Genomic DNA, 115,343 nt, shown 5'->3' with positions numbered 1-115,343 from the left:
GATCCGCTGCGCGCGATTGCGAAGCTTGCCGCTGAAGAGCAGATCTGGGTGCACGTTGATGCGGCCTGGGGCGGTGCGCTGCTGCTGTCTGAGAAGTATCGCGATTATCTGGACGGCATTGAGCTGGTGGATTCCATTACCCTGGACTTCCACAAGCAGTTTTTCCAGACCATCAGCTGTGGCGCCTTCCTGCTGAAAGAAGCGCGCCACTATGAGCTGATGCGCTATCAGGCGGCTTACCTGAACTCCGAGTTCGATGAAGCTCAGGGCGTGCCAAATCTGGTGTCCAAATCGCTGCAAACCACCCGCCGTTTCGATGCGCTGAAACTGTGGATGGGTCTGGAAGCATTAGGACAGAAGCAGTACGCGGAGATCATCGATCACGGCGTGACGCTGGCGCAACAGGTAGCAAGTTACGTGGCTGAGCAGCCTGCGCTGGAGCTGGTGATGAAGCCACAGCTGGCAAGCGTGCTGTTCCGTTATCGTCCGCAGCAGTCTGCGTTCGCCACGGATGCGGCCATTGCGCTGCTGAACCAGAAGATTGGTGATGCGCTGCTGGATTCAGGCCGGGCCAACGTCGGTGTGACCGAGTCGAATGGCGTCACCTGTCTGAAAATGACCTTGCTGAACCCGACCGTAACGCTTGAGGACATCAAAATCCTGCTGGCGCTGGTTGAGAGCACGGCACAGACGTTAATCGCCGCGTAATTTCGCAGCATTAACAGAAAAGCCGGTAACAGTGATGTTACCGGCTTTTTTATTGCGTCATGGATGGCAATTTTACTGGCGGTAATCCATCGCCTGCAAGTCGGCTATCAATCCCCGTTCTCTGGGCTGCCAACCCAGCTGTTGCTGCGTCCATTTGCCTGAGGCACGCAGATCCATGCTGGCGAACATCGCAAACCAGCCAAAGTGCGCCGCTGCCTCTTCCGGCGGCAACGACACCACCGGAACACCCAGACCGGCGGCGACGACGTCGGTGATCTCTTTGGCAGACACGCCCTCTTCAGCCACCGCATGATAGCGCTGGCCTTTCTCGCCCTTTTCCAGCACCAGCAGATAGAGCTTAGCCACGTCCAGCACGTGCGCCGCCGGCCAGCTGTTAGTGCCCTCGCCGACATATGCCGCCACGCCCTTCTCCCGGCTGATGGCGATATACGGCGTGATCAGTCCCTGCTTCACCGTATCGTGCACCTGTGGCAGCCTGACCACCTGCACATTCACGCCCGCGTCCAGCAGCGTATTGCCGGTTAATTCGGACATAATGCGCGGGTTGGCGTGCTGAGGATTAAATACCGATTCAGACGCCGGCTGACCGTCGCCGGCATCGCCGATACCGGTGCCCGAGGTAATGATCAGCGGGCGGTCAGAGCCTTTCAGCGCATCCCCCAACGCCTCGATCACCCGACGATCCTTTTCGCAGTTGGCGACAAAGTTATCGAAGTTATGATCGAACGCGGTATGGATCACCGCATCCGCACGGACCGCCCCGGCGCGCAGGCTGTCCGGATCTTCCAGCGTGCCGCGATACGCTTCCACGCCCGCCGCGGTTAACGCTTCCGCCCCGGCGTCAGAGCGGGTGACGCCAAGGACCTGATGTCCGGCAGCCAGCAATTCGGTAACAATGCGCGAGCCGATAAATCCTGTCGCGCCAGTGAGAAATACAAGCATCAGATAGCCTCCTGGTTGTGTGAGCACCAGTGTTGCGCTTAAGCTCAACGCAGAAAAGTAGTGACTTTATCGTAGTATAGAAACTAACAGGCTCGATTCAGAACGCCGCAAAGCGCTGACGATAACAGGAGAGAGGCAGGTGAATATCAATCATTACGGTCAACAGGTGGGCGTGGCGTTACCCGACTGGCAGCCCGCGCGCCCTTTTCCGCGCGGTTCGCTAACCGGACGGTATTGCACGCTCGAACTGCTTGACCCGCAGCACAGCGACGCCCTGTTTCAGGCCTTTTCGCTGGCGGAAGACGATCGCGACTGGACCTGGCTGGGGGCGCAAAAACCGGCCTCACTGTCGGAGATGATCGCGTGGGTAACGCATAAATGCCTGGATCAGGGGCTGGTGAGCTATGCCGTGGTCGATAACAGCACCCGGCATGCCGTTGGCGCAGTGTGCTTCGCCAATATTGATGCGGTCAACGGCGCCTGCGAAATCGGCCACGTCACCTGGTCGCCGCTGATGAAGCGCACGGTATTCGGCACCGACGCCCTGTTTCTGCTGCTGACCCAGGCCTTTTCCCTCGGCTATCGCCGCGTGGCCTGGCGCTGTGATTCAACTAATCTCGCCTCACGCCGCGCGGCTGAGCGGATCGGCTTTACCTTCGAGGGCTGTTTCCGTCAGGCGATGACCCGCAAGCAACGCAACCGTGACACCGACTGGTTATCGATTATCGATGGCGAATGGCCGGCGATCGAGGCCGCACTGTCTGGCTGGCTCTCAGCCGCAAACTTTACTGCTGATGGCCAGCAGAGACTGCCGTTATCGGCTTTTTTCCAAAACGGATAAATGCCCGCGCTGAATTTTCAGGACGCGTGGATTGCGAACAAAGATCGCCCGCTTGACATACTTGCTGTTAATTTTTGAGACGAACCCTAACGCTACGCTGCTGTATTACTCCGGCCAGTAGCGTTAAAATGGCCGTCTTAAAGCAACGCTGGATAGCGAGGTATAATGTCTTATCGTTTCACCCTGGCCGCAGTAACGGCCGCCATAACGCTCACCGGTTGCGCCAAACAACAGAAGCCCGGCGCGCCAGAAGATTTCTTCAATGGCCCGACCCAAATCAATGTGTCTCACGTTGTGACCCGTGCGGACGATGGTTCCGCCATTTTCCTGACGGTTGATGGTAATGACGCTGGCCCACTGGTTGCCGGGAAAAACACCGAGCTGCATATTCCGGCCGGTAAGCACAAAGTCGGGGGTTATGCTCAGACGCTGCTTGGCCTGGGGCGCGTGACGATTCAGTCTGTCGATGTGACAACCAAACCGGGAGAGGTGACGCAGCTGGCCTATTCGGTCACCCGCGACAAGCCGGTGTTTGCGAAAGAAGGTGTCACCAAGCTTCCGCCTAAACCGGTTGCGGCACCGGCTGCAGCGCCGGCAGAACAGGCTGCGCCAGCGCAGACCGACCAGACTGCGGCAACGGCAACCTCAGCCACCATCCCAACGGTTGCCGCCACGCCACCGGCTGCGGTGCCCGTAACGACCGGGACTCAAGCGACGCAAAGCACCACCGCGGCGACGACCACACCTGCTGCTACCGTTCAGAGCACGTCAGCGCCTGCAACAACCACTGAAAGTACCACTACACCTGCAACGACCAGTCAGAGTTCGGCGGCAACACCGGCTGCGACCTCAACTGACACCACGCAGAATACGACAGCCACGGCGCCCGCAACCACGTCGACCACCACCACGCAGAATGCGGCAACAACCAGTCAGCCTGCGACCACGACAACCACCACCACCACGCAAAGCGCAACGGAATCGTCAGCCAAACCGGCAACGACCACCACCGAAACGTCGAAGAGTACTGATAGCGAGACAACGCATTCAGCGACCAGCAATACGGAAAACGCGCAAAGCTCTGGCCGCTCAACCACCACGCCAGTCGAGACCACTGAGTCCTCTACTAACGGATAATTCGGTCACGGTGTCGGTATTGTTGATCCGGCAAGGCTCGCTGAAGGCGATGGCCTTCAGCACGCAACCTTTCTCTGATTTGTTCGAACTAGTCGCGCCAGCCCAACGCGGGCGCGACATGTTTCAGAATCGACTCCATCACATGCGCACAATAGTCGACGCCCAGTTGGTTCGGGATGGTCAACAGCAGCGTATCCGCTTCCGCAATCGCCTCATCTTTCGCTAACTGCGCAATCAGCGCTTCCGGCTCGGCTGAATAGCTACGGCCAAAGATGGCGCGGGTTTTCTCATCCAGATAACCGATTTGATCGCCACCTTCGCGGCTGGCACCAAAGTAGGCGCGATCTGTCGCATTCATCAAAGCGAAGATGCTGCGGCTGACGGAAACGCGTGGCTCACGCGTGTGCCCTGCTTCCTGCCAGGCGGCGCGATAGGCGCGGATCTGTCTGGCCTGCTGAATATGGAACGGCTCGCCGGTTTCATCATCTTTCAGCGTCGAGCTTTGCAGGTTCATACCCAGCTTCGCCGCCCATACCGAGGTGGCGTTAGAACCGGATCCCCACCAGATGCGTTCACGCAGTCCTTCGGAGAAGGGCTCCGGCCGTAACAGGCCAGGCGGATTAGGAAACATTGGCTGTGGATTAGGTTTCGCAAAGCCTTCGCCGCTCAGCACTTCCAGCAAACGCTCGGTATGACGACGCCCCATATCCGCATCGCTTTCCCCTTCCTGCGGCGCATAGCCAAAATGGCGCCAGCCTTCAATTACCTGTTCCGGCGATCCACGACTGATACCTAACTGCAGACGGCCGCCGCTGATCAGATCCGCCACGCGGGCATCTTCGGCCATATACAGCGGATTTTCGTAGCGCATATCAATGACGCCGGTACCAATCTCAATACGTTTGGTTTTCGCGCCGACCGCAGCCAGCAGCGGGAACGGTGCGCTGAGCTGGCGGGCAAAATGGTGAACGCGGAAATAGGCACCGTCAGCGCCTAATTCTTCTGCTGCCACCGCCAGATCGATGGATTGCAACAGCGCATCAGAAGCGGATTGCGTCGCCGACTGTGGTGACGGCGTCCAGTGTCCAAATGACAGAAATCCAATTTTTTTCATGACCGGAGTGCCTTGTTTCAGAGTTAAAAGTGGTAATGCGTCCGACAGAATGAAGCTGAATACCCGTAGCTTGCAAGCTTTTGACTGTATCAATCTTTTATCGGGTTGGGCTCGCGGGCCTTGGAGGATGTGAAATGATGTCCGGTGACATTAAAAGCCCTTCCCCATAAGATCACCCAACACGGGCTTCTGGGCCGTTAATTATCACTTTAATGATGATAGGGGCTTTCCCAGGCGGTATAAAATTGCACTTTAAATTATTAGCCGTGAATTTAATTCAAACCCAAACATAAAGATTGGTTATATCAATTCCCACAGTTCACCAACAAGCAGTAACCTTAACTTTTAACGATGAAATTGGAAATAAAAAACCTTGAAATACTGGCTTTAGCTGATATTGTTTTGTTTGACTGCAAGTGCGCGTACCTCGCGAATTGATCGAGCTTAGGATTATTATTAAACAAGGAGCAGCCTGATGCCTTCCCAACATCCATTCCAGAATCTTGCGAATCAAACTTCTTCACCTGATTAGTTTTCAGACCATGTTAAATTATAAGCCTATAAGTTAAAAATGGATAACTAACTGAGGGATATTGTTATGTATTATAGCGAAGCCATTATGAGTAAAATGGCGAGTGATAAAATTCTTTCCCTAAAGCTGGAGAGTGCTCTTTCCGGCGTAAAACAACAGGTTATTGAGCAAGCAAACAGGATTGAGGATGGTGCCACACGTATGGCCTATTATACCTCATGCTTCACTGATAACTATCAGGATGTCTGCACCAAATTGAAGGAAGAGGACGTGCGCTTCTTTGAAGGATTGTATCAACTATTTAAAGATCGCAGAATCATTTCGGAACTTATTCTCATTTATGTTGAATTACTTTTAAAAAACAAAAATCAGCAACAGTTAGAACTAATTAAGAAATTTTTAATTAGATTGAATGTAAACATATCAGTCAGCTCCTTATCCACCCAGTCATTTGCTCTGGCTGTGACTATGTCAATTTGCCTTGGCTCTAATATGAGCGCCGGAATTGTCAGGAAAGTAGGTAATGTATCAGGTCTTGCTGGCATGGCTTTAGGGAGTTACGGATACATCCAGCAAGCGGCCGATAGCGCTGAGAGATTGCTGGCCATGAGTCCGGCATATCACTTGGCCTTGTATATGCGCAAGTTAGAGATGATGTATTTTTTGGTGGAGCCTATGTTCATTAAAGCGCACGTATTCATCTCAAACATACTCTCTGAAAATGACATCGCCAATGCAATAGCCAGTCTGGTGAGGTAGAAAATATGATTGCATTTTTGAGAAAATGGTTCAAGCAGCAATTATCATATTTCGCATGGACCTACATCCCATTAATACTAACGATTATTTTTGGTGCTTTCATTGCTCATTACTTCCCAGATATTGCTATGCGGGCTATAGGAATATTCCTTGTTCTGATGTTAATTACCGTATTTTTACTCTCCAAATAATTAAAAGGATATTAAATAATGTCAACTCCAGCTCACATTTGGTTTACTGATGAAAATGGCTCACCTGTCGTAGGTGGGTGTTTAATGTCAGCTCGGCTTGGTTCAATTGAACTAAAGTCCGTTACGCACAATGTTTCTATTCCAGTGGATCCTAACTGGGGGAAATTAACTGGTACAAGAGTGCATACACCTATTGTTATGCAAAAAGATTTCGATCAAACCACCCCTATTCTATTTCGTGCTCTCTGCGAGGGACGCACATTCCGAACGGCCACAATAAGAATGTATAGAATCCTGGATACAGGAGTCGAAACTGAATATTTCAACATCCACCTTGATAATGTAAAGATAACGTCGATCTCACCGTATTTACATCCCAATGGTGTAACAAGCACTCATTTGGAGAATATTGAGCTCCGATATGAAGCGATTACCTGGAAGTATACGGAAGGTAATATAATTTACCGTGACACTTGGAATCAACGCATTACCGCGTAAACAACCGTCCATAGACACCCGGCGTCATGCCGGTGACTCTGACAAAGGCTCGGCGCATAACGTCAACGCTGGCGAAACCGCATTCTCCGGCCAGGGTTTTGCTGGCCATCCCCTGCTCCAGCAGCTGCTTCGCTCTGGCCACGCGCTCCCTTTCCAGCCATTGCGCCGGGGAAAGGGCCAACGTCTGACGAAACAACCGGGAAAGGTGGCGCTCGCTGACGTTCATATGCTCTGCCATCACCGCGACATTTTTCACCTTATCGAGATGGCTGGCGCACCAACGCAGCAGCTCCTGAAAGGATGAACGGCCGGAAAGAGTGACATTGTCACCGCGCATAAAATGATTCTGACTCACCGGTCGGCGGAAGAACATCACCAGGTTACTGGCGATCTCCAGCGCGACGTCCCGCCCCAAATCTTCCTCCACCAGCCTTAGCGCCAGATCGAGACCTGAAGTGACGCCCGCTGCGGTGCGGATCGGGCCATCGGCAACATACAGCGCATCAGCATCGACGCTGATCTGCGGGAAACGGCTGGCCAGCTCGCTGGCGCAGGCCCAGTGCGTGGTCACCCGCTTGCCCTGCAACAGACCCGTTTGTGCCAGCAATAATGCCCCGCTGCACACCGAACCAAATCGCTGACTTCGCCGGCACAGCCCGCTAATCGCGTCCAGCTGTTGAGGCTCGGCAATGATGTCGGTGATACCGGGTGCGCCAGCCACTAAGAAGGTCTGCGGCGAGTAATCCGCGGATTCACTGAGCAGCCGATCGGCGGTCAGGCGGACGCCGGAAGAGGAACGCAGCACCGGCGTGGAAAATGACATCACTACCGGCGTATACACCTGGCGTTGCAGAATGCGGTTCGCTTCGGCAAACACGTCCAGCGGGCCGCAGACATCCAGCATCTGTACGCCAGGCACGGCGAGAATGGCAATGTCACTGTTCATTATTCCTCCGGTGTCCGGGTTTGCCGGAATGTCCCGTATCGTCTTAATCAGTCGCTTTAAGTCATTTATGATGCACAGCATACTGCTTAAACACAATCCCAAGGCGAGAAAATCATGAACCAGTCAATTAACGTTCCAGACAGTCAGATGGCGAAAGAAGTCACCGAATTGGTGCGCGATACCGAATCCGAACTGTTGTTTCACCATTCCAGCCGCGTTTACTACTGGGGCGCGCTGGCGGGACATCAGCGCGGGCTAAAGGTCGACAGCGAGCTGCTGTACGTCGGCTGCATGTTCCACGATATGGGGTTAACTCACGATCACTGTAGCTGCGACAAACGTTTTGAAGTGGACGGTGCTAACGCAGCGCGGGACTTCCTGCAGCGCCACGGCATTGAACAGGCCGATATTGATAAGGTCTGGACGGCGATTGCCCTGCACACCACGCCAGGTATCCCGGAATTTATGGCGCCGGAGATCGCACTGGTCACTGCCGGCGTGGAGATGGATGTGCTGGGGATGGGATATGAGAATTACAGCGAGCAGGAAATTGCGGCGGTCACCGCGTTGCATCCGCGCCCTGAGGCCTTTAAAGAAGCGATCATTCAGGCCTTTTATGACGGCATTAAGCACAAGCCGCAAACCACCTTCGGCAACGTGAAAGCGGACGTGATTAAAGATAAGGAAGCAGGCTTTACGCCGGGGAATTTCTGTCAGGTGATCCGCCAGTCGCGCTGGAGAGGTTAACGGCACGGCGCTCGCTACGTGAAGTCGCTTTCAGTCAAAAGGGGGATTTCACGTAAACGTTGTCTTGCAGCAGAGGGCAGGTCAGTCTCGGCGGGCGGTGATCAGTCCGGCTTCACCAGCCGGATAGCGTGTTCCAGCACCTTCTGTTCATCACGGTCGGCATCCGATCGGCCCTGCCGGGTCTTTAACAGCAGATTCGACAACACCTTACGATCGGTGTCGAAACCCCCTTCTGCCAGCACAATCACCGCATCGCCAATCACCCGGCACACTTCATCGTAATACTCTTCACTCAGCACATCGCGTTTCATCATTCATTTCCTGTCGCTGGTTCGGTTAGACCTTAATGGCTTAAACCTGGCAAACAATCAGATGCAAAACAAGTTGAGACATACTTTGTAAAAACTTAATGCAGTCTCGCCAGGTGATGAACATCGCATTTTTCAGCATCAGTGCCGTGATTTATCAACGAAAACTCAACCAGTGTTGTTTTTCTTTCGCCACGCAAAGCATTTGCTGTGAAGGTAAGGCGTTTTTTACTTTTCAAGGACATGAAAATGAAGATAAATACAGGGGCAGTTCTCGTTATATCATTATTCCTGACCGCTTGTGCCGGCTCAGAAACAGCAAAATATCCTACCCTCATCGATAACGTCACGTCTGAAAACATACAGCGGATACTCCAATCAGACGTTATTCCCTCAACCGGTGAAAGCCACGGTGAAGTCATCAGCCGGGTATCGTCAGCCTTTCTCGGCACGCCCTATCAGGCCGACACGCTGATTGGCGGAGCTGATACCCCGGAAGTGCTTGTCGCCAATTTCAACCATGTAGACTGCTTTACCCTGATCGACTACGTGGAAGCCCTGACCCGAAGCCGCGACCAAAAATCCTTCCTGAATAACCTTGTCAAAATCCGCTATGCCGGGGGGCACGTCGACTACCTCAGCCGCCGGCACTTCTTTACTGATTGGTTCGCCACCGTCCCACGCAATGCCCGCGACGTCACGCCCGAGATCAGTCCGGACTTTCTCGTCGCTAACAAGCAACTTAACCGCAAAGCCGACGGTGGCGAATACATTGCCGGCCTTGGCGTTCATCCACGTAAAATCAACTATGTTCCCGGCAAGGCCATTAATGAACACCTGCTCAACCGGCTGAAACCCGGCGATTATGTCGGTGTCTTCTCCCCACTCAGCGGACTGGATGTTTCACATGTCGGGATTGTGGTTCGCCACGACGGTAAGGTGTGGTTCAGAAATGCCTCTTCGCTGGCCGCAAACAGAAAAGTCGTGGATTCGTCTTTTATCGAATATATGCAGTCGAAACCGGGAATCGTTGTGCTGCGGTCTGACTGATTTGCGCAGCGAATGCCCTTAATCAGTCTGTGGATGTGCATTCCTGTTTATCTCTTCTATCTTTATCTGCAAGATGAAACGATAAGTCGGAGAGACAACAATGAGCAATGATCCACGTAAACCTACCACCACTGATGCTGGCATCCCGGTTGCCAGCGATGAATACTCATTATCAGTCGGGCCGGATGGCCCTGTCCTGCTCCACGATCACTATCTGATTGAACAGATGGCGAACTTTAACCGTGAACGCATTCCGGAACGCCAGCCGCATGCGAAAGGCAGCGGTGCCTTTGGCCACTTTGAAGTGACCCATGATGTCAGCCAGTACACCAAAGCCGCCGTTTTCCAGCCGGGAACCAAAACCGATCTGGTGATGCGATTCTCTACCGTTGCCGGTGAACGCGGCAGCCCGGATACCTGGCGCGATCCGCGTGGTTTCTCGATCAAGTTCTATACCACCGAAGGCAACTACGACATGGTGGGCAACAACACGCCAGTGTTCTTTATCCGTGACCCGATGAAGTTCCAGCACTTTATTCGCTCGCAAAAGCGTCGTGCGGATAACAACCTGCGCGATAACGATATGCAGTGGGATTTCTGGTCGCTGTCACCCGAGTCAGCGCATCAGGTGACCTATCTGATGGGCGATCGCGGCATTCCGAAAAACTGGCGCCATATGAACGGCTACTCCAGCCATACCTATATGTGGGTGAATGCGGCGGGCGAGAAGTTCTGGGTGAAATACCATTTCCACACCGATCAGGGTATTGAGAACCTGACCCAGGAAGAAGCCGACAAGCTGGCGGGTGAAGACGGTGATTACCATACCCGCGACCTGTTCATGTCGATCAAAAACGGCCAGTTCCCAAGCTGGACGCTGCATATGCAAATCATGCCGTTTGCCGAAGCGGAAACCTACCGCTTTAACCCGTTTGACCTGACCAAAGTCTGGCCGCACAGCGATTATCCGCTGATCCCGGTGGGCAAATTAACCCTTAACCGTAACCCAACGGATAACCATGCGCAGATTGAACAGGCTGCCTTTGAGCCGAACAACCTGGTGCCCGGCATTGGACTGAGCCCGGATAAAATGCTGATTGGCCGCGTGTTCTCTTATGCTGATGCGCACCGTGCGCGTCTGGGCGTCAACTACAAGCAGATCCCGGTTAATGCTCCGCACTCGCCGGTGAACAGCTACAGCAAAGATGGCGCCATGCGCATGAATCCGGTGTCCGATCCGGTCTATGCGCCTAACTCCAAAGGTGGTCCGGTGGCGGATGGCGATCGTTATCCGACCGACTCCACCTGGCCGTCCAGCGGTGAGATGGTGCGCGCGCCTTACACCCTGCGCCGCGATGATGACGATTTTGGCCAGGCCAATACGTTGATCAATAAGGTGATGGATCAGGCGGGACGCGATCGTCTGGTGAGTAACGTTACCGGCCATTTGCTGAATGGCGTTGAGGAACCGGTGTTGTCGCGCGCCTTTGAATACTGGCGCAATATCGACCAGACCATCGGCGACCGCATTGCTCAGCAGGTCACGGATGAACGGGCGAAACGCAGCTAATCGTCTTAAATAACAAAATGGCCTTCATTGCGAAGGCCATTTTTTTTGTCTTAACGCACGGCGAAACGGCGTTATTTGGCGGCAGCAGCAGCCTGTTTCACCCAGCCATCGAACGTCGCCTGATGGGAGGCAATCCAGCCATCCACATGACGGTCGATATCATCGGAACTGCCCTGTCCTTCATGCATCCGCAGGTTTTGCGCATTCACGTCCGCCAGCGGCAGCTTCATCACCGCAAACAGCTTCGCCGCGGCCGGATTCGCCTTGGCCCAGGCCTTGTTAGCAACGATATGTTCGTTGTTCACCGGGAAGCCGTAATTCTTGCCGTTGGGTAAAGTGGTATCCAGATCTTTCTGGCTACCCGGATTAGCAGAATGCGGAACCGTTAACCACACCACATCTTTCCCTGGCTTAAGTTCATCGCTGACCCAGTAAGGCGTCCAGGTGTAATAAAGCACCGGCTTGCCGGCCTTAAATCGGGTGAGCGTATCGGCGATAATCGCGGAATAATTTCCCTGGTTCTGCACCACCGTATTACTCAGGCCATACGCTTCGATTTGGGTGCTGATTACCGAGCCACATACCCAGCCAGGATTACAGCCGGCAAGGTCAGCTTTGCCATCGCCATCGGCATCAAATAATTTGGCGATGTTGGGATCTTTCAGCTGCGAAATATCGTGGATATGATATTTATCCGCGGTCTTTTTATCGATCAGATAGCCCTGCGCCGCACCGGAAATATAGGTGCCCTGACGATAAAATTTATTGTCGCCACCTGCTGAGGCGTACATGTCCTTTTGCAGCGGATCCCAGTTGACCGCCATATAGGTGGCGTCACCGCTGGCAATCGCCGTGTAGGCCACGTTGTAATCCACTTCTTTGATCGGTTGAACGTCGTAACCTAAGGCCTGTAAGGCCCGGTTAACCAGTTCGGTCTGGAAGGTTTCTTCCGGCAAGCTACTCTGTACGGCGTTAACCACTACACCTTTGCCTGGTAACGTTGCCGAGAACGCTGGGGATGCACTGGCAAGGGTTGTAATGGCTAACGTCAAAATTCCGCTGGTTCGCATGATGAGTCCTTTTTATTTTTTTAGGTATTAACACTAAAAATAGAAGAAAAAATCACGCCACTCTCTTACAAATAACAACAGCCACTCTGGCAGTTTTTGGGTAAATATTTGCTGCGCTGAGTGAGGGTTATTTCATGAATAACGTATCAGGGAGTGCCGCAATATATTTAACGGGGTATACCCTACCACAGTGAAATTCTGAGGCAACCGGAAATGTCCGGCTCTCAGACCCCGGTCTTTAGCCCGATCCACGTCATAAGAATTTCCTATGCGTGCCACCTCTGCCGGAAAAAACCGATCAGCGTTACGATAGTGCGCAGACCAGCCAACCGACGAGAAACTCATGGAAATTGTTACGGCGCAAGCCGCTCATGTTGCAGGAATACAGCAGATTTATGCGTGGCACGTCCTTAATGGACTGGCGACTTTTGAGACCGAACCGCCTACTGCGGATGAGATGCTGGCAAGGCTTGCGAAAGTACAGGAAAGCGGAGGATTCTGGCTGGTGGCATTAGAAGAGCACCGGGTTGTCGGCTACTGCTACCTGGCGCCCTACCGCCCGCGTTATGCTTATCGCTTTACGCTGGAGGATTCGATCTATCTCGATCCTGACTGCGCCGGACGCGGTATTGGCCGCGCGTTGCTCGGTGAAGGCCTGCGCCAGGCGCAGGAAGCCGGATTCCGGCAGGTGATGACCGTCGTCGGCAACAGTGAAAATGTGGCTTCACTGGCCCTGCACCGCTCGCTGGGTTTTGAGCTGACCGGCGTACTGAAATCCGTGGGCTTTAAGCATGGTCGCTGGGTAGATACCGTGATGATGCAATGCACGCTGGGTGAAGGCGACACCACGATACCTCAGGATCGCTAAGCGTTATGGTCGGGCGGCGGTGCCGTCCGGCAAACGTGCGTTAGTCCAGTCCGGCAAGCCACCGGTCACCGGGAAGCGTTTCGCCTTCTCTTCATCAATATCGACGCCCAGTCCCGGACGATCGCTCAGGTAGGCATAGCCGCGATCGATTTCAGGACAACCCGGGAACACCTCCATCAGCGCATCATTCACCGGCGTATATTCCTGAATTCCGAAGTTGGTGACGCTCATATCCAGATGCAAATTGGCTGCCACGCCCACCGGCGAGATATCGCCCGGTCCGTGCCAGGCCGTGCGCACGCCGTGGATCTCGGCATAGGTGGCCAGTTTTTTCGCCGGGGTAATGCCGCCAATGGTGCTAACGTGGCAACGGATATAATCAATCAGCTGTTGCTGAATCAACGGCTTCCACTCGTTGACGTGGGTAAACAGCTCACCCATCGAGATCGGCGTGCTGCTCTGTGCGCGGATCATTTTCAGCCAGTCGATATTTTCCGGCGCAACCGGATCTTCGAGGAAGAACAGCTGATAGGGCTCCAGGCTCTTGGCCAGCTGCACTGACGCGACCGGCGTGATGCGTTCATGCACATCGTGGATAAACTCGACGCCAAAGCCAAGCTTGTTGCGCAGATGGTCGAACAGACGCGGCACCGCGCGGGCGTAAGCATCCGGATCGAAATAAATGCCCGGCGTCTGCGAACGCGGGGAGACCTTCGGCTGAATATTGCGCGCCTTCGCCAGTTTACCGGCGATAAGCTTGAGATCGTCAGTGCCGGCACCGCCGTACATGCCCATCTGGCAACGGACATACTGATAACCCTCTTCCATTCTGGCGCGAATGTTATCTTCCACTTCGACTTCATCGGCACCATCGCAGTGGCGGTAGAGCGGAATACCGTCGCGGCAACGTCCGCCCAGCAACTGGTACACCGGCAGGCCGGCCACCTTCCCTTTGATATCCCACAGCGCCATATCCACGCCCGAAAGCGCATTGTTCATCACCGGGCCGCTGCGCCAGTAACCGCTGACCGCCGCCGACTGCCAGATGTCTTCATTGCGCAGCGGATCCTTACCAATCAGGAACGGCTTCATATAGTTTTCAATTGCGGCTTCCACGGCAAAAATGCGCTGGGTAAAGGTGGCGCAGCCGAGGCCGTACAATCCCGGCTGATTGGTTTCCACTTTCACCACCACCAGGTCGATACCACCCGGGGCGGTCAGCAGCGTTTTAATGTTGGTAATTTTCAACGTTTCCATAAGTCTCTCCGGATCACCGCAATGATGTATGATGTCCTACATGTTAGAGGTAAATAAAAACCTCATGACGAGGTTTTCTTAAGGTTATTTCTCTGTCAGCTTCACTTCTGTAATCGCGTCCACGTTGTGGGCCATGGCATTGTTTAACGTCTCGCTGGCGGTGGTCGCGTCGCGATTCTTCAGTGCCATAAACACTTTGATATGTGCTTCAACACTTTCCAGCGTGATCCCCAGTACCCGGTTTAACTCTTCAAGGTAATGGATATAAATGTTCTTCAGCGACTCCATCACATGGATGAAGACCTTGTTATGCGACGCCTTAACGATTGCCAGATGGAAATCATAGTCGGCCTGCGAATATTTCTTATAGTCGTCTTTGCTGACCAGCATGCGGTTTAAGGCCTGCTCCAGCTGGCGGATGTCCTCATCCGTCGCCTTCTCTACCGCCAGGTCCATACAGCGGAATTCCACGGTCTGACGAAACACCCGCATATCATCAAACTCTTCCTGCGACAGGTGCAGGATCGGCTGGTTGTCACTGAACGCGCCATAGCGGGCGATCTCACGGGTGACGTAGGTGCCCTTGCCCTGATGGGTGATCACCACGCCCAGATCGCGCAGCTTCTGTACGGCACTGCGAACGCTGACGCGGCTGACGTTAAAGGTCTGCGTCAGCTCTGACTCGGAAGGCAGCTTGCAGCCGGGCTCCCAGACGCCGTCCTGGATATTCTTTTTCATTTGCTCGTAGATAACGTTCACCACGTTATGCTTCTGCACGCTTTCCAGTGTCACGTCTTTCCCCTGTTGCTGGTTAATGTCGCCATTCTATTCTGCTGGCTTGCTGATACCAGCAAAACAGCATGATTGACGTCGACCATCAGCTTGTCCTACAAGTCCGAATCTCTTTTTAGCACTCCCAATATCTCTCTGGCAAGGAATAGTTTTTCACTGTGCCAGACTGTGAAGTGAATCACAAAACCGCCTCATCACCCTGTTTTTACAGGCTATATTCAAGGCATAAAGTGGCCACACCACAGATTATTGTGATCGGGGCTACAATTTCTTAACCTGTAGATTGCTCAACTACCTCGCCTCACGTAGATCTAAAAACACAACTTGTTAGTCATGTTACATGAAGTTTTTCAGGAGTGATTATGTCTTCACTGTTCTCTCTCAGCGGCAAAACCGCGCTGATTACCGGTTCAACTCGCGGTCTGGGACTGGCCTACGCACAGGGACTGGCCGCTGCCGGTGCAACGGTCATTCTGAACGGCACCCAGGAAAGCCATATGCAGACGGCGCTGGCCACGTTGAAGGAACAGGGCGCCAATGCGCATGGCTTCCTGTTCAACGTGGCGGATGAAGACGCGGTCGAAGCGGTGTTTAAGGAGCTCGACGATCGGGATATTCATGTCGATATCGTGATCAACAACGCCGGCATTCAGTTCCGTCAGCCGATGCTTGAGCTGGCGTTAAGTGACTGGCAGCGCGTGCTGGACGTAAACCTGACCAGCGCCTTTCTGATCGGCCGAACCGCCGCCCGACGTATGGTCGCCCGCAAAACCGGCGGCAAAATTATCAATATCGGATCGCTGACCAGCGAGGCCGCCCGCGCCACGGTGGCGCCTTATACCGCGGCGAAAGGCGGCATCAAGCTGCTGACCAAATCAATGGCCGCTGAATGGGCGCAGTACAACATCCAGAGTAATGCGATTGGTCCCGGCTACATCCTTACCGATATGAACCAGGCGCTGGTCGATAACGTTGAGTTCGATCAATGGGTGCGCAACAGCAACCCCTCCGGCCGCTGGGGAAAACCCGATGAACTGATTGGCACCGCCGTGTACCTGGCGTCTGACGCCTCTAATTACGTCAACGGCCAAATCATCTATGTCGATGGTGGCTGGCTGGCCACGCTGTAACCGTCTCACGAGCACAACATAATAATCCCGCCAGGCAATAAGACCTGGCCTCGTGCCCTACCGTTCGAAAACGCCGAGGTACTACCATGAACCAGACCCGTGCAGGGACATTGCCCGCCAGCCGCTGGGGGAAACTGATCCCCATCGCCTTTATCACTTACAGTCTTGCCTATCTGGACCGCGCCAATTATGGCTTTGGTGCGGCGGCCGGACTGGCAGAAGATCTGAATATCACCCCAGGCATCTCTTCTCTGCTGGGCGCCCTGTTCTTCCTCGGCTACTTCTTCTTTCAGGTGCCTGGCGGGATTTATGCGGAAAAGCATTCGGCAAAGCGTCTGATTTTCTGGAGCCTGATCCTCTGGGGGATACTGGCTGCGGCCACCGGTATGGTGCACAACATCGCCCTGCTGGCGGCCATCCGCTTCCTGCTGGGTGTGGCGGAAAGCGTGGTGATGCCGGCGATGCTGATCTTCCTCAGCCACTGGTTTACCCGCGCGGAACGCTCCAAAGCCAACCCCTTTTTGTTCCTCGGCAACCCGATTACCGTGTTGTGGATGTCGATCCTCTCCGGTTACCTGGTTAATGCCTTTGGCTGGCGCGGAATGTTTATTATCGAAGGGGTGCCCGCTATCCTCTGGGCCTTTATCTGGTGGGCGGTGTACGCCGACCGGCCGCGCGATGCTAAATGGCTGAAAGAGAGCGAAAAGCGATCCATCGAAGAAGCGCTGGCGGCTGAGCAGGAAAATATCAAACCGGTTAAAAACTATCGGGAAGCGTTTCGTTCACCGAAAGTGCTGGCGCTGGCCTTTATCCACTTCTTCTGGAATATCGGCATGTACGGTTTCATTATGTGGCTGCCGTCGATGCTCAAATCCGCATCCGGGCTCGGCATCGTCGCTACCGGCTGGCTTTCTGCCGCCCCTTATGTGCTTGCCATTCCGCTAATGCTCGCCGCATCCTGGTTCTCCGATAAATTCCAGCAACGTAAATTGATCGTGGTGCTGTTCCTGGGACTGGGCGCCGTCTGCTTTATCGCATCGTTCAGCATTGGTGCGTCGCACTTCTGGCTCTCCTGGGCACTGCTGGTGATCGCCGGCGGCGCAATGTACACGCCGTACGGTCCGTTTTTTGCCGCCATACCTGAAATGATCCCGCGTAACGTGGTCGCTGGCGCCATGTCCTTTGTGGTGTGCTTTGGTGCGCTGGGTTCCTTCGTCGGCGCGTGGATTGTCGGTTATCTGAATGGCGTCACCGGCAGCCCGGATGCGTCTTATGTCTTTATGGGCGGATCGCTGGTGTTTGCAGTGCTGTTGACCGCTCTGACCCGGTTCAGCAGTCAGACGCCGGTCGTGGCGAAAACCACGTCAGCTTACTGACCACAGGGAGGTAAAAATGACCATGAAACCGACCCGTTCACGCCTGAGCATTTTGATGATGCTGTTTGTGGTGACCGCGATAAATTATATGGACCGCGCTAATCTCTCGGTGGCCGGTTCCCATATTCAGGGACAATTTGAGCTGTCCCCGACGCAACTCGGACTGCTGTTCTCGATGTTTACCTGGTTTTATGCCATGAGCCAGATCCCGGTGGGCTATATTCTCGACCGGGTAGGCTCCCGGATCCTGTATGGCAGCGCTATCGTGCTGTGGAGCGTCTTCACCTTTGTGATGGGCTTTGCGTCTCACCATATCTTCGCCACCGCGACCGCATCCTTTGCGATGCTGCTGGTCTGCAGGGCGTTAATTGGCGTGGCGGAAGCGCCCTCATTCCCGTCCAATACCAAGATCATTGCCAGCTGGTTCCCGGACCATGAACGGGCGCGCGCCACGGCGTTTTACTCCAGCGCGCAGTACATTGGCCTGGCCTTATTGACGCCGTTACTGTCGTTTATCGTGGCCGAATATGGCTGGGAAGCCTCGTTCTATCTGTCGGGCGGCGTGGGAATCATTTTTGGCATCTACTGGCTGATTGCCTACCGCGATCCGCAGGACAGTAACAAGGTTAACGACGCCGAGCTGGCCTACATACGTGAAGGTGGCGGTTACGGCTCGGCCAATCAGCAAGGGGGAAATGGCAAAGTAAACTGGGCCAGCGTGAAGCATATTCTGCGTCAGCGCACCGTCTGGGGACTGTTTATTGCCCAGTTTGCGGCCTCCTCCACACTCTATTTCTTCCTGACGTGGTTTATTGTCTATCTGGAGAAAGGACTGGGCTTATCGATTGCCAAAGCCGGTATCGGCGCGATGTTTCCTTACCTGATGGCGATGGCTGGGGTGCTGTGCGGTGGAACCCTGAGCGATATGCTGCTGAAAAAAGGCCACAGCCGCACCTTTGCCCGCAAGCTGCCGGTGATGGCCGGTTTGCTGGTGACGACGTCGATCGCGCTGGTGAATTTCTTCCAGCACAGCCCGACCATCGCCATCGCCATCCTGTCAGTGGCCTTCTTCGCCAATGCGTTTTCCAATCTGGGTTGGGTGGTATGCAGTGATGTGATCCCCCGCCATCTGATTGGCACCATCGGTGGATTTCTCAACATTTTCGGTAACCTTTCCGGGATTATCAGCCCGATCGTGATTGGCGTGATCCTGCAACGCACGCAAAACTTCCAGTATGCCATGTGGTATATCGCCGCCGTGGCGCTGATCGGTTTTCTCGCCTACTTATTACTGGTGGGTAAAATTGAGGTGATTTCGCTGCCGGACGATCGGGGGCAAGAAAAAGAGCCGCAGAAACCGTTCAAAAACCCGTCCAAAGCCTGAGGATTTGTTATGAAGCAGAAAGAGATAGTTGCCAGCGTGGTCAGTGCCGCGCATGACGTCAGCAACCAGTCGCGCACCATTGAGTGTGCGGATGACCAGGTGCTGGTACAGGTTGAACGTGGCGGGATTTGTGGCTCGGACATTCACTATTTCCAGCATGGTCGTGCGGGGATGTCAGTGCTGAAAGAGCCAATGACGCTGGGCCACGAATTTGTCGGTCGCATTGCGGAAGCACCGGCAGACAGCGGGCTGAAGGTCGGTCAACGCGTGGCGGTAAACCCTTCCCAACCCTGTAACGCCTGTGAATTCTGCCTGTCAGGTAAGCAGAACCTGTGCCGCACCATGAAATTTATGGGCAGCGCACAGTTCTTCCCACACGTTCAGGGCGGCTTTGCCAGCTTTGTCGCGGTCAGCCCGGCGCAATGTGTACCCTATTCCGATAAGGCCGATGCAAAGGTGATCGCCTTTGCCGAACCGTTGGCCGTGGCAATTCATGCGGTACATCAGGCGGGTGACCTGGTCGGCAAAAAAGTGCTGGTGACCGGTTCCGGACCGATTGGCTGTCTGGTGATTGCGGCGGCCTTTGCGGCAGGCGCTTCAGAAATTATCGCCACCGATATGAGCGATCGTTGCCGTGCGCTGGCGTTGGAAATGGGCGCCTCGAAAGCGGCCGATCCCACCGATGGCGAGGTTACCGGTAAATGGCAGGAAAACAGCGGCTATTTTGACGTCTGCTTCGAAGCGTCTGGCGCGCCGGCGGCCATTGCTTCCACCGTGGGCTTTACCCGTCCGAAAGGTCGGATTGTTCAGCTCGGCATGGGTGCCGCGACGGTTGACTTCCCGCTGGGCTTGATGCTGGTGAAAGAGATTGAGCTGGTCGGTTCATTCCGCTTTATCAATGAGTTCGACATTGCCGTGCGCTGGCTGGAGAGCGGGCGAATTAATCCTCTGCCGCTGCTTTCTGCGGTGTTCCCGCAGCAGGACGTGGTGAAAGCGCTGGAGATGGCCAGCGATAAAAGCCAGGCCGCCAAAGTCCAGCTGACCTTTAGTTAATGCTGACTGCCCGGGATCGCCATCCCGGGCACTCTCTGCAGGCATGAAATACGCGTTCTCACAGAATTCTAACTTTGTTTGAAATTCTCGATATATCATTTTATTTTAAAAGTAAAACATTTGGCATGTCGCAGTGATTATTTTTAAGCATGAAATTAGCATAAACTGCACCAATAGCACCGGTCATTAAGGACTTCTCTTCGCTAAGGTTATTCAAGTCCAGGTCAACAGGGAACCGAGACGAGAAATCTTCTCGTTGTATTATAGTATTTCCATAAATCCCATGGCATAAGGATTTAGCACTATTAACACCTCGGGCGTCGGCAGTTTTAAAATAATGACTAATATCAGACTCTAAAATATCCATAATTTCACCTGAAATATTCAGGCCTTCTGCTCTTATTGCCTGGCGGGACATATATATTCCTGGGGCCCCATTACACCAAGCATTGAAGTCAGTATCATTATCATGAAACTCAACCCCTTTCCAACCCGATTTTATTTTGAAGCGTTTTTCATAATTAAGAGACTTAAGAATTAACGTGTTTATGTCCTTGCTATTCAAAATGTTATTTGCAAGTACAAGCGAATAAGCAATGCCTGAATTACCATGCGAGAAACCCGTCCATTTCTTCCCCCATGTAATGCATTCATCATCAATTTTTTTTGAACTACTTAATATTTGCCCTACTAAATATGATATAATGGAAAGTAATTTGTTATTAGGGGATTTAGAATATACTCTACAACATAATATTAGGATCCCAGAAGCACCACTAATAACATCAAACTTTTTATTCCTATTAAAAAATGAAATGACATTTTCTAATCTTTTCATAAAGCGTTCAACGTGTTCCGTGCCAAAGTTTTTTACAAACAGATAGTCAATGTATAAAAGCCCTCCATTGGACTCGAAGATACCATAAGTATCGCCTTCCCTTTGCGCATCCGCTTTCTCATAAAGATTGAATAAAGCATTTTCTTTTAAAAGCGTTGGGGATTCTATAAAATCACACAACTGAATTATCATTGGTCCAGCAAGGCCGTCATAAAGATCATCATTCCTTTTAAGGATCGTTGTTGCGCCAAAGTAGTCTTTTTTAACACCCAGCCATACATCATTTCCATTATGTTTGACTGCACTCCCCTTAAGGAAGTTGATGTATTCCTGATTATCGTTACTACTTGTATTCAGAGGCTTTACTGATGGTAGCAGTGACCATAAGGACATATTCAAAAGATGCCGCTGATACAACATTGCATGAGTGGAGGCTTCATTATTAAGATGTTTTTCATTAAGTTCTTTGAAGGTATATAGTTTTTTGAAAAACTCCGAATTTTCATCAAGTTCAATTTTCGTTTTGTCCCCGAGGAAAAACTCACCATTAAGTATGTCATAATAGAAAATTGGAATTATATTTTGATAAATAGACTGAAACTCATATTTAATTATCTCTATGGGCTTTGTTTTATCATACACTGCACATGCTATAAAGAGCGATCTAAGTTTAGGGAAAAGCGTGTATCTGGGATGACTTGAAAAATTAATCACATCACCGTAGTATTTGCTCGATCTCAAAAGGAGACGTCCAGGTAACTCTTTTTTATTGATTAGAATGCTTATAATTTTTATGTTTTTACTAAAAGCATTCATCATGCACTCAAATCCTTTGGCAACGGATTTTCTTAACTCACAATTTGATATGTCAGACCGATATCTTACAGGCCTGTTATGGAAGTTGGGGATCTTAACAGTTTGCTTGCCCTTGATGATTTCATTATCTTCATCAATGTACAAAACCTGTTTTTCAACCTCACCATTGAGATCTCTTTCACCGATGCCGCAAGTGAAGCGATCAACTGTACTTCCAGAAAGGCCTGGAAGAATGCAGGTAGTAAGGACTGAATTTGAGAAATCACTGGTCTTTATTACGCCAGAAAAAATACACTCTAAATCTACAAAGAAGGGAATATCATTTGAACATATAATGTTTTCGAAATGAAAGTCACCTGCATTAAGCATATGGAATAGCCCTACGGCTGCACCAATGTTTTCATAAAAACGTGAAATTTCTTCAGATGACAAACTGTCTTTAAAGGTTATCTTTTCATGCCAACTATGTGTAACCCTATCAATGCATTTAGGAATGCCAATTTTCAAATATCCTAAATCATGCTTTAATAAATCCAAAAGCTCACAAACAATGAGTTCATTTTTTGCAGTCCGTGGTTTATAAATAATCTCAAGTGAGTTAGTAAACACTATCTTTGAGACGCATTGGCCAAAAGAATGGTAATCACCCATTGAAATGTCGATTTTTGATACTCTGTAATCTGCCATATCAAAATTTCTGGCAACGATTTCTTTATCAGAAGCAAGGTTATGCAAAACATCGGTAAAAGAATACATCATATGCCCAGCATAAGATGTGACTTTATCAAGCAGTGAAGGATAGGTAGTAAATAACTTATCCCAGCTATCCATCTTATTTTTAGTTGATGCATTCATTTTAGAGATGAAAAGGCACAACTGCCGAATATCCTCAGGCAATTTAATTTTAATCTGATTATAAAAATCATTTTCTAACGCATCTAAATTATGGCAAACATCCCTAAATTGATAAAAAAAAGATTTTACCTCATCGGCTATTGCGTTTGTTAAAGTATCTTTAAAAACACATAAGAAATCATTAGCATTATTTAGAGAAAGATCATAATGATAAAATCGATCGCGAATTCTTTCTCTATTGGCTTTAACAAATAAAGTCTCAGGGTGAATAGTCTCTTCGCATTCAAATACCCCCCCTACTACCTCACTATAAATATCTTTGGCTTCAGGATATTTTTTGAGGATGGCTTCTAATGTTTTCGTATATGCATTCATATTTTCAGGCGCCATTTTATAAAAATGGGGTTGGATTAATCAACCCCATTTAATTTCAACAATTAATAAAGCGTTGAAGTAATGATGCTACAACAACCCAGTTCGGTACACATGAAGTTTTCCTGATGATGCTTGACTGACTCTAATGAGTCTTCTACATTACCGAATTCTTCAAGATTGCACTCTAAAATCTCATTGGTCTCTGCGTTAATTTGTTCCATAATAATCTCCAGTAGTGGTTGGTTTTTAAAAAACGTGGTTATTTAAAGGCTTCTATTAACCTCATCATGTAAAAAATGAAAGTAATACCTCCTTTATTTTGCATTCAGCTTTTCAGTAAGTTTTTTCTCGATAACCGCATATACATCATCGAAGTTTTTTTCTAAAAGTTCAGACAACCGTTGATCATTCTCATTAACCTTCGGCGCTAACCGGCTGATGATGGTGCACGTTTGAGCCGTTATGAAATAGATAGGGTTCATATTGCTATCCTCTAATTTTATCAATTTGGACTGATGATTAATCAGTAGCGAACTCATTTCTTGTAGAGAATTTAATGTACTCAAATGAAAAAATCCATGGCAAAATCCATTAATGAGAAATTTATGATATTTAAAATCCGAATGATTTTTTTATGAGAGTTTCATGAAAATTTCATGAGAACAATGCACCTAAAATCAATAAGTTATCTTCTCCCGCCCTAACCACATCCCTGAGGTGTTTCTTTCGGTCGCCGACTTGGAGATAACTCATTTTGATTTAACGGGTGATGATCTGGCTTATTTCATCCATTATTTTGGTAAAAGATAATTACTCAGATTACGATCGGGCAGGATAAAGGGGGGAGATTAGCCAGTCAGCTATATACGGCGATTCACTCGGAGGATTTGGATGTCGAGAAAAATGGAAGTTAAAGGCTAATTGCCCATAGATTATTGATATCTGCCCGGGATCGCCATCCAGGGCATTTTTATATATGTTGCCTTATTTTTTTAGCGGCAATCCACCACCAGTCTGCCGCGCACCTTTCCGTCCAGCAGCTCAACGGCTCTCTCCGCCACCTCGTCCAGCCTACAAACACCGGCAAGACCGGCCAGTTGTTCTGGTGACAGTAAAGACGCCAGCCTTTGCCAGACGGCTGCGCGACGCTCTGCCGGATAGCGTACGCTGTCGACGCCTTTCAACGTCACGGCACGCAGGATAAAAGGCGCGACGCTGGCAGGCAGATCCATCCCCTGAGCCATGCCGCAGGCGGCAACCGCGCCGCCGTAATTCAGGCTGGCACAAACGTTACTCAGCGTATGGCTGCCAACGGTGTCCACCGCCGCGTTCCAGCGGGATTTTTGCAGCGGCTTGCCGGGCGCGTTCAGCTCATCGCGGTTGATGACCGCAGAGGCCCCCAGCGATTTCAGCAGCCAGTCATTTTCCTCAACCCGCCCGGTCGAGGCTTCAACGGTGTAGCCCAGCGCCGCAAGCAGGCTGATGGCAAAACTGCCCACGCCGCCCAACGCGCCGGTTACCAGCACCGGACCTTGCTCAGGAGTGATGCCACAGGCTTCCAGCGCCTCCACACAAAGCATGGCAGTGAAACCTGCGGTGCCAATCGACATCGCCTGTTGCGTCGTTAAAGAAGATGGCAGCGGCACCAGATGCTGGCTGGCGACTTTTGCTTTCTGCGCCAGACCACCCCAGCTGCTTTCGCCGACGCCCCAGCCGGTCAGCAGCACCTTATCGCCCGGTTTGAAATTCGCGCTGTCGCTTTCACTAACCGTGCCGGCAAGATCAATACCCGGCACCATCGGGAAGGATTTAAGGATTGGGCCGCGCCCGGTGATGGCTAACGCGTCTTTGTAATTCAGCGAGGAGTATTCAACGTCAACCACCACGTCACCCGCCGGAAAGGCCGACAGCTCAAGGTTTTCGATGCGCGCCCGATAGCCTTCGTCATCTTTACGGACCATAAGTGCTTTAAACATACTGACTCCTTTCAGACCGTGGGTCTGTTTTAATCAGAAAGACTCAGCAGGCCAGGCCTGCCAGAAAGTGATGAATAAACAAGACTGTTCTGCATTATCCGCTGCCAGTCACTGAATGCTACCCCGATCTGCTACAGTTGGGGCACCGGTTTTTTTTCTTCACTAAAGGGAAAGCATATGGAAACCTCAAAACAGGCGCTGATTATCGGTGCTTCACGCGGGATTGGACTGGGCCTGGCCAACACCCTGGCGCAGCGCGGCTGGAAAGTGACGGCCACCACCCGAAATAACGCCCCCCTTTCCGATTCAGGCATTTACTGGCTGACCGCTGATATCAACGAGCCCACCCAACGGCAGACGCTGAAGAATGCCATTGAAGAGCAAACCTTTGACCTGATCTTCGTCAACGCCGGTGTATTTGGGCCGGATCATCAGGATATCGAACAGGCCAAAGATGATGAGCTGGCCACACTGTTCCTGACTAACGCCATCTCCCCGGTGCGCTGCGGCATGGAATTACAGCCGCTGCTCTCTTCAACCGGCGTACTGGCGTTGATGACCTCTCAGTTAGCCAGCCTGAACGAAAATACCAGCGCAACCTACCCGCTCTATTCCGCCAGCAAGATGGCGCTGAATATGCTGTCCCGCACGTTAGCGGCTAAACTGACCACCGGCCAGACGCTGTTAAATGTTCATCCGGGCTGGGTGCAAACGGATATGGGCGGAGAAAACGCCACTCTCACCATCAACGAGAGCACCAGCGGCATCGTCGATCAGTTGCAACTCTGGTCAGGCAAAGGCGGCCATCATTATATTGATTACGCCGGCAAGCAGCTTAGCTGGTAGCCAATGACGTTTTCTGAATAATCGTTTTTCTTGCCATTCGTAACGTGATGGTTTGTACTGCCGAAGTTTAATAACTTCGGCAGTACAAACCATCACGTTTAATTTGAACTCCTGGATTTTTCCTGGGTCTTAATCTGGGTTAAGATACCGTTGCGTTTTTTATGACAAGGGCTGAGAAGCGGGTATCGGTTTAAAAACGCAATACTCTTTCGAGTAATGGAGATAGTCACTAAGGGATTTAGAAAAAAATGAATAATGATTTCATAAAATGGTTTGTGGCCATAATAAGATTTTTAAGTCTGATTATCACCCCCCTGTTATTAACATTTTTTATCGCAACATTTATCGTCTATTACTTCTCTCTAATCAGCTTTGCCTATATTATTTTGGGTGCTTTCGTAATAATTATTCTGCTCGCTGCGTTGGCCGGTTAACACCTGTCATAGTGGCGCTTCGCTCACGTTAATTCTATAAGGATATATTTTAATGGAAACCTCTACACACACGCTTTCTGACGGCATTGTCCTGACGCTTCGCTCTCCTGCGAACAGCCACAACACTCCGGTGATTATTCTGTGCCATGGCTTCTGCGGTATCAGGGATATTTTACTGCCTGATTTTGCAGAAGCATTTACCCGCGCCGGATTCGCGACCATTACCTTCGACTATCGCGGTTTCGGCGATAGCGATGGTGAACGCGGACGTCTGGTACCCGCCATGCAGATTGACGATATTATTGCTGTTGTGAATTGGGCCAAAGCGCAGCCCTCGCTGGACGCACAGCGTATTGGCCTGTGGGGAACATCATTTGGTGGCTGTCATGTATTTGGCGCCGCAGCCAGAGAACCGGCCATAAAATGCATTGTCAGCCAGCTGGCCTTTGCGGATGGAGAAGAGATCGTTACAGGAAAAATGAATGACTCAGATAAAGAGGCGTTTCTGTTAACCCTGAATAAGATGGCTGAAAAGCAGAAGATTACCGGAAAAGAGATGTTTGTTAGCGTTAACCGCGTTTTGAGTGATGATGAGTCAAAAGCTTTCTTTGAAGAAAACAGGTCGCAGTATCCCAGGATGGATATCAAAATACCCTTTCTTACCGTACGAGAAACCCTGCTGTATAAACCTGCCCTGAATGCGGCACAGGTCACCTGCCCGACGCTGGTAGTTATCGCCGGCGAGGACCGGGTTAATCCACCTGAGCAGGGGCGCGCGTTGTTTGAAGCGGTCGGTGCTAAAGAAAAAAGGTTATATGAGCAAGCCGATGCCCGTCATTACGACATCTATACCGGCGAGCACTTTAAGCAGGTAATCGACGTTCAAACCTCATGGTTTAAAACCCACCTGTAATACCGCTGAAATCGCACGGCGGGATTATCATCGCCGCCGCGTTGAAAACGTATCGCAATTTGAAGCCCAATGTTAAACCGTAAACACCGTGCGTGCGGCGCTGTCATCCACTTCCCAGACCTCCGCTACGCGTGACAACGTCACTTGATGGGTGGCGAGCTGGAATCCAGCCGGTACGGCGGCTTTCAGCAATCCTTTCAACGTACGCAGTAATCCCCGATCGGACACGCTGCCCAATCCGCTGCCCATCAGGGCGATTGCCTTTGAGCGCAGAATTGCGCTGGATAAGGTGATCTCATTGCCGCTCATTGACCCGACCTGCACAAAGCGCACTGGCTTGCCGTCTTCCGCCATTTTTGCGGCGGATGTCAGCAACTGCCCGGCGGACTTGCCCCACAGATAATCGATCACCACATCGACACCCTGCGCAAACTGTTCGCCGAACTGTGCGTTTAACGCTTCCTCTTCCTGCGTCAGCGGGATCACCACATCTGCCCCTAACAGCATCAGTTGCTCCAACACGGCGGGATTGCGTCCGGTAGCGATAATCTTTTTGGCCCCGAGATAGCGGGCAATCTGCACCGCCAGCTTGCCCGATATGCCGGTTGCGCCATTGATCAGCACCGTTTCGCCGATCTGCAGCTGCGCCCGTTCCGTTAATGCCGCCCAGGAAGACATTCCGGGATTGGCAATCGCGGCCGCAGTTATGTCGTCCAGATCATCCGCCAGCGCGATGCACTGAGCGGCCGGCACTAAGGTCTGCTCTGCCATGCTGCCGTAAGGCGCTACCGGCTTGATAAAATAGACCCGCTGCCCATCGTCCTGAATACCCACGCCATCAATACCGGCGATAAACGGGTATTGCCCGCTGGCGCTGTAATGGTTGCCTGACGCGCGATTTTTTACCAGATGACTCAACGCCGCGGCTTTCACCACGATCCTTTGAGCATTGTCCGTGGCGACCGGTTCTGCAAAGTCCCCGTAAACCGGTAACTGCCCTGCTTTTGTTACTATGGCTGCTTTCATGAATTTCCCTCTGTCGGTGCATGAATAATTAGGTGTATAATGCACACATTAAATTGGAGGTCGTATGTCGTCAAGCAATAATGTGCAAAATACACATATCAGCCAGCAGTTGCATAAGCTGCATCGGGCGATACTGGAAATTGTCGCGGTGATCAACCGCCCACAGGGCGATGAGGTGCTGATTAAAGAAGCCGGGATCAATCTGGAACGCGCCCTGTTCCCGTTACTGGTGGGAATTGAACGCTTTGGGCCAATTGGCGTGGTGGAACTGGCGGAACGGGTTGGGCGCGATTACACCACCGTCAGTCGCCAGGTGGCCAAGTTAGAGAACAGTGAACTGGTAGAGCGTCGCCCCAGCGAGGCCGATCGTCGGGTCAGAGAAGCGGTTATCACGCCGAAAGGCAAAACCATGACCGATCATGTTGATGCGGCGAGGGAAAGAATGGCGAAGGAGATCTTCGCCAGCTGGCAGGAAGAAGATGTTGAACAGCTGGTCAGGCTGATGAGCAAGTACGCCACGGCGTTGAAGAGCAAGATTGCCTGACCGGCCCCCGTTTACCGGTTGTGTTGCGCCAGCACGCTGGCCTTCATTCTTTTCACCGCCGCATGCGGCGCGGTCAGTACCGGCACCGTCACCTGTGCACGGACGTCCGCCGCGGCGCGTGATGTGGAGAAGTGCGCCAGCATAATCACATCACAGTGAGCCAGCTCGTTGGCTCGGGCCGCCACCAGCCGGTTATGCCCTTCCGCATCCCCTTTTTTCATCAGATCGATGGCATCCGCCACCAGCAGCGTGGTCAGCGTCGCTGATGAACCATGTTCAGCGACATAGTCATTAAACTCTTCGGTCATGGTCTCAACTGACGGGCCGAAGGTGGCCAGCATGCCAATATTTTTCCCCTGCGCCACCGCTTCATGAAACATCGCTTCATTGGGCTTCAGCACCGGGATCGGCACGCTGTCTGCCAGCCTGTCGATAGCCGGACCAAATGCCGAACAGGTAATCAAAATTCCGTCGGCCTGCATGTCATAGCCGTACTGGCCCAGGCGGACAAAGCGTTCAATCATGGATTCACTCAGATCCGACGCTCTGGAACGATCCAAAGACAGGCCATCGTCGAGCAGGTTTATCAGCTCGGCTTCTGGCCACTCTTCTTTGAAAGCCGTATGGATCGGCTCCATGGCAACGGGTGTGGCATGCAGTAATACAATTCGTGTGGTCATGACTGACTCCGGGTTGGCATTCGTAAACGTGATACTAATGTAAGGGCTTACAAATGTTTCTGTAAAGTGAAGTGGATCACATAAAAGCACGCGGTTAGCGATAAGGTGTTATTGAAATGTTAGTGAGTATTGACCAGAATTGATAGCGCTTACAAAATAAATTCCACTCCGGCAAGGCAGGTTCCTCCTGTCTGCCGGGACGCTACTGACGGAGTGTGAGAACGCCTTATGACATCACCTGCCAACTCTTCATCTTTACCCAATGTCGCTGCCGCCAGTCCGGCAAAGGCTGACAGCAACCCGGCGGTAAAAAAACTGCCGCGCCACTTCCGCGATCTGCTGGCGCTGGATGACTTTGAGCGCCACGCCCGCCGCCGTTTACCAAATATGATCTACCAGTATGTCGCCGGTGGCGTGGAAACTGGCCGGGGCATCGCCGGCAACTTTGAGGCGTATCAGCGTTATGCCTTCCTGCCCCGCATGTTCCGCGACGTCTCCGGACGCGACCAGCGCACCACCCTGTTCGGCCATACGTATCAGCACCCTTTTGGCGTGGCGCCGTTGGGCGGCGCGTCGTTTGTCGCCTATCAGGCGGACGTGGCGTTAGCGAAAGCCGCCCGCGAGATGAATGTGCCGATGATCCTCAGCGCGTCTTCGCTGGTGAAGCTGGAAGATGTTCATGCGGCCAACCCCGATGCCTGGTTCCAGGCCTATCTGGCCGGCGATCAGCCGCGCATCGATCGTCTGGTCGATCGGGTTGCCGCTGCAGGCTATAAAACGCTGGTCGTCACCGGTGATACGCCGATGTTGGGTAACCGTGAACACAACACCCGCAGCGGCTTCAGCATGCCGATTAAAATCACGCCAAAAGTGGCGTTCGAAAGCGCCATGAGCCCACGCTGGCTGCTGGGAACCGTGGCGCAAACCTTTTTGCGCCACGGCGCGCCGCACTTTGAAAATACGGATGCCGAGCGCGGGCCACCGATGATGTCGAGTAAAGTGCGAAATACCCAGGCGCGGGACAAGCTGAATTGGAAAAACGTCGAAGCAATCCGTAAAAAATGGCGCGGTAATCTGGTGGTTAAGGGCCTGATGTCGCCAGAAGATGCCTTTATCGCTCGTGACCTCGGCGCGGATGCGGTGATCCTCTCCAACCATGGCGGTCGTCAGCTGGATTACACCTTCCCACCGCTCTATTCGCTGGAAGAAATTGCCGCGAAAAAAGGCGCGATGAAGGTGATTATCGACAGCGGTATTCGTCGCGGTACCGACGTGATGAAAGCGATGGCGCTCGGTGCAGACTTTGTGTTTCTTGGCAGACCGTTCCTGTATGGCGCAGTGATTGGCGGCCAGGCGTGCGTCGAACATGCGATGCATATCCTGCGCGATGAAATTGACCGTGACCTGGCGCTCATCGGCGTGCGCACCCCTGGCGAGCTGGACAGCAGCTACCTCCGTCGTATGCCCTGACCTGTAAGGAAATTGACCATGACTTCTGCACTTCCGATCCGCCTGTTCAACGTGCTGGCGATCCGCGCACCCTTTGTTGAGCTGCAGGCTGAATGGGAACGACAGCACCCTGATAAACCGCTGCTGATTGACTGGAACCCGACCACGGTGATTGAGGAGAAGGTAGCCCGCGGCGAACGGGCCGATGGCACCATTGTCACCGCACCGGCGATGGACAAGCTGATCGCCGACGGGCGGATTGTGGCCGCCAGTCGGGTAGAACTGGTGGATTCTCAGGTGGGCCTGGCGATGCTGCCCGATGCCAGGGTGCCAGACATCAGCAGCGTTGAGGCGCTAAAAACGGCGCTGCTTAGTGCACGCTCGGTGGGCTATTCGCTGGCTGGTGCCAGTGGGCTTTATTTCCAGACGCTGCTGAAAACCCTGGGGATAGAACAGCAGGTGAACGCGAAAGCGACCACTATACCGGAAGGCTTTACCGCCAGCCTGTTGCTGGAAGGCAAAGCGGATATCGCCGTGCAGCAAATCAGCGAGCTGTTGATGGTGAAAGGCATCAAGGTGATTGGACCGCTGCCGGCTGGTGCTGAAAAGGTGCTGTCGTTTTCCGGCGGCGTGTTTACTGAGGCCGCCAATCCAGACGGTGCTGCACTGTTGCTGAACAGCCTGCGGACCGGGGCGGCCCGCAAGGCGTTTGAAGGTTTTGGATTACAGTGGCGTAACTAGCCGAACGTTACTTGCTTACCACGCGGGGCGCCGAGCCGGTGCTGCCGCGTACAATCAATTCCGGTTTCAATATCGTCTGGCGCACGCCGGTCTCGCCGTTTAATTCCGCCAGCAAAAACTCAGCGGCGCGAACGCCAATCTCATCCAGCTCCACCCGCATGGTGGTCAGCGGATGCTCCAGATGTTCGGAGTATTCATAGTCATTAAAACCGGTGATCGAAATATCGTTGGGGATGCGCAAATAGCGCTCGCCTGCCGCCCGCATCGCGCCAAACGCCAGCAAATCGTTACCGCAAATCACCGCCGTTGGCGGATTGGGGCCATCCAGCAGCTGGAACATCGCCTGACGCGCATCGTTCATTGAAAACGCGCGGTTAAACAGATTGCGATCGTCCAGGCTCAGGCCCGCCGCCGCCAGCGCCTGACGCGTGCCGGTGATCCGGTCGGAAACGCGGTCGTTTGACGGCGGCGTACCGACAATCACGCCGAAATTTTTATGCCCCAGCGCCAGAAGATGGGCGGTCAGCTCGCCCGCCGCCAGCTCGTTGTCATAGCCCACGCTGGGATAGCGCTGGTCGACCGAGAAAGTCTGAATACAGGGAATGTTCTGCTGGGTGATCCGATCCCACAACTTAGGATGGTGCGAATTCCCCACCAGCATCAGCGCATCAATGCCGTACTCCACCAGCTTGTTCACTTCCTTCAGCTCGGTATCCGGATCGAAGTCAGAATTCGCCAGCAGCATCGTATAACCCGACTGGTGGATCTGCTGCTGGAAGGTCGCCAGCGGGCGGGAAAACGTCTCTGTGGCCAGCGTCGGCACCACGGCGCCGATGGTCATACTGCGGCGCGAAGCCAGCGTTCGTGCGGCCCGGTTGATCACATAGCCCAGCTCTTCACATGCCTGCTCGACCGCCTCGCGGCGCGACTGCCTGACGGTGGTACTGCCGTTCAGCACCCTGGAAACGGTCGCCGTGGAGACCCCCGAACGCAGCGCAACATCTTCCAGTGAAACCCTCGACGGAGGTAAAGGCTTATCGGACATGATCGGACTCCAGGCTGAAATTAGTGACGCCGTCCACAAAGTTTGCAGACAGGCAAAGATTCATTTTGAAAGCGCTTACTTTTAGCTTGACTGATTTTTGTAATCGCTTACTTTTAACATCATATTATCAAATATAGCGTCTGGTTTCACCAAATGATAACAACGAGCCGTGCCGGAGCACCCTCCTCTGACACCGGCCTCGCCCTTAAAAGCACCGAGATAATAAAGGAATTCACCATGCGTAGATACCCACGGGTCCGCTGGCTGATGATCGCGTTTTGTTTCCTCGCCATCGCCATCAACTATATAGACCGCATTAACCTGGCCATCGCGGCACCTCATATTAAAGCGGATTTGGGGCTGGATGACACCAGTATGGGTCTGATCCTCGGGGCTTTTTTCTGGACCTATGCCCTGATGCAAATCCCGGCGGGCCGTCTGATTGACCGCGTGGGTGCCCGTACCGGCCTGGCGATTGCCGTGGGCTGGTGGTCACTGTTCACCGTGTTTACCGCCTTTGGTAAAGGCTTCACCTCAATTTTCGCCTCACGCCTGATGCTCGGCCTCGGTGAATCCGGTGGCTATCCGGGCTGCGCAAAAGTGGTCTACTCCTGGTTTGCTAAAAAGGAACGCGCCACCGCCAGCGGGATCTTCGATGCCGGTCCGCGTGCGGGCAGCGCCATCGCCCTGCCGCTGGTGGCCTGGCTGATCAGCACCTGGAACTGGGAAACCTCGTTTATCGTTACCGGTGCGCTGGGGCTGATTTGGGTCGGCGTCTGGCTGGCGTTCTACCGCGAACCGGAAGAGATGAAAGGTCTGGACGAGCAGGAGCGCCAGAATCTGCTGGAAGATCGCAGCGTGCATGTGGTCGATAAGAGTGAAAAAGTGCACATCGGCGCCCTGTTCCGTTACAGAACGGTGTGGGGAATGATGATCGGCTTCTTCTGCATGAACTTCGCCACCTACTTCTTCGTCACCTGGTTCCCGACCTATCTGACCATGGCGCACGGCTTCTCCCTGAAGGAGCTGGGTACGCTGGGCGCGATCCCTGCGCTGATGGGGATCCCCGGCAGCCTGCTGGGTGGCCTGGCCTCCGACTGGATGTACCGCAAAGGCTACTCGCTGACCACCGCGCGTAAAACCTGTCTGATTGCCGGCATGTTGCTGTCATCGGTGATCGCCTTTGCCGCCTTTACCGACAGCATTGCGGTGATCCTCACCTTGTTCTCGCTGACCTATGCCGGACTGGCCTTTACCGCCGCCAATATCTGGACCTTACCGGCCGATGTGGCGCCAAGCTCCGGGTACGTGGGCACCCTCGGCGGCATCCAGAACTTTGCCGGCAATCTGGCGGGCATCGTCACCGCGTCCTTCACCGGTTTGATGCTGACGCTGAGCCACGGCTCCTTTGTCATCCCGTTGCTGGTTGCCGGTGGGATTTGCCTGTTCGGCGCCTTTAACTTCCTGTTCATCATGGGCAAGGTTGAGCCGCTCGAGCTGAAAAAAAAGCCCGAGGTGACTAACGCTATCCCTGCCGACCGTCAGGCCTGATCCCATAACTCTAACGACGGCGGCTTCGCTCTCCCCTACAAAGGCAAGGATTGATCATGAAACGCACTATTTATGCAGGCGCACTGGTCTCAATGATGGCGGTCAGTGCAGGCGCTCAGGCGGAAAGCCTGCTGTATGTCTCTAATGCCGACAGCGGCACGGTAACCGGCTATCAGTTGGATAAACAGCAGATGAAACTGCTGCCGACCGGAACCTTCCCGGTGGGCAGTAAAGCGATGTCTTCCGTGGTTTCCCCGGATAAGAAAAAGCTCTATGTCTCGGTGCGCAGCAAGCCTTACAGCGTGGTGGTGTTCGATATCCAGCCGGACGGCAAGCTAATCAAAGCGGGACAGTCGCCGCTGCCGGAAAGCATGGCCTATCTGTCGATGGATAAAACCGGGCACTATCTGCTGAGCGCTTCTTACGGTGGCGATCTGTTCAGCATCAACCGCATCCAAAGCAACGGCCAGGTCGAGGCTAAGCCGGTGCAGGTGGTGCATACCGGTAAACGCGCCCATGCCATTCAGGTCGACCCGACCAATCATTATCTGTACGTCACGCTGTTGGGCGCTGACCAACTGCTTCAGTACCATTTTGATGCGGCAACCGGCCACGTCACGCCAAACACGCCGCCGTTTATCAATATTCAGAGTGAAGCCGCCACCGGCCCGCGCCACTTTGTCCTCGCGCCGAAGCGGGACGGGCAAGGTAAGCAGAATATGTACATCCTGACCGAGATGGCGGGCAACATCACCCGCCTGACGCTGAATAAGGATGGCACCGCGACGCCGGTGGAAGACGTCAGCTCGGTGTCACCAAAAGAAGAGCTGCAGCGTGGCGAAGCGCGTCCGTTAACCGGTGATGACGACCTGCCGCCATCGCATAAACCGCGCATCTGGCAGGCCGACCTGCACCTGACGCCGGATGGCCGCTATCTCTACTCGACCGAGCGCACCAGCAGCACCCTGTCATCCTTCTCCGTCGATGCTGAAAACGGGCATTTGAGCTATCTCACCAGCATCAAGACCGAGCAGCAGCCTCGCGGGTTTGCCATCGATAAAACCGGGCGTTTCCTGATCGAGTCGGGTCAGAAATCCACCCAGCTTTCGCTGTACACCATCAATGGGACCACCGGTGAGCTGACGCTGGTCGGGCGCTATCCGACCGGGAAAGGCGCCAACTGGGTGACCATGGTCGAACAATAAACATTCATTGGGGCCCGGCGCGCTGTTTTTGGCCGGGCTGCGTCTGCACTAACTGGAGTCATTATGAAACGTTCATCCCTTTCCGCCCTGCTCGCTGCGGGCTCGCTGGCGCTTTGCGCTATCCCAACCAGCCAGGCCGCCGAACAGGTGATTGCCACCAATCTTGAGCCGCTCCATCACGTTATCCTTGAGAACCAATATGTCACCGTGATGCGGGTGATGCTGCGTCCGGGCGAGTCGACGATGTTTCATGAACAGCATCTCGATTATGTGAATACCCACGTTAACGGCAGCCTGGTGAATATCTCCTACCCGGACAAACCGGCCAAAGATACCGAGATGAAAAGCGGCAACGTCAAGTTTGGCGCGCATCAGGGCAAATCCGAAACCGATAAGGTCACCAATACCGGCACCACCCTAAATCATCAGGTTTCTTTTGAGATCAAACAGGCCGGTCCGCTGAATTTTGGCGGCGCGACCCGTCCCGCCTTGCCGTTATTCCAGCAGGTGCTGGATCAGAAAACGGTAAGAGGCTGGAAGGTCACGCTGCAACCCGGTGAAAGCACCACGTTGTATACCCAGCATGGCCCTGGCGTCAGGGTCTTCTTCACCGAAGGCCGCCTGCTAACCGCCGTGCCCGGCCAGCCCAATCGCAACAAAGAACAGTGGATCCATCGCGGTGATGCGATGTTGACCCAGCCTGGCAAAATCGAGTTAACCAACGGCGGCGAGACCCCGCTGATTTTCAACGATTACGAACTGCTTTAACCCAGAGGCGCACGCAGAGGCGCCCTTTGCACCCTGTATAAAAAAACCGTTTTCTTTTTTAAGGAGCATGTCAGGTGAGACGATTATGTCTGCCTTTCGCCATCAGTCTGAGCCTGTTGTCGGCCGCCAGCGTTGCTGCGCCGCCGTCGCCCGATCTGATAGCGAAAGGAAAAATTCTCGCGACCGCAGCCGACTGCGGGGCTTGCCACACGTCACCTCACCAGGGTGCACCGATGGCGGGCGGAGTCGCAATCTCCTCCCCAATGGGCAGTATTTATGCCAGCAACATCACCCCTTCACTGAGCGAGGGCATCGGCCAGTACAGCGAAGCGGATTTCGCCCGCGCCGTACGGCAAGGGATTAACAAGCAAGGGCAACATCTCTACCCGGCGATGCCCTATCCCTCCTATGCAAAAATCAGCGATGACGATATTCACGCGCTGTACGCGTATTTTATGCATGGCGTGGCACCGGTTGATGTCGCCCCAACCCACACTGCGCTGCCTTTCCCGTTCAGCATCCGCAGTTCGATGGCGGTGTGGAACCTGATGTTTGCCGGAGACAAACCCTGGACGCCGACGCCTGGCGCCTCGGCTGAGGTCAATCGCGGCGACTATCTGGTCAACGCGCTGGCGCACTGCGATACCTGCCACACGCCGCGCAATGTGCTGATGGGTCAGCAAAACGATCGGGCCTTATCGGGTGGCAGCCTTGGCAGTTGGTACGCGCCCAATATCACCCCCGATCCGCAATCCGGGATCGGAAACTGGTCAGCTACCGAGCTGGCTCAGTACCTGAAAACCGGGCATGTTGCCGGCAAAGCGCAGGCCGCCGGTCCAATGGCGGAAGCGGTGGAACACAGCCTGCAATACCTCTCTGACAGCGATATCCAGGCAATGGTGGCGTATCTGCGCCAGATCCCCGCCGTCAGCAACGGCGCGGTGATGCCGAGGGACAGCTACGGCGCGCCGTCAGAAACTGAGCAACAGGTTCGTGGCCAGAGCGGCACGGCCGATGCGGGCTGGACGGTGTTCAGCGGCAGCTGCGCCAACTGCCATCAGCCTGATGGTCAGGGCAACGCGCGTTATCCGTCGCTGTTCCACAACTCCGCTACCGGTGCTGAAAATCCCGATAACCTGGTCTCCGCCATCCTGTATGGCGTGCACAGAACGGTGAACGGCGAAAGCATTTCCATGCCAGCTTTTGGGCCGGATGCCGATTTCACCACCCACCTGAGCGACAGGCAGATTGCCGATGTCAGCAATTACGTGCTGAAAAATTATGGCAACCCGCAGGTCACAGTGACCGAGGCGCGGGTGAAAACCCTGCGTGAAGGCGGTGACACGCCGCTGCTGGTCAGGCTGACGCGCCCTGCGGTATTGGGTAGCGCGGTGGGGGTTGTGCTGCTGCTCGGCCTGATGGGTGTTTGGATCAGAAACAGGAGGCAACATGCCCGCAAACCGTAGTACACCCGCCGGGATAAGCCGTCGCCGCTTGCTGCAAGGAATGGCGGTGCTGTCTGCCAGTGCGGTATGCGCGTCGCTGTTTCCGGCCCAAATGGCCGCAGCACAACAGGCCGTCGACAGCGGCTTTGCGGGCCTGTCGGCCTTTTTAGTCAGCCGCCCAACCAGCCCGATCCTCAGCCAACGCTATTATCAGGCGTTACAACGTCACTATCCTGACTTCCCGCCACGCCTGGCTGCGCTTTCGGACGCCCTTAAAACGCATAATTTCGCCCATGTGGATGACTTTTTACAGGCGGTTCACCCGGATGATGCCCTGTACCAGACGGCGGCATTGATCATCGGCAGCTGGTATACCGGCGTGGTCGGCGAAGGCGCGGACAGCGAGCTGATTGCCTATTCCGAGGCGATGATGTACCTGCCCACCCAGGGGATTCTGGTGGTCCCGACCTATGGCGGCGGCCCGGATTCCTGGGGTAGCAAGCCCGTTGACCCGCAGACAGAGAAAGGAGCAACAGCATGAATAAAGTCGATGCCGATGTGATCATTATTGGTTCCGGCGTGATGGGCGGTCTGGTGGCAACCCAGCTGGCGAAGGCGGGAAAATCGGTGATCATCGTTGAGGCCGGTCCGCGCATTAAGCGCCAGGACATTGTCGAACGCTTCCGCAATTCGCCGTTCAAAATGTCGCTGACCAATATGAAGCTGCAAGGGGTCGGTTCGCCCTATCCCGACCTGCCGCATGTGCCGTCCACCTACGGCGAGTATCTGCAACAAACCGGCCCGGTAAAGTATCCGACCAAATACCTGCGGGTGGTCGGCGGCACTACCTGGCACTTCGGTTCCGCCCTGTGGCGAATGATCCCTAACGACTTCCGGCTGCAAAGTCTGTATGGCCGCGGCCGGGACTGGCCGTTTGGTTATGACGAGCTGGAAAGCTGGTACGGCAAAGCGGAAGCGGAACTCGGCGTGTCCGGGATGGATGGCCAGGATGAGAGTGGCCACGGAGGCCAGGCCTGGCCGCCGCGCTCCACGCCTTTTCCGATGGTCGGTCTGGAGCCGAGCTACCTGTTTAAGCGCCTGTCGGAGCTGTTAGGCAACGGCGGCTACAACCCGGTGATGGAGCCGAACGGACGGGCCACGCGTCCTTACGGTAAGCGTCCGGTCTGTGCCGGGAATAACAACTGCAACCCGGTCTGTCCGATTGGCGCCAAATATGATGGCTCAATGCACATCGACGAGGCCGAACGGCACGGCGCGCAGCTGCTGGATAACTCGGTGGTGTATCGCATTGAGGCCGATGATAGCGGGAAAATCACCGGTATCTGGTACAAGAAGCCGGACGGTTCTGAGCATCATCTGACCGCACGTTACTTTGTGCTGGCGGCGTACGGCATCGAATCACCCAAGCTGCTGCTGATGTCCACTTCCGAACGTTATCCGAACGGCATCGCCAACGGCTCCGATCAGGTCGGCCGTAACCTGATGGGCCATACCGGGATCAGCATGAACGTGATGATGAAAGAGGACGTCTGGCCGGGTCAGGGACCGACCGAGCTGCTGGTGTACCTGAATAACCGCGATGGCGCGTTCAGGAAGGATTTCCCCAGTTATAAAATCAAGGTGCGCAATACCGTGCCGACCGCGGACTATGCCGCCGGGCTGATCAAGAAAGGCGTGCTGGGCTCGAAGCTGGACGAACAGCTGAAAACCCTGTCAGCGCGGTCGCTTAACTTTGCCATCGATTTTGAAACGCTGCCGCTGGCCGAAAACCGCATTGTGCCCAGCAAAACCAAAAAGGATGCAATTGGCCTGCCGCTGCCGGAGATTTACTACAGCGTCACCGATTACTGGCATGCCGGCAAAGCCGAAGGGTTGAAAGATTTCGATAATTTTGCCCGTCTGCTGAATGCCGACGTGTCAAAAATCGATACCGGCTATCAGGATCGCCAGCACATTATGGGCACCACCATTATGGGCAACGATGCCAAAACCTCGGTGGTCGACAGCAACTGCCAGACCCACGACCACTCTAACCTGTTTATCGCCGGTACCAGCGTGATGCCATCGGCCTCCTGCATGAACCCGACGCTGACCGGCGCGGCGTTAAGCCTGCGGCTGGCCGATCATTTGCTTAAGGTGGTGAAGGTATAAGGCTTCGCGCATAAAAAAACCACTCCAGTCAGGAGTGGTTTTTATTCTTCAGCGGCTGAGTATCAGGCTTCCGACTTCGCGCCCATCTGCTGGCCGGTCTCGACGGTTCGTGATGGCCATTTGCGGAACATCGCCACCGACCCTATCAGCGCGGCGATGGCCGGAATGGCGGCAATGTAGCCAACCGATGACACGCTCAGATCCATGCTCACCTTGTTCCCCAGCAATGCCCCCGCACCGATACCAATATTGACGATACCGGAGTACAGCGCCATCGCCACATCGGTGGCATCCGGTGCCAGCGTCAGCACCTTCATTTGCAGGCTCATGCCGACGATCATAAAGGCCATGCCCCACAGCATCGAGACCGCAATGGTGCCATATTCGCTGACCGATACCGCCAGCAGGATCAGCAGGCAGACCGAAATCACCCCAATCGACACCGTCAGCATCTGCGCAGGACGCTGATCGCCCATCCGGCTGAATATGACGCTGCCGGCAATACCGGCGATGCCAATCAGGAACAGCAGCAGCGTGGCAAATCCTTCGGTGAAACCGGCCACCTGCACCACAAAGGATTCGATATAGGTAAAGGCGGTGAAATGGGCGGTGACAATCGCCACCGTCACCGCGTACAGGCTCATCAATGCCGGACGGCGCAGCAGCGTCGGCAGGTTTTTCACCGAGCCACCTTGCTCAGACTTCACTGACGGCATCACGCGGATAATCATCCACAACAGTACCAACGCGGCGGCACCGATGATCAGGAAGGTATAACGCCAGCCGGCAAACTGGCCGATCACGCGCCCCAACGGCAAACCCAGCACCGACGCTAACGCGGTGGCCATCGCCAGCAGGCTTAGCGCCTGGGCCCGTTTACCGGCCGGTGCCAGTCGCACCGCCAGCGACGCGGTGATCGACCAGAACAAGGCATGTGCCAGCGCCACGCCCGCGCGGCTAATCAGCAGCACGTCAAAATTCCAGGCAAAAAACGACAGCAAATGGCTGCCGGCGAACAGGATAAACAGCACGATCAGCAGCGTGCGGCGATTCACCTGACTGGTTGCCAGCATCAGCGGCAGCGACATCAACGCCACTATCCAGGCGTAGACGGTCATCATTATGCCGGCCTGCGACGACGCCAGGCCAAAACTGCTGCCAATGTCAGAGAGCAAACCAACAGGGATATATTCGGTGGTGTTGAACACGAAGGCGGCAACTGCCAGAGTCAAAACCCTGGACCAGGCAACCTTGCGCGAAACGGCTAACAAATCAGACATAGCGTGCAGCTCCTGGATGAAAGAAAGACGTCCGAAAGCGCAATAGTGTAGGTCGATTTGAATTTTATTCAATAAAAGTGTGACCAATATCTCATTTTTAAGATATGAATTCTGGATAAGGCGGGAATTGTTGACCGGAAAAAGTCATCAGGCGGAGCGGTAAATCAGGGCGGAACTAGCGTTCCGCCCTCAGTGTATTACTTCAGACGGTATGCGACAACCGCATCACCCTCTTTCGTGCCCAGTGAACCATGTCCACCTGCGGCAATCACCACGTACTGCTTATTATCCGCGCCCATATAGGTTGACGGTGTGGCCTGGCCACCGGCTGGCAGCTCGGTTTCCCACAGCAGTTTACCGGTGCTGATGTCATACGCACGGAAGAAGTTATCCGCCGTTGCACCGTGGAACACCAAATCACCTGCGGTGGTCAGTGGGCCACCGTGTGCAACCATGCCCATTGGGAAACCAATTGGGAAACGACCCGGCAGGAAGCTGGTTTTCAGGTTTTTGGTGGTACCCACGCGGCGCAGCCACTCGGTTTTACCGGTTTTCAGATCCACGCCGACCATACGGCCCCACGGTGGCGCGATACACGGAATACCCAGGCTGGAAGAGAGCTGCTGGATATGGATCGCGTAATCGCCGTCGAAGTTCTCGTTCCAGTAAGGCGTGCCGTCTTTGGTGAACAGACGCTGAGTGGCCGTTTCTGGCGTGCGTTTGATCAGGTTGTACTTGTACGCAAGACGCACTGGAGAGGCAATCAGGATCTGACGCTGCGGATCCACGGTGACAGAACCCCAGTTGAAGACGCCAATGTTGCCAGGGAAGATGATCGAGCCGCCTTCCGTTGCCGGTGTCCATGGGTTGCCATCATAACGCAGAGATTTGAAGTCGATGCGGCACGCCATCTGATCGAACGGCGTCAGGCCCCACATGGATTTCTCATTGATTGGATCGGGCAGGAAGTTCAGCGCAGACACTGGCTGAGTCGGTGAATACTTCTCACCGGCAATCCCTTTGGTCGACACATCCACCTGATTGATTGGGTATACCGCTTCGCCGGTCAGACGGTTCAGCACAAACAGGTTACCGGTCTTGGTTGGCAGGATAACCACCGGCTGTTTTTTGCCCTGATAATCGATGTCTACCAGCGACGGCTGGGAGGGATTATCACGGTCCCACAGGTCGTGTTTAGAGGACTGGAAGCGCCATTTGAACTGGCCCGTTTTCAGATCCAGTGCCACCAGCGTGTCACGGAATTTCTCGGTGTTGCTGTTGGCATCACGCTCAATACCCAGTTCATCCGGGGACGCATTACCGAACGGCACATACACCAGGCCATTCTTAATGTCAGCACTCAGCGTGGCCCAGGCAACCGGCGTATCCTGCGGATAGGTCTGGCCCGCAGCAATCGGCTGGGTGTTTTCCGGATTAGCCGGATCGAAGTTCCACACCAGACGACCGGTGATCACGTCATAGGCGCGAATAACGCCCGATGGGTTGCCGGCGTTGAAGCCGTTATCCATCACGGAACCACCCACAATCACCAGATTACCGGCAACCAGCGGTGCGGCGGTTTGCATCAGCGCATGCGGACGGATTTCGCCCATGTTGGCACGCAGATCGACCACACCGTTGTTACCAAAATCAGCACACAGCTTGCCGGTATCGGCATCCAGCGCCAGCAGTTTGGCATCGTTCGCGGCATTGAAGATACGCTTACGGCATACGGCTGGAGAGTTAGCCACGGCGGCAGGCTGCACGGCATTGGTCGCCGCCGCTTCTGGCGCTTCGTAGTAGCTCACGCCACGACAGGTCTGATGCTGCTGCAGATATGAGCGATCTTTGGTTGGCTCATATTTCCACTTCAGCGCACCCGTTTCCGGGTTCAGTGCATGCACTTCATTATGTGGCGTACAGAAGTAGATGCTGTTGTTCACCTTCAGCGGCGTGGCTTCGAACGTGTACTCTGACGCATCTTTCGCATCACGCAGGTCGCCGGTGTGGTAGGTCCAGGCCACTTCCAGATTGCTGACGTTGTCAGTGGTGATCTGCTTCAGGTTAGAGAAACGCGCACCGTTGTTGGTTCCGCCGTAAGCGGCCCAGTCGTTGCCTGCCACGTCGGTCTCAGCTGGCGCACGCTGGTTGGTGATGTTCCCTTCCTTTGGATACGGATCGTAAAACATCAGGCCAATCACAATGGCGATCATGATGATAACGGTGGTGCCCAGGAAAGGATGGAATTTGGCAGGGTTTGCAGGGTTCTGTGCTTTCGACAGCGGACGAACCACCCAGGGTAAGGCCAGCCAGACACCGATCAGGCCGATCAGATCGCCGCGAGGGATCCACTGCCATTTGTCGAAGCCGACTTCAAAAATCATCCACGCCAGAACAATCCACATCAGGATGGCGTAAATGGTTAAGGCAATCTTTTTATTCTTGAACAGCGCAACTGCGGTAATCAGCAGTCCGATTGCCATAATGGCATAAAATGGTGAGCCGCCGATCATCAGCAACTGACCACCCATGTAAAGCATAGCGAGACCCACAATCGCTATAACGATACTCGTCAATTTGTTAATCATTTTCATCTCTCAATGTATACAAATGGATAAATATTATCCTTACGAACCCTTACAATTCGACAACACAAATTTAACTAAAAAAACATTAGAAATAAAACCCATTTATTTAATGTATAGCAGGTTATTATTTCAGTGCGGTAATACTTTGCAGCTACGGTGAGATCGGGGTCTGAGGCAGGTGTTGGGCATAAAAAAGCCTCTTTTACAGAGGCTTATTGGGAATTATTCTGACAACACGGGCTTTAGCGCCCTGCATTCAGCGGTTGTAAAGCATTTGAAGCTGTTGTTGATAGGCTAATATATCGTGTTCATTTCTAATTCTTGCAATAGCCGCATTCGCTTTCTGGTTAATCTGTTCCGGCGCGGCGAAGATCGACAGGATAATAGCCTTTAGCTGTTCGATGGTTTGCATGCGGACATAATTTCGTTCCTGAATGGATTTCACGCTGTAATCCAGATCGTCATTCAGGCTGTTGATGACCTGCCAGCCCGCCTGTTCAGGATTAATCTCCGGCAGTGCCCGGACATTGGTGGTGATAACCGGACAGCCGCAGGACTGCATTTCCAGTACCGAGAAACCGTAGGTCTCAGCCCAGGTCGGCAACAGCCCGACATCCGCCTGCTGCAACAGCTTAAGTACCCGATCGTTCGGCATAAAGTCGACATGTTCAATCCAGCCGTGGCGGGCAATGACCGATTCTGTGTAGCTGGCAAACAGCGGGTCGTCCTGATAGTGGCCATGCGCGTAGTTATGTTTCTTTTCCAGGTCACCAATCAGCGTCACTTTAAGTAGCTCTGGGTTAACCAGGTTTTCTTCCACCAGTTCGCTAAAGGCGCGGACCACCTCACCGCCGCCTTTGCGGTAAAACTCATTACCAATAAAGACAAAATGAATCGGTTGAGTAGGATCGCGCGCTTCGCGGTGTGCCAGGGTGAGTTTTTGCGGCGGATGCATCACCACTGTTTTAGCCAGAATCGCTTTCGCCAGCTCAGGCGTGCGCAGAAACAGCTTGCTTTCCATCTTGTAAGCCGCACCGGAAAGCGCAATCAGCGCTAAACAGTTGTCGGCGGCCAGCAGCGGCGCCAGGCGATCCAGTTCAGGAAAATTGTCGCTTTTATCACCACTCTTTTGCGGCAGGACCCGCGGTAATTCTGTCTCAAAGGTGGCCACCCATTTACGATCGGTTTGTGCTACCTCGTTAAAAAGATGGAATATATCGACATTCCCCTTGTCCTGGATGCTCAAGGGTTTAAAGAGAAAGTTCTTTCTTTTCTTCAAAACCTTCATATTAAGAAGATTAATATAGTAATAAACATTTTTGGTCTTGAAGTTAATATATTCGACATTATTGTCGACGATAATTGTTCGCTTCTCAGGATAACTATCATTAGAAATGCCGACGATCATTCTGCACCTCGATTAGGTTTACGCTTCTAGCCCTGTGTGTTTGAGAAAACAGCATTGTCGGTTGCTCTCTTATATTTATCGCCATTACATCACCACAGCAATGACAAATTGTAAACATCCGTTTATTCCTATAGTTGACGCCCGGCGTTTATTCCTGATACCACGACATTACCAGGTTAATTTTGATGTGAATTCGCTAATATTAATCTCACAAATGATTTTCTCGGCGATTGTTTTTAATAATGGTAAATAACTAAATGGGCTCACGACGGGAAAGGACGCTATAAGAGAAAATGAGCCAATATAAATACTAATAAATACAATAACTTGAAATTTATCCTTATGCGTTTTTATCATATTACCTTACTGCTTTTTACATTGCCTTCGGATTTCCCTCAGGAATTACGCCCAGCGTAAGTTAAGTAAAGATATTAGCGGCCATGATGCAATAGCGTTATCCCGTGCGAATCCTCTGATTAACATTGGCCATTGGGACAAAGAGTTGACTTATTCCACGGTAAAGGGCTTGATAGAATCATTAAAACCAACGCAGCCCGATGGGAATTTCAATGAAACTATCCGTAATCATCCCTGCCTATAATGTCGCACCGTATATTGTGGAGTGCATTGATTCTCTCCTGATGCAGATCTCTGCACCCAATGAATTAATTATTATTAATGATGGCTCTACCGACAATACGTTAGCGCTGGTCGAAATGCATTATCGCCACCTGAGTAACGTTAAAGTGTTTACCATTCCCAATGGCGGACTGGGCCAGGCTCGTGACTATGGCATTCGCATGGCGATGGGCGAATTTGTCTTCTGTTGCGATCCCGATGATGTATTGGGCGCCGGCTTCTTTGATGAGCTGAACAAGGTGACCAATCAGCATACTGATGTGGAGATATTCTGTTTTAATTCGGTGATGTTTGATGATGATGCGGAAGCCAAAACCCAGCCTAAAATGGTCCATCAGCGCTTTGGCCTGATGCCCGCCAGGGCCGTTTTCACTTCGTTACTGGAAACCGACAGCTATACCTCGGCCACCTGGAACTATGCGCTGAAACGCGCGGTGATTATCGACAACGGCATGCGCTACAGCCGTCGCCTGCACGAAGACCATATTTTCACCGTCGAGGCCTTTCTGCGCAGCGGCAAAGCCTTCGTCAGTCGGAATGTCTATTATAAACAGCGCATAAGAAGTGGTTCTTTAACCAACAGCGCCAAAAACGACAGCTTTTACCGTCAGCGTTACGATGCCTTTTTATGCTCATACAACATTCTGCTGATGCTGTTGGATCAGGATCCTGACCGCGACTATCTGAAGCGTTTGTATGCCATCCAGCAGTTCAAGCTGATGATGTATCTCTGCGCCTGGGATAATACCGCCCCACCGCAATACCTTCTCGACGCGGTGCAGTACCTGGGACGCGACCTGAAGCCCGGCAGCCTGATCAATATGATCCTGTTAAATCACCCGGCGCTGTATGGCTCGTTAATCCGCATGAAGCTGAATCGCCGCATCGCGAAGGAAAAAAAGGTCATTCAGAAAGCAGCCTCCCGCTCAGTCGCTTAGCAAAAATAAGCTGACGGATTCTACACTTCACATTTTCTCCAACCAGCAGGGCCACGCTGCTGGTTTTTTTTTATTTAAAACGCCGCAATCATCGGTCGGGCGATGTAGCCAGAGTCTGCGACACTACCGGGCTGCCCCAGTTAAGGGGCAGCCCGGTTGCTATCAGAACGCTTCCCAGTTCTCACTGGTGTTTGAGGCGACGGCCATCGCCGGTTTCCTTACCGCGCGTAACGGGGCAGATTTCACTGACACCGCCTTACGTTCCGCTTCCTGCGTCAGATGGAACACCGCAACGGCACTGTTAAGGTGGGCTGCCTGCGCTTCCAGCGACTGCGCGGCAGAGGACGCTTCTTCCACCAGTGCCGCATTCTGTTGCGTCACCCGATCCAGCTCTGACACCGCCAGCCCCACCTGACTGATGCCTTTGCTTTGCTCATCGGAAGCAGAAGAAATTTCGTCCATGATGTCGCGCACCTGCTTCACCGACACCACTATCGCCTGCATCGAGTCTTCGGCCTGTCCCGCCAGCTTCGAACCGTTCTGCACCCGCGCGGACGATTCGGCAATCAGGGTGTTAATGTCTTTGGCAGCGACAGCACTGCGCTGTGCCAGATTACGGACTTCTCCGGCCACCACGGCAAAACCACGACCATTTTCCCCGGCACGCGCCGCTTCAACCGCCGCATTCAGCGCCAGGATATTGGTCTGGAAGGCAATACTTTCAATCACGCCGGTGATTTCCGCGATTTTCTTCGAGCTTTCTTCCAGCCCGAAGATGGTTTTGATTACGCCATCGACGATCTCTCCGCCCTTTTCTGCCGTTTCCGCCGCTGACAGCGCCAGTTTTGCCGCCTGATGCGAGTTATCGGCATTCTGCTTCACGGTAGCGGTGATCTGCTCCATGCTGGCTGCCGTTTGCTCCAGCGAGGCGGCCTGCTGTTCGGTGCGGGAAGAGAGGTCGTTGTTACCGGCGGCAATTTCACTGACGCCGGTCAGAATGCTGTCCGAACTGGCGCGCACGTTACCCACGGTTTTTACCAGCGCCAGCTGCATGCCGTGCAGGCCAGCCAGCAGACGCGCCATTTCATTACGCGCGCTGCGGTCGATCTCAATTGGCTGGGTCAGGTCGCCCTGCTCAATGGCGCGAATGTGGCCCAGCGCCAGGTTCAGTGGCTGAATTAACACCCGGCTCATTACCCGCCAGCACAGGCCAATAAAGAACACCACAATCAGCAGAATGGAACCGAGCAGCCAAAGCATGGTGGCAAACGCCTGATTACTGCGGGTCGACGCCTGTTTGGACAGCTTGCTGATCGCATCGCGCCAGTGGTTATAGTCCGCTTCCATCGCCAGCTGATCGTTGGCGATATTCAGCCCAAACAGACCCGGCATATCGCGGTTAGCGGCAATGCCAATCAACGTCGATAGCTGCGTGGAATAAACCTGATAGGTGGCGGCCAACCGATCGTTTAACGCCGGATCCAGACCAGGAATGGCCGGACCTGACTGGTAATCCTTAAACCAACGGTCTGCCAGCGCAATCTGTTCTTTGCCATGCTGCACCATGCCTTCGATTTTGCTGCTTGATGGCCCGTCTTTCTGCAGCCAGATCAGGACGCGATTGCTGTCGGCGCGCGCGGCGTTCAACGCATACCAGGCGTTGGTTAACGCCATTACCTTGTCGTTTGCCGAACTGGCTGTTTCAAAACTGTCTTTATTGTCGCTAAGGGAAGAGAGAAAGAGAGCACCTGCAATAAGCTGTAATGCCCCGAAGGCGACAATGCTACACAGCAGGAAAGAGGAGGTTTTAATGCGGTTGAAAACTGACATATCAGCACCCTGTTAAATGTGACACAAATCACATTTATCGGCATAGTTACCGGTAACATTAGGGCCGATTAAGGGTTTATTTCACCCCTTAACCGTTGATGATTGTTATGCGTGGATCAGCTGCGTTCAATCTTTTTGGCCGCTTCATCCAGCGCATCGATAATGTCATACAGCGTGGATTGGGAAAGCTCGGGATGGGACAAGCGGGTATTGAGGGCCATTTTCATATTGTGAATAGCACGCTCAATTTCCGGAATGCTGCGGTTGTTAACCAGCACCGCCATTGAGGTCAGCCTGCCGATGATGGCTTGCAGGCTATCCTTAGCCTGCTCAAGCTGACGCACCCCTTCCTTCTCCAGACCATACGCCTTGCGCGCAGCCTGCGGATCCTTAACCCGAATGCAGTCCATCTCTTCCAGCAGCGTCAGATTGGGATAGATGATGCCAGGGCTCGGCGAATACTCGCCTTTCGACAGCTCCTCAATCGACTTTATCAGCTCGTAGCCATGCGCCGCACCCTGCGCGATAAAGTGCAGGATCAGCAGCCGGATATCGCTGGCATCCAGCATTTTTTCGCGCCGTTTTCTGCGTACTTTGGCACAGGCTTCCTGCTGGGCCGAATCCTGAGGCGATTGCGGGGAGAGTTTCATGCGCTTATTTCTGATGCCAGTAAGCGACCGCGCGCACAAAGTCGGCTTCTTTTTGCCGTTGGCTGGTAAAGTAATCGCTCAGCAGTTTGACGGCTGCGCCCTCACCGGTCAGCCAGATAAAATAGTCTTCATCTGGCAAGGCAATCTGATCCAGCTTGCCGATCAAATCCGCGGCGGTTGCGGTATTCATGTTGCCGCTGCCTAACCAGCAGACGTCAACCCCGTCCATCTCTGGCAGGTAGGCTTTGCCGGTGGCTTCATCAGCCCAGGCAAAAAGCGTAATCTTGCTGGCCGTCATTGTTGCCAGACGGCGCTTAAAGGCGGGAAGCCCGGTTTCATCGCAGACATACAGCTGAAAATCATAATCCTCCGGCACCACCAGCGAACCGCGTGGACCGCCGACCGCCAGCTTGTCACCCGGTTGCGCTTTCGCCGCCCAGTCGCTGGCCACGCCGGACTGATGAAGATAGAAATCGAGCGTCAGTGTTGACTGGCCATCAAAGAACAGCGGCGTGTAGTCGCGTGCGACCGGCCGGACGCCATCTTTCCACACCACGCCATCTTCGGTGATTTCCGGCAGGTGAAACTCACCGGTCTTAGGATCGGGGAAAAAGACTTTGATATGATCATCAAAACCTTGCGAGGTGAAGCCTTCAAGGGCTTCGCCACCAAATTCGATGCGGTAGAAGTTGCCGGCAATAAATTCCTTGGAGACCACTTCTAACGGGCGAAAACGCAGTTCATTTCTTACGCGGCGCGGGATGCGACGACTTTTTTCAGCGAACTCAGACAAAATTATTCTCCCAAATGGGGTGGCGAACCCGTGATTACGCGCCAAATGGCTTGGGCTAAAATATATCTATGATATATCTTGATCACAAGCTTATTTGTTAACGCTTGGCACGGGCCGCCGGATCCTCAGGGTTTCGCTGCGGCGGTTACACGCCAGACCACATTGCCGGCATCATCCGCAATCAGTAATCCACCCTGCCGATCCATGGTTAGCCCGACAGGCAACCCGCGCACCTCTTTCTGGTCATCAGTCAGGAATCCGGTCACCACCGGTTTAGGCTGGCCCACCGGCTTGCCGTCTTTAAAGGCAACCCAGACAACCTGATAGCCATTCAACGGTTTACGGTTCCAGCTGCCGTGTTCACTGATAAAGGCGCCACCGCGATAGTCTGCCAGGTTATCGCCCTGGTAGAACCACAATCCCAGCGGGGCTACGTGCGAACTCAGGGCATAATCTGGCTTGAGCGCTTTGGCGACCAGGTCCGGACGCTGCGGGCTGACGCGTTGGTCGATATGCTGGCCGTAGTAACTGTAAGGCCAGCCGTAGAAACCGCCCTCCTGCACTGAGGTCATATAGTCCGGCACTAAATCGGCACCGATCTCGTCACGTTCGTTGACGATCGCCCACAACTTGCCGGTTTGCGGTTCCCATTGCAGACCGGTTGGATTGCGCAATCCGCTGGCGTAAATACGGCTGGCACCTGAAGCAACATCGACTTCCAGAATGTCCGCGCGGCGGTATTCAGCGCCAATGCCGTTCTCAGTAATGTTACTGTTGGATCCAATCCCCGCATACAGTTTACTGCCGTCCGGGCTGGCCAGCAGCGACTTGGTCCAGTGGTGATTGATAGGGCCGCCCGGCAGTTCGGTCAGCTCGGTGCCGGCTTCACCGATCTTCGTTTCCCCGCTTTTATACGGATATTTTCGAATCGCATCGGCGTTGGCGACATACAGGTTGTCGCCAATCAGCTGGATACCAAACGGCGAATAGAGGCCTTCGAGGAAAACGTGTTTTTCCCAGGTTTTCCCATCGCCGTTGCTGTTTCTGAGCAGCGTGATCCGGTTGCCGCCCGCGCCGCCTTTGCCGGACGCATTTTTAATGAGGCCGGTGATCAGCTGTTTTGGCTGGGTGGTCGGCGCTTTTGGCCCGCTGCCTTCAACCACCAGAATATCGCCGTTCGGCAGCGTATAAAGCTGCCGTGGATGTTGCAGGCCGTCGGCAATTTTCTCGATGTTCAGCCCTTCCGCCACCTTCGGCTTTTCGCCCTCTTTCCACGCGGCACCCGCAGGCACCTGCATCGGCGGGATCAGGAAATTTTGGGCTGCCGGAAGTTCAGGATTTGCCCCGGTCTGCCGGGATGGATCGATTTTCGCGCCATCATCACAGCCTGAAATGACCAGGGTAATTGAGACGGCCAGCAACGAGAGGATCAGTGATTTAGGGATCATAAAACCTCCTGAGTGCGGGTACGCAAAGCCAGCTGAACATTCGCAAACAGCAGCAGTAGCACCACCAGCGTGGAAAGGATTGCGCCAGTCGGCACGACGGCAAAGGCATCACGGCTGTGAACAAAGGCGTTGAATACCGCCAGCACAATCGCCAGCAGCCAGGCCCAGAAATGAATTTTGATTGCCGATCCCTGCGGATAGGAATGCCCCACCCACACCTGAACCAGATTGATCAGACGGGGGATAATGGCGATCACCAGACCAAAAGCAATCAGCCAGCTGGCGGCGCGGGTCCAGACGATCTCCGTGCTGTAGATATAGATAATATCGAACATCCAGGCGGCAACAAAAAAGCCAAGAGGCACGGGATTTAACAACGAATAAAGGGCAACAGCCAGGGCGGAATTACGGGATGGTGCATGAGATGACATTCACAGGCTCCTTTTACAAAATGCGCACGGCGAAGGGAAAAGCCGACGTGCCCGACTGTAAAAGGTTAGTTAACTTAATGACTTTGTGTTTGTAAATGTGACATTAAGTGATTCAAACGCCGAAAAAAAAGCCGGTGGACGGGCATCCACCGGCTTACATCACGTTAACAAATAGCGTTACGCTTCCTGCCACACCGTCTGAGCATTGGTGAACTCGCGGATGCCGAAGTGGGACAGCTCACGACCAAAGCCGCTGTGCTTTACGCCACCAATCGGCACGCGGGGATCCGAGAAGCTTGGCGAGTTGATAAACACGCCGCCGGTTTCAATCTGACCTGCCAGTTCGCGTGCTTTTTCCAGATCCTTGCTCCACAGGCTGCCGCCCAGACCGAACTCAGAGTCGTTGGCCATCGCAATAGCATCAGCGGCGTCTTTGGCCACAATCAGCGAGGCGACCGGGCCAAACAGCTCCTGCTTAAAGCTGGTCATGCCGGGCTTCACGTTGCTTAACACGGTCGGCGCATAGAAGTTGGCCTCGCCTGGGATCACATGGCCGCCTAACAGGCACTCGGCCCCTTCTTTCAGCGTTGCCTGCACCTGAGAATCCAGCTCATCACGCAGATCGAAGCGCGCCATTGGGCCGATATAAGTGTCTTCTTCGCGCGGATCGCCTACTTTCATCGCTTTTACCGCGGCGACAAACTTGTCACGGAACTCGTCGAAGACCGCAGATTCAACGATGATGCGTTTCGCGGCAATACAGATTTGTCCGCTGTTGGCAAAACGGCCTGAAATTGCCCCTTTTACGGCCGCATCAATGTCGGCATCGGCCAGCACGATAAAGGCATCAGCCCCGCCCAGCTCCAGCACGCTTTTCTTGATTGCCGCACCCGCCAGACCGGCAATGGCCGCACCCGCACGCACGCTGCCCGTTAAGGTCACTGCAGCAATACGGCGATCGTTAATGATTTTAGCCACCGCGTCATTATCGGCATTCACTACTTTGAACAAGCTTTCCGGCACGCCGGCTGCAGTCAGCACCGATTGCAGCAGCAGTGCTGAGCCCATCACGTTTGGCGCAGGTTTCAACAGGTAGCTGTTACCTGCCAGCATGATAGGGACCGCGCCACGCAGCACTTGCCAGACCGGGAAGTTCCACGGCATTACGGCCAGAATCGGGCCCAGCGGCAAATACTGCACAAAGGCTTTATTGTTCTCAACCAGCGTCGGCTCAGGCTTGAGGAATTCCGGGCCCTGCTCGGCATACCATTCGCACAGACGCGCGCTTTTTTCGACTTCAGCCAGACCTTGCGTCACCGGCTTACCCATTTCATCGGTCATCATCTCTGCCAGCTCGCGGGCATGTTGACGCAGGCCGCCAGCGATATTTCGCAACAGCGCGCTGCGGGCGGAGATATCGGTGACCCGCCAGCCCTGGAAAGCGGACCAGGTCTGCTGCAGCGCCGTATCGACATCGGCTGCGGAGGCAAAAGGCGTGTTACGTGACACGTCGCCAGTAAAGGGATTGCGTGAGACTGCACCTGTAGTTGCGTTCATAAAATTCTCCTGATCCGTGGGCATCATTGCCCGAAGCAAAGGGATTAACGTTGATGTCATCATCATAGGCTTGCGGAGCTTTCTTTAAAAATGAATAATAATGAAAATATCTTACTCATATTGAGAATGTTATGGATCTGACCCAGCTGGAAGTGTTCCGCGCCATCGCGGAGGAAGGGAGCGTTACCGCTGCCGCTGAGCGACTGCATCGCGTGCCGTCGAATATCTCCACCCGCTTACGCCAGCTGGAGGACGAACTCGGGGTGATGCTGTTCAGCCGCGAGAAGTTACGCCTGCATATTACTGACGCGGGCCGAACCTTGCTGGATTACGCCATCCGCATTCTGGCCCTGACTGAGGAAGCCCGTGAGCGGGTCTCCAGTCAACATCCCGCCGGGATTTTCACCCTTGGCGCCATCGAAAGCACCGCCGCCGTTCGCCTTCCTCCGCTGATCGCCCGCTATCATCAGGCGTGGCCAGGGGTGGAACTGGATCTCTCTACCGGTCCGTCTGGCGATATGACCGATGGCCTGCTGTCTGGCCGATTCAGCGCGGTGTTTATTGATGGGCCGCCGAAGCACCCACAGCTGGAAGGCGTGGCGGCCTTCGCTGAAGAGATGGTGCTGATCTCCTCCCTTAATCATCCGCCGGTGAGCCGCGCAGCCGATATCAACGGCTCGACGATCTATGCTTTTCGCGCCAACTGCTCTTACCGGCGGCTGTTTGAAAACTGGTTTGCGCTGGATAACGCCGCGCCAGGCAAAATTTTCGAGATGGAGTCGTATCATGGCATCGTGGCGTGCGTCAGTGCCGGTGCCGGCCTGGCGATGATCCCGAAGAGTATGCTGGAGAATATGCCAGGCAGAGACAGCGTGATGGCCTGGCCAGTGGCCGACAATCGCGGGCATCTGGATATCTGGCTGATCTGGCGAAAAGGCAATGGTTCGGCAAACCTCAAGGCGATGGCGAGCATGCTTGAACCGCTTGCCGTGGCGGGCTGAACGGACTGACGAAATACAGCGGCAACACCATCGGAAGTTTCCTGTTGTCGCCTGCCAGGGAAACGTTTAAGCCCAAAAAAAAGCCTGTCCGAAGACAGGCTTTTTTATGCATGCAGAACAGGAATTACATCTGCACCAGATTTTTGATCTTAACGTCTGGGTTAACGTCAGCATCGTAATCCACGCCCGGCAGGCCGAAACCGAACAGGTGCATAAATTCGGTTTTGTAGCCGACGAAATCAGAGATTTCGTTCAGGTTTTCGTTGGTCACCGTTGGCCACAGTTTTACCACTTCATCCTGCACTTCTGGGGTCAGCTCTTTGTAGTCCGCGCGCAGACGGCCGACGTCATCCAGAATTGGCGATGCGCCGTACAGGCTGTCCTTGAACAGGCCGTAAACCTGCTCGATGCAACCTTCGTGCGTACCCTTCTCTTTCATCACTTTAAACAGCAATGACAGATACAGCGGCATCACGGGGATGGCAGAACTCGCCTGAGTCACGACCGCTTTCAGTACGGAAACGCGCGCGTCGCCGCCTTTTTCCGCCAGAGTGTCACGAATGGTCAGAACGCGCTTGTCCAGATCCTTCTTCGCTTCACCTATGGAGCCGTTCCAGTAGATGTCATGGGTGATCTGCTCGCCCAGGTAAGTAAAGGCAGTGGTCTTCGCGCCGTCAGCCAGAACGCCTGCGGCTTTCAGATCGTCAATCCACATCTGCCAGTCTTCACCACCCATAACCGCAACAGTACCGTCGATCTCTTCCTGCGTTGCCGGTTCCAGCGTGATGTCGGAGATGGTTTCTTTGTCGGTGTTCAGGCCGCGCGTGGTCAGGGTCTTGCCCACTGGCTTCAGCGTTGAGTTGAACACTTCACCGGTTTTAGGGTGAGTACGACGGGGAGACGCCAGGCTGTAAACCACCAGGTCAACCTGACCCAGGTCCTGTTTGATCAGCTCAATAGTCTTCTGCTTCACGGCATCAGAGTAAGCGTCGCCGTTGATGCTTTTTGCATACAGGCCTTTCGCTTCAGCCAGCTCTTCAAAGGCGGCAGAGTTGTACCAGCCAGCGGTAGCCGGTTTGGTTTCTTCGCCAGCACGTTCAAAGAACACGCCCAGCGTATCGGCTTCGCAACCGAACGCCGCAGAGATACGGGCAGCAAGGCCGTAACCGGTTGAAGCACCAATCACCAGTACCTTTTTCGGACCATTGGCAATTTTGCCGTGGCTGGTCACGTACTCGATTTGTTTTTCAACGTTAGCTTTGCAACCCGCCGGATGGGCAGTAACACAGATAAAGCCACGGATGCGTGGTTTAATAATCATGTCGACCTCAATTGATACTGTCACAGTAAATATGGGCAGTAGAATACCCGCTTGTGCCGGTTCAGGCAAAGCTATCGGCGAAAGGATCGCGTTTAGCCCCGTCGTTTGCTCACTCTTCATGCAGCAAATAATCAACGACAGGTGACGACAAGCGTATAGCAAAGGACAAAGACACATTATGAAAAAAGATGAAAAAGTCAGGGAGGCCCGGAGGCCTCCCTTAAAATGACGGATTAACGTGACGCGTGTGGCTTACGGGTTAACGTGGCACCAGTTGCGTAATTCGTTGATGCCGCCGTCTGGCGAGGTATAGCCAATACACCCGAGGATGCTGTCGAACAGCTTCTCGTGGAACACCGGGGTTTTATCCTTCGCCAGCTTTTTCAACTGCTGGAAGGCCGTGGCGTTGTCAGGCTGTTGCAGGAACTTATCTGAGGCCCATACCATAATCGGAACGCTGCGCTGTGCCATCGGCGCGACATCACGCGGTGTGCCGTGGAAGTGCATATTTTTCGAGATGGATTCGCCGTGATCCGAGGCATAAAACACAATCGCGTTTTTGTCCCGCAGCTGGTTGAACACCTGTTCCAATACGTGGTCGGTGTAAAGCAGGCTGTTATCGTAGGAATTGACCATTTCTTCGGTAGAACACTGGTCATCAATGCCCTGGCACTCTGGCTTGTAGCGCGCGAATGAGCGTGGATAGCGTTCGGTGTAGAGATAGTGCGAGCCTTTGGTATGCAGGATCACCAGATGTTTGCCCTGCGGATGGCGATCGATAGAGTCTTTAAGCTCGTTAACCAGCGCCATATCATCAATCGGCTTGCCGACATTACGCTTCTCAGACTGGATGGTTTCGCGCAGCGCATAATCATCCGCCATCACTTTGTTGTAGAACCATGCCTCGCTCTGCATTGAGAACAGTTCTGACGAGAAGCCCTGCTTTTTCAATACCGAGAACACGTTCATCTCTTTCAGCGTACGCTGAGGTGCCTCAGACGCGCCGCCTTCCCTGACAAACATACAGCGCAGCGAAAGCTTGGTTGAGGTGTCGCAGGAATAGCCCTGCAATGCCGCCAGGTTCGGCTCTTTATCCAGATTCGGCGTGTTATCCCGGTCGTAACCGTAAAGACCCATATGATCGCGACGGGCACTTTCACCAATCACAAACACCACGTACAGATCCTTCACGTCCTTCGGTGGCGTATAGGTGAAGTGGGCCGCAGGGTCGAACAGATTGCGGCTGTCCTCGGCCTGGCTCCAGCTGCTGTAGGCCAGCAGCCCCATACCCGAAAGCCAGTTGGACGGGGAGTAGGTTCCGGCAACCACGCCGCCATAGCTGGCCATCATGCGGTTGTTTTGTTTATCCTGCTGATCCTGGTGGTCACCCATCACTTTCAGCGGCACCCAGCAACAGGCAGCCGCAGCCAGCATCACCCCAGCACGACGCAGAAACGCCTTGCCGTTTTTTATGCGCAACGAGGCTTCCGGCATCGGCGTCAGCCATAACATCAATACCGGCAGGACGCTCACCAGTACCACCCACACCATAAAGTGCCAGCCAACGGACTCTTTCGAAAGGTCCAGGCTGTCGGTAGCCATCACCGAGGCGATAATGCCGTAGCCGATATCAACATTGAAGAAGATCATGTAATAGCTGGCAGCAACCGAGAACACCACCAGCAGCGTGGTCAGTATTCTGAACAGCCAGCGCCCGGTCATTGATAACAGCAAGGTGGTAAACAGGACCAGCATAAACGCGGCCACCAGCTCGATGCCTGTCGACAGGATCGCGTCATGCTGCAACTGGTGGAAACGGCGGAAAAAGATCGGTAGGTTAAGCAGGATCCCAATGTATAAAGCAATAAAACAACAGACCCGGTGTTGGGTCAGAAAATGCAGTTTTTTCATCTGGTTCTTCATTAATGCCGGTGAATGTCATGCCAGGAACAGAGCGTAAGTGTTCTGAAAACTGCCACAGAAATGCGTTAGCAGAATGTCAGACAAAGTAAAGAAGGCGGAGTTTAACGCAGCGGCAAAAAAATGGCTGTTATAATGTAACAAGAAATGTGTCCATCACTTCAGTCATTTGCGGTCCTGACCCTTCTCCGACAAATTGTTGTCCGAGCCCTTTCCTCAAATTGCATAATTTGATCGCATTCAAAGTTCTGATAAATAAAGCCAAAGCGGCGACTATGCACTTTTACTGCATAACTATGAGAATAATTCTCACCTTCTCTGTTTAACTGCCCTCGCGGGTAAGTATTTATTCGCTTCTGCCCTGCCAAACCCGGCCCCAACCACAAATTTCACACTAAATTAACGATTTGGAAACGTCGTTTTAGTGGTAGATTCTGTCGCGAAGAAGTCGTATCAACTAACCACTCGCTGGTTTCGCAGTACATATAACTAATTAATGAAAGGTTTGTTATGGATAAGCTATCTTACGTTTCAGAAGGCAGCACAACGGCCTGGTCTACCTACCTGCAGCAAATCGACCGCGTCGCCCCTTACCTCGGCGACCTTACCCGCTGGATTGATACCCTCCGCCATCCTAAACGCGCGCTGATCGTTGATATCCCGCTGCAGATGGACGATGGCAGCATCCGCCACTTCGAAGGTTTCCGCGTGCAGCACAACCTTTCCCGCGGACCGGGTAAAGGCGGCGTGCGTTATCACCCTAACGTCGATTTGAATGAAGTGATGGCGCTGTCAGCCTGGATGACCATTAAGTGTGCTGCGGTAAACCTGCCTTATGGCGGTGCCAAAGGCGGCATTCGTGTCGATCCTTTTAAACTGTCCGAAGGTGAACTGGAACGTCTGACCCGTCGCTATACCAGCGAAATCGGGCTGATTATTGGACCGCAGAAAGACATTCCTGCGCCGGATGTCGGCACCAATGCAAAAGTGATGGCGTGGATGATGGATACCTATTCCATGAATCACGGCACCACCATTACCGGGGTTGTCACCGGCAAACCTATCCACCTCGGCGGTTCGTTAGGCCGTGAAAAGGCCACCGGCCGTGGCGTGTATATTACCGGCCGTGAAGTTGCCCGCCGTTCCGGCATTGAAATTGAAGGGGCGAAAATCGCCGTCCAGGGTTTTGGTAACGTTGGCAGTGAAGCCGCGCGTCTGTTCGTGGCGGCGGGTGCGCGGGTGGTGGTCATTCAGGATCACTCCGCGACCTTATTCAACGCCAATGGCATCGATTTAACCGCACTCAGCGAGTGGCAGGCCAGCAACAAAAATATTGCGGGCTTCCCTGGCGCGGAAGAAATTGCCAGCGAAGCGTTCTGGTCCACGCAAATGGATATTCTGATCCCTGCCGCGCTGGAAGGACAGATCACCCGTGAGCGCGCTGAGATCCTCAGCTGTAAGCTGGTGCTGGAAGGCGCTAACGGCCCGACCTATCCGGATGCGGACGATATGCTGACCTCACGCGGCGTCACCGTGGTGCCGGATGTCATCTGTAATGCCGGCGGCGTAACGGTCAGTTACTTCGAATGGGTGCAGGATATGGCCAGCTTCTTCTGGAGCGAAAGTGAGATCAACGATCGCATGGATAAAATCATGACCGAAGCGATGATCCACGTCTGGGATAAAGCCAGCGAGAAATCGTGCAGCCTGCGTACCGCTGCCTATATCGTGGCCTGCGAACGCATTCTGATGGCCCGTAAAGACCGGGGAATCTACCCAGGTTAAGCTGTTAAGGGCGGAGCAATCCGCCCTGTTTACCTTACTCGAAGTTCACCCACACCGCGCCGCTGTCCGCCGAGCGCACGCAGTTCTCCACCCAACGCACGCCGTCCAGCCCCGCATCAATACCCGGATAGACCATTTCAGCCAGCGCAGCCTCATCGCCACGCTGTTTCGCATCAATGGCGACGGCAAACTTCAGATAGATATTCGACCAGGACTCAATCAGCCCTTCGGTGTGCAACGCGCCCAGACGATCGTCGGCTAAGGCCGATTCATCCAGATACGGCATCCCGTGATGCATCACCTGGTTTGGCTGACCCTGAACTTCATACACCAGTTCGTTTGGCTGGTAATCGCCCCATTGCAGGCTGGCCTTCGATCCCACCACGCGAATAAACTGGCTGTTCATCGAACCGGCGTTAATCGCCGAGGTCCACAAGCGGCCGACCGCACCACCGTGATAATGCATCAGCACCATAGCGTTATCCTCCAGCGGCGCGCGGGATGGGATAAAGCTCTGGCGGTCGCACAGCAACGATTGCAGCTTTAGCTCCGGCAGCACCAGCTGGGAGATATAGAAGGTATGGGTGGAGAGATCGCCCAACACAAAACTTGGCCCGGCAATCGTTGGATCGACCCGCCATTTCTGCGCATCAGAGAATTTGTCGGCGCTGTCATTGGCGCTGAAACCGTGGGTATATTGCAATTCCACCATGCGCACGTCGCCAATATCACCCTGAGCGATCATCTTGCGCATTTGCAGCAGCATCTGATGGCCGGAATAGCCGTAGGTGACGCCAACGATCAGCCCTTTCTCTTCTGCCAGCTGCTTCACCTCTTTTACTTCGGCACTGGTAAAGAACAGCGGCTTTTCGCAAATCACATGCAGCCCGGCATTCAGCGCGGCTTTGGTGATCTCGTAATGCGTGCCGTTTGGCGTGGCGATGGTTACCACTTCAATGCCATCGGCGCGCTTCGCCTCTTCGGCAAACATTGCCGGGTAGCTGTCATAGCAACGGCTGGCGTCCACGCCAATGTTCACGCCGAAATCACGTCCGCGCTGCGCATCAATATCAAAAGCGCCAGCGACCAACTGATACGCAGTGTTATCACGCAGCGCACCGCAGCGGTGTTTATACCCGACCTGGCTTAATCTGCCACCGCCAACCATTGCCCAGCGCAGCGGACGGGCGATTTTCTTCTCTCCATTCAACATAACGACCTCTTTTATCGGGTTTATACAGGGTAAGGGGCTCTCCGCTGTTTTTTGCAACCGGGTGCAAAACGTGTAATGCAACCGGGTGCAAATGTGAGTCAACAGCGGAGATAACGGCCTAACTTTCCGGGAGGATGGGATAGAAGTAAACGGCAGCATGATGAATTCAGCGACCCGATCACAGTAATCAACTTTTTTGCACCCGGTTGCATAAAGCGGATCGCATTGTGCATTACACTGGGGGTCTGAATGAAAAAGAGCGGACATGATGAGCGAAAAAATGCCCCACCAGCCTCCTGCACGTAAGGTCACCGCCAGCGATGTGGCGAAACGCGCTGGCGTGTCGAAATGGACCGTATCACGGGCATTCACCGATGGCGCGTCGATCTCTGAAACCGCCATGGAGCGCGTGCAGCAGGCGGCGAAAGATTTGGGTTACCGCCCTAACCTGCTGGCGCGCAGTTTGTCGAAGCGCAGCTCGCATCTGATTGGCGTGGTGGTCGATGAAATGCTCAATCCCAACCTGCTGACCTTGCTGGATCAGGTGACTCAGCAGCTGCAACTGCGGGGGTATATGGCGCTGTTGATCAATATCAGCGCGCAAAAGAGCGAAGAAGCGGTGCTGACGCTGGCCGATCAGCTGCAGGTTGATGGCTTACTGTTTCTCGGCACGCTGTTGAGCGATGAGCTGATCGCCCTCGCCCGCGATATTCACCGCATTCCGTTGGTTCAACTTTGCCGCAACGATGACAATCCCTACATCCAGATTATTAATACCGATGGCTATCAGGCCGGCTATCACACCGCCGACCTCCTCCATCAGCAGGGCTACCGGCGTTTCAGTTATATGAAAGGCCCGGATACCGAATCCACCCAGCTGTTAAGGTTCGAAGGCTATCGCGATCGGCTGGTGGAACTTGGCGTGGCTGAAGCCGGGATTACGCTGCTGAAGGCCAACCATTACAACCGGGCCAGCGGCTATAACGCTTATCATCAATACCTGACATCAACCCCGCCAGAGGCCCTGGCTGAGGCGATGTTCTGCGAGAACGATATCCTTGCCATTGGCGTGCTGGATGCGTTGGCCAGCACCGCGCCTGATCGTCACTTAGGCATCGTCGGTTATGACAATATCGAGCTGGCAGGCTCCAGCCGTTATCAGCTCACGACCTTCGCTCAGCCGTTGAGCGATATGTTGCAGGAGGCGGTTTTTCGTCTGACCGCGCCGGAAAGCGAGCCACGGCAATACCAGCATCACGACCAGCTTCAGCTCAGGCGTTCACATCTGCGCTAGGCGAGAGGCACTGGCCACCCAATCAATCTATCATTTACTATCAAATAGACATCATAAACTATCATTTTATGACGCACTTCAAAGAATCAATATTTCATTTATTCTTTAAATGGAATATTGATTCCTTATAAAATAGGCTCGTTTCATTATGACTCTCATCCTTACAGGACAGCCAAATGAAACCATCGTATTCAATCGCTAATGCCCCTTGCAGCTGGGGCGTCGACGATCCTAAAAACCCGTTCCTGCCACCGTGGAATAAGGTACTAACCGAAGCGCGTGAAGCGGGCTACCGCAGCATTGAACTCGGTCCGTGGGGCTACCTTCCAACCGATCCTGTGGCCCTTAAGCAGGCGCTGGAAAGCCATCAGCTGTCGCTGGTGGCCGGCACGCTGTTTGATGACCTGATGTCTGAAGCCAACTTCAGCAAGATGGTGGAACTGACCCATGCCATTTGCGCCAATCTGCAAAAGGTCCCGGTCAGCAGTGCGGACAGCGACGTGCCACCGCCTTACCTGGTGATCATCGACTTCGGCGACGCAGAGCGCGCCCGCTGTGCCGGCCAGTCGGATCGTGCCAAACGCCTGCCGGAAGCCGACTGGCAGCGCATGGTCGCCAATATCCGCGAGCTGAGCCGCATTGCCTGGCAGGAATATGGCGTGCGGCCGGTGATCCATCCGCATGCGGGCGGGTTTATTGAGTTTGGTGATGAAATCGATCGTATCGCCAGTGATATCCCGGCGGCCGAAGCCGGACTGTGCCTCGATACCGGCCACCTCTATTACGCCGGATTAGATCCGGTGACCTGGTTACGAAAATATGCCGACCGCATCGACTATCTGCACTTTAAAGATGTGAATAAGGCAGTATTTGAAACGGCCATCAAACAGCAACAGGATTTCTTCAGCGCCTGTGCCGCGGGCGTGATGTGTCCACTGGGCAGTGGCGATGTCGATTACCCGGCGGTGAGAGCCCTGCTCGCCGAGCTGGGCTGGCAAGGTTGGATCACCATCGAACAGGAGCGCGATCCGCGCGATGTGGCGGGCAGCTTAAAAGATGTCACCGCCAGCCTGCACTATCTGCGCAGCGTCGGTTTCTGATAAGACGTAATGCATCATACGGTACTGGAGCACGGCGCGAGACGGGGCACGATAACGCGTTAAAGCGTCACTACGGGTCGGGAAGACGCCTGGACTCGCTAGCCTGTTGGTAAACCGTCACGGCCAGGCCGTGGCGGTATCATTTTTTCGGCACTCAGAAGTTTTCTAAGGTCATCAGTTCGAACGGCAGATAGCGTTGCTGATTGCCACGCGCCTGGCTGTCAAAATCCTCGGCAATCGCCCCGGTGATCCCCGCCGCCAGCGTTGCCATCCGGTGCCAGATAAACACCTCCACCACGCCCTCCAGCAACGCACGCTGTGCGCTGGCAATGGGACCGTGACACACCACGGTCAGCAGCCGGTGGCTGCGCTGCTTTTCCGCCAGCAAGGCGTTAACCACCCCTTCCACGCCGCCGCTGGGCACATACAGCGCAACGAGATCGGGATGGTTCGCCAGCAGCTCGCGCGTGGCCTGTTCAGCCAGGCGATCGTCTTCATGGCAGCGCAGCGGTTCCAGAATCGTGAACCCGCTGGTTTTTTCACGGAAATAGGAGCGGAAGCTGATCTCCGAGGTTTCCTGACAGAGAAAACGGTGATCGCCCAGCAGAATGCCAATCTTGCCCGGCTGTTGGCACAAACGGGATAGCGCCCAGGCCGCGGTACGCCCCGCCTTACGGTTATCGAGGCCGATATAGCCGGCGCAGCCGCTGGCGGTCAGCTCGCTAAACAGGCTATAGACGCGCACGCCCTTCTCGCGGGCGACGCCAATGGCCTGATTCACCAGCGGATGATCGATGGCCACCAGGCCAATCACATCGACCCGGTCGCTAAGGGCAATAAGGGTTGCAGCGATGGATTCCGTGGCATTGACGTTGAGATAAATCAACTCGGGATCGTTGGCAAGCCGATCGCAGCGCGCAGTATGCAACAGCAGCTGTTCACTGAACTCGCGGTAAAAAACCGCCCCGGAGTCGAGCAAAATATAGGCGGTACGGCAGGATGGCGGTGAATCTTCAGAGAGGCTGATCTTGTCAGAGATAAAGCCCAGCGTTCGCGCTGCCGCCAGCACGCGTTGACGGGTTGCGGCTTTGACGGGTGCCCGTTGATTGATCACCCGATCGACCGTTGCCACACCCACGCCGGCTTCTCTGGCAATATCAGTCATTGTTGGAGTTGAAGCCATGACCTGTTGCCCCTCTGCGGATGGTCGGTTTTATTCAGCCTGAGCGGCAGCAACCGCTGCGGCATACTGCGTTTTGAACGCCTCATTGTCTTCGGTAAGACGAATAGCGGCTTCGATCATGTCGTTCTGCATCAGTGAGGTTTGACCGCTGGTGCGCCAGTGAATATACAGCACGCACAGTGCGCCAACCTGCAGCATGTCTTCTTCACTGCTACCGTTGCCTTCAAAGCCGTACTCTTCATCCGACCAGCGATAAACGTCGGCAACAAACGGCATCTCGCCGTTCTCGTCCAGCGGCGGCAGCGTGGCAAACAGCGCCAGCATCTCAGGCGTGGCGATATAACTCTGACGGCCAACGGCATCCAGTTGCTTGCCGCGTGAACGCTTGTTGTTAGCCTGTTTCGCTTTGGTTTTGGCGCGTTTCGCACGCTTGTCTTGTTTATTACTCACCGGTCATTTCTCGCATCTAAAAAAGAGCGCAATGATAGCAGACCGTCCGCCGGGACGCTGGCTACATTTTGCCGATAAACAACGAAACCAGGCCGGCGGCGATTAGCGGCCCAACCGGCACGCCCCGGAACAGCGACACGCCAATGATGGTGCCGATCAGTAAACCGCCGACCACGCTTGGCTGGCTGCTCATCAGCGTCACGCCCCGGCCGCCCACCCAGGAAACAAAGATCCCGATAGCGATAGCCAGCAAGGATTTCCAGTGCAGAAAGGAATGCATCAAGGTGGTACTGGGAATGGTGCCGCTGGCAATCGGCGCCATCACGCCGATGGTCAGAATGATGATCCCCACCGTCACGCCCTGTTTTTCAATCCACGGAAAGAAGGTATTCAGCGGCGTCATGCGCACAATAATCAGTACCAGCAGCGCAATCGCCACCGTAAGGTTGTTACTGAAGTAGCTGAGACCGGCCAGAACCAGCAAAATGAAGAGCGTAAGATCGAACATAAAAAATCCCTGCAGTAAGGCGTAACCTGTTGTGCCGTCAGCATAAAACACTTTCCGGCTCAGGTTGAGACTTTTTTAACGTTTCATTAACTTTGTTTTACAAGATGGTTTCGATAGCGGCCTGCAGACAGACCTGAGGCCCGGTCAGCACCGCCAGCGTGCTGTTGATATATTTCTCCGCCCCGGCCATTGAGGCCTGTGCCAGCACGATGCAGCCCAGCGAACATTCGGGGCGCTGCTGAATATAGTGGGCAATTTCGCGGTGATAGCCTTCAATATCGTCATGGTTAAAGTAAGCCCAGGCGCGCGGGATCAGCTCAACGGCCAGACGTTCGCCGGGAATAAAGGCCTCGAAAAGCTGCCTGGTGGCTTCCAGCGTACTGTGCGCGGTGCAGAGCACCAGAATTGAGCCGTGATAGCGTGAGGCGCCTTTGGCCAGCGTGGCATCCACGCGCAATACCGGCTTACTGAACTGCTTTGCATCCCAGGCTACCACGCCCAGGGTGGTGCAGGTGACGATCACCGCATCGGCATGTTCGCACAGCTCCTCAATAGCCCGTCGCGTGGCGGCAGCGACGGCAGGTGTTACTTCATTGGCTGCCACGGCCTGGTCGAACAAGCCATCCTCAACCCGGTGCAGCAGTTGAATATCACCAAAATCCAGCGAACGCAGAGCGGTTTCAAATACGTCGATGTTACTTCGTGCGGCATGCAGGCAGGCAATAATGGCCATGGGGGTATCTCCGGGAGAGGGTTGCCATTACTGTGACAAAGATCGCCGTATTTGCCAACGTTTCGTGCGGCATAATTGCAAGCGTTTCACCCGCAACTCACCATCATGGTGCAATGCATCACAATAATGCAGGATTGCAGTGAAACTATCGTTTCACTTCCGCAAAAATCCGCCGCTGACGCCACCTGAGCAGTCATAAGAAATTGGTATAGAAATTGCTTAATAAATCTTATGACAGAAAGGAGAGACAGATGAAAGCGATTATCATTGGTGCCGGCATTGGCGGCATGTGCACAGCGATTGCCCTGCACCGTTTCGGCATTCAGACCGAGGTGTTTGAAGCCGTTAAAGAGATCAAGCCGGTTGGCGCCGCCATTTCCATCTGGCCGAACGGCGTAAAGTGCCTGAATTTCCTTGGGATGAAAGAGCCCCTGCGCAAGCTTGGCGGCCCGATGCGTGCGATGGCCTATAACGATTTTCAGTCGGGCACCACGCTGACGCAGTTCAGCCTCGATCCGTTGGTGGCAGATTCTGGCGAGCGCCCCTATCCGGTCGCCCGCGCAGAGTTGCAGGCGATGCTGCTGGACACTTACGGTCGCGAAAAAGTCCAGTTTGGCAAACGCGTCGCCCGCGTGGAGCAGGATGAAAACGGCGTAACGGCCTGGTTTGAAGATGGCAGCGAAGCCCATGGCGACCTGCTGATCGCCTGTGACGGCACCCACTCGGTGGTGCGCAAATATGTACTGGGCCGCACGGTTGAGCGGCGCTATGCCGGCTACGTTAACTGGAACGGTCTGGTTGATATTGATGAAAGCATTGCGCCGGCTGAGCAGTGGACAACCTTTGTTGGCGAAGGTAAACGCGTTTCGCTGATGCCGGTGGCCAATAACCGTTTCTACTTCTTCTTTGATGTGCCGCTACCGGCAGGATTAACGGAAGATCGCAGCAGCGTACGCGACGATCTCAGCCGCTACTTCAGCGGTTGGGCAGCGCCGGTGCAAAAACTGATTGGGCAGATTAACCCGGAAACCACCAACCGCGTGGAGATCCACGATATCGATCCGTTCCCGGAGCTGGTTAAAGGTCGTGTGGCGCTGCTGGGTGATGCGGCTCACAGCACCACGCCGGATATCGGTCAGGGCGGCTGTGCGGCGATGGAAGATGCGGTGGTGCTGGCGAATTGCCTGCAAACCAACGCCTTAGGCATTGAAGACGCGCTGCTGCGCTATCAGCTTAAGCGTGCGGATCGGGTCAAGGATCTGGTGTTGAAAGCCCGCAAACGCTGCGACGTGACCCACGGTAAAGAGATGGACGTCACACAACAGTGGTATGAAGATCTGAAGAGCGAAACCGGTGAGCGCATTATCCATGGCATGTGCGACACCATTCGGGGTGGTCCGCTGGCCTGATAATAAAACGGGGCGGAAAGGGAGAAACGATCCTCAGACTGTGAGAGCCGTTCCCCCTTCCCGCCCCGGTTAAACGCCGCTATCAGGCTTCTTTCAGGCCGCGATTAATCAGCATCGGTTCAATTACCGGATCCTGCCCGCGCCAGTCAGCATACAGCTGCTTCAAATCTTCGCTGTTACCCTTCGACAGGATCTTCTGACGGAAGATCTGACCGTTTTCCGCGGTTAATCCGCCCTGCTCGTTAAACCATTCGAAGCCATCGTCTGCCAGCATCTGCGTCCAGATATAGGCGTAATAGCCCGCGGCATAGCCATTGCCCCAGATATGCTGGAAATAGCTTGAGCGATAGCGCGGCGGAACCTGTGGCAAATTGATGTTGTCCGCCTGCAACGCCTGTTGCTCAAACGCCGCCACGTCTGCGGGTTTATCCTCCGCGCCCAGACTGTGCCAGTGGAGATCCAGCAACGCCGCCGCCAGCAGTTCGGTCATGTCATAGCCTTTATTAAACTTGCTGGCTTTAACAATTTTGTCGCGCAGCGCCTGCGGCATCGGCTCACCGGTTTGATAATGGCGGGCGTAATTCATAAACACCTTTTCATTGCTGGCCCAGTGCTCATTTATCTGTGACGGGAACTCGACGAAATCCCGTGGCGTATTGGTGCCGGACAGCGTTGGATAAGTCTGTTCAGCAAACAGACCATGCAGCGTATGGCCAAATTCGTGGAACAGTGTGATCACATCGTCCCAGGCGATCAGCGCCGGTTGCCCTTCGGCCGGTTTGCTGTAGTTGCAGACGTTGTAAATCACCGGATGGGTGCCCAGCAGCTTCGACTGGTCGACAAAATTACTCATCCAGGCACCGCCGCCTTTGCTCTCGCGCTTAAAAAAGTCGGTATAGAACAACGCCATCGGCAAACCATTGTTGTCGATAATTTCATACACGGTGACGTCGGGATGCCATACCGGGATATCGTCGCGACGGGCAAAGGTAATGCCAAACAACTGGGTGGCGGCATAAAACACGCCGTTTTCCAGCACCGACGTGACTTCAAAGTACGGCTTGATCTGGCTTTCATCGAGATCGTATTTCGCCCGACGAACCTGTTCGGCATAGAACAACCAGTCCCAGGGCTCAAGCGTAAACCCGCCCTGCTGTTGGTCGATCAGCGCCTGGATATCGGCCGCTTCGCGTTTTGCGCGGGCGGTGGCAGCAGGCACGATTGCCCGCATAAACGCCAGCGCGGCGTCCGGGGTTTTCGCCATCTGATCCTGCAACTTCCATTCGGCAAAGCTGCTGAAACCGAGCAGCTGCGCCTGTTGCGCGCGGACCGCAGCCAGTTTGACGATTAGTTCGCGGGTGTCATTCGCATCGCCTTTCTCCGTTCGACGCCACGCGAGATCGAATAAATTTTCGCGCGTCTGGCGATCGCTCAAATCCTGCAATACCGGCTGTTGCGTGGTGTTTTGCAGTGCCAGCCACCATTGTCCCTGCAGGCCGCGCTCCGCTGCGGCCTGGGCTGCGACGGTCAGCTCGGCTTCGCTTAACCCGGCAAGGGAATCGGCGCTGCTGAGGCTTAAGCCACCGGCTTTGGTGCCAGCCAGCAGGCGATTGGTAAACTGGGTGCTTAAGGTGGCGGACTGTTGATTGAGGGCTTTCAGTGCGGTCTTTTGATCGTCACTGAGGCTGGCACCGGCCAACTGGAAGGTCTGCCAGACCACCTCGACCAGCCTGAGCGCTTCGGCCGGCAGCTCCAGCGATTCGCGCTGCTGATAAACGCTGTCCAGGCGGGCAAACAGTTTGCTGTTCAGCCGGATTTCATCATTCAACGCGGCAAGCCGTGGCGACATCTCTTCATCCAGAGCCTGTAAGGTGGCGTTGGTGTTGGCGGAGGTCATCGCGCCAAAGACATTCTCGACGCGGCGCAGCATCAGCCCGCACTTTTCCAGCGCTTCATAGGTATTTTCGAAGCTCGGTGCGTCGGGGTTTTCGGCAATCTGCTGCACTTCCGCACGCTTTTCGGCCATTGCCTGTTCCAGTGCGGGACGGTAGTCGGCATCGGAAATCCGATCGAACGGCGGTGCCTGATAAGGCAGTGTACTTGGCTGACTGAACGGATTGGCTTGCATCGCAGATCTCCTTGTCATGGGTGACCTTCAGCATAGGCGGTTAATCCGCCTAAGCCAACTCAATCAGTATCAGCCCGTTGATAAGTGGCAATAATTTCTCCCGCCACCGCCACGGCAATCTCCGCCGGCAGTTTGCCGGTGATATCCGGCAGGCCAATCGGGCAGCGCATGCTGTCCAGCTGCTGCCGGGTGAAGCCTTTACCTTCAAGGCGATAGTCGAAACGCTGACGCTTGGTTTGCGATCCAATCACGCCAAAATAACGATAATCGCCGCGCTTAAGGATCGCTTCACACAGTTCTAAGTCGCGCGGATGATGATGGGTCATCACCACAAAATAGCTGTCTGGCGGCATCAAATCCACCTGCTCGGTGGGATCGTCCAGGCAGCAAACGGTGACTCCTTCCGGCACGCTGGAAAACTGCTCGCGGCGTTCATCCACCCAAAATACGTTACAGGGTAACGTCGCCAGCAGATTCACCAGCGCCTGACCGACGTGCCCGGCACCAAATACCACGATTTGCGGCTGGATCTGCAGCAACGGCTCAAACAGTACGGTGGTCATGCCGCCGCAGCACTGACCCAACTTTGCGCCCAGATTGAAATGCTCGCTGTAGGGCTGCGCCTGCCTGGCGCTTAACATCTCTCTGGCGGTGGCAACGCACTTAAATTCCAGATGGCCGCCGCCAATGGTCAGCCAGGTTTTGCTCGCAGACACCACCATTTTGCTGCCGCGATCGCGTGGCACCGAGCCTTTTTCGTCCAGCACGGTGAGCAGCACGCAGGGTTCGCGCCGCTCATGCAGCTGCGCCAACACCATAATCCAGTCATCAGTGCGCATCGGTCACCCCGGCTCTGAGTTTATCCGCGCCCCAGAACACCCTTTCCGGCGTCGCGGGCGCATCCAGCAGCGGATGTTGCTGATAGTTGCTGACGCTGGATACCGCATCCTGCAAGGCGCACCAGGCCGCAATACCCAGCATAAACGGCGGTTCGCCCACGGCTTTCGAATGGAACACCGTATCTTTTGGGTTCTTACGGTTTTCTACCAGCGTCACCCGCATATCTGCCGGCACGTCGCCAATGGCGGGAATTTTGTAGCTCGCCGGGCCATCGGTCATTAAGCGCCCTTTGTCGTTCCACACCAGCTCTTCGCAGGTCAGCCAGCCGACGCCCTGCACAAAACCGCCTTCCACCTGACCGATGTCGATCGCCGGGTTCAGCGACGCGCCAACGTCATGCAGAATGTCCGCCCGCAACAGGCGATATTCCCCGGTCAGGGTGTCGATAATCACCTCGGCGCAGGCCGCACCATAGGCGAAGTAATAGAACGGCGTGCCGCGCCCGGCCTGGCGATCGTAGTGAATGCCCGGCACCTTGTAATAGCCGGTTGCCGACAGCGGCACCTGGTTAAACCATGCCATTTGCGCCACGTCCGGGAAGGTGAAGTGCTGGTCTTTTACCCGCACGATGCCGTTGCTGAAAGTCACCTCTTCGGCGCTGCAGCTGTGCAGCTTACAGAGCATTTCGGTCAGGCGGCCACGCAGGATTTCCGCCGCATTCTGCGCCGCTTTACCGTTGAGATCGGTGCCGCTGGAGGCCGCGGTCGGTGAGGTGTTCGGCACTTTTCCGGTATCGGTGGCGGTGATCTGAATCTGATCGACATCGATCTGCAGCACTTCGGCGACAATCTGCGCCACCTTGGTGTTCAACCCCTGGCCCATCTCGGTACCGCCGTGGTTTAACTGCACGGTGCCGTCGGTGTAGATCAGGATCAGTGCGCCCGCCTGGTTCAGGAAGCTTGAGGTAAAGGAGATGCCAAATTTGACCGGCGTCAGCGCCAGCCCGCGTTTCAGATACGGACTGGCCGCATTGAAGGCGCGGATCTCTTCCCGCCGCTGGGCATAAGACGCACTGACTTCCAGCTGTTCAGTCATTTCCGCCATCAGATTGTCTTCAACCTTCTGGTGGTAATGGGTGATATTGCGCTCTTCCTTGCCGTAATAGTTGCGCTTACGCACTTCAAGCGGATCCAGTTTCAGTTCACGGGCGATGTGATCCATGATCTGTTCAATCGCCACCATGCCCTGTGGGCCGCCAAAGCCGCGATAGGCGGTGTTCGACGCGATGTTGGTCCGGCAGCGATAACCGGTGACCAGCGCATCGCCGAGATAATAGGCGTTGTCCGCATGGAACATCGCACGATCGATAATGGAGCCGGACAGGTCCAGCGAATAGCCGCAGTTACCGGCCAAATCGATTTTCACGCCGCAGAATCGTCCGGTTTCATCCACTCCGACGTCATAGCGCACGTAGAACGGATGGCGCTTGCCGGTCATGCGCATATCATCGCGCCGCGCCAGACGCATTTTCACCGGACGGTTGGTCATCCTCGCCGCCACGGCACACAAACAGGCCACGCCCGCCGCCTGGGTCTCTTTGCCGCCGAAGCCGCCACCCATGCGGCGCATATCAATGGTGACTTTATTCATGGTGATGCCCATCACCGAGGCCACCAGCTTCTGCACTTCCGTCGGGTTTTGCGTGGAAGAAAAGACCTGCAGCGAGTTGTCTTCTCCGGGAATGACCATCGCCACCTGCGTTTCGAGGTAGAAATGTTCCTGACCACCGATATGGAATTCACCCTGTAAACGGTGAGCGGCACGCGCCAGCGCGGCCTGCGCATCACCGCGCTGATGAACATGCGGCTGCTGGACAAAGTGCTGCTTTTCCAGCGCTTCCTTGACGTCGAGCATGGGCGTCAGCACCTCATACTCAATGATGGCGGCTTCGGCAGCCTGCCGCGCCGCGTCGGGCGTTTCAGCCGCCACGGCAAGCACCACCTGACCGGCGTACTCCACCACCTCCTTCGCCAGCAGCGGATCGCCCGGCTCCAGTGGGCCGATATCCAGCTCGCCCGGCACCTGATGCCAGGTTAACACCTGCACCACACCGGGAATGGCGTAGCAGGGTTCAACATTGATATGCAGAATGCGCGCATGGGCGTGTTCACTCAGCCGTGGGCAGAGATGCAGCATGCCCGGCAGCTCGAGCTTGTCATCGATGTACAGGGCTTCACCGGAGACATGTTTATCGGCGCTTTCGTGCTTGTTACTTTTGCCCACGCCGCTCTGGATCCCTTCCCGGTATTGCCGGGCAATCACGTCTTCTGCCACTACCGGTCGATTATGAGACATAGCGCGATACCTCCAGCAACGTCAGCTCACCCGAACGGGAAGCATAGAAACGGCGTAATAAGTTTTTGGCGATTTGCAGGCGGTAATCCGCGCTGGCGCGGAAATCGCTCAGCGGTTTGAAGTCCTGCTCAAGGGCGGCACAGGCCTGTTCGATTGACGTCAGCGTCAGCGGTTTCCCCATCAGCAGCTGTTCGCTGTGGCTGGCGCGTTTGGCAATTTCGGCCATGCCGCCAAAGGCGATGCGTGCTTCGGTCACCACGCCGCTGCTGTCGGTGTCGACCAGCAGCGCGGCAAACACCGCCGAGATATCATCTTCCAGCCGTTTGGAGACTTTCCACGCGGCGAATGTTTGTGACGGCGTCACTTTTGGGATGACGATCGCGCGGATAAACTCCCCTTCCTGTAAGGCGGTTTTGCGATAGGAAAGGAAGAACTCGTTGAGCGGCAGACGACGGACGCGCTGGCCGTGTTGCAGTTCCAGCGAGGCATTCAGCGCCAGTAGCATCGGCGGCGTATCACCGATCGGCGAACCGTTGGCGATGTTGCCGCCCAGCGTGCCCTGATGGCGGATCTGCAATGAGGCAAAGCGCTCCAGCATCTCGGAGAACGGCGGAATATGCGCTGCCAGCAGCTGATAGCAATGATGCAGAGACGCACCGGCACCCAGCACCATCTCGTGCTCAGCTATCTGGCACGCTTTCAGCTCATCAATCTGCTCAAGGGCGATCATCAGCGGTAACGGTTTGTAGAACTGCGTAACCTGCAGCGCCAGATCGGTGCCGCCGGCCAGCAGCTTCGCCTGCGGAAATTCCTGCAGCAACCCGGCCAGCTGTGCCACGGTTTTCGGCACATAGCAGCGGTTGCCCTTGAAGGTCAGGGTTTGCAGCTCCGCGTTTTTCAGCGCGCTCAGGCGCTTCGCCGTGTCCGCACTCTGCAACTGGAAACTGTCAACTTCAGGCTGTTCGCAGGCCTGGCGCGCGGCATCGACAATTGGACGGTAGCCGGTGCAGCGGCAGAGGTTGCCCGCCAGCGCCTGTTCAGCCTGCTTATGCTGCCAGCCATCGCTGTTTTTTTGCAGCGTGAACAGCGACATCACAAAGCCGGGCGTGCAGAATCCGCACTGTGACGCGTGGCAATCCACCATCGCCTGCTGCACCGAGTGCAGTTTATTGCCCTGCTTTAAATCCTCGACGGTGATCAGCTGTTTGCCCTGCAGGCTGCTGACAAAGGTCAGGCAGCTGTTAGCGGTTTCATACACCATTTCGCCGTTTTCCACCCGGCCAAGTGTGACCGTACAGGCGCCACAGTCACCCGACGCACAGCCTTCTTTGGTGCCGCTACGGCGTTTATTCTGACGCAGGTAGTTCAGCACGGTCAGATTGGGATCCAGCGACTCTTCGGTCACCAGCGTCTGATTCAGTAAAAATTGGATCATGCGGCTTTTACCTCACTGTGTGTCTGCCAGACGCACTGCCCGTTTACCCAGGTTGCAGCGATATTGCGATCGTCGCCCAGCGTCATCAGCACAAAGAGTTTTTCCCAGATATCTTTGCTGTTGGCATGGCGCATCTGTTGTAAGGCGGAAACCGCCGGATCCAGCACCACGAAGTCGGCTTCTTTTCCGGGGCTGAAGTTGCCGATGCGGCTGTCCAGATCCAGCGCATGCGCGCCGCCCAGCGTGGCATGATAGAAGGCTTCACAGGCCGCCAGCTTGTAGCGCTGGAGCTGGCCCACTTTGTAGGCCTCGCCCAGCGTTTGCAGCATGCTAAAGGTGGTCCCTGCGCCGACATCGGTGCCCACACCCATTTTCACCCCTTTCTGCCAGCAGGTGTTCAGGTCGAACAGGCCGCTGCCCAAAAACAGGTTGGATGTCGGGCAAAATGCCACGGCGGAGTCGGTTTTGTGCAGGCAATCCCACTCTTCATCTTCCAGATGCAGGCAATGCGCAAAGACGCTGCGGCGACCGGTCAGCTGATAGGCGTCATACACATCGAGATAATTTTTATGCGCCGGGAACAGCGACTTCACCCATTCAATTTCCTGCGGATTTTCGCTGAGGTGCGTATGCATCCAGGTATCCGGAAATTCGGCCTTCAGCTGGCTGACCTTGCTCAGCAGTTCCGGCGAAGAGGTCGGCGCAAAGCGTGGCGTCAGCGCATAGCTGAGGCGCCCCTTGTTGTGCCAGCGCTCAATCAGCGCACGCGTTTGTTGATAGCTCTGCTCCGGCGATTCGGTCAGGTAATCTGGCGCATTGCGATCCATCATTACCTTACCGGCAATCAGCCGCATCCCCAGCCCATCGGCAGCGGTAAACAGCGCATCGACCGACTCGGGATGCACGGTGCCAAACACCAGCGCCGTGGTTGTGCCATTACTTAGCAGCTGGTGCAGGAAGAAGGCCGACATTTTGGCGGCGTGCTGCGGGCAATGGTACTGGCTCTCCACCGGGAAGGTGTACTGCTGCAGCCATTCCAGCAGCTGCTCACCATAGGCACCGATCATTTCGGTTTGCGGGTAGTGAATATGCGTATCGACAAAACCGGGAACGATCAGCTTGCCGCGATAGTCGAGCACGGCAACGTCGTCGGCAAGCTGAAGGCGCCCTTCTTCCCACGGCTGCAGCGATACGATTTCACCGCCGTTCAGCAGCAGCAATCCATCTTCAATATAACGAGCCTCTTCGGGAAGCTGCGTCGGCGTGTCCACAACGGCAGTAATATCAAAAAAGCTTCCACGAATAGCCTGAGTACAGGTAACTGACATAGCGATTCCTTGGGGAAAGAGTTCAACCCTTTCTTTTGTTATTGCAGGTGATGACCTTTATTTCAAACTGCAATTGTTATGCCAGATCGCGATGGTGTTATTTATGATTAATAATCAACAGGTTAATGGGTATTTGTGACAAGCTCATGTTTGCCTGCCAGGAAATCGTGTGCGCAACCGGTTGCTATCATCCGCAAACGGTTGCATTGAGGGATTATTATTTATATGCGGCAACTATCCGCGCTGCGCTGCTAAAAGGCGCACTAAAAAAAGGCATAATCTGAATTAAACGCACCAACAGTGTGCAGATCGGTTTAGTAAATAAATCATAACCTTTTCGTCCTTATCAGCTTACCTTTGAAATGGTAAGGTGGCTGGAATTGAAAATACCTTGAGGAACAGTGAGATGATTGTATTTGTTACTGGCGCTACCGCAGGATTCGGAGAAGATATCACCCGCCGCTTTATTGCTCAGGGGCACAAAGTGATCGCCACCGGCCGCCGTCAGGAGCGTTTACAGGCGCTGAAAGAGGAGCTGGGTGACGCTGTATATACCCTGCAACTGGACGTGTGCAACCGTGCCGGTATCGAAGAAGCGCTGGCCAGCCTGCCCGCCGACTGGCGCAATATCGACGTGTTGGTCAACAACGCCGGTCTGGCGTTGGGCATCGAGCCGGCGCATAAAGCCAACGTCGATGACTGGGATCTGATGATCGACACCAATAACAAAGGCCTGGTGTATATGACCCGCGCGGTGTTGCCGGCCATGGTTGAGCGCAATGTTGGCCACATCATCAATATCGGTTCGATTGCCGGCAGCTGGCCTTACGCCGGCGGCAACGTGTATGGCGCCACCAAAGCCTTCGTGCGTCAGTTCAGCCTGAATCTGCGCGCCGATTTGCATGGCACCGCGCTGCGCGTCACCAATATTGAACCGGGCCTGGTTGGCGGCACCGAGTTTTCTAACGTGCGCTTCAAGGGCGACGATGCCAAAGCGGACAGCGTGTATGACGGCGCGGAACCGTTAACGGCAGAAGACGTGACCGAAGCGGTGTACTGGGTGGCGAACCTGCCTAAGCACGTCAATATCAATACGCTGGAGATGATGCCAGTCGGTCAGACGCTGGCAGGTTTGAAGGTGCACAAGGCGTAATGTTAGACGGAGCGCAAGCGCTCGGGCGATAACGATGAAAACAGGCTGCAGATGCAGCCTGTTTTCATTTACCACACCCGGTTAAATCACGATCTCATCCATCGCCTGCTGAATACGCTTCTCCGAAACCGGATAGGGCGTGCCAAGCTGCTGGGCAAAATAGCTCACCCGCAACTCTTCAATCATCCAACGCACGTCCTTCACGTCTTCATCTTCGCGGCGAACGGCGGGCAACTTGTTGTACCAGGTGGACCAGGCCTGCTGAATTTTTTCAATTTTCAGCATTCTGGCGCGATCGCTGTGCGGATCGATCGGCATTTTTTCCAGCCGCCGCTCCATTGCCGTCAGATAACGCAAGGTATCCGACAGTCGCTTCCAGCCGTTCTGGGTAACAAAGCCTTTGTACACCAGGCCGCCTAACTGTGCCTTAACGTCAGACAGCGCCAGCGCCATACTCATATCCACGCGCCCTTTCAGACGTTTGTTGATATTGAACACCGCGGTGAGGATCTGCTCGACCTTTTTCGCGATGTCGACCACCGTGTCGTTCAGCTCGGCGCGAACCTTATCATGCAGTTTGTTGTAACCCGCTTCCTGCCAGGTTGGGCCGCCGTGTTCATCAATCAGCTTATCAATACCACAGGCAATGCAGTCATCAATCAGATCCAGCACCTTGCCATACGGGTTGAAATAGAGCCCCAGCTTGGCTTTGTTGGGCAGCTTTTCATGCAGATATTTGATCGGCGACGGAATATTAAGCAGCAGCAAACGCCGCTGGCCGCGCCACATGGCCTTCTGCTGCTCATGCTGCGAGTCAAACAGGCGGATCGCCACGCTGTCTTTCTCATCCACCAACGCCGGCCAGGCCTTCACGCTGTAATTTCCGCGCTTCTGCTCAAAATGATCTGGCAGGTCGCCAAAGCTCCAGATATGCAGACCGCTCTGCTCCAGCCCGTCATCGGCGACCAGCGAAAGCGTTTCCTGCACTTTTCCTTTCAGCGCCAGCTTCAGCGCGGCGAGATCGCGCCCTTCGTTCAGCTTGCGGTTGTTTTCATCCACCACCCGGTAGGTGATTTTCAGGTGATCGGGCACCTGATCCCACTGCCAGGCTTCACGGTCAATGGTAATCCCGGTCATACGCCGGAATTCGCGTTCCAGCGACTCCAGCAGCGGCAATTCCATTGGCGTCACCCGGCCAAGGAAGGCATCCGCATAGTTTGGCGCGGGCACCAGATTGCGGCGAACGGGTTTTGGCAGCGATTTGATCAGCGCGATAATCAACTCGCGGCGCACGCCCGGAATTTGCCACTCGAAGCCGTTCTCCTCAACCTGATTCAGCAACGGTAACGGCACGTGCACCGTCACGCCATCGGCTTCGGTGCCGGGCTCAAACTGGTAGCTCAGGCGCAGCTTGAGGTTGCCCTGTTGCCAGACGTTCGGGTAATCCAGCTTGCTGACGTTGCTGGCGCCCTCTTTAATCAGCATCTCTTTGGCGAAGTTCAGCAGTTCAGGCTGTTCGCGGCTGGTTAGCTTCCACCAGCTGTCGAAATGCCGGGCAGACACCACGTCCTGCGGAATGCGCATATCGTAAAAGGCGAACAGCGTCTCGTCATCCACCAGAATGTCGCGACGGCGGGACTTATGCTCCAGCTCTTCCACTTCTTCACGCAGCTTGAGGTTGGCTTTGAAGAACGCGTGACGCGTCTGCCATTCCCCTTCCACCAGCGCGTTACGGATAAACAGCTCACGGGACAGGACCGGATCGATCTGGCTGTAGTTCACCTTGCGTGCGGCAACAATCGGCAAGCCATACAGGGTGACTTTTTCACTGGCCATTACCGCGCCCTGCGCTTTCTCCCAGTGCGGTTCGCTGTAGCTGCGTTTGATCAGATGCTGAGCCACCGGCTCGATCCACTCCGGATCGATACGTGCGGCAATGCGGCCCCACAGCCGGCTGGTTTCCACCAGCTCCGCGACGATGGTCCATTTCGGCGGCTTCTTAAACAGCCCCGAGCCAGGGAAGATCGAGAAACGGGCGTTACGCGCGCCGGTATATTCCTGCTTATCGGCGTCTTTCTGACCGATATGCGACAGCAAACCGGTTAGCAGCGCGGTATGCACGCCACGGAAATCGGCGGGCTCGCTGTTCAATGGGATGCCCTGTTCACGCACCACCTGACGCAGCTGGGTGTAGATATCCTGCCACTCGCGCACGCGCAGATAGTTAAGGTATTCCATCTTACACAAGCGGCGGAACTGGCTGGACGACAACGCTTTCTGCTGCTCCTGCAGGTAATCCCACAGGTTCACAAAGGAGAGGAAATCGGACTCTTTGTCGGCAAAGCGGCGATGCTTCTCGTCTGACGCCTGCTGCTTATCTGCCGGACGCTCGCGCGGGTCCTGAATGGACAGCGCCGAGGTGATGATCATCACTTCGCGCGTACAGGCATAGCGCTGCGCTTCCAGCACCATTTTGGCCAGTCGTGGATCGACCGGTAGCTGCGCCAGCGATCGGCCCGACGGGGTCAGCTTATAATGCTGATCCTCGCTTTGGGTGATGGCACCCAGCTCTTCCAGTAGCTTGACGCCATCCTGGATATTGCGCTTGTCCGGCGCTTCGACAAACGGAAACGCGGCGATATCGCCCAGCCCCAACGCCGTCATCTGCAGAATGACTGACGCCAGGTTGGTGCGCAGAATTTCCGGATCGGTAAATTCCGGGCGGTTAATGAAATCATCTTCTGAATAGAGACGAATACAGATCCCTTCAGAGACACGACCGCAACGGCCCTTACGCTGATTGGCCGAGGCCTGTGACACCGGCTCGATCGGCAGACGCTGAACCTTGGTGCGGAAGCTGTAGCGGCTGATACGCGCGGTACCGGGATCGATGACGTACTTGATGCCCGGTACGGTCAGCGAGGTTTCCGCCACGTTGGTGGCCAGCACGATACGGCGACCGGTGTGCGACTGGAACACGCGGTTTTGCTCGGCATTGGACAGGCGCGCATACAGCGGCAGAATTTCGGTGTGCGGAAGATCGCGGCGGTTTAAGGCATCCGCCGTGTCGCGGATTTCCCGTTCACCGCTCATAAAGATCAGGATATCGCCACGGCTCTCCTGCCCCAGCTCATCGACCGCATCGAAAATGGCCTGCAGCTGATCGCGATCGGTATCATCCGCGTCTTCCACCACCGGACGATAGCGAACCTCCACCGGATAGGTGCGGCCGGAGACTTCGATTACCGGCGCATTGTGGAAATGTTTGGAGAAGCGCTGCGGATCGATGGTCGCCGAGGTGATGATCACTTTTAAATCCGGGCGACGCGGCAGCAGCTCACGCAGATAGCCGAGTAAAAAGTCGATGTTCAGACTGCGTTCATGCGCTTCATCAATAATGATGGTGTCGTACTGCAACAGCAGCCGGTCCTGCTGGATCTCCGCCAGCAGGATACCGTCGGTCATCAGCTTGACCTGAGTGGTGTCGCTGACCTGATCGTTAAAACGCACCTTATAGCCAATGCAGCCACCGAGGCTGGTTTCCAGCTCGTCGGCGATGCGATCGGCCACGGTGCGCGCCGCCAGGCGTCGTGGCTGCGTATGGCCAATCAGCCCGGTAATGCCCCGGCCCAGCTCCAGACAAATCTTTGGCAGCTGGGTGGTTTTCCCTGAGCCGGTTTCACCGGCGACGATCACCACCTGGTTGTCGCGGATCGCGTCGGCAATGTCCTGCTTCTTCTGACTGACCGGCAAATTTTCCGGGTAACGAATCGTCGGCGTCGCCGCACGACGGCTGGCCACACGCTGTTCAGCCACGGTAATTTCCGCCGCCAGCTCGTCAGCGATCGCCTGCATCGCCTCAGGCTTGCTGACTTTTTTAGCCCCGTGCAGGCGCTTCAGCAGACGCTGGCGATCGCGCAGCATCAGCGAGTCCAGGCGTGGGAAGAGCGCGGTCAGGGGAGATTGAGGTGTTGTCGACATAAGGGTATAAACTCGCTAATCGCCGTCACTCCGGCAAACAACAGATGATTCGAAGGATAAAAATTTTGCGTAGTGTAGCACAGACAACCACTTAGCCATGACTCCCTGCCGTTAACCTTGTTCAGTAAATTCGAACATAGGCCTCAGAATATTGCACTATCACTGAGGGATGTTTACCCCTAGAGTGTAAATCATTGAGTGAAATCCCTTTCACGTATCACACAGGAAATTATCATGAGCAAAGTTTTAGTTCTGAAATCCAGTATTCTTGCCGGTTATTCTCAGTCAAATCAGCTGGCCGATCACTTTATTGCAGAGTGGAAAGCCGCTCACGGTAGCGACGAAATCACCGTTCGTGACCTGGCAATGAACCCAATCCCGGTACTGGATGGCGAACTGGTTGGCGCGCTGCGTCCTTCTGATGCCACTCTGACCCCACGTCAGCAGGAAGCACTGGATCTGTCCAACGAACTGATTGCTGAAATTCAGGCTCACGACACCATCGTGATCACTGCACCCATGTACAACTTCAACATCCCAACGCAGCTGAAAAACTACTTTGACCTGGTTGCCCGTGCTGGCGTGACGTTCCGCTACAGCGAAAACGGCCCGGAAGGCCTGATCACCGGTAAGAAAGTGGTGGTGATTTCCAGCCGTGGTGGCATCCATAAAGATACCCCAAGCGATCTGCTGACCCCTTACCTGAAACTGTTCCTCGGTTTCCTGGGTATGTCAGACGTTGAGTTCGTCTTCGCTGAAGGCATCGCTTACGGTCCGGAAGTGGCGACCAAAGCCGCTAACGATGCAAAAGATGTGCTGAAGCAGATCGTTGCTGCTTAAGTCGTGATCTTGCCGTAAAGGGTAAGCCTGAATAAAAGCCGGTCACCGCAAGGGACCGGTTTTTTATTGCCCTTTCTTGAGCCACTGACCGTTGATGCCGCGCACGTATTGCCCGGCGGCAGCGCGCTCAACCAGCTTTTGTCCGGCGATGCGCCCAACTTCAGCGGCGGTCATATTATTGCGCAGCGCCAGTGCCTGATACTGCTGCTGACGGCCCTGGTTGATACGATCGACCAGCGCCTGAGCGTCAGCGTTCTGGGTAACGGCAGCGATGTAGCCGCTCAGGGTTTCGCCGACCAGGCCTTGCTGACGGGCCTCATCCAGCGTCAGGGCCATCGCTGCCGGTGACAACAACAGGAACACCAGCGCCAGCGCTTTTAGCTTTTTCATCATCGTCCCCTCAGAACAGTCCGCTCTGATTTTTTAACAGCGCCTCAACGTCTTTATCGACCTTGATATGGATCTCATGCTCAATTTTCACGTTCATATTGATGGTAATCGGCTCTTTTGGCGCAGCCACCTCAATACGCGGGACGCAGCCGCTAAGCAGCAAAATCCCGGCAGGCATCAGCAGGCTAATGCGTTTCATCGGTCGTTTCCTTTTGAGTCGGCAGTGCAGCGTTTTGCTCTACCCACGATTGCAAATTATCGCCAAAGCGCAGGCTGCGCCACAGCTGGAACAGGTTTTCGCGCTGAGTGTAGTTCAGCGTCACCCGCTGGTTTTTGTCGCTAAAGCGGCTGGTGCCGTTGACCTGCGCCTTCATGGTCATCGCCCCCAGATTATCAATGTCGACGGTGGCCCAGCTGCGGGTGATCTCCATATAGCGCAGCCAGTCTATGGCGGCGCCCGCCGCAATATTGTTGCTGGCGATGGCATCGGCAAAATCCTTATCCATCCTGACGGTCAGGGGGCCGTTATTGGCAATCCAACCGTCTTTGATCAGCCAGTGGGAATTGGTCAGCCACAGCGGCAGTGCGCCATTAATATGACCGGACATGGCAATCTGTTTGGGCTTCATCGCCGTGATTAGTTCGCTCATGCTGATATTTCGTAAGCGCAGCGTCGCGGCTTCGGTCTGCGGCATCTGCAGACTTTCCATACTCAACTGGCCGCCCAGTACCTCCACCGCAACGTTGCTTAAGCGCAGCGGCTGGCGATCGCTCCATGGATACCAGCCCTGCAAATCGGCGGTGATATTCTGCAAGGCAAACTGATTTTTCACCTCTTTAATCCGCAGCGACACCGGCCCTTTGGCACCGAAATACCACTGGTGCGCCTTCAGCCTGAACGGCAGCGAAAAGTCGATGCCGTTAATTTCATTGTCCGGCATCCATACGCTACCGTTGTTCACCACCCAGTGACCTCCGGCCTCGAAGCCCTGATCGGCGGCGGCGGAGAAGGCAACCTGCGCCTTGAGGGTTCCGCCCTGGATTTTCATCTTCAGGTCATTACTGAGCAGCGGCTGGAAAACCGACAGCGATTGTTGCGGCCACCAGGCCTGACCGCGCAAACGAACGCCGTCCCAGCGGCCCTGAACGCGAACGGGGCCAATATCCTCTGCCTGCAAGCTGCCGTTATAGAGGAACGCCGCCGGATCCTGACCTTTCACCGCCAGGGTCAGCGTCGAAGGCGGCAGATAACCGCCGCTGCTGAAGGTGGTTTGCTGCGCATCCAGGCGGAATTTCCCTGCAAAGGCAGGATGCGCAACATCGCGCTGCCATGATACCGGCGCCGCCAGCGTTAAACGCGGCGCACGAACGTTAACGTTGCCATAACTGATTTGATCAAAGCCGGTTGAAAGCGACGTCAGCTCAATCAATGAATCCTGCCAGCGGCCCTTGCCATTCATGTCCCATTTGGCCGACAGCGGGGCCATATAGCCCTCGCCCCAATAGCGCCCGAACCACTGACCTTTATCCGGCCAGAAGTCGTTTGCCCGCCCATCCAGATGCAGCTTAAAACGCCCCATCTGCGGGTCGTGTGCGGTAAGAATGGCCTGCAGGCGTCCGTCAATGCCGGCGGATGAGACTTTCACTCCGGCCAGCGGCCAGCGCGCCTCATCCACTTCCAGCGTCGAAAGCAAACGTCCGCGCATTCGCAGCAACGCGCCCGGCTGTAACAGCAGCGTTGGGTCCAGCAGCGGCCCCTGAACCTCGCCAGGCAGCCCAGCGTAAAATTGCAACTGCGCCAGTTTACTTTCGCCGGTCAGGCGGAATGGCAGCTGGCTGTTGCTCCAGTCAAGATGTCCCGGCCCCAGCGACAGCACCACGTTGCCTTTGCCGCCTCTTCCCTGGGTCAGCACGTTAAGTCGGCCGGTGATCTCGGTTGCCGGAATCCCCTGCTGCCAGTTTTTCAGTGCCAGGGTAATGCCGCCGGACAACGGTTGTGCCGCATAAGGCCAGCGCCATTGACCCTGCTGGATCAGGATCTGTTGGTCTGAGATGGCCCATGGCAAGGTCACCAGCGGCGCATCATCGCCCTGCTGATGCACCACCAGTTGCCCCTGCTGCTGTTGCCAGTCCAGATTGACGTTGAGCGGCGCAGGAATGCCCTGCAGCGTCATATCGGCAGTCAGTTTTCCGGCATCAGGCAAGGTGTCAGGGATTTTTGGCAGGTTCAGCGTGCCGGCAACCGTAATTGGCTCGGGGACGCCTGGGGCTTTAACGGTCAGCGAATGGATCGCCAGCTGCTGGCCGTTGAGTTCAGCGTCCAGCGAGAGATTCGGACTGCGGTAACGGACGATCTGTCGCGCGCTGTCGAGGTTGAGCTTCAGCTCTCCACCCCAGCTTTGCCACGGCGAAATAGCCAGACTGTTGATGGTGATATCCGCACGCGGCAGCATGGCCTGCCAGTCGGCGATGGAACGCGGTGCCGAAGGCGTTTCACTGGCCGGGAGCTGGCTGGCACAGGTGCTGTCGACCTGCACCGTCGCGGCATTGACCGCCCAACGTCCGTTTGCGCGGCCCAGTGACAGATCCTGTACAGCGGCAAGTTCACAGTCGCCGACGCGGTAGCGCACGCCCGGGATCTGGAGCTTACCGGACAGCCAGCGGGGATTGCTGTCCAGCACCAGAGCGGTGTTGGCAGGCAGCCACACCCCAGCCAGCCGCGGAAGCCAGTGGGTTACAGTCAGCAACAGGCTGGCAATCAGCAGCACAACGATCAGCACGATCGCTATCGCTACCTTCCAGCCACGCGAAAGGCCAGTCAACATTCCGCTCCATCCGTGAATATCATAGGGTGAAATGATGGCACGGAATGTCACAAGGGAGAAGTTTTTAACAGATAATCAACGCATTCAGCGCAAATATCCGCCTTCCGTCATCTCAGGGTCGCCGCGTATTGAGAATTATTGTTACTATGCTGTCAGCGCTATTCCCTTTACGGTCACAGGAGAGAGATCATGAAACTTGCGGTGTACAGTACGAAACAGTACGACCGGAAATACCTTGAGCAGGTCAATGAAGACTACGGCTATGAACTGGAATTTTTCGACTTTCTGCTGACTGAGAAAACGGCCAAAACGGCGGTGGGCTGCGATGGCATCTGCATCTTCGTTAACGACGACGGCAGCCGCGTGGTGCTGGAAGAGCTTGCCGAGCTGGGCATCAAGTTTATCGCACTGCGTTGCGCCGGCTTTAATAACGTCGATCTGGCTGCGGCGAAAGAGCTGGGCATTAAGGTCGTTCGCGTACCGGCCTATTCCCCGGAAGCGGTGGCGGAACATGCCGTCGGCATGATGATGACGCTTAACCGCCGAATCCACCGCGCCTATCAGCGCACCCGTGATGCTAACTTTTCCCTGGAAGGATTGATCGGCTTCAATATGCACGGCCGCACCGCCGGTGTGGTGGGAACCGGTAAGATCGGTCTGGCCACGTTGCGCATCCTGAAAGGCTTTGGCATGAAGCTGCTGGCGTTCGATCCCTATCCGAATCCACTGGCCATCGAACTGGGTGCCGAATATGTCGATATCGACACGCTGTTTGAGCAATCGGACGTCATTTCCCTGCACTGCCCGTTAACGCCCGAAAATCATCATTTACTGGATATGTCAGCTTTTCAGAAAATGAAAGATGGTGTGATGATTATCAACACCAGCCGCGGTGGGCTGATTGACTCGCAGGCGGCAATTGATGCACTGAAGCTGCAAAAGATTGGTTCGCTGGGAATGGACGTGTATGAGAACGAGCGCGATCTGTTCTTTGAAGATAAATCGAATGACGTGATTCAGGATGATATCTTCCGCCGCCTCTCATCCTGCCATAACGTGTTGTTTACCGGTCATCAGGCGTTCCTGACCGCTGAAGCGCTGACCAGCATTGCGGAAACCACGCTGGAAAACCTCAGGCAGCTGACCAATAATCAACCCTGCCCGAATGAACTTACGGCGGACTGAATGCGCTGAACCGGTCAGGATCTCTGGCCGGTATTACCGTGCGCAGGTGCCGCTTGCCAGCGCATTTTCACCACAGCGTCGGCCATTTGCCAGCTGGCACATGCCAACAGAGCTGCCGTCTAACTGACGAGATAAGGCTAAGGTTCCCCCGGCGTTTGCACAGGTGCTGGACGCTAAGTCGGACATCACCACGCGAGGTGGCACATGCGCACTGGTAGCCTGTTGCGGCGGTTCGTTGTCGGCTTCATTGCTGCTGCAAGCGGACAGCAACAGCGCACAACCGACAAGCAGAAAGGTCGCTGCTTTCATTTATTCTCCGGGGAACGGTAATTATGCAGAAAGCCAGCATAAGCTACGATCCCAGGCGGGTCGATAGCTGTCACGAATATTTACCAAATTAACATGCCTGAAATAGCAATAGCCTGCCGTCTCATTTTATAACGGGTAAAATTAAGCAACTGAAAGTGCCTACAAATCAGAAGGATAATCTATGTTAATGGATCTGCTGCTGCGTATCGCCTTAGCGGGAGCGTTGGGAGGATTGATCGGCCTTGAGCGCCAGCTCCGCGCTAAAGAGGCCGGTTTACGCACCCATATTCTCGTCGGCATTGGCAGCGCGATGTTTATGATCGTCTCTAAGTACGGTTTTGATGACATTATTGCTCAGACGCATATTGGTCTGGATCCCAGCCGTATCGCCGCTCAGGTCGTCAGCGGCATGGGCTTCCTCGGTGCCGGCACCATCATTATTCAAAAGCAGGTGGTTAAAGGCCTGACCACCGCGGCAGGCCTGTGGGTCACCGCCGCCATCGGTCTGGTGATTGGTAGCGGACTGTATGAAATTGGCATTTATGGCACCCTGCTGGCGCTGATCGTGCTGGAGACGTTTCGCCGCATCAGCCACTGGCTTATTGGCCGCCACCACACCCTGATCTTCCACCTTAAGCCCAAAAGCGTGCCGCTGGTGTTAATCGCGTTAGAAAAGGAGCGCGTTCGCACCGGCCAGGTATCGGTGGTTAACCGTGATGTTGAAACCGGGCTCTGTGAAATGACAATTGACGTGACATTGTCACGCAATATCGCTCCGCATCAAATTTATGACGCGTTGTTAGAGATTAAAGGCGTGACGTCGGTCGAGATGCAATAAACGCCTGCCAATTTATCAGCATGTGCGCACGCGGCCTGTAGTCGCCTGACAAATGTGGCATGATGCGTTGATGCATCGCCTGAAAATGAATGAAGATGGCAAAGAATGCGTATCTAAAGCAGCAGTTTACAGGGTCAGGTGGGATTTCCGGCCTGACTGGCAAGGTAACTAAAAGGAGAAGTGGATGACCGATAAAAATATCCTCATCGTGGCAAAGTTCACTGCCCGGCCTGGCAAAGCGGATGAGTTAAAAAAAGTGCTGAACAACGGCGTGAAACCGGCCCGTGCTGAAGCGGGTTGCCTCCATTACGATCTGTATCGCAGTGTGGAAGACGGGAACGTGTTTCTGTTCCATGAAACCTGGAAAAATGCCGAAGCGGTCGAAATTCATGGCGGACAGCCGCACTTCAAAACGCTGATGGCCGACGCCGAACCGTTGCTGGCGCAACCGCCTGAAGTGCATAAAATCTGATGTTTACTCACTGAAAAAAAAAGGCCTGATTCGCTCAGGCCTTTTTTATTGCGGGTGATAAAGCGGCTATTTCAGCAAGCGCGCCCGGCAAGATTTGCCTTTGATTTTCACCTGCTGTAATTGCTTCATCGCCTGACGCGCGGTGTCCTGACGGATTGCGACATACGCCTGGGTTGGCGCGATATCGATTTTACCAATCACGTCGCTGCTCAGACCGGCATCGCCGGTCAGTGCCCCGAGAATGTCGCCAGGACGGATTTTCGCCTTACGGCCACCGTCCAGGCTCAGGGTCGCCATTTCGGCCAGCAGCGGCTGTGCGGCCACCGATTTCAGCTCGGACACCTTATGCCAGCTCAGCTTCATCTGCAGGAAATCTTCCAGCGCATGGGCTCGCACCATCTCATCTGGCGCGACAAAGCTGATTGCGCACCCTTCTGCGCCGGCACGCGCGGTACGGCCAATACGGTGGACATGCACTTCCGGGTCAAAGGAGAGTTGATAGTTAACCACCATCGCCAGGGATTTAATGTCCAGCCCACGCGCGGCAACATCGGTGGCGACCAGCACGCGGCAGCTGCCGTTAGCGAACTGAATCAATACCTGATCACGATCGCGCTGTTCTAAATCGCCGTGCAGCGCCAGTGCGCTGATTTTGGCGCTGTCCAGCGCATAAGCGACGTCGTCACATTCGCGTTTGGTGTTACAGAACACCACGCAGGAGCTTGGTTTCTCATCGCTCAACAGACCGATCAGCGCGGTTAACTTTTCACGCGCGCCGGCTTCATAAAAGCGCTGGTCGATAGTCGGTAAGTCAGATACCACGTCGGTTTCAACCGCCACCGGCTCACGCTGAATATTCTGGCTGATGCGCGCGATATCCTGCGGCCAGGTTGCCGAGAACAGCAGCGTCTGGCGCGATGCCGGACAGTATTTGATGATTTCTTCAATATCTTCGCGGAAGCCCATTTCCAGCATCCGGTCCGCTTCATCCAGCACCAGGGTGCCGATCTGATCCAGTTTCAGCGTTTCGCGCTTAAGGTGATCAAGGATACGGCCTGGCGTACCGACCACGATATGCGGCGCATGCACCAGCGAATCGCGTTGAGCCCCCATTGGCTGGCCGCCGCACAGGGTCAGAATTTTGATATTCGCGGCAAAACGGGCCAGACGACGCAGCTCTTTCGCCACCTGGTCAGCCAGTTCACGCGTTGGGCATAACACCAGCGATTGCGTGACAAACTGGGTCACATCAATGCGATGCAGCACGCCGAGGCCAAAGGCGGCCGTTTTTCCGCTGCCGGTTTTGGCCTGAGCGCGAACGTCCTTCCCTTCCAGGATCGCCGGCAAAGCGGCCGCCTGGACTGGGGTCATCGTATGGTAGCCAAGCTCATTCAGATTATCGATCTGGCTGGCTGGCAGGGCTGTCAGGGTTGCAAAAGAAGTCACACATTACTCTCTGATAAAACCGGCGGGCGGATTGGCGCTGAGTGTAGCAGAAAACCCTGCCCGCAGGTGGCGGCCGGGTGGGTAACCGGCCAGCTAAGGAAGATTAAGCGGCAACCGTCGCCGCTTAATAAAAAATATTAGAGGTTAGTCACATCGATAAACATGGATTTGTCGATGTTGGTCGAAGAAACCGTCGCTTCGGAAAACGCGTACTCTTCCCTGTCGCCTTCACGATCCAGCGGCAGGTTAACAAAGTCGAACAGATTGCGATCGGCCAGCTGGCTCGGGCTGACGTTCTGAATCGATTTAAACACGCTTTCCACGCGGCCAGGTTCTTTCTTATCCCAGTCGGTCAGCATCGATTTGATCGCCTGACGCTGCAGATTTTCCTGCGACCCGCAAAGGTTGCACGGAATGATTGGGAAGGCTTTGTGTTCCGAGTATTCAATCAGGTCTTTCTCACGGCAGTACGCCAGCGGGCGGATCACCACGTTACGTCCGTCGTCTGAACGCAGTTTCGGTGGCATCGCCTTCATGCGCGCACCGTGGAAGATGTTGAGGAAAAGCGTCTCAACGATGTCATCCATATGATGGCCCAGCGCGATTTTGGTGGCGCCAATGCGCTCGGCAAACGAGTAGAGCGTGCCGCGGCGCAGGCGGGAACACAGACCACAGGTGGTTTTGCCTTCAGGGATCTTCTCTCTGACGACGGAATACGTGTCCTTATCGACGATGTAATAAGGAATATCCAGTTTCTCGAAATACGCCGGCAAAATATGCTCGGGGAAACCGGGTTGTTTTTGGTCGAGGTTAACCGCCACCACGTCGAAATGGATGGGGGCGACCTTTTTTAAATTCAGCAGGATATCCAACATGGCGAATGAATCTTTGCCGCCGCTCATACAGGCCATCACCACATCATTTTCTTCAATCATGTTGTAGTCGATGATGGCGTTGCCAACGTTTCTGCGCAGACGTTTCTGCAACTTGTTGTATTCGAGCGATTCTTTTCTTGTATCTGTTTGATTCATAGCGACTTCTCATAACGTCGAAGCGGGTCGACGGTCGATTTCCTGGTTGGACACTTTTCTGGCGGGGAGTATACGGGTTTTTAGTGCAGGTTTAAATAATCCTGGCGGCGGGCAGCGCCAGAAGATAAGGAGACGTCCCTGTCAGCCAACCTGCCCGGTGAGGGGCAGGCATCGCCATCAGGCATAGGGTGGCGGATCTAAAATCGGATCGGGATCGATCGGCGGATCTGGCATCGGTTGTGGGGTTGGGATCGGTTCAGGGATCGGGACCGGGTCGGTCGGAATGGGATCGGATGCGTGTGGAGTGTCCATTGTGTTGAGTAACATGTCTTCCTCCTCAGACGTGGCATGTCCTTAAAGCATAGGCACCCCAGCCTGAGCTGGCAAATGGACAAAAAAAAGCCGGGAATCCCCGGCTTGTACGAATCAATGTGCTATGCAGTAATTCAAATAAAAAGGAAGTAAGACAATATGGAGCGCAACGCCCATCGCTTGACGTTGCATTCACCTGCGGGAAAGAGTTTGCCCCAACGCTGCCCGGTGAATATTGATTTGTGTCAGTTTTAAGCGCCCTTTTTATCTTTTTCAGGCTGATTTTTCCATCATCTCACAACCATTTACGTCTTTTTAACCACCACGCAACGCCAAGCACCAACACCACCAGCAGGAAGCAGAAGGTGCCAAATCCATATCCCCAGCTTCCACCCGGAATGCCGCCGAGGTTCACCCCAAACAAGCCGGTCAGGAAGGTGGTTGGCAGGAACACCATCGCCATTAGCGACATGGTGTAGGTTCTGCGGTTCATCGACTCCGCCATCACCGTGCTGATTTCATCCGATAACACCGCAGTTCTCGACACGCTGGCATCCAGATCGTCCAGCCCGCGCCCTAACCTGTCAGCGATATCCTGCATTCTGCGGCGGTCGTCGTCGCTCATCCACGGCAGACGCTCGCTGGCGATGCGGGAAAACACATCACGTTGCGGCGACATATAGCGCCGCATGATAATCAGCTGTTTACGAATTAACGCCAGTTCACCACGGGGTGGGATCTGCTGATCGACCACCGCGTCTTCCAGGTCGATAATTTTATCGTGCAGCTCTTCAATAAATTCACTGGTGTGATCGGTTAACGCATCACACACGTCCACCAGCCAGCCGCCGCCGTTTACCGGACCGTTGCCGTTTTGCAGATCGGTCAGCACTTCATCAATGGCGAATACCTTGCGCTGGCGGGTAGAAACAATCAGCTTGTCATTAATAAACACCCGAATAACCACCAGCTGATCGGGGCGGGATTCGCTGTTCAGATTCACGCTGCGCAGCGTAATCATCGTGCCATCGCCCAGGCGGTTGACCCGTGGCCGCATACTGTCGCCGCCGAGCGCATCGCGCACCGAATCAGGTAACAGCGGCGTTGAAACCAGCCAGTCGGCACTTTCGCGGTGGGTGTAATTCAAATGCAACCAGCAAGGCCTGTCGCAATGAATCACATCTTTATCGTCGATGGGGATTAACCCGCCCTTGCCATCCAGCTGACAGGAAATTATGGCATCCGATATCTGTAACGCCTTGCCTTCAATAACGTCCACAACTGCTCCGCATTAAGCATAATCAATACGATACAGTCTAGCCTGCCCGCTCGTCGTTGCAAAATGGCCATATTCCTGTGGGCGTTAAAAAGCATGTCAATATGCGAACAGATACGCGCCCGCCCGGCAACCCGAGCGGAGAAAGGCAGATATTCATTACACCCGGCAGGAAACCGTCAGCTCTGCGCGCCACCCTGACACTTGGTTTGCTCCAGCGCTTTCAGCTGGGTCATGCGCTGGTCAGCATGCTTTTGTGCCAGGCTTTTTGCTACGCCATTGCCGATGCCAAAATCACCGATAAATCCGAGCACCGTAAGGCCGTCGAACTCGCCGGTTTTATTGATTTTTGCCTGGGTTTGTTGCTGCGAGGCGATTTGTGACTCGATGCCGGTGCAGTCCAGCGTGGTCGCCTGAACGTTACTGACAGGAGGTGAGGAAGGATATTGCTTCAGGGCACAGCCTGACAGCAACAGAGACGCAGTAAGTAAGCAAACTGACTTCAGCATAAAGTACCTGATCCGGGTTGAAGAACAACGTTGACCGGAACAGTATCCGTTATCAACATCTCATCCGATGCCATGAACAATTGGCTAATTTGCTGGCTTATTACACAATCAGCTTGCCGGCGCGGCAGCGAAAGCCCCGCGCCGGCCGGTCATCAGTGCTTAATGATGTACATCGTACGGCTGTAGGCCACATCTTCCGGGTTGGTGATGGGATAGCCTTTCACCCACGGCTTAATCAGACGTCCATTGGTATACTGATAAATTGGCGCAATGGGTGACTGAGCGGCAATGATCTGCTCGGCACGGTTGTAATCGCCGTTACGCGCTTCGGCGTTGGTTTCCCGGCTGGCTTTATCAATCAGCGCATCGTATTCCGGGCTGTTGAACTTGGCGATGTTGCCGCTGTGCGTCGAGGTCAGCAGGCTGAGGAAGGTCGATGGCTCGTTGTAATCCCCGACCCAGGACGCGCGGATCACATCGAAGTTGCCGGTGTTACGGCTGTCGATATAGGTTTTCCATTCCTGGTTTTGCAGCTTAACCGACACCCCAAGATTCTTCTTCCACATCGACGCCACCGCGATGGCCACCTTCTGGTTATTCTCTGAGCTGTTATACAGCAAGGTCAGATCCAGCGGATGGTTTGGGCCATAGCCCGCGGCGGCCAGCAACGCTTTTGCCTGCTGGTTCAGCTCTTCCTGAGAATGCTGCTGCAGGAAACCGGGTTTCGGTTTGAAGCCCGCCGTCACATCGGCCGTAAAGTGCCAGGCCGGCTTCTCGCCGGTTCCCAATACCTTCTCGGCGATGATTTTGCGATCAATACTCCACGTAAGCGCCTTACGTACGCGCACGTCGGCCGTCGGCCCCTTGGTGGTATTAAACGCGTAGTAGTAGGTTCCCAGCTGATCCGGCGTGTAGACCTGGCCCGGCAGATCCTTCTTCAACATGCTGTACATATTTTTCGGGAAGGATTCGGTGATATCAATATCGTCAGCGCGGTAGCGTTTGGTGGCGCTGGATTCTTCGTTGATCGGCACAAAGGTTACCTTGGTCAGCACGCTGTGGGCGTTATCCCAATAGTGGTCGTTGCGCACCAGCACCAGCTTTTCGTTTACTACCCGCTCCTGCAGCTTATACGCGCCGTTGCCGACCAGCGTGCCCGGCTGCACCCACTCTTTCCCTGCTTTTTCAATCACCTTTTCCGGTACCGGATAGAGGCTGAAGTTGGCGGTCAGGCTGACGAAATACGGCACCGGTTTATCCAGCGTGACCTTAAGACGGTGATCGTCCAGTGCGGTGACGCCAAGCTTATCCGGCGTCATCTGCCCTTTGGTGATCGCTCCGGCGTTCTGGATGCCGGCCAGCTCCGCAAACCAGGCAAACGTAGAGCCGATTTTCGGATCGACTAACCTGCGCCAGCTATACACGAAATCATTGGCGGTGACCGGATCGCCATTCGACCATTTGGCGTCCTTACGCAGGGTGAAAATCCATGTTTTGTTATCGGTGGTCTGCCACTGCGTTGCCACGCCGGGAATAATGTTGCCTTTGGCATCCTGATTGGTCAGGCCCTCGAACAGATCGCGGATCACCTGAATTTCGGGCAGGCCGACCGCTTTTGCCGGATCGAGCGAGGCAGGCTCGTCTTTTATATGACGGACAATTTCCTGACGTGAGGCCAGTGCCGTTCCGGGCGGAACCTCAGCAGCAGAGACAGAAGCAGTGACAGCCAGCGCCAGCATAGCCAGCGTGAAACGGGATGAATTGTTCATCAGGACACCTCAACGTAGGGGCAATTAAACGGGCAGATAATCCGACTTTAGCGCAAATCGTTGATAGATAAATAGCATTTTTCGCTACATTGGTCATGGGTTCGGAAAACCGTGACCTGACAGCCCTTTTGTTCCCGGCGCGTTTACGCTAGTTTTAAGTAGACCGTCCAGGTTAGATAAACCGTCCAGGAGTGTAAAATCATGTCCCCGATCCATCCGCGCCCGTTACGCGGCAAGCTTGATGCAGTCAGTAAGGTTTATGGTGCCTCGGTACTCGGTGCGCCGCTGTTATGGTTCCCTGCTCCGGCGGCTGACGAAGACAGCGGATTGATCCTGGCGGGAACGCACGGTGATGAGACGGCTGCGGTGGTGACGCTCTCCTGTGCGATGCGCACCTTACTGGAACCGCATCGCCGACATCATGTGGTGCTGGCGGTGAATCCCGACGGTTGCCAGCTTGGGCTGCGGGCCAATTCACGCGGCGTGGATTTGAACCGCAACTTCCCCGCGGCTAACTGGCAGCCGGGCGACACGGTTTATCGCTGGAACAGCGAGGCCGATGAGCGGGATGTTGTGCTGTCTACCGGCGAAAAACCGGCATCAGAACCTGAAACGCAGGCCTTATGTGATTTGATTCATGCGCTGAAGCCGAGTTGGATCGTCACGTTCCATGAGCCGCTGGCCTGCATTGAAGATCCGGATACCAGCCCGTTAGGTCACTGGCTGGCGAAGAAGATGGAACTGCCGCTGGTGACCAGCGTCGGTTATGCCACCCCGGGTTCTTTTGGCAGTTGGTGTGCCGACCTGAGCCTGCCGGTGATCACCGCTGAATTGCCGCCGATCTCCGCCGACGAATCGACGGAGAAATATCTCGGCGCCATGGTCGATCTCCTCAGCTGGCAGCCTTAAAAAGCGATCCGGCCGCAGCTGAACGGCAGCGCCGGGTCCACATCCACCGCCAGCCAGGTTGGCCCATCCAGATCGATAAAACGGGCCGAATTAACCAACGGCAGCGCGGCGGCGATGGCACGTGATGTACAAAGCATACATCCCAGCATGATCTCAAAACCGGCCGCTCTGGCTTCCTGCGCCAGGGCCAGCGCTTCGGTCAGACCGCCGGTTTTATCCAGTTTAATGTTGACCATCTCATAGCGACCTTTCAACCCCGCCAGGCTTTCACGGGTGTGGCAACTCTCATCGGCACAAACCGGCAACGGATGGATGAAGTTTGCCAGCGAGGCGTCATCGCCCGCCGGCAGCGGCTGCTCCAGCATCGCCACGCCAAGGTCAGCCAGCAGCTGACAGCGCGCAGCCAGTCCTTCACTGTGCCAGGATTCGTTAGCATCAACAATCAGCGTTGCCTGCGGCACGGCGGTTCTGATCGCCACCAGCCTTTCGGTGATCAACGCATTATCCATTTTGATTTTCAGCAGCCTTGCGCCATTTTCCCACAGCGCCAGCGCCGAGCTGGCCATCATTTCTGGCGCATCAATACTGACGGTTTGCGCCATATCGATAATGAAGGGTTGCGTGGTCCCGGTAAGATGCCAGAGGTTGGTGGACAGCTTTCTGGCCTGCAAATCCCACAGCGCGGAGTCAATCGCATTACGCGCCGCGCCAGCAGGAAGCGCCTGCTGAAGCTGTTCGCGGGTCATTCCCTGTTCAAGCTGGGTGTATAACGCCGCAATTTGCGCCAGCACCGACGCTTCAGTTTCTCCGTAACGGGGATACGGCGTGCATTCACCGACCCCTTTAATTCCCCCTTCCTCCAGTTCCACCACCACCACACCGGCCTCGTTGCGTGAGCCACGGGCAATCACAAAAGGCGTATGCAATGGCCAGGCTTCCGGGTACACCTTTACTGCTCTCATCAACAAATCCTTATTGCGGGGAAGAAAGTGAAAATACACCATCAACATAGTCCTGACTGGAAGGGTTTGGCAATGTGTGAGCCAATTTCACAAATTGCCGATCCTGTTTTAAAATAACAGGGGTTAATCATTATTCAGCATCAGTGAGGGAGGTTCGTTTTGACTATTACTGACGAAGATCAGGAGCACCACGTTATGCTTGGCGAAGCAGCGATGAGTCTTATCTTCAGCAGGCAAGAAATAAGTCCGGCAGCATTACTGCACCAACTGCAGGTAATGGCCGTTGATGAAGACGACGATGACAGGCTGTTGCAGATCGCGCAGACGAGAAAATGGCTGGTTACGCAAAAGAACCACCATGCCGGCACTCCTGCAAAAAATGCGGTTACGGCTTCGGATAGCCAAAACGATCCAGAATCCCGTGGCGCTGATAACCGACCACGCTCATCACAGTCTGACGAAGCGGAAAAGTAAACAGCCTGTATCCGGGGAGGCGGCTCTGCTCCTTCCCCCTGTATTTCCCACCCCTCCCAAATCCCCTCACCGCTTGAAATGCATCCAGTTTTTCTGCAAAACACGCTGTCGTCGCCGCAGCAACACTAAAAATTCTCTTTGTAACTCCCTGATAACAAATAGCTAGCACTTTATGCCTAAAATAGCATCCCTGGATAACCCGGAAATTCTGTACAAGCTTGCTTTACATGTATAACTTTAACGCCGAAAACGTGGGTAAAATTTGAACTTTATGACTGAGAGGGCAGCTTAATGCATCAGGGCGGATCGCACCCAAAGACTGAAAATGACATCAGTCGTTATTTTAATGAGGCCGTGTTGCCTTCTCAGCAGGAAACATTGGGCCAGATAGTGGTGGAGATTTTGCGTTCAGGCAAAAATCTTAACCGTAAATCACTTTGTTCTAAACTCCTTACCCGGCTGGAACTGGCGTCAGGACCGGAGCAGGAGCAACATTACCACGAACTGATTGGTCTGCTATTCGGCCGCCGGGCCTGAACGCAGTCTTAATGATTCAGAGATGTTGGTATGGATAAAAACGACGAAGAAAAACGGGTTGATATTCTACTGGGCGAAGCAGTGATGGTCTTGCTTAAGGAAGATGCGGCAATCAGTAATGCTGCGTTGATCAAGCAGCTGAGGCTCCAGTCCGAAATGGAAACGGACCCGCGACAAAAGCGTGCTTACCGACTGGCGGTAAGTGAAGTGAGAAACTATGCTTCTGCCGGCACGCCACTACCCCGTCATCAAGTTCACAATCGTGACAAGAAACGGCCCCTTGTAAATCAAGGGCCACCAGACGGCAGCAAAAAACATTGATTTAACTTTACGCTGGCATTACGCCAGTTTTTGTTACTTTATAAGGTCTTACACATGCAACAGCAAAGCACAGAATCCGAAATCCTCTCGTTTTTTCAAGCAGAAGGTGACGTCCTCGCGCAGGAAACGGCTGTCATCGGCATGGTAATCCGCGAGATTGCCACCAAAGGACAGCATGTTAATAACAAGGCGATTATCCTCAAGCTTATTGAAAAACTGGAAACGACGTCCGATGTGGTTCAGTTGGATATCTACCGCCAGGCGTTGGAAGTGGTCGTAGGCCGTACGCCAGACGACGCATAAGAGAATCGTCAATTGCTAGCAGTGAATGATAGTTGCTAGCAATTGCGGTTTTACCGGTCAGATTTAGTGAAAACTTTCCAGCAGATATCGGAAGGCCTGCTGATAGATAGATTGAAGATGCTCATCACGGGTTGCCGTGCTGTGGGCTTGCAGCATAATTAACACATTCTTCTTTTCCAAAGGCTCGCCCGCTTCCAACAATGCAGATACCGCTCTGCCAATCACCGCATAGATCTCTGAAGGATAATCTTTATCTTTGCCCTGCACATCTCCTCCGTATCAGACTGGCCAGACTCAACATTTTATCATCAGATAAGGGTTCAAAAAACCCGGAATAAGCAGATACAGATACTTCCTATACGTGCCTTTATCATTATAGACATTCTGCGCAAACCGGGAATATTATTTACGGCACCCTCTTGAAAGTATTAATTATATTTAATTAATTGCCTGAAAAGTATTCCAGCGTTTCATGCCGATATTTCTCTGACCTGTTGCCTGCCAGTCAAAATTTGAACAACATTCGCATCCGAATAAAAAACCTCTATACTGGAACCGCTGTCAGACCATGGCACTCAACATCCTGACTATATAAAAACAATTTTATGGAATCCTCAATGCTGTCTACTCTTCTCTACCGCAGCCATATTTGTGATGATGTTCCGGTCAAAGCACTGAAGAACCTCTTATTAAAAGCCAATAAAAATAATGAATTAAACGAGGTTACCGGGATCCTGCTGTTTAACGGCACCCATTTCTTCCAGCTGCTGGAAGGCCCTGAACAGGCCGTTAAAACCATTTACGACCATATTTGCCTCGATAAACGTCACCATAATCTGGTCGAGTTGATGCGGGACTATGCCCCTTCCCGCCGCTTTGGCAATGCCGGAATGGAACTGTTCGATTTGCGCCTTCACGATCGCGATACGGTGCTGCAGGCGGTGTTGGATAAAGGGACCTCTAAGTATCAACTGACTTACGACGACCGCGCGTTACAGTTTCTGCGCTCTTTTGTCGAGGCGCGCGAAAGTGAAGAGTATTTTGAAATTCCGCCTGCTGTTAACTGGAAGTTTGTCAGCGATGCTGAGCCTGACGAAACTGATCGCCAGTTCCCTGAGCAGGGATACAGTTTTGCCTTCCAGCCGATCGTCGATCCACTGTCACAAAAGATCGTTTCACTTGAAGCGCTGATGCGTAATGCTTCCGGCCTGAGCCCGCTGGACTATTTCGACACCCTGTCTCGTAATGAACTTTACGAACTGGATATAAATTCTAAGAAAGTGGTCTTTGAACTGGCTAAAAAGATGGGCATCGAGGGACTGACGCTGTCAATTAACTTACTGCCGATGTCACTGGTTATGGTGCCCGATGCGGTAAATTTCCTGATCCAGCAGATCGATGCCAACGGCTTAGTGCCCGAGCAAATCGTGATTGAGGTGACCGAAAACGAAGTTATCTCGCGCCCGGACGAGTTTTCGCTGGCGATAAAACAGTTGAAAGCCGCAGGCTTTAATCTGGCCATTGATGACTTTGGTGCCGGATCCGCTGGTTTATTGCTGCTGGCCCGGTTCCAGCCGGACCGTGTCAAAATCGATCGCTACATTATTAATGATGTGCATAAAAGCGGCCCAAAACAGGCGATTGTGCATGCCATCATTAAGTGTTGTGAGTCGCTGAACATCGGGGTAATTGCGGAAGGTGTCGAACAGCCGGAAGAGTGGATGTGGCTGGAGTCCGCCGGGATCAGTCATTTCCAGGGCTTCCTGTTTGCTACCCCAAAACTTGAGGCAGTCCCTGCGGTGGCCTGGCCTGAACTGAACGAAGACGCGCTCTGATACGCTGTTTGTTACGGATTTTTCTGTGTGCGATCGCCAGCATGACATACACTCAGTGCTGGGTTTACTGCGCTTATAAGGAAAAATTATGTCTCAGACAGTTCATTTTCAGGGCAACCCGGTTGCCGTTGCAGGTCAGATCCCCGAGAAGGGCGAAGTCGCTAAGCCATTTACACTGGTCGCTAAAGACCTGTCGGAAGTCTCGCTGACTCAGTATGCCGGCAAGCGTAAAGTGCTTAACATCTTCCCAAGCGTCGATACCGGCGTTTGTGCCACTTCGGTACGCAAATTTAACCAGCTGGCAGGTGAAGTGAGCAACACGGTCGTGTTGTGCATTTCTGCCGACTTACCTTTTGCTCAGTCCCGCTTCTGCGGCTCTGAAGGCTTAAGCAACGTGGTCACCCTTTCCACGCTGCGTGGCAGTGATTTCAAACAGGATTATGGTGTGGCGATTGCTGATGGCCCGCTTAAAGGTCTGGCGGCGCGCGCAGTGGTGATTCTGGATGAGCAGGACAAGGTCATTTACAGCCAGTTGGTTAACGAGATTACCACCGAACCGGAATATGACGCCGCGCTTGCTGCCTTAAAATAATGGCAAACGTTGCGTGAAGGGAGTCCACCTCCCCTCGTCAGTGCGGCGAGTTAAAGCATGGCGGCGCGTTTCCGCCCTGCTTTTTTATTTACTCTCTGGATCGACTTTCTTTTGGCTCAGCCCGTATTCACGCAGTTTATTGGCAATCGCGGTGTGGGACACGCCCAGTCGTTTTGCCAGTTTGCGCGTGCTGGGATATGAGAGATAAAGCCGGGTTAAGATTGAACGCTCAAAGCGGCTGGTAATCTCATCCAGCGACCCTTCCATCACTTCCTCGCCTAACGGCATCTCCATGGCGAACTCCGGCAGGATGATATCCTGCGGGCGCAGTTCATGACCTTCAAGCTGAGTCAGCGCCCGATACAACGCATTCTTTAACTGGCGCACGTTCCCCGGCCAGGTATAACGGCTGAGGAACGCATTCAGCTGTGGCGCGAGTTTGGGTCTGGCCACGCCCTGCTCATCGGCAAACCGGGCCACGAACATTTCGGTCAACGGCAGAATATCCTGCGGTCGATCGCGCAGCGGTGGCAGGTTTAGCGTCAGAACATTGAGGCGGTAGAACAGATCTTCGCGGAACTCCCCGCGATGCACCATTTCGGTCAGATTCTTCTGCGTGGCACAGATCACCCGCACATCCACATGCACTTCATGTTCTTCGCCCACGCGGCGGAAGGTGCCGTCATTGAGGAAACGCAGCAGCTTGGTCTGCATCCTTGGGGTCATTTCGCCAATTTCATCCAGTAGCACGGAGCCGCCGCTGGCCTGTTCGAAGAAGCCCTTCTTGCCTTCCAGCGCGTTCGGATAGGCCCCGGCCGCATGGCCAAACAGTTCGCTTTCGGCCACATCGTCCGGCAACGAGGCGCAGTTCAGCGCCAGGAACGGCTTTTTGCCCCGCGCACTGCGCAGATGACAGGCACGGGCCAGCATATCTTTGCCGGTGCCGGTATCGCCGACAATCAGCAAGGGTGCATCAAGCATCGCCAGTTTGCGCGCCTGATCGACCACCTGACGCATTTTCGGCGTCACCGCGACGATGTGGTCAAATTCGCTGTCGTCATTCACCGCCAGGTTTTGCAACTGCTGGCCCATTCTGGCGGTGGATTTCAACATGACCACCGCACCCACCGGGTTAACCACCTCACCCGCGGCGTAAATCGGGGTGATCTCCATCAGGAAATCGCGCCCCTGAATCACCACATGGTGAGCCTGAGGTTCAATGCGCTCATTCTCCAGCCAGCGTTGAAAGTTGAAACCGGGGATCAATGCACCGGCGCCAAAATTACGCATCTTCTCTTCGTTGAGCGCAAACAATCCCTGTGCCGCCGGGTTCGCCAGCTCCACTTTGCTTTTCATATCGATAGAAAACACCGGTTCCGGCAGCGCGACCAGCAGCGCGCTGAGCGCACGATGTTCACGTTCCGAAGGAAGGAAGTTGACCGTTCTGACATCGGTTACGCTGGGAATACGGCGGATTTCTGCCATCAGCTGGCTGAACAATTCAAATTCAACCGGACTGAAGTTGAGGTAGATGCGCCCGATTGAGGCAATTTCAATTCCGCGCAAATCGATGTTTCGCTCCACCAGGAGATCGAGCAATTCGCGGGTAAGACCAAGTCGGTCCTGGCAAAAAACTTCCAGACGCATAAGGGGCAACCTTTCATTATTCGGGCTTTGTCTGATGATACTCTATCGGCGTGAGCGCCAGTAGTGGTCTGGAAGGAAAAGTTGACAGGGACTGTGCTGAATGCGCACCAACCCAGCAATAATCCGGGTTGGCGCGTAAACTTTCGACTATTTTTCGGGGGTTACTGGCCCTTTCTGCAGGGTTTCTTTCAGCTGGACAATCAGATCGCGACGGAAATCACCCAGACGGGGTTTGTCACCTTCAATCCACGGCAGCGGACGGCACAATTCCATGGTTTTGATCCCCAACCTGGCGGTCAGCAGCCCGGCACCAATCCCCTGCGCGGCACGGGCGGAAAAGCGCGCGGCCAGATCCTGAGACATCCAGTCCATCCCCACTTCCCGGACCAGTTCGGACGCACCGGCAAACGCGATATTCAGCAGCACCAGACGGAACAGGCGGATACGGCTAAAGTAGCCCAATTCAATGCCATAAATGGCGGCGATACGGTTCACCAGACGCAGGTTTCGCCAGGCGATAAACGCCATATCCACCAGCGCCAGCGGGCTGACGGCGATCATCAGGGTCGACTCAGCCGAACTGCGGCCAATTTCACGCCTGGCCTGACGATCTAACACCGGTTGAACCAGCTGGGCATACAGACCGACGATTTCGCGATCGTTGTGGGTTTCATGCAGCGAGGCATGCCAGCGTTGCAGCGCCGGATGTCCCTGATCCAGCCCCGCCTGTCTGGCCAGCTTTTCACAGAATGCCCGCCCTTTGCCCATGCCGTGACTGGTGAGTAATTCCCGCGCCACATCCCTTTCTTCCGCACGCTCACGCAGGCGATACAGGCGACGCCATTCGGCAATCAGTGAACCCGCGCCGGCAAACACTATTAACCCACCGGCGACACAGCCGCCCATCGCTATCCAGTCCTGCTGGAGCCAGGCATTGTGCGCCCACTGCACGCCCTGCGCGACCACGCTGATCCCCAGCACTGCCAGACCGGCCTTGACCATTTTGCGCCACAGACTGCGTTTTGGCCGCAGGGCCGCTTCAACCACGCGTTCACCTTCGCCCTCTTCGACAGGCTCAAGATCGGGATCTTCCGGGACGAAAACCGCATTCTGCTGCTCAAATGCCTGTGCCGCCTTCAGATTCGGCAGCGTTTCGGCTTCCAGTGGCTTAGCAAAATCAATTCGAGGTTTAATTGGCGTATTCATCGCAATTTATCTCCCAGTAAAAACTCCAGCGCGGCATCCATCCTGATGTGCGGCAGTGGACGATCCACATCCAAATCCTGTGGCCGGAATTGTTCAAAGTGAAAACCCTGTTGCTGCCAGAATGCATTGCCCGGCAGGCGTGGCGGCACTTCACCGGGATAGACGGTGAGCGGTTCGTTATCCGCCAGGCGATGACCGCGCAATGCCGGGATCTTCTCACCCTGATGATCCACTAACCCACTTTGGGTCGCCTGCACCGAGGCCAGGCCCATACAGTCCATGGTGATGCCTTCAAACGCCGCGTTCTGCCAGGCGTCCTGCACCAGCTGCTGCAGCAGTGACACCAGATTGGCGTGCTGATCCGCGGTGACGTGATCGGATTTGGTGGCGGCAAACAGCAGCTTATCGATTACCGGCGAGAACAGGCGGCGAAACAGCGTGCGCTGGCCGTAGGAGAAGCTCTGCATCAGCTGGGTCAACGCGAGGCGCATATCGTTAAACGCCTGCGGGCCACTGTTCAGCGGTTGCAGACAGTCGACCAGCACGATCTGGCGGTCGAATTTCAGGAAGTAGTTTTTATAGAAACCTTTGACCACATGCTGGCAATAGTAGTTAAAGCGCGCGCGCAGCATACCGATGTTGGTACTGGCATCCGCCTGCGCCAACCGGGCTTCATGACTCTCATCCAGCTGTGGCCACGGGAAGAACTGCAGCGCGGGCGCGCCGGCCATATCGCCGGGCAGCACAAAGCGACCGGGCTGAATAAAATGCAGGCCTTCCTGCTTACATTTCAGCAGGTATTCTGTCCAGGCCGCCGCAATTTCACCCAGCCGATTTTCATCAGCCGGTGCCAGCGGATCCAGACCTTGGCACAGGGTTTTCCAGCGTTCAGACCAGCTGGCGCGATCGCCCTGCAACAAACCGGTCATCTGCCGCGACCAGCCGAGGTAATCCTGGGCCAGCATCGGCAAATCCAGCAGCCACTCGCCGGGATAGTCGACAATTTCCAGATAGAGCGTTGAAGTATCTTTGAAATGCCGCAGCAGCGATTCTCGTGAGCGATAGCGCAGCGCCAGACGCATTTCGCTGACGCCGCGGGTTGGCGTTGGCCAGTCCGGCGGCGACGCATAAAGCTGGGAGAGACCTTCGTCGTAGGTGAAGCGCTGAATGCCCATATCACGCTGTGGCACGCGCTTAACGCCTAACAGTCGCTCTTCGCGAACGGCGGAAAACATCGGCAGGCGCGCGCCGGAATTGACGTTGAGGAGTTGATTAACCAGAGAGGTGATAAAAGCGGTTTTCCCGCTGCGGCTGAGGCCAGTGACAGCAAGGCGCAGGTGGCGATCCGCGCCCCGATTCACCAGCGACAGCAATTCATTTTGAAGTCGGTTCATTGTGGTGTCGGCACCTTTTATTGTTCTGTTTACAGCAGTATTCGGGACGGCAAGTGTAGCAAATTAAGGCAAGGTTTTAGACTTATTCCAACGGGCGGAAGCGCCACGCACCGCACGACGCAGTAAGGGTTCCAGTGCCCAGGCAAGGAAGATTTTCAGCGGACGGTGGGCGACAGATTTAACTGCCCAACCGGCCAGACCGCCTGGTCCATAAGTCAGTGCGCTAATCAGCACAAATTTCCCCACCCTCTTGAACGCGGGCGCGGCGTTACTTTTTACAGATGATTGCCAGTTACGCATAAATGTACTCCTGAAAAGAAGAGAAAGGCCCGCGAACGAGCCCGCTCAGAGGGATTATAGCTGACGAAAACGGCTGCGGACGCTGAAGGTTTCCGAGGTAACGTAACGCTCCATGTTCCTCAGGCTGGCTTCGCCGCCGTTGAGCTCGGCGCCCAGTTGATCCAGCAGCTGGTGCGCAGTTGGTGCTCTTTCGCCATTTCTGTCCAGTTCATCTGGCATCTCATCCAGCAAAAACGCCAGGCCAAAATAGGCGATCAGGGTGAAGAAAAACAGGCCAAAGAACATCGACAGCACCACAATCACCCGCACCAGACGTACCGGGATATCCAGATATTCGGCCACGCCGGCGCAAACGCCCTTCACTTTGCCGCGAGCAGGAATGCGGTAAAGCTTTTTGCCCTTAATGGTTACGCCGCTCATGGCTGCCTCCAGTTCGGGTGCTCTGCATCCAGAATTTCTTCCAGCGCCTGCACACGCTCACGCATCCGTTTAGCATCCTGAGTTAACTGCCTCAGACGCTGCAGTTCACCTTGTGACAGCTCAGCGCCGTTGTTCTGACGGTTGCTGTAATGAAGCCATAACCAGATCGGTGCCACAAACAGCACGAAAATCGTCAGGGGTATGGCCAGAAATAACGCGCTCATTCATTCTCCTTGAAATATCGACCTGAACATTTTCAGGAACGGGCATCCAGCCAGGGATGCCGGGCACAGGCATTACTCACTGCGGTTCATTTTGGCTTTTAACGCCGCCAGCTGCTCACTGATTTCATCATCGGCGTGCAGGTCAGCAAATTCCTGATCCAACGTTTTCTTTTTACCAAAGCTCTGGCTTTCGGCTTCGGCTTCCATATGATCGATACGGCGTTCAAAGGATTCGAAACGGGCCATCGCTTCATCAATTTTACCGCTGTCCAGCTGACGACGCACGTCACGTGAAGAAGAAGCGGCCTGATGACGTAAGGTCAGGGCCTGCTGACGGGCGCGGGTTTCGGTGAGTTTTTTCTCCAGCTCGCCAATTTCGCCTTTCATACGGGTCAGCGTCTCTTCAACCTGCTCAGCTTCACGCTTCAGTGACACAATCAGCTCGGTCAGCTTCTGTTTTTCGATCAGTGCCGCACGGGCCAGATCGTCTTTCTCTTTACGCAGCGCCAGCTCGGCTTTGTCCTGCCATTCGGTCTGCTGGGCTTCAGCCTGGTCGATACGACGCACCAGCTGTTTCTTTTCTGCCAGCGCACGGGCGGAGGTCGAGCGCACTTCGACCAGCGTGTCTTCCATTTCCTGAATCATCAGGCGTACCAGCTTTTGCGGATCCTCTGCTTTCTCCAGCAGCGAATTGATATTGGCGTTCACGATATCGGCAAAGCGAGAAAAAATACCCATAATCAAAGTCCTCGGTAGTGTCTTATTGAATGTGCGCAGTGATCTGCGTCGACGCTATTACCTATTCAAATCGCGTGCCAACTTTTATCTTATTGATTTATGGGCATTCTCAGTGTTTACAGGCTGATGCCAATTGGTTAATGTGGTGTAAATAACTAACATCTGGTGAATTTAATGAGCGAAAATAACGAGACGTTGCTCGGCGAGTCAAATAACTTCCTTGAAGTGCTTGAGCAGGTTTCCCGTCTGGCGCCGTTGAACAAGCCGGTGTTGGTCATTGGCGAGCGGGGAACCGGGAAAGAGCTGATCGCCAGCCGTTTGCATTACCTGTCCGACCGCTGGCAGGGGCCGTTTATCTCCCTTAACTGTGCGGCGCTGAATGAAAACCTGCTCGATTCGGAGCTGTTCGGCCATGAAGCCGGCGCCTTTACCGGCGCGCAAAAGCGCCATCTGGGCCGCTTCGAACGTGCTGATGGCGGCACCCTATTCCTTGATGAGCTGGCCACCGCACCGATGCTGGTGCAGGAAAAACTGCTGCGAGTGATTGAGTACGGGCATTTGGAGCGCGTTGGCGGCAGTCAGCCGCTGCAGGTGAGCGTGCGGCTGGTCTGTGCCACCAATGATGATTTGCCGCTGCTGGCGCAGGAGGGGAAATTCCGTGCCGACCTGCTCGATCGCCTGGCGTTTGATGTGGTTCAGTTGCCGCCATTGCGCGAACGCCGCAGCGATATTCTGGTGATGGCCGAGCATTTTGCTATTCAGATGTGCCGCGAGCTTGGCCTGCCGCTGTTCCCCGGCTTTTCGGCGCAAGCAAAGCAGATCCTGCTGGACTACGGCTGGCCGGGAAACGTCCGCGAGTTAAAGAATGTGGTTGAGCGCTCGGTCTATCGCCATAGCGAAGTCGATCAGGAGCTGGACAGCATCATTATTAACCCTTTTAAGCGCCAGCAGCCTGCCAGGGAAACTGAAGTGGCTGAAGCTGGCAGCCTGCCGGATTTACCTCTGGATCTGCGCCGCTGGCAGAATCAGCAGGAGAAAGATCTGCTGGATAAAAGCCTGGCTCAGGCCCGCTATAACCAGCGTCGCGCGGCGGAATTACTGGGCGTTACCTATCACCAGCTGCGCGCGATGATGAAAAAGCACGGCATCAACGTCGATAAGTAAGCTCTGACGGCAGACAAAAAAAAGCCCGCTCGAGGCGGGCTAAAAAATACTGGAAGCAATGTGAGCAATGTCGTGCTCTTCTTCGGTAGAGCCACCGTCGAAGTGCAGGAGAATAATAATCATTCGCAGTATCAACTGTAAAGCACTTTGTTGAGAATATTTCTCATTACCATAGCAACATTGGGCGTATTCTGAACACCCCTGAACAGTGCAGGGAAACCTTTTATTCCCTTTTTGCCGGAAAAAACGTCAGTTATCCCGGCAAACTTTGGGGCAGACCGGAGAGTGCGGTACACTCTGACTATTGCCTGATTTTTCAGATGACTTATGCGCACATTATTCTCCACGCTTCTGCTGGGGCTGAGCCTGTTCAGTGCCTCAACCTGGTCCGCTTCGCCCGGCGATATTCGTCAGAGCGGTTTTGTCTATTGCGTCAACGGCGCGGTCACCACCTTTAACCCACAGTTAGCCAGCGGCGGCCTGGTGGTTGATACGCTGGCGGCCCAGCTGTATGACCGTCTGCTGGATGTTGACCCCTATACCTACCGGCTGATCCCGGAACTGGCGCAAAGCTGGGAAGTGCTGGATAACGGCGCCACCTACCGTTTTCATCTGCGGGACAATGTCCATTTCCAGAAAACAGCCTGGTTCTCCCCTACCCGCACGCTGAATGCCGACGATGTGGTGTTCAGCTTCCAGCGCATTTTTGACCGCCAGTCGCCGTGGCATAACGTCAATGGCGGCAGCTATCCCTATTTCGACAGCCTGCAGTTCGCCGATGCCGTGCAAAGCGTGAAGAAGCTGGATAAAAATACCGTTGAGATCCGCCTGCACAACCCGGATGCCTCATTCCTCTGGCATATCGCCACCCATTATGCGCCGGTGCTTTCCGCCGAATATGCCGATCGCTTGACCAAGGAAGATCGCCAGGAACAGATGGATCGCCAGCCGGTCGGCACCGGTCCATTTATGTTAAGCAGCTATCGCACCGGGCAATATATCCGTCTGGCGCGTAATCCGGAGTACTGGAAAGGCCTGCCGCGCATGCCGCAGGTGGTGATTGATATGGGCGCTGGCGGTACGGGTCGCCTGTCGAAGTTACTGACCGGCGAGTGCGACGTGCTGGCCTATCCTGCCGCCAGCCAGATTTCGATTCTGCGCGACGATCCGCGTCTGCGTCTGACCTTGCGTCCGGGGATGAATATTGCCTATCTGGCGTTTAACACCCGCAAAGCGCCGCTGGATCGCGTTGAGGTGCGTCAGGCGCTGGCGCTGGCGATCAACAACGAACGTCTGATGGAATCCATTTATTACGGCACGGCGGAAACCGCGGCATCTATTCTGCCGCGCGCGTCCTGGGCTTACGATAATGAAGCCAGAGTGACCGAATATAATCCGAAAAAAGCCCGTGAAGAGCTAAAGGCGCTGGGCGTCACCGATCTGCATCTGAATTTATGGGTGCCGTCAGCATCCCAGTCGTGGAATCCCAGCCCGTTAAAAACGGCTGAGCTGATTCAGGCCGATCTGGCGCAAATCGGCGTCACGGTAACCATCGTCTCGGTTGAAGGCCGGTTCCAGGAAGCGCGCCTGATGCAGATGAATCATGACCTGACGCTGACGGGCTGGTCGACGGACAGTAACGACCCGGACAGCTTCTTCCGTCCGCTGTTAAGCTGCGCGGCGATCGGCTCGCAGACCAACTATGCTCACTGGTGCGACCCGGCCTTTGACGAGGTGCTGCATAAGGCGTTGCTTTCTCAGCAGCTGGCTTCGCGCATTGACTATTACGATCAGGCACAACGCATGCTTGCCCAGTCGCTGCCGGTGCTGCCTCTGGCCTATTCCCTTCGCCTGCAGGCCTATCGCCACGATATTCAGGGCCTGGTGTTGAGCCCGTTCGGTAACGCGTCGTTTGCCGGCGTGCACCGTGATAAAGGCGAGGAGAAATAACCATGGTGATTTATACGCTGCGACGCCTGGTGCTGTGGCTGGTTACCCTGTTTATGCTGACGTTGGTAGGTTTCAGCCTCAGTTACTTTACGCCGCATGCGCCTTTACAAGGGGCCTCGCTCTCAGACGCCTTCTTCTTCTGGTACAAAGGCCTGTTCCAGCTGGATTTTGGCGTTTCCAGCATTAACGGCGAGCCAATTGGTCAGCAGATCCGCGAGGTGTTTCCCGCCACGCTGGAGCTGTGCATTATGGCTTTCGCGCTGGCGATGTTTATTGGTATTCCGCTGGGAATTGCTGCTGGCGTGATGCGCAATAAATGGCAGGATAAAACCATCAGCGCGCTGGCGTTGCTGGGTTTTTCGATGCCGGTATTCTGGCTGGCGCTGCTACTGACGCTGTTCTTCTCGCTGAACCTCGGCTGGCTGCCGGTTTCTGGCCGCTTTGACCTGCTGTACCCGGTGAAGAATGTCACCGGCTTCGCGCTGATTGATGCGTGGATCAGTCCTTCGCCGTGGCGCCATGAGATGCTGGTCAGTGCGCTGATGCACCTGATTTTGCCGGTCACCGCCCTCGCCGTCGCGCCGACCACGGAAGTAGTGCGTCTGCTGCGCATCAGTACCCGCGAAGTGATGGAGCAGAACTATATTAAGGCGGCTGCCACCCGCGGCCTGTCACGGTTTACCATCATTCGCCGCCACGTGCTGCATAACGCTCTGCCACCGGTGATCCCACGCCTGGGCCTGCAGTTTTCCACCATGTTAACGCTGGCGATGATTACCGAAGTGGTGTTCAGCTGGCCGGGACTTGGTCGCTGGCTGGTGGATGCCATTCGTCAGCAGGATTACGCCGCGATTTCGGCCGGGGTGATGATGGTGGGCGGTCTGGTGATCACGGTAAACGTGCTGGCCGATATTCTGGGTGCCGCGTTGACGCCGCTGAAGCATAAGGAATGGAACGCCGTCCGCTAGGCGCAATCGCAGGGCAGCTTGAAAAATCGCCTGACTGCGCCAGACTTTAGGCATCGATTAAAGGAGGTCAGTCATGCCCTACGATTCACGAAGTGCCTTACCCGACAGCGTTCAGCATGTGCTTCCTGCTCATGCCCAGGACATTTATATGGCCGCATTTAACAGTGCCTGGGATGAGTATAAAGATAAAAAAGACCGCAAGGATGACAGCTCGCGGGAAGAAGTGGCCCATAAAGTGGCCTGGGCGGCGGTTAAGCATCAGTACGAAAAAGGCGACGATGATAAGTGGCATAAAAAGTCATCGTAATCAGAAGGCCTTAACGCTGGAAATCCTGATGCGGCTTGCTGAAAATTCTCACGCATTATGCTGACCTGAACCGCCGCCCGGCGGTTTATTTTTTTGTGCCCGACCACACCCAGTGCTGAATTTCCGGCAGGTCTTCGCCATATTCGCGCACGTAATGATGGTGTTTCTGCAGACGTTGCTGCAGATCGTCAACGGCCTGTGGATGACGGTCGGCCACTCCCGGAACATGGCGGATGGCCGACAGCGCCAGGTGATAACGATCCAGCTCATTCAGCACCGTCATATCAAATGGCGTGGTGGTGGTCCCCTCTTCATTAAATCCATGCACGTGGAAGTTATGATGATTGTTACGCTGATAGGTCAGTCGGTGAACCAGGTTGGGATAACCATGGAAAGCGAAAACGACCGGCTTATCGCGGGTGAACAGCGCATCAAACTCCGTCTCAGATTTGCCATGAGGATGTTGCTGCTGGGTTTGCAATGCCAGCAGGTCGACCACATTAACCACGCGGACGCGTAATTCCGGCAAAATCTCACCTAACAGGTCGACTGCCGCCAGCGTTTCCAGCGTTGGCACATCGCCGGCACAGGCCATCACCACATCAGGTTCGCCCTCACTGCTCGCCCAACGCCACTCACTCATACCGGCTTCGCAATGGGCAATCGCAGCTGGCATATCCAGCCATTGCGGTGAAGGCTGCTTGCCGGCCACGATCACATTAATGCGATCCCAGGTGCGCAGACAGTGATCGCCTACCCACAGCAGCGTGTTGGCATCCGGCGGCAGGTAAATCCGCACGATGTCGGCTTTCTTATTGGCAACATGATCGATAAAGCCGGGATCCTGATGGCTGTAACCGTTGTGGTCCTGCCGCCAGACGTGTGAAGAAAGCAGATAATTCAGCGACGACACCGGCTTGCGCCACCCCAGTTTGCGCGTCACCTTCAGCCATTTCGCGTGCTGGTTGAACATCGAATCTACGATATGAATAAACGCTTCGTAGCAGTTAAACAGGCCGTGACGGCCCGTCAGAAGATAGCCCTCCAACCAGCCCTGACACTGATGTTCGCTGAGGATCTCCATCACTCTGCCATCGCGGGCTAACTGCTCATCATATGTCTTCAGCGGCGCCATCCAGCTGCGGCTGGTGGCGTCGAATACCGGGGTGAGCCGGTTCGATGCGGTTTCATCCGGACCAAAAAGACGGAAATTATCAGGATTGCGGTGGAATATCTCCGCGAGATAATGACCCAACTGTTCCGTAGCGCCGCCGGTTGTGCTGCCTGGCTGACCGGTCTCCAGCGCGAACGCATGGATATCGGGTGCGCTCAGCTCGCGACGAAGGCGACCGCCGTTGGCATAAGGTGACGACCCCATCCGTTTATTCGCCGCAGGCACCAGCGCGCGGAGTTCAGCTATCAGTGAGCCATTATCGTCAAACAGTTCCTGCGGCTGATAACTGCGCATCCAGTTCTCTAAAATTTCCCGATGCGCGTCGTTTTCCCGACAGGCCGAGACCGGCACCTGATGCGCACGCCAGAAATCCTCGACCTTTTTGCCATCTACCTCTTTTGGCCCGGTCCAGCCTTTCGGGCTGCGAAACACAATCATTGGCCATCGTGGAACAGTCTCTGAGCCATTACCCGAACGGGCCTGCTGCTGGATATCGGCAATTTTGGAGAAAGCCGAATCCAGTGCCGATGCCATTTGCTGATGCATGTCGGCAGGTTCGTGCCCCGAGACAAACAGCGGCGCGTAGCCATAGCCGCTAAACAGCTGCGTGAGGTCCTCGTCACTGCTGCGCCCGAGAATGGTCGGGCTGGCAATTTTATAGCCATTTAGATGCAGGATGGGCAGTACTGCGCCATCACGCTGGGCATTGAGAAATTTTATACCGTGCCAGCTTGAGGCGAGCGGCCCGGTTTCCGCTTCACCGTCACCAATCACACAAGGCACAATCAGCTCGGGATGATCGAATGCGGCGCCAAAGGCATGGGATAAAGAATACCCCAGCTCGCCCCCTTCATTGATTGAACCCGGCGTTTCCGGTGCTGCATGACTGGGTATGCCGCCGGGAAATGAAAACTGTTTGAACAGTCGGTGCATACCCGCTTCGTCTTCGCTGACGTCGGGATAAATTTCACTGTAACTGCCTTCCAGCCAGGTATTTGCCACCATCGCGGGGCCGCCGTGCCCCGGCCCACAGATAAACAGCAGATCCCGATCGCGCTGACGGATAATGCGGTTCAAATGGGCGTAAATAAAATTCAGGCCGGGCGTGGTTCCCCAGTGCCCAAGCAGGCGGGGCTTGATGTGCTCTGGCAAAAGAGGATTGCGTAATAACGGATTACCCATCAGGTAAATCTGCCCCACCGAAAGATAGTTTGCAGCGCGCCAGTATTTATCCAGCAGCGCCAGTTCGTGGGTCACGGTTTCTTCTGCCATCATTTTTTCTCCCGATAGTTAGCCTTCAACTAACCGTACTCGAGGATCACCGATCGCGCGAACCAGCGGACCGGTAGTGGCTGGGATCGGATGGACGCGTCGTGGCGGGTGAAGCGGTCACCCTTAGGGTATTAACGTTAGCCCACGTTGTAGCAGCAGTTAACACACCCAAATCTCATTCAGATATTTTGACAAACAGAAGCAAATAACCCGCCTTTCGCAAAATAATCATCAGGAGTATCATTCTTCACATCGAGGAAGAACGCCTCATTATGAATAAAACAAACTCAGGAAACGATCATGAAATCAGTCAAAAATTTAGTTGCGATTATTGCCCTCTCTACACTTTCTTTCGGTAGCTTTGCGCAAAGCATCACCGCTTCAGCCTCCTCTCTGGATGGTGCAGAAGCACAAATCGCCGCCCAGGCACAGGAACTCGGTGCAAAATATAAAATCACCGAAGCAAGCTCTAACAATTACGTGCACATGACTGCAGAGCTGATTAAATAATAAAACGCTTCGGGTCGCCCGTCCGGCGGCCCTGATAGCGTTAAATTCTGCCCGCACAGTGACTTCGGAAGGAATACCTGTCTATGTTCAGCAAACTACTCAGCAGCATTTTCAAACGCGGGAATGAAAATTCCACGGAAATGCATTTCGATACTACTCAGCAACAGGAAAATACGATGTCTAATCACTTTCTGGACCTGGCAAAACAACGCCGGACTATTTATGCACTGGGTAAAGACATGCCTGTCGCGGATGAAGAAGCGATCGATACGATTAAAGAGGCGGTGAAACAGGCCCCTTCTGCCTTTAACTCCCAAAGTTCCCGTATCGTTATCCTGCTGGGAAAAGAGCATAACCGTTTCTGGGAAATCACCCGTGAGCAGCTGAGAAAAATCGTGCCGGCGGATCACTTTGCGGGAACCTCTGCCAAAGTCGATGGCTTTGCCGCTGCAGCAGGCTCGGTACTGTTCTTCGAAGATCAGGACGTGGTGAAAACGCTTCAGGAGCAGTTTGCTTCTTATGCTGATAATTTCCCGGTCTGGTCTGAACACAGCACCGGCATTGCACAGTACGCCGTATGGCTGGCACTGGCCGAAAAAGGCATTGGCGCTAACCTGCAGCACTACAATCCCCTGATAGACAGCGATGTGAAGACTGCCTGGCAGATCCCTGAGTCGTGGAAATTGAGGGCACACATGAACTTTGGCTCAATTGAAGCGCCAGCAGGCGAAAAAACCTACATTGATGACGACCAGCGCTTCATCATTGCAAAGTAAAACCTCTTCAGGCCGCCGCCAGGCGGCTTGTTATTAACGGCCCTCTATTCTCAACAATTCATTTCTCCTGTTGTTCTTCCTGCCTGATTTATCTTTTTCACTGTCATCATTAACGTGTAGGTAATTAGCGTTTACGCTAAAGTCACTCACTGATTTTCATCCGGGCGCCCACTATGCCAGCAGTTATTTCCACAGAATCCTTCAACAGCATCGTTCATTTTGTGACGGCGGCAAACTCCAACAGCTTTACCGAAGCCGCTGAACAGCTGGGGGTGTCGAAATCGGCAATTGGGAAAAGTATTCAGCGCCTTGAACATAATCTGGGTACCGCGCTGTTCCACCGTACCACCCGAAAAATCAGCCTGACGACGGAAGGTGAAGCCTATCTCGCCAGTTGCCAGAGCGCGCTGGAAACGCTGCAAATGGCCGAGATGGCATTGCGCTCTAAGCTGACGGAACCCACGGGCACGGTGAGGATTGATTTGCCGGCGGCATTTGGCCGATCGGTAATGATGCCGATTTTGATGGATATGACAAAACGCTATCCCCACCTGAAGCTGACGATCATCTTTAATGACCGCATCATCGACCCACTGGATATTGGCTTCGATCTCGCGATTCGTTTTGGCGCAGTAAAAGACACCACCGATCTTATCGCCCGCAAGCTGAACGACCAGCAGCTGATCATTTGCGCGTCTCCTGACTATCTGTCGGCTTACGGCAAGCCGGAGACACTGGACGATCTCAATCATCATCGCTGTGTGCTCGCCTGGCGCGGTGGTGCACCGCTCAGCTGGTTGATTCGTGATAGTGAGGGGAAAGATGTCAGACTTAAGCCCACACCTTTTCATCAAATAAGTGATGGCGATGCGATGATCGATGCCTGCATTGCCGGCGCGGGCCTGATTCAGTTTCCGCAAGCATTGTTGCGGCCTCATATACAAAGCGGCAAGTTAGTGCCGATACTTTCGGCCTGCAATCCCGCCCCCACCGAGCTGAATGTGATCTGGCCACGCGCCCGTCATTTACTGCCCGGCGTGCGCTTTATCATTGATGAGCTTATCGCGTTAGCCGGACAAAAGGCCTTCGCGTGATTGTAGAATTTAATTCTACACTCTGTGCCCTTTCAGCCTGTTTATCCACTTCCACGTTCGGCGTAGGATTTCTTCAACGTCAGGTGTTCTGACAGTTCATCTACTTTTGAAGGGGTCTAACCATGCCAGTAGTTAATATTCAGATGTTCGACGGTCGTGATGATGCCAAACCGGCTATCGCTAAAGCGGTGACCGACGCTATCGCCACCCATGCCAACGTTGATCCACAGTATGTCTACGTCATTTTCAACGACGTCACCACCGACAACTGGGCAATTTCAGGTGAGATTTTTGCTGAGACGCTGAAAAAATCGGGCTGAGATGCAGCCATGCCGGCCGTTATGTCTTTGTCCGTAACGGCCTGTGCCACTTCAGTGCGCACTCCCCGCTTT

At 54.5% G+C, this 115,343-nt stretch carries 106 protein-coding genes (1 of these 106 running past the window's edge); 50 read left to right on the top strand and 56 right to left on the bottom strand.

The genetic code is table 11. The annotated features are described in order from the left end of the window. Positions 1 to 708 carry the 3' portion of a pyridoxal phosphate-dependent decarboxylase family protein gene (locus ACXKZG_RS11440; protein ID WP_134824171.1) on the top strand. 765 nt of this gene lie to the left of the window's left edge, so the window shows 708 of its 1,473 coding nt (coding positions 766-1,473); the start codon falls outside the window, past its left edge; its stop codon occupies positions 706 to 708. 72 nt (positions 709 to 780) lie between these two features. Here ACXKZG_RS11440 and ACXKZG_RS11435 read toward each other — a convergent pair whose 3' ends face one another. Continuing rightward, on the bottom strand, positions 781 to 1,671 hold the full coding sequence (locus ACXKZG_RS11435) for an SDR family oxidoreductase (protein WP_488874856.1): 891 nt from the start codon (positions 1,669 to 1,671) through the stop codon (positions 781 to 783). 139 nt (positions 1,672 to 1,810) lie between these two features. Between ACXKZG_RS11435 and ACXKZG_RS11430 the strand changes: the two genes are divergently transcribed. Together ACXKZG_RS11430 and ACXKZG_RS11425 are read left to right on the top strand one after the other, a co-directional pair. Next, positions 1,811 to 2,512, top strand: coding sequence for a GNAT family N-acetyltransferase (locus ACXKZG_RS11430; protein WP_488874855.1), 702 nt, complete (start codon positions 1,811 to 1,813; stop codon positions 2,510 to 2,512). A 165-nt stretch (positions 2,513 to 2,677) separates the two neighbouring features. Beyond that, positions 2,678 to 3,649 carry a hypothetical protein gene (locus ACXKZG_RS11425; RefSeq protein ID WP_488874854.1) on the top strand — a complete coding sequence of 324 codons (972 nt, stop codon included), beginning with the start codon at positions 2,678 to 2,680 and terminating at the stop codon, positions 3,647 to 3,649. 88 nt (positions 3,650 to 3,737) lie between these two features. Here ACXKZG_RS11425 and ACXKZG_RS11420 read toward each other — a convergent pair whose 3' ends face one another. Beyond that, positions 3,738 to 4,763: an LLM class flavin-dependent oxidoreductase gene (locus ACXKZG_RS11420; RefSeq protein WP_488874853.1), complete on the bottom strand. Its 1,026-nt coding sequence runs from the start codon at positions 4,761 to 4,763 to the stop codon at positions 3,738 to 3,740. Positions 4,764 to 5,361: 598 nt separating this feature from the next. Here ACXKZG_RS11420 and ACXKZG_RS11415 point away from each other — a divergent pair. Together ACXKZG_RS11415 and ACXKZG_RS11410 are read left to right on the top strand one after the other, a co-directional pair. Further along, the gene (locus tag ACXKZG_RS11415) at positions 5,362 to 6,054 is read left to right on the top strand and encodes a hypothetical protein (protein WP_346567308.1); all 693 of its coding nucleotides are present in this window, start codon (positions 5,362 to 5,364) and stop codon (positions 6,052 to 6,054) included. Between the two features lie 209 nt (positions 6,055 to 6,263). Next, positions 6,264 to 6,743 carry an Hcp family type VI secretion system effector gene (locus ACXKZG_RS11410; protein ID WP_346567310.1) on the top strand — a complete coding sequence of 160 codons (480 nt, stop codon included), beginning with the start codon at positions 6,264 to 6,266 and terminating at the stop codon, positions 6,741 to 6,743. Here the strand turns inward: ACXKZG_RS11410 and ACXKZG_RS11405 are convergent. Next, the gene (locus ACXKZG_RS11405; protein ID WP_488874852.1) at positions 6,733 to 7,689 is read right to left on the bottom strand and encodes a GlxA family transcriptional regulator; all 957 of its coding nucleotides are present in this window, start codon (positions 7,687 to 7,689) and stop codon (positions 6,733 to 6,735) included. The genes ACXKZG_RS11410 and ACXKZG_RS11405 overlap by 11 nt on opposite strands. Before the next feature lie 114 nt (positions 7,690 to 7,803). On the opposite strand from ACXKZG_RS11405, the gene ACXKZG_RS11400 reads away from it, so the two are divergent. Beyond that, on the top strand, positions 7,804 to 8,436 hold the full coding sequence (locus tag ACXKZG_RS11400) for an HD domain-containing protein (RefSeq protein ID WP_488874851.1): 633 nt from the start codon (positions 7,804 to 7,806) through the stop codon (positions 8,434 to 8,436). 101 nt (positions 8,437 to 8,537) lie between these two features. On the opposite strand, the gene ACXKZG_RS11395 is transcribed toward ACXKZG_RS11400, so the two are convergent. Next, positions 8,538 to 8,747, bottom strand: a complete 210-nt coding sequence (locus ACXKZG_RS11395) for a DUF2767 family protein (RefSeq protein WP_041692010.1) — start codon at positions 8,745 to 8,747, stop codon at positions 8,538 to 8,540. 240 nt (positions 8,748 to 8,987) lie between these two features. Between ACXKZG_RS11395 and ACXKZG_RS11390 the strand changes: the two genes are divergently transcribed. Both ACXKZG_RS11390 and ACXKZG_RS11385 read left to right on the top strand, forming a co-directional pair. Further along, positions 8,988 to 9,794: a DUF1460 domain-containing protein gene (locus ACXKZG_RS11390; protein WP_488876215.1), complete on the top strand. Its 807-nt coding sequence runs from the start codon at positions 8,988 to 8,990 to the stop codon at positions 9,792 to 9,794. A gap of 100 nt (positions 9,795 to 9,894) precedes the next feature. Beyond that, positions 9,895 to 11,364, top strand: a complete 1,470-nt coding sequence (locus ACXKZG_RS11385; RefSeq protein ID WP_053143030.1) for a catalase — start codon at positions 9,895 to 9,897, stop codon at positions 11,362 to 11,364. 71 nt (positions 11,365 to 11,435) lie between these two features. Here ACXKZG_RS11385 and proX read toward each other — a convergent pair whose 3' ends face one another. Beyond that, a complete protein-coding gene (gene proX, locus ACXKZG_RS11380) occupies positions 11,436 to 12,434 on the bottom strand; it encodes a glycine betaine/L-proline ABC transporter substrate-binding protein ProX (protein ID WP_488876214.1) in 999 nt (332 codons plus the stop codon). 343 nt (positions 12,435 to 12,777) lie between these two features. Between proX and ACXKZG_RS11375 the strand changes: the two genes are divergently transcribed. Further along, positions 12,778 to 13,302, top strand: a complete 525-nt coding sequence (locus ACXKZG_RS11375; RefSeq protein ID WP_013202238.1) for a GNAT family N-acetyltransferase — start codon at positions 12,778 to 12,780, stop codon at positions 13,300 to 13,302. Between the two features lie 3 nt (positions 13,303 to 13,305). Here the strand turns inward: ACXKZG_RS11375 and ACXKZG_RS11370 are convergent, their stop codons facing one another. Both ACXKZG_RS11370 and ACXKZG_RS11365 read right to left on the bottom strand, forming a co-directional pair. Then, on the bottom strand, positions 13,306 to 14,559 hold the full coding sequence (locus ACXKZG_RS11370) for an enolase C-terminal domain-like protein (RefSeq protein WP_013202239.1): 1,254 nt from the start codon (positions 14,557 to 14,559) through the stop codon (positions 13,306 to 13,308). 84 nt (positions 14,560 to 14,643) lie between these two features. Next, entirely contained in the window at positions 14,644 to 15,351 is a 708-nt protein-coding gene (locus ACXKZG_RS11365) for a FadR/GntR family transcriptional regulator (RefSeq protein WP_013202240.1), read from the bottom strand. 362 nt (positions 15,352 to 15,713) lie between these two features. Here ACXKZG_RS11365 and ACXKZG_RS11360 point away from each other — a divergent pair, with 362 nt between their 5' ends. The 4 genes from ACXKZG_RS11360 (at position 15,714) to idnD (ending at position 20,294) form a co-directional block, all read left to right on the top strand. After that, the gene (locus ACXKZG_RS11360; protein WP_053143023.1) at positions 15,714 to 16,481 is read left to right on the top strand and encodes an SDR family oxidoreductase; all 768 of its coding nucleotides are present in this window, start codon (positions 15,714 to 15,716) and stop codon (positions 16,479 to 16,481) included. An 86-nt stretch (positions 16,482 to 16,567) separates the two neighbouring features. Beyond that, positions 16,568 to 17,857, top strand: coding sequence for an MFS transporter (locus tag ACXKZG_RS11355; RefSeq protein WP_488876213.1), 1,290 nt, complete (start codon positions 16,568 to 16,570; stop codon positions 17,855 to 17,857). Between the two features lie 22 nt (positions 17,858 to 17,879). Next, positions 17,880 to 19,241: an MFS transporter gene (locus ACXKZG_RS11350; RefSeq protein WP_488876257.1), complete on the top strand. Its 1,362-nt coding sequence runs from the start codon at positions 17,880 to 17,882 to the stop codon at positions 19,239 to 19,241. A gap of 9 nt (positions 19,242 to 19,250) precedes the next feature. Beyond that, the gene (idnD, locus tag ACXKZG_RS11345) at positions 19,251 to 20,294 is read left to right on the top strand and encodes an L-idonate 5-dehydrogenase (protein ID WP_134824183.1); all 1,044 of its coding nucleotides are present in this window, start codon (positions 19,251 to 19,253) and stop codon (positions 20,292 to 20,294) included. Between the two features lie 100 nt (positions 20,295 to 20,394). Here the strand turns inward: idnD and lanM are convergent, their stop codons facing one another. From lanM to acuI, 4 genes are all read right to left on the bottom strand, one after another. Further along, positions 20,395 to 23,178 carry a type 2 lanthipeptide synthetase LanM gene (lanM, locus tag ACXKZG_RS11340; protein WP_488876212.1) on the bottom strand — a complete coding sequence of 928 codons (2,784 nt, stop codon included), beginning with the start codon at positions 23,176 to 23,178 and terminating at the stop codon, positions 20,395 to 20,397. Between the two features lie 62 nt (positions 23,179 to 23,240). Then, entirely contained in the window at positions 23,241 to 23,399 is a 159-nt protein-coding gene (locus ACXKZG_RS11335) for a hypothetical protein (RefSeq protein ID WP_013202246.1), read from the bottom strand. A gap of 93 nt (positions 23,400 to 23,492) precedes the next feature. Beyond that, positions 23,493 to 23,660, bottom strand: a complete 168-nt coding sequence (locus tag ACXKZG_RS11330) for a hypothetical protein (protein WP_013202247.1) — start codon at positions 23,658 to 23,660, stop codon at positions 23,493 to 23,495. Between the two features lie 510 nt (positions 23,661 to 24,170). Then, positions 24,171 to 25,154, bottom strand: a complete 984-nt coding sequence (gene acuI, locus ACXKZG_RS11325; RefSeq protein ID WP_488876211.1) for an acrylyl-CoA reductase (NADPH) — start codon at positions 25,152 to 25,154, stop codon at positions 24,171 to 24,173. A 177-nt stretch (positions 25,155 to 25,331) separates the two neighbouring features. Here acuI and ACXKZG_RS11320 point away from each other — a divergent pair, with 177 nt between their 5' ends. Beyond that, the gene (locus tag ACXKZG_RS11320; protein ID WP_151037405.1) at positions 25,332 to 26,000 is read left to right on the top strand and encodes an SDR family oxidoreductase; all 669 of its coding nucleotides are present in this window, start codon (positions 25,332 to 25,334) and stop codon (positions 25,998 to 26,000) included. A gap of 486 nt (positions 26,001 to 26,486) precedes the next feature. Continuing rightward, positions 26,487 to 27,347, top strand: coding sequence for a UilS family quorum-quenching N-acyl-homoserine lactonase (uilS, locus tag ACXKZG_RS11315; RefSeq protein WP_134824190.1), 861 nt, complete (start codon positions 26,487 to 26,489; stop codon positions 27,345 to 27,347). A gap of 72 nt (positions 27,348 to 27,419) precedes the next feature. On the opposite strand, the gene ACXKZG_RS11310 is transcribed toward uilS, so the two are convergent. Next, entirely contained in the window at positions 27,420 to 28,373 is a 954-nt protein-coding gene (locus tag ACXKZG_RS11310; protein WP_488876210.1) for a quinone oxidoreductase family protein, read from the bottom strand. Between the two features lie 64 nt (positions 28,374 to 28,437). Here ACXKZG_RS11310 and ACXKZG_RS11305 point away from each other — a divergent pair, with 64 nt between their 5' ends. Then, positions 28,438 to 28,917 (top strand): MarR family winged helix-turn-helix transcriptional regulator, encoded by a 480-nt coding sequence (locus ACXKZG_RS11305; protein WP_013202253.1) that lies wholly within the window; start codon positions 28,438 to 28,440, stop codon positions 28,915 to 28,917. 11 nt (positions 28,918 to 28,928) lie between these two features. On the opposite strand, the gene ACXKZG_RS11300 is transcribed toward ACXKZG_RS11305, so the two are convergent. Beyond that, positions 28,929 to 29,597: an aspartate/glutamate racemase family protein gene (locus ACXKZG_RS11300; protein WP_134824192.1), complete on the bottom strand. Its 669-nt coding sequence runs from the start codon at positions 29,595 to 29,597 to the stop codon at positions 28,929 to 28,931. Between the two features lie 228 nt (positions 29,598 to 29,825). Between ACXKZG_RS11300 and ACXKZG_RS11295 the strand changes: the two genes are divergently transcribed. Together ACXKZG_RS11295 and ACXKZG_RS11290 are read left to right on the top strand one after the other, a co-directional pair. Next, positions 29,826 to 31,067: an alpha-hydroxy acid oxidase gene (locus ACXKZG_RS11295; RefSeq protein WP_013202255.1), complete on the top strand. Its 1,242-nt coding sequence runs from the start codon at positions 29,826 to 29,828 to the stop codon at positions 31,065 to 31,067. Between the two features lie 18 nt (positions 31,068 to 31,085). Beyond that, complete coding sequence (locus ACXKZG_RS11290; protein WP_488876209.1) at positions 31,086 to 31,787, top strand: molybdate ABC transporter substrate-binding protein; 702 nt, start codon at positions 31,086 to 31,088, stop codon at positions 31,785 to 31,787. Positions 31,788 to 31,794: 7 nt separating this feature from the next. On the opposite strand, the gene ACXKZG_RS11285 is transcribed toward ACXKZG_RS11290, so the two are convergent. After that, positions 31,795 to 32,832, bottom strand: a complete 1,038-nt coding sequence (locus tag ACXKZG_RS11285) for a LacI family DNA-binding transcriptional regulator (protein ID WP_105758922.1) — start codon at positions 32,830 to 32,832, stop codon at positions 31,795 to 31,797. 237 nt (positions 32,833 to 33,069) lie between these two features. Between ACXKZG_RS11285 and ACXKZG_RS11280 the strand changes: the two genes are divergently transcribed. The 6 genes from ACXKZG_RS11280 to ACXKZG_RS11255 all read left to right on the top strand — a co-directional run bounded on the left by ACXKZG_RS11280 (position 33,070) and on the right by ACXKZG_RS11255 (position 39,973). Next, the gene (locus tag ACXKZG_RS11280) at positions 33,070 to 34,383 is read left to right on the top strand and encodes an MFS transporter (protein WP_013202258.1); all 1,314 of its coding nucleotides are present in this window, start codon (positions 33,070 to 33,072) and stop codon (positions 34,381 to 34,383) included. 56 nt (positions 34,384 to 34,439) lie between these two features. After that, the gene (locus ACXKZG_RS11275; protein WP_488876208.1) at positions 34,440 to 35,588 is read left to right on the top strand and encodes a lactonase family protein; all 1,149 of its coding nucleotides are present in this window, start codon (positions 34,440 to 34,442) and stop codon (positions 35,586 to 35,588) included. Between the two features lie 63 nt (positions 35,589 to 35,651). Then, on the top strand, positions 35,652 to 36,356 hold the full coding sequence (locus tag ACXKZG_RS11270; RefSeq protein WP_471720160.1) for a hypothetical protein: 705 nt from the start codon (positions 35,652 to 35,654) through the stop codon (positions 36,354 to 36,356). Between the two features lie 74 nt (positions 36,357 to 36,430). Continuing rightward, entirely contained in the window at positions 36,431 to 37,822 is a 1,392-nt protein-coding gene (locus tag ACXKZG_RS11265) for a cytochrome c (RefSeq protein WP_488876207.1), read from the top strand. Beyond that, entirely contained in the window at positions 37,806 to 38,342 is a 537-nt protein-coding gene (locus ACXKZG_RS11260) for a sugar dehydrogenase complex small subunit (protein WP_488876206.1), read from the top strand. Before ACXKZG_RS11265 ends, ACXKZG_RS11260 begins: the two co-directional genes overlap by 17 nt. After that, entirely contained in the window at positions 38,339 to 39,973 is a 1,635-nt protein-coding gene (locus ACXKZG_RS11255; protein ID WP_488876205.1) for a GMC family oxidoreductase, read from the top strand. The genes ACXKZG_RS11260 and ACXKZG_RS11255 overlap by 4 nt, the downstream gene beginning before the upstream one ends. Positions 39,974 to 40,035: 62 nt before the next feature. Here the strand turns inward: ACXKZG_RS11255 and ACXKZG_RS11250 are convergent, their stop codons facing one another. The 3 genes from ACXKZG_RS11250 to ACXKZG_RS11240 form a co-directional block, all read right to left on the bottom strand. Next, positions 40,036 to 41,253, bottom strand: coding sequence for a sugar transporter (locus ACXKZG_RS11250; protein WP_013202264.1), 1,218 nt, complete (start codon positions 41,251 to 41,253; stop codon positions 40,036 to 40,038). Between the two features lie 197 nt (positions 41,254 to 41,450). Next, a complete protein-coding gene (locus ACXKZG_RS11245; RefSeq protein ID WP_134824199.1) occupies positions 41,451 to 43,841 on the bottom strand; it encodes a membrane-bound PQQ-dependent dehydrogenase, glucose/quinate/shikimate family in 2,391 nt (796 codons plus the stop codon). A gap of 256 nt (positions 43,842 to 44,097) precedes the next feature. Then, on the bottom strand, positions 44,098 to 45,012 hold the full coding sequence (locus ACXKZG_RS11240) for a glycosyltransferase family 4 protein (RefSeq protein ID WP_488876204.1): 915 nt from the start codon (positions 45,010 to 45,012) through the stop codon (positions 44,098 to 44,100). Between the two features lie 806 nt (positions 45,013 to 45,818). On the opposite strand from ACXKZG_RS11240, the gene ACXKZG_RS11235 reads away from it, so the two are divergent. Further along, positions 45,819 to 46,826 carry a glycosyltransferase family 2 protein gene (locus tag ACXKZG_RS11235; protein WP_346594544.1) on the top strand — a complete coding sequence of 336 codons (1,008 nt, stop codon included), beginning with the start codon at positions 45,819 to 45,821 and terminating at the stop codon, positions 46,824 to 46,826. 162 nt (positions 46,827 to 46,988) lie between these two features. Here the strand turns inward: ACXKZG_RS11235 and ACXKZG_RS11230 are convergent, their stop codons facing one another. From ACXKZG_RS11230 to ACXKZG_RS11205, 6 genes are all read right to left on the bottom strand, one after another. Further along, on the bottom strand, positions 46,989 to 48,656 hold the full coding sequence (locus ACXKZG_RS11230; RefSeq protein WP_488876203.1) for a methyl-accepting chemotaxis protein: 1,668 nt from the start codon (positions 48,654 to 48,656) through the stop codon (positions 46,989 to 46,991). A 116-nt stretch (positions 48,657 to 48,772) separates the two neighbouring features. Next, on the bottom strand, positions 48,773 to 49,306 hold the full coding sequence (locus ACXKZG_RS11225; RefSeq protein WP_488876202.1) for a PadR family transcriptional regulator: 534 nt from the start codon (positions 49,304 to 49,306) through the stop codon (positions 48,773 to 48,775). Between the two features lie 4 nt (positions 49,307 to 49,310). Next, positions 49,311 to 50,105: a siderophore-interacting protein gene (locus ACXKZG_RS11220; protein ID WP_488876256.1), complete on the bottom strand. Its 795-nt coding sequence runs from the start codon at positions 50,103 to 50,105 to the stop codon at positions 49,311 to 49,313. 119 nt (positions 50,106 to 50,224) lie between these two features. Beyond that, positions 50,225 to 51,547, bottom strand: coding sequence for a PQQ-dependent sugar dehydrogenase (locus ACXKZG_RS11215; protein WP_488876201.1), 1,323 nt, complete (start codon positions 51,545 to 51,547; stop codon positions 50,225 to 50,227). Next, positions 51,544 to 51,978: a DUF2231 domain-containing protein gene (locus ACXKZG_RS11210; protein ID WP_013202273.1), complete on the bottom strand. Its 435-nt coding sequence runs from the start codon at positions 51,976 to 51,978 to the stop codon at positions 51,544 to 51,546. The genes ACXKZG_RS11215 and ACXKZG_RS11210 overlap by 4 nt, the downstream gene beginning before the upstream one ends. A gap of 177 nt (positions 51,979 to 52,155) precedes the next feature. Further along, positions 52,156 to 53,535, bottom strand: coding sequence for an NAD-dependent succinate-semialdehyde dehydrogenase (locus ACXKZG_RS11205; RefSeq protein WP_488876200.1), 1,380 nt, complete (start codon positions 53,533 to 53,535; stop codon positions 52,156 to 52,158). Between the two features lie 131 nt (positions 53,536 to 53,666). Here ACXKZG_RS11205 and ptrR point away from each other — a divergent pair, with 131 nt between their 5' ends. Beyond that, positions 53,667 to 54,536, top strand: a complete 870-nt coding sequence (ptrR, locus tag ACXKZG_RS11200) for a putrescine utilization regulator PtrR (RefSeq protein ID WP_488876199.1) — start codon at positions 53,667 to 53,669, stop codon at positions 54,534 to 54,536. Between the two features lie 124 nt (positions 54,537 to 54,660). Here the strand turns inward: ptrR and fabV are convergent, their stop codons facing one another. After that, positions 54,661 to 55,857 carry an enoyl-ACP reductase FabV gene (gene fabV / locus ACXKZG_RS11195; RefSeq protein ID WP_013202276.1) on the bottom strand — a complete coding sequence of 399 codons (1,197 nt, stop codon included), beginning with the start codon at positions 55,855 to 55,857 and terminating at the stop codon, positions 54,661 to 54,663. Positions 55,858 to 56,109: 252 nt separating this feature from the next. Continuing rightward, the gene (gene eptB, locus ACXKZG_RS11190) at positions 56,110 to 57,768 is read right to left on the bottom strand and encodes a kdo(2)-lipid A phosphoethanolamine 7''-transferase (protein ID WP_013202277.1); all 1,659 of its coding nucleotides are present in this window, start codon (positions 57,766 to 57,768) and stop codon (positions 56,110 to 56,112) included. Positions 57,769 to 58,287: 519 nt separating this feature from the next. Here eptB and ACXKZG_RS11185 point away from each other — a divergent pair. Continuing rightward, positions 58,288 to 59,562 (top strand): Glu/Leu/Phe/Val family dehydrogenase, encoded by a 1,275-nt coding sequence (locus ACXKZG_RS11185; RefSeq protein ID WP_013202278.1) that lies wholly within the window; start codon positions 58,288 to 58,290, stop codon positions 59,560 to 59,562. A 34-nt stretch (positions 59,563 to 59,596) separates the two neighbouring features. Here the strand turns inward: ACXKZG_RS11185 and ACXKZG_RS11180 are convergent, their stop codons facing one another. Then, on the bottom strand, positions 59,597 to 60,775 hold the full coding sequence (locus tag ACXKZG_RS11180; RefSeq protein WP_488876198.1) for a Gfo/Idh/MocA family protein: 1,179 nt from the start codon (positions 60,773 to 60,775) through the stop codon (positions 59,597 to 59,599). Between the two features lie 265 nt (positions 60,776 to 61,040). Between ACXKZG_RS11180 and ACXKZG_RS11175 the strand changes: the two genes are divergently transcribed. After that, positions 61,041 to 62,069: a LacI family DNA-binding transcriptional regulator gene (locus ACXKZG_RS11175; RefSeq protein WP_488876197.1), complete on the top strand. Its 1,029-nt coding sequence runs from the start codon at positions 61,041 to 61,043 to the stop codon at positions 62,067 to 62,069. A 176-nt stretch (positions 62,070 to 62,245) separates the two neighbouring features. Further along, positions 62,246 to 63,169 (top strand): TIM barrel protein, encoded by a 924-nt coding sequence (locus tag ACXKZG_RS11170; RefSeq protein WP_488876196.1) that lies wholly within the window; start codon positions 62,246 to 62,248, stop codon positions 63,167 to 63,169. A 154-nt stretch (positions 63,170 to 63,323) separates the two neighbouring features. Here the strand turns inward: ACXKZG_RS11170 and ACXKZG_RS11165 are convergent, their stop codons facing one another. The 4 genes from ACXKZG_RS11165 to ACXKZG_RS11150 form a co-directional block, all read right to left on the bottom strand. After that, positions 63,324 to 64,352, bottom strand: coding sequence for a LacI family DNA-binding transcriptional regulator (locus tag ACXKZG_RS11165; RefSeq protein WP_488876195.1), 1,029 nt, complete (start codon positions 64,350 to 64,352; stop codon positions 63,324 to 63,326). A 30-nt stretch (positions 64,353 to 64,382) separates the two neighbouring features. Beyond that, positions 64,383 to 64,802, bottom strand: coding sequence for a hypothetical protein (locus ACXKZG_RS11160; RefSeq protein WP_013202284.1), 420 nt, complete (start codon positions 64,800 to 64,802; stop codon positions 64,383 to 64,385). Between the two features lie 61 nt (positions 64,803 to 64,863). Next, on the bottom strand, positions 64,864 to 65,310 hold the full coding sequence (locus ACXKZG_RS11155) for a DUF441 domain-containing protein (RefSeq protein ID WP_013202285.1): 447 nt from the start codon (positions 65,308 to 65,310) through the stop codon (positions 64,864 to 64,866). Between the two features lie 97 nt (positions 65,311 to 65,407). Beyond that, entirely contained in the window at positions 65,408 to 66,043 is a 636-nt protein-coding gene (locus ACXKZG_RS11150) for a hypothetical protein (protein ID WP_488876194.1), read from the bottom strand. 251 nt (positions 66,044 to 66,294) lie between these two features. Between ACXKZG_RS11150 and hpxO the strand changes: the two genes are divergently transcribed. Further along, a complete protein-coding gene (gene hpxO, locus ACXKZG_RS11145) occupies positions 66,295 to 67,452 on the top strand; it encodes an FAD-dependent urate hydroxylase HpxO (RefSeq protein ID WP_488876193.1) in 1,158 nt (385 codons plus the stop codon). An 82-nt stretch (positions 67,453 to 67,534) separates the two neighbouring features. Here the strand turns inward: hpxO and dcp are convergent, their stop codons facing one another. From dcp to guaD, 5 genes are read right to left on the bottom strand one after another with little or no spacing between them, the layout of a single operon-like run. Next, complete coding sequence (dcp, locus tag ACXKZG_RS11140; RefSeq protein WP_488876192.1) at positions 67,535 to 69,580, bottom strand: peptidyl-dipeptidase Dcp; 2,046 nt, start codon at positions 69,578 to 69,580, stop codon at positions 67,535 to 67,537. A gap of 59 nt (positions 69,581 to 69,639) precedes the next feature. Further along, a complete protein-coding gene (gene xdhC / locus ACXKZG_RS11135; RefSeq protein ID WP_013202289.1) occupies positions 69,640 to 70,419 on the bottom strand; it encodes a xanthine dehydrogenase accessory protein XdhC in 780 nt (259 codons plus the stop codon). Continuing rightward, complete coding sequence (xdhB, locus tag ACXKZG_RS11130; protein WP_488876191.1) at positions 70,409 to 72,775, bottom strand: xanthine dehydrogenase molybdopterin binding subunit; 2,367 nt, start codon at positions 72,773 to 72,775, stop codon at positions 70,409 to 70,411. Before xdhB ends, xdhC begins: the two co-directional genes overlap by 11 nt. Then, positions 72,765 to 74,210, bottom strand: a complete 1,446-nt coding sequence (gene xdhA, locus ACXKZG_RS11125) for a xanthine dehydrogenase small subunit (protein WP_488876190.1) — start codon at positions 74,208 to 74,210, stop codon at positions 72,765 to 72,767. Before xdhA ends, xdhB begins: the two co-directional genes overlap by 11 nt. Continuing rightward, positions 74,207 to 75,538: a guanine deaminase gene (gene guaD / locus ACXKZG_RS11120; protein WP_488876189.1), complete on the bottom strand. Its 1,332-nt coding sequence runs from the start codon at positions 75,536 to 75,538 to the stop codon at positions 74,207 to 74,209. The genes xdhA and guaD overlap by 4 nt, the downstream gene beginning before the upstream one ends. 406 nt (positions 75,539 to 75,944) lie before the next feature. On the opposite strand from guaD, the gene ydfG reads away from it, so the two are divergent. Then, positions 75,945 to 76,691: a bifunctional NADP-dependent 3-hydroxy acid dehydrogenase/3-hydroxypropionate dehydrogenase YdfG gene (gene ydfG / locus ACXKZG_RS11115; protein ID WP_013202293.1), complete on the top strand. Its 747-nt coding sequence runs from the start codon at positions 75,945 to 75,947 to the stop codon at positions 76,689 to 76,691. An 81-nt stretch (positions 76,692 to 76,772) separates the two neighbouring features. On the opposite strand, the gene hrpA is transcribed toward ydfG, so the two are convergent. Further along, on the bottom strand, positions 76,773 to 80,672 hold the full coding sequence (gene hrpA, locus ACXKZG_RS11110; protein WP_134824218.1) for an ATP-dependent RNA helicase HrpA: 3,900 nt from the start codon (positions 80,670 to 80,672) through the stop codon (positions 76,773 to 76,775). A gap of 234 nt (positions 80,673 to 80,906) precedes the next feature. Between hrpA and ACXKZG_RS11105 the strand changes: the two genes are divergently transcribed. Further along, complete coding sequence (locus tag ACXKZG_RS11105; RefSeq protein WP_013202295.1) at positions 80,907 to 81,512, top strand: FMN-dependent NADH-azoreductase; 606 nt, start codon at positions 80,907 to 80,909, stop codon at positions 81,510 to 81,512. A gap of 63 nt (positions 81,513 to 81,575) precedes the next feature. On the opposite strand, the gene ACXKZG_RS11100 is transcribed toward ACXKZG_RS11105, so the two are convergent. Genes ACXKZG_RS11100 through ACXKZG_RS11090 form a run of 3 tightly spaced genes read right to left on the bottom strand, consistent with a single transcriptional unit; the run spans position 81,576 to position 84,727 of the window. Further along, positions 81,576 to 81,902 carry a YdbL family probable chaperone protein gene (locus ACXKZG_RS11100; protein ID WP_041692014.1) on the bottom strand — a complete coding sequence of 109 codons (327 nt, stop codon included), beginning with the start codon at positions 81,900 to 81,902 and terminating at the stop codon, positions 81,576 to 81,578. Between the two features lie 10 nt (positions 81,903 to 81,912). Then, on the bottom strand, positions 81,913 to 82,101 hold the full coding sequence (locus tag ACXKZG_RS11095; protein WP_041692015.1) for a YnbE family lipoprotein: 189 nt from the start codon (positions 82,099 to 82,101) through the stop codon (positions 81,913 to 81,915). Then, complete coding sequence (locus tag ACXKZG_RS11090; protein ID WP_488876188.1) at positions 82,088 to 84,727, bottom strand: YdbH family protein; 2,640 nt, start codon at positions 84,725 to 84,727, stop codon at positions 82,088 to 82,090. Before ACXKZG_RS11090 ends, ACXKZG_RS11095 begins: the two co-directional genes overlap by 14 nt. Positions 84,728 to 84,916: 189 nt before the next feature. Here ACXKZG_RS11090 and ACXKZG_RS11085 point away from each other — a divergent pair, with 189 nt between their 5' ends. Then, positions 84,917 to 85,912 carry a 2-hydroxyacid dehydrogenase gene (locus ACXKZG_RS11085; RefSeq protein ID WP_346567377.1) on the top strand — a complete coding sequence of 332 codons (996 nt, stop codon included), beginning with the start codon at positions 84,917 to 84,919 and terminating at the stop codon, positions 85,910 to 85,912. A 33-nt stretch (positions 85,913 to 85,945) separates the two neighbouring features. On the opposite strand, the gene ACXKZG_RS11080 is transcribed toward ACXKZG_RS11085, so the two are convergent. After that, positions 85,946 to 86,221, bottom strand: coding sequence for a putative hemolysin (locus ACXKZG_RS11080; RefSeq protein WP_013202300.1), 276 nt, complete (start codon positions 86,219 to 86,221; stop codon positions 85,946 to 85,948). Positions 86,222 to 86,402: 181 nt separating this feature from the next. Here ACXKZG_RS11080 and ACXKZG_RS11075 point away from each other — a divergent pair, with 181 nt between their 5' ends. Next, entirely contained in the window at positions 86,403 to 87,059 is a 657-nt protein-coding gene (locus tag ACXKZG_RS11075; protein ID WP_013202301.1) for an MgtC/SapB family protein, read from the top strand. A 184-nt stretch (positions 87,060 to 87,243) separates the two neighbouring features. Then, positions 87,244 to 87,531: a putative quinol monooxygenase gene (locus ACXKZG_RS11070; RefSeq protein ID WP_013202303.1), complete on the top strand. Its 288-nt coding sequence runs from the start codon at positions 87,244 to 87,246 to the stop codon at positions 87,529 to 87,531. Positions 87,532 to 87,597: 66 nt separating this feature from the next. Here the strand turns inward: ACXKZG_RS11070 and dbpA are convergent, their stop codons facing one another. The 6 genes from dbpA to ACXKZG_RS11040 all read right to left on the bottom strand — a co-directional run bounded on the left by dbpA (position 87,598) and on the right by ACXKZG_RS11040 (position 93,874). Then, the gene (gene dbpA / locus ACXKZG_RS11065; protein WP_013202304.1) at positions 87,598 to 88,977 is read right to left on the bottom strand and encodes an ATP-dependent RNA helicase DbpA; all 1,380 of its coding nucleotides are present in this window, start codon (positions 88,975 to 88,977) and stop codon (positions 87,598 to 87,600) included. Between the two features lie 137 nt (positions 88,978 to 89,114). After that, on the bottom strand, positions 89,115 to 90,008 hold the full coding sequence (ttcA, locus tag ACXKZG_RS11060; RefSeq protein ID WP_013202305.1) for a tRNA 2-thiocytidine(32) synthetase TtcA: 894 nt from the start codon (positions 90,006 to 90,008) through the stop codon (positions 89,115 to 89,117). A gap of 177 nt (positions 90,009 to 90,185) precedes the next feature. Continuing rightward, a complete protein-coding gene (ynaL, locus tag ACXKZG_RS11055) occupies positions 90,186 to 90,335 on the bottom strand; it encodes a proline-rich small protein YnaL (RefSeq protein ID WP_013202306.1) in 150 nt (49 codons plus the stop codon). 280 nt (positions 90,336 to 90,615) lie between these two features. Beyond that, entirely contained in the window at positions 90,616 to 91,599 is a 984-nt protein-coding gene (gene zntB, locus ACXKZG_RS11050; protein WP_105758891.1) for a zinc transporter ZntB, read from the bottom strand. A 176-nt stretch (positions 91,600 to 91,775) separates the two neighbouring features. Then, positions 91,776 to 92,105 carry a hypothetical protein gene (locus tag ACXKZG_RS11045; protein ID WP_013202308.1) on the bottom strand — a complete coding sequence of 110 codons (330 nt, stop codon included), beginning with the start codon at positions 92,103 to 92,105 and terminating at the stop codon, positions 91,776 to 91,778. Positions 92,106 to 92,257: 152 nt separating this feature from the next. Further along, positions 92,258 to 93,874 carry a peptide ABC transporter substrate-binding protein gene (locus ACXKZG_RS11040; protein WP_346597358.1) on the bottom strand — a complete coding sequence of 539 codons (1,617 nt, stop codon included), beginning with the start codon at positions 93,872 to 93,874 and terminating at the stop codon, positions 92,258 to 92,260. A gap of 201 nt (positions 93,875 to 94,075) precedes the next feature. Here ACXKZG_RS11040 and mpaA point away from each other — a divergent pair, with 201 nt between their 5' ends. Then, positions 94,076 to 94,783: a murein tripeptide amidase MpaA gene (gene mpaA, locus ACXKZG_RS11035; RefSeq protein WP_013202310.1), complete on the top strand. Its 708-nt coding sequence runs from the start codon at positions 94,076 to 94,078 to the stop codon at positions 94,781 to 94,783. Here mpaA and ycjG read toward each other — a convergent pair. Further along, the gene (ycjG, locus tag ACXKZG_RS11030; RefSeq protein ID WP_013202311.1) at positions 94,780 to 95,745 is read right to left on the bottom strand and encodes an L-Ala-D/L-Glu epimerase; all 966 of its coding nucleotides are present in this window, start codon (positions 95,743 to 95,745) and stop codon (positions 94,780 to 94,782) included. The genes mpaA and ycjG overlap by 4 nt on opposite strands. Positions 95,746 to 95,904: 159 nt before the next feature. On the opposite strand from ycjG, the gene ACXKZG_RS11025 reads away from it, so the two are divergent. The 4 genes from ACXKZG_RS11025 to ACXKZG_RS11010 all read left to right on the top strand — a co-directional run bounded on the left by ACXKZG_RS11025 (position 95,905) and on the right by ACXKZG_RS11010 (position 97,380). Then, on the top strand, positions 95,905 to 96,219 hold the full coding sequence (locus tag ACXKZG_RS11025; RefSeq protein WP_134824221.1) for a hypothetical protein: 315 nt from the start codon (positions 95,905 to 95,907) through the stop codon (positions 96,217 to 96,219). Between the two features lie 291 nt (positions 96,220 to 96,510). Then, the gene (gene ycgZ / locus ACXKZG_RS11020; RefSeq protein WP_488876187.1) at positions 96,511 to 96,756 is read left to right on the top strand and encodes a regulatory protein YcgZ; all 246 of its coding nucleotides are present in this window, start codon (positions 96,511 to 96,513) and stop codon (positions 96,754 to 96,756) included. Positions 96,757 to 96,786: 30 nt separating this feature from the next. Beyond that, a complete protein-coding gene (locus ACXKZG_RS11015) occupies positions 96,787 to 97,077 on the top strand; it encodes a hypothetical protein (RefSeq protein ID WP_053142934.1) in 291 nt (96 codons plus the stop codon). Between the two features lie 54 nt (positions 97,078 to 97,131). Then, positions 97,132 to 97,380, top strand: a complete 249-nt coding sequence (locus ACXKZG_RS11010; RefSeq protein WP_053142932.1) for a biofilm/acid-resistance regulator YmgB/AriR — start codon at positions 97,132 to 97,134, stop codon at positions 97,378 to 97,380. A 63-nt stretch (positions 97,381 to 97,443) separates the two neighbouring features. Here the strand turns inward: ACXKZG_RS11010 and ACXKZG_RS11005 are convergent, their stop codons facing one another. Beyond that, positions 97,444 to 97,647 carry a hypothetical protein gene (locus ACXKZG_RS11005; protein WP_134824222.1) on the bottom strand — a complete coding sequence of 68 codons (204 nt, stop codon included), beginning with the start codon at positions 97,645 to 97,647 and terminating at the stop codon, positions 97,444 to 97,446. A gap of 350 nt (positions 97,648 to 97,997) precedes the next feature. Between ACXKZG_RS11005 and ACXKZG_RS11000 the strand changes: the two genes are divergently transcribed. Both ACXKZG_RS11000 and tpx read left to right on the top strand, forming a co-directional pair. Then, positions 97,998 to 99,215, top strand: a complete 1,218-nt coding sequence (locus ACXKZG_RS11000; RefSeq protein ID WP_488876186.1) for a diguanylate phosphodiesterase — start codon at positions 97,998 to 98,000, stop codon at positions 99,213 to 99,215. Positions 99,216 to 99,303: 88 nt separating this feature from the next. Beyond that, a complete protein-coding gene (gene tpx / locus ACXKZG_RS10995) occupies positions 99,304 to 99,807 on the top strand; it encodes a thiol peroxidase (protein ID WP_105759709.1) in 504 nt (167 codons plus the stop codon). 84 nt (positions 99,808 to 99,891) lie between these two features. On the opposite strand, the gene tyrR is transcribed toward tpx, so the two are convergent. The 7 genes from tyrR to pspA all read right to left on the bottom strand — a co-directional run bounded on the left by tyrR (position 99,892) and on the right by pspA (position 105,736). Next, positions 99,892 to 101,454, bottom strand: coding sequence for a transcriptional regulator TyrR (gene tyrR / locus ACXKZG_RS10990; RefSeq protein ID WP_134824224.1), 1,563 nt, complete (start codon positions 101,452 to 101,454; stop codon positions 99,892 to 99,894). Positions 101,455 to 101,601: 147 nt separating this feature from the next. Next, positions 101,602 to 102,660, bottom strand: coding sequence for a YcjF family protein (locus ACXKZG_RS10985; RefSeq protein ID WP_206401014.1), 1,059 nt, complete (start codon positions 102,658 to 102,660; stop codon positions 101,602 to 101,604). Further along, positions 102,657 to 104,054, bottom strand: coding sequence for a YcjX family GTP-binding protein (locus tag ACXKZG_RS10980; RefSeq protein ID WP_134824226.1), 1,398 nt, complete (start codon positions 104,052 to 104,054; stop codon positions 102,657 to 102,659). The genes ACXKZG_RS10985 and ACXKZG_RS10980 overlap by 4 nt, the downstream gene beginning before the upstream one ends. A gap of 63 nt (positions 104,055 to 104,117) precedes the next feature. Then, entirely contained in the window at positions 104,118 to 104,354 is a 237-nt protein-coding gene (gene pspD, locus ACXKZG_RS10975) for a phage shock protein PspD (protein WP_013202322.1), read from the bottom strand. A 54-nt stretch (positions 104,355 to 104,408) separates the two neighbouring features. Then, entirely contained in the window at positions 104,409 to 104,774 is a 366-nt protein-coding gene (gene pspC / locus ACXKZG_RS10970; RefSeq protein WP_013202323.1) for an envelope stress response membrane protein PspC, read from the bottom strand. Then, positions 104,771 to 104,998, bottom strand: a complete 228-nt coding sequence (gene pspB / locus ACXKZG_RS10965) for an envelope stress response membrane protein PspB (RefSeq protein ID WP_488876185.1) — start codon at positions 104,996 to 104,998, stop codon at positions 104,771 to 104,773. The genes pspC and pspB overlap by 4 nt, the downstream gene beginning before the upstream one ends. 72 nt (positions 104,999 to 105,070) lie before the next feature. Beyond that, positions 105,071 to 105,736, bottom strand: coding sequence for a phage shock protein PspA (pspA, locus tag ACXKZG_RS10960; RefSeq protein ID WP_013202325.1), 666 nt, complete (start codon positions 105,734 to 105,736; stop codon positions 105,071 to 105,073). A 174-nt stretch (positions 105,737 to 105,910) separates the two neighbouring features. On the opposite strand from pspA, the gene pspF reads away from it, so the two are divergent. The 4 genes from pspF (at position 105,911) to chaB (ending at position 110,125) form a co-directional block, all read left to right on the top strand. Beyond that, positions 105,911 to 106,900 (top strand): phage shock protein operon transcriptional activator, encoded by a 990-nt coding sequence (pspF, locus tag ACXKZG_RS10955; RefSeq protein ID WP_488876184.1) that lies wholly within the window; start codon positions 105,911 to 105,913, stop codon positions 106,898 to 106,900. Between the two features lie 327 nt (positions 106,901 to 107,227). Beyond that, positions 107,228 to 108,850, top strand: a complete 1,623-nt coding sequence (sapA, locus tag ACXKZG_RS10950) for an ABC transporter substrate-binding protein SapA (protein ID WP_134824230.1) — start codon at positions 107,228 to 107,230, stop codon at positions 108,848 to 108,850. A 2-nt stretch (positions 108,851 to 108,852) separates the two neighbouring features. Next, on the top strand, positions 108,853 to 109,818 hold the full coding sequence (gene sapB / locus ACXKZG_RS10945; protein ID WP_013202328.1) for a putrescine export ABC transporter permease SapB: 966 nt from the start codon (positions 108,853 to 108,855) through the stop codon (positions 109,816 to 109,818). Between the two features lie 73 nt (positions 109,819 to 109,891). Beyond that, positions 109,892 to 110,125: a putative cation transport regulator ChaB gene (gene chaB / locus ACXKZG_RS10940; protein WP_013202329.1), complete on the top strand. Its 234-nt coding sequence runs from the start codon at positions 109,892 to 109,894 to the stop codon at positions 110,123 to 110,125. Positions 110,126 to 110,210: 85 nt separating this feature from the next. Here the strand turns inward: chaB and ACXKZG_RS10935 are convergent, their stop codons facing one another. Then, a complete protein-coding gene (locus tag ACXKZG_RS10935) occupies positions 110,211 to 112,574 on the bottom strand; it encodes a phosphoketolase family protein (protein ID WP_488876183.1) in 2,364 nt (787 codons plus the stop codon). A 297-nt stretch (positions 112,575 to 112,871) separates the two neighbouring features. On the opposite strand from ACXKZG_RS10935, the gene ACXKZG_RS10930 reads away from it, so the two are divergent. From ACXKZG_RS10930 to ACXKZG_RS10915, 4 genes are all read left to right on the top strand, one after another. After that, positions 112,872 to 113,081: a YdgH/BhsA/McbA-like domain containing protein gene (locus ACXKZG_RS10930; protein ID WP_105759713.1), complete on the top strand. Its 210-nt coding sequence runs from the start codon at positions 112,872 to 112,874 to the stop codon at positions 113,079 to 113,081. Positions 113,082 to 113,257: 176 nt separating this feature from the next. Further along, the gene (locus tag ACXKZG_RS10925; protein ID WP_041692323.1) at positions 113,258 to 113,857 is read left to right on the top strand and encodes a nitroreductase family protein; all 600 of its coding nucleotides are present in this window, start codon (positions 113,258 to 113,260) and stop codon (positions 113,855 to 113,857) included. Positions 113,858 to 114,030: 173 nt separating this feature from the next. After that, on the top strand, positions 114,031 to 114,951 hold the full coding sequence (locus ACXKZG_RS10920) for a LysR family transcriptional regulator (RefSeq protein WP_488876182.1): 921 nt from the start codon (positions 114,031 to 114,033) through the stop codon (positions 114,949 to 114,951). Positions 114,952 to 115,073: 122 nt separating this feature from the next. Further along, positions 115,074 to 115,271, top strand: a complete 198-nt coding sequence (locus ACXKZG_RS10915) for a tautomerase family protein (protein ID WP_013202334.1) — start codon at positions 115,074 to 115,076, stop codon at positions 115,269 to 115,271. Positions 115,272 to 115,343 lie beyond the last annotated feature (72 nt).

It is taken from the genome of Erwinia sp. 2186, assembly GCF_057812255.1.
Note: the sequence above shows the minus strand (reverse complement) of the source record. Positions and strands in the feature narration are given on the sequence as shown.

Coding starts and splice junctions, on each gene's coding strand:
- ACXKZG_RS11320 (WP_151037405.1), top strand. CDS start 25,332: ATGGAAACCTCAAAACAGGCGCTGATTATCGGTGCTTCACGCGGGATT.
- pspD (WP_013202322.1), bottom strand. CDS start 104,354: ATGCGTAACTGGCAATCATCTGTAAAAAGTAACGCCGCGCCCGCGTTC.
- pspB (WP_488876185.1), bottom strand. CDS start 104,998: ATGAGCGCGTTATTTCTGGCCATACCCCTGACGATTTTCGTGCTGTTT.
- ACXKZG_RS11225 (WP_488876202.1), bottom strand. CDS start 49,306: ATGAAACTCTCCCCGCAATCGCCTCAGGATTCGGCCCAGCAGGAAGCC.
- ACXKZG_RS11105 (WP_013202295.1), top strand. CDS start 80,907: ATGAGCAAAGTTTTAGTTCTGAAATCCAGTATTCTTGCCGGTTATTCT.
- ACXKZG_RS11185 (WP_013202278.1), top strand. CDS start 58,288: ATGGATAAGCTATCTTACGTTTCAGAAGGCAGCACAACGGCCTGGTCT.
- ACXKZG_RS11405 (WP_488874852.1), bottom strand. CDS start 7,689: ATGAACAGTGACATTGCCATTCTCGCCGTGCCTGGCGTACAGATGCTG.
- ACXKZG_RS11360 (WP_053143023.1), top strand. CDS start 15,714: ATGTCTTCACTGTTCTCTCTCAGCGGCAAAACCGCGCTGATTACCGGT.
- ACXKZG_RS11235 (WP_346594544.1), top strand. CDS start 45,819: ATGAAACTATCCGTAATCATCCCTGCCTATAATGTCGCACCGTATATT.
- ACXKZG_RS11000 (WP_488876186.1), top strand. CDS start 97,998: ATGCTGTCTACTCTTCTCTACCGCAGCCATATTTGTGATGATGTTCCG.
- ACXKZG_RS11155 (WP_013202285.1), bottom strand. CDS start 65,310: ATGTTCGATCTTACGCTCTTCATTTTGCTGGTTCTGGCCGGTCTCAGC.
- ACXKZG_RS11375 (WP_013202238.1), top strand. CDS start 12,778: ATGGAAATTGTTACGGCGCAAGCCGCTCATGTTGCAGGAATACAGCAG.
- ACXKZG_RS11075 (WP_013202301.1), top strand. CDS start 86,403: ATGTTAATGGATCTGCTGCTGCGTATCGCCTTAGCGGGAGCGTTGGGA.
- proX (WP_488876214.1), bottom strand. CDS start 12,434: ATGCGAACCAGCGGAATTTTGACGTTAGCCATTACAACCCTTGCCAGT.
- ACXKZG_RS11435 (WP_488874856.1), bottom strand. CDS start 1,671: ATGCTTGTATTTCTCACTGGCGCGACAGGATTTATCGGCTCGCGCATT.
- ACXKZG_RS11180 (WP_488876198.1), bottom strand. CDS start 60,775: ATGTTGAATGGAGAGAAGAAAATCGCCCGTCCGCTGCGCTGGGCAATG.
- ACXKZG_RS11330 (WP_013202247.1), bottom strand. CDS start 23,660: ATGAACCCTATCTATTTCATAACGGCTCAAACGTGCACCATCATCAGC.
- ACXKZG_RS11335 (WP_013202246.1), bottom strand. CDS start 23,399: ATGGAACAAATTAACGCAGAGACCAATGAGATTTTAGAGTGCAATCTT.
- hpxO (WP_488876193.1), top strand. CDS start 66,295: ATGAAAGCGATTATCATTGGTGCCGGCATTGGCGGCATGTGCACAGCG.
- ACXKZG_RS11275 (WP_488876208.1), top strand. CDS start 34,440: ATGAAACGCACTATTTATGCAGGCGCACTGGTCTCAATGATGGCGGTC.
- ACXKZG_RS11010 (WP_053142932.1), top strand. CDS start 97,132: ATGCAACAGCAAAGCACAGAATCCGAAATCCTCTCGTTTTTTCAAGCA.
- ydfG (WP_013202293.1), top strand. CDS start 75,945: ATGATTGTATTTGTTACTGGCGCTACCGCAGGATTCGGAGAAGATATC.
- ACXKZG_RS11385 (WP_053143030.1), top strand. CDS start 9,895: ATGAGCAATGATCCACGTAAACCTACCACCACTGATGCTGGCATCCCG.
- pspF (WP_488876184.1), top strand. CDS start 105,911: ATGAGCGAAAATAACGAGACGTTGCTCGGCGAGTCAAATAACTTCCTT.
- ACXKZG_RS11305 (WP_013202253.1), top strand. CDS start 28,438: ATGTCGTCAAGCAATAATGTGCAAAATACACATATCAGCCAGCAGTTG.
- ACXKZG_RS11410 (WP_346567310.1), top strand. CDS start 6,264: ATGTCAACTCCAGCTCACATTTGGTTTACTGATGAAAATGGCTCACCT.
- ACXKZG_RS11425 (WP_488874854.1), top strand. CDS start 2,678: ATGTCTTATCGTTTCACCCTGGCCGCAGTAACGGCCGCCATAACGCTC.
- ACXKZG_RS11280 (WP_013202258.1), top strand. CDS start 33,070: ATGCGTAGATACCCACGGGTCCGCTGGCTGATGATCGCGTTTTGTTTC.
- ptrR (WP_488876199.1), top strand. CDS start 53,667: ATGGATCTGACCCAGCTGGAAGTGTTCCGCGCCATCGCGGAGGAAGGG.
- ACXKZG_RS11285 (WP_105758922.1), bottom strand. CDS start 32,832: ATGTCCGATAAGCCTTTACCTCCGTCGAGGGTTTCACTGGAAGATGTT.
- ttcA (WP_013202305.1), bottom strand. CDS start 90,008: ATGAATCAAACAGATACAAGAAAAGAATCGCTCGAATACAACAAGTTG.
- ACXKZG_RS11215 (WP_488876201.1), bottom strand. CDS start 51,547: ATGATCCCTAAATCACTGATCCTCTCGTTGCTGGCCGTCTCAATTACC.
- ACXKZG_RS11400 (WP_488874851.1), top strand. CDS start 7,804: ATGAACCAGTCAATTAACGTTCCAGACAGTCAGATGGCGAAAGAAGTC.
- tpx (WP_105759709.1), top strand. CDS start 99,304: ATGTCTCAGACAGTTCATTTTCAGGGCAACCCGGTTGCCGTTGCAGGT.
- acuI (WP_488876211.1), bottom strand. CDS start 25,154: ATGTTTAAAGCACTTATGGTCCGTAAAGATGACGAAGGCTATCGGGCG.
- hrpA (WP_134824218.1), bottom strand. CDS start 80,672: ATGTCGACAACACCTCAATCTCCCCTGACCGCGCTCTTCCCACGCCTG.
- pspC (WP_013202323.1), bottom strand. CDS start 104,774: ATGAGCGGCGTAACCATTAAGGGCAAAAAGCTTTACCGCATTCCTGCT.
- ACXKZG_RS11370 (WP_013202239.1), bottom strand. CDS start 14,559: ATGGAAACGTTGAAAATTACCAACATTAAAACGCTGCTGACCGCCCCG.
- sapB (WP_013202328.1), top strand. CDS start 108,853: ATGGTGATTTATACGCTGCGACGCCTGGTGCTGTGGCTGGTTACCCTG.
- ACXKZG_RS11150 (WP_488876194.1), bottom strand. CDS start 66,043: ATGGCCATTATTGCCTGCCTGCATGCCGCACGAAGTAACATCGACGTA.
- ACXKZG_RS11045 (WP_013202308.1), bottom strand. CDS start 92,105: ATGCTGAAGTCAGTTTGCTTACTTACTGCGTCTCTGTTGCTGTCAGGC.
- ACXKZG_RS11165 (WP_488876195.1), bottom strand. CDS start 64,352: ATGGCTTCAACTCCAACAATGACTGATATTGCCAGAGAAGCCGGCGTG.
- idnD (WP_134824183.1), top strand. CDS start 19,251: ATGAAGCAGAAAGAGATAGTTGCCAGCGTGGTCAGTGCCGCGCATGAC.
- eptB (WP_013202277.1), bottom strand. CDS start 57,768: ATGAAAAAACTGCATTTTCTGACCCAACACCGGGTCTGTTGTTTTATT.
- ACXKZG_RS11350 (WP_488876257.1), top strand. CDS start 17,880: ATGAAACCGACCCGTTCACGCCTGAGCATTTTGATGATGCTGTTTGTG.
- ACXKZG_RS11355 (WP_488876213.1), top strand. CDS start 16,568: ATGAACCAGACCCGTGCAGGGACATTGCCCGCCAGCCGCTGGGGGAAA.
- ACXKZG_RS10920 (WP_488876182.1), top strand. CDS start 114,031: ATGCCAGCAGTTATTTCCACAGAATCCTTCAACAGCATCGTTCATTTT.
- xdhC (WP_013202289.1), bottom strand. CDS start 70,419: ATGCGCACTGATGACTGGATTATGGTGTTGGCGCAGCTGCATGAGCGG.
- ACXKZG_RS11300 (WP_134824192.1), bottom strand. CDS start 29,597: ATGACCACACGAATTGTATTACTGCATGCCACACCCGTTGCCATGGAG.
- ACXKZG_RS11095 (WP_041692015.1), bottom strand. CDS start 82,101: ATGAAACGCATTAGCCTGCTGATGCCTGCCGGGATTTTGCTGCTTAGC.
- xdhB (WP_488876191.1), bottom strand. CDS start 72,775: ATGTCTCATAATCGACCGGTAGTGGCAGAAGACGTGATTGCCCGGCAA.
- ACXKZG_RS11040 (WP_346597358.1), bottom strand. CDS start 93,874: ATGAACAATTCATCCCGTTTCACGCTGGCTATGCTGGCGCTGGCTGTC.
- ACXKZG_RS10980 (WP_134824226.1), bottom strand. CDS start 104,054: ATGAACCGACTTCAAAATGAATTGCTGTCGCTGGTGAATCGGGGCGCG.
- ACXKZG_RS10925 (WP_041692323.1), top strand. CDS start 113,258: ATGTCTAATCACTTTCTGGACCTGGCAAAACAACGCCGGACTATTTAT.
- ACXKZG_RS11210 (WP_013202273.1), bottom strand. CDS start 51,978: ATGTCATCTCATGCACCATCCCGTAATTCCGCCCTGGCTGTTGCCCTT.
- ACXKZG_RS11175 (WP_488876197.1), top strand. CDS start 61,041: ATGATGAGCGAAAAAATGCCCCACCAGCCTCCTGCACGTAAGGTCACC.
- ACXKZG_RS11250 (WP_013202264.1), bottom strand. CDS start 41,253: ATGTCTGATTTGTTAGCCGTTTCGCGCAAGGTTGCCTGGTCCAGGGTT.
- sapA (WP_134824230.1), top strand. CDS start 107,228: ATGCGCACATTATTCTCCACGCTTCTGCTGGGGCTGAGCCTGTTCAGT.
- guaD (WP_488876189.1), bottom strand. CDS start 75,538: ATGTCAGTTACCTGTACTCAGGCTATTCGTGGAAGCTTTTTTGATATT.
- ACXKZG_RS11260 (WP_488876206.1), top strand. CDS start 37,806: ATGCCCGCAAACCGTAGTACACCCGCCGGGATAAGCCGTCGCCGCTTG.
- ycgZ (WP_488876187.1), top strand. CDS start 96,511: ATGCATCAGGGCGGATCGCACCCAAAGACTGAAAATGACATCAGTCGT.
- chaB (WP_013202329.1), top strand. CDS start 109,892: ATGCCCTACGATTCACGAAGTGCCTTACCCGACAGCGTTCAGCATGTG.
- ACXKZG_RS11015 (WP_053142934.1), top strand. CDS start 96,787: ATGGATAAAAACGACGAAGAAAAACGGGTTGATATTCTACTGGGCGAA.
- ACXKZG_RS11230 (WP_488876203.1), bottom strand. CDS start 48,656: ATGTCAGTTTTCAACCGCATTAAAACCTCCTCTTTCCTGCTGTGTAGC.
- ycjG (WP_013202311.1), bottom strand. CDS start 95,745: ATGAGAGCAGTAAAGGTGTACCCGGAAGCCTGGCCATTGCATACGCCT.
- pspA (WP_013202325.1), bottom strand. CDS start 105,736: ATGGGTATTTTTTCTCGCTTTGCCGATATCGTGAACGCCAATATCAAT.
- ACXKZG_RS11290 (WP_488876209.1), top strand. CDS start 31,086: ATGACTTCTGCACTTCCGATCCGCCTGTTCAACGTGCTGGCGATCCGC.
- ACXKZG_RS11390 (WP_488876215.1), top strand. CDS start 8,988: ATGAAAATGAAGATAAATACAGGGGCAGTTCTCGTTATATCATTATTC.
- ACXKZG_RS11255 (WP_488876205.1), top strand. CDS start 38,339: ATGAATAAAGTCGATGCCGATGTGATCATTATTGGTTCCGGCGTGATG.
- ACXKZG_RS11070 (WP_013202303.1), top strand. CDS start 87,244: ATGACCGATAAAAATATCCTCATCGTGGCAAAGTTCACTGCCCGGCCT.
- ACXKZG_RS11090 (WP_488876188.1), bottom strand. CDS start 84,727: ATGTTGACTGGCCTTTCGCGTGGCTGGAAGGTAGCGATAGCGATCGTG.
- xdhA (WP_488876190.1), bottom strand. CDS start 74,210: ATGATCCAATTTTTACTGAATCAGACGCTGGTGACCGAAGAGTCGCTG.
- lanM (WP_488876212.1), bottom strand. CDS start 23,178: ATGAATGCATATACGAAAACATTAGAAGCCATCCTCAAAAAATATCCT.
- ACXKZG_RS11295 (WP_013202255.1), top strand. CDS start 29,826: ATGACATCACCTGCCAACTCTTCATCTTTACCCAATGTCGCTGCCGCC.
- ACXKZG_RS10915 (WP_013202334.1), top strand. CDS start 115,074: ATGCCAGTAGTTAATATTCAGATGTTCGACGGTCGTGATGATGCCAAA.
- tyrR (WP_134824224.1), bottom strand. CDS start 101,454: ATGCGTCTGGAAGTTTTTTGCCAGGACCGACTTGGTCTTACCCGCGAA.
- ACXKZG_RS11395 (WP_041692010.1), bottom strand. CDS start 8,747: ATGAAACGCGATGTGCTGAGTGAAGAGTATTACGATGAAGTGTGCCGG.
- ACXKZG_RS11205 (WP_488876200.1), bottom strand. CDS start 53,535: ATGAACGCAACTACAGGTGCAGTCTCACGCAATCCCTTTACTGGCGAC.
- ACXKZG_RS10930 (WP_105759713.1), top strand. CDS start 112,872: ATGAAATCAGTCAAAAATTTAGTTGCGATTATTGCCCTCTCTACACTT.
- ynaL (WP_013202306.1), bottom strand. CDS start 90,335: ATGTTACTCAACACAATGGACACTCCACACGCATCCGATCCCATTCCG.
- fabV (WP_013202276.1), bottom strand. CDS start 55,857: ATGATTATTAAACCACGCATCCGTGGCTTTATCTGTGTTACTGCCCAT.
- ACXKZG_RS11420 (WP_488874853.1), bottom strand. CDS start 4,763: ATGAAAAAAATTGGATTTCTGTCATTTGGACACTGGACGCCGTCACCA.
- mpaA (WP_013202310.1), top strand. CDS start 94,076: ATGTCCCCGATCCATCCGCGCCCGTTACGCGGCAAGCTTGATGCAGTC.
- ACXKZG_RS10935 (WP_488876183.1), bottom strand. CDS start 112,574: ATGATGGCAGAAGAAACCGTGACCCACGAACTGGCGCTGCTGGATAAA.
- ACXKZG_RS10985 (WP_206401014.1), bottom strand. CDS start 102,660: ATGAATACGCCAATTAAACCTCGAATTGATTTTGCTAAGCCACTGGAA.
- dcp (WP_488876192.1), bottom strand. CDS start 69,580: ATGCAAGCCAATCCGTTCAGTCAGCCAAGTACACTGCCTTATCAGGCA.
- ACXKZG_RS11415 (WP_346567308.1), top strand. CDS start 5,362: ATGTATTATAGCGAAGCCATTATGAGTAAAATGGCGAGTGATAAAATT.
- ACXKZG_RS11100 (WP_041692014.1), bottom strand. CDS start 81,902: ATGAAAAAGCTAAAAGCGCTGGCGCTGGTGTTCCTGTTGTTGTCACCG.
- ACXKZG_RS11170 (WP_488876196.1), top strand. CDS start 62,246: ATGAAACCATCGTATTCAATCGCTAATGCCCCTTGCAGCTGGGGCGTC.
- ACXKZG_RS11270 (WP_471720160.1), top strand. CDS start 35,652: ATGAAACGTTCATCCCTTTCCGCCCTGCTCGCTGCGGGCTCGCTGGCG.
- uilS (WP_134824190.1), top strand. CDS start 26,487: ATGGAAACCTCTACACACACGCTTTCTGACGGCATTGTCCTGACGCTT.
- ACXKZG_RS11080 (WP_013202300.1), bottom strand. CDS start 86,221: ATGAAAGCAGCGACCTTTCTGCTTGTCGGTTGTGCGCTGTTGCTGTCC.
- ACXKZG_RS11085 (WP_346567377.1), top strand. CDS start 84,917: ATGAAACTTGCGGTGTACAGTACGAAACAGTACGACCGGAAATACCTT.
- ACXKZG_RS11310 (WP_488876210.1), bottom strand. CDS start 28,373: ATGAAAGCAGCCATAGTAACAAAAGCAGGGCAGTTACCGGTTTACGGG.
- ACXKZG_RS11245 (WP_134824199.1), bottom strand. CDS start 43,841: ATGATTAACAAATTGACGAGTATCGTTATAGCGATTGTGGGTCTCGCT.